Source organism: Hymenobacter puniceus, assembly GCF_014333525.1.
GTDB lineage: Bacteria > Bacteroidota > Bacteroidia > Cytophagales > Hymenobacteraceae > Hymenobacter.
In genome coordinates, this window is record NZ_JACSCX010000004.1 from 115,343 (window position 1) to 230,685 (window position 115,343).

Genomic DNA, 115,343 nt, shown 5'->3' on the forward strand with positions numbered 1-115,343 from the left:
ATTTCTGCAGCAGTGATATTCGGCACAACCAGTGGTGCCAGACTTCCCCCCATTCCTCCACCTACCAGACACAGAGCGACTACCTTGAACAACATGGCAACTACAAATAAATTGAAAACGTGAAACTCGAACGTGCAGCGTGTGCACCCTACTACGGCCCGATACCGGCCACAGTTGGCAGACGAATGCTGCAGTAACAAACTACAGACCGAAATAGAACAGCTTATTCCGATTTTGCAGATAGTGCCCTTTACAACTAACTGAAGGCCTTACATATTTGTGTTGCGTACGTCGGCCCTGCCACGCTTTTGCCGGATTAATCTGCCGGAAATTTCCTATTCCGCAAAATCCGTGAGTAGCTTTGCAGTATGCCTCAACAAATCCTGATTCTTGATTTTGGGTCGCAGTACACACAGCTCATTGCCCGCCGCATCCGGGAACTGAATGTCTACTGCGAAATCCATCCGTATAACCACGCCCCGGCCCTCACTGAGGATATCCGGGGCGTTGTGCTTTCGGGTTCCCCGTGTTCCGTGCGCGACGCCGACTCGCCAAGTCCTGATCTGAGCGCCTACCTGGGCCAGGTGCCGGTGCTGGGCGTGTGCTATGGTGCGCAGCTGCTGGCCCACCAGCAGGGCGGCGAGGTGCTGCCGGCCACCATCCGCGAATATGGCCGCGCCCGCCTCAGCCGTGTGCACCATGATAGCGCCCTGCTACATGGCGTACCTACCGAGTCGCAGGTGTGGATGTCGCACGGCGACACCATTAAGGCGCTTCCGCAAGGCTTCGACATCATTGCCAGCACGCCGGAAGTGGCAGTAGCCGCCTTCAAAATTGAAGGCCAGGAAACCTACGGCATCCAGTTTCATCCCGAAGTAACGCACTCGACAGACGGGAAAACCCTGCTTCAGAACTTCGTGGTGAACATCTGCGGGCTCGACCAAAGCTGGACGCCCGAGCACTTTGTGGACAGCATGGTGGAAACCCTGCAGCGCACCATTGGCGAGCAGGACCAGGTAATTCTGGGCCTCTCCGGTGGCGTAGACTCGTCGGTGGCGGCGCTGCTGCTGCACAAAGCCATTGGCACGCGCCTACATGGCATCTTCGTCAACAACGGGCTGCTGCGCAAAGACGAGTACGAGCAGGTGCTCCACTCCTACCAGGGCCTGGGGCTGAACGTACGCGGCGTGGACGCTTCCCAGGAGTTCTACAACGCCCTGGCGGGCCTCACCGACCCCGAGTTGAAGCGCAAAGCCATTGGCCGCACCTTTATAGAGGTCTTTGACCGGGAAGCCCAGAAAGTGGAAGGCGCGCGCTGGCTGGCCCAGGGCACCATTTACCCCGACGTGATTGAGAGTGTGTCGGTGAAGGGCCCGGCCGTAACCATCAAGAGCCACCACAACGTGGGTGGTTTGCCCGAGAAGATGAACCTGCGGATTGTGGAGCCGCTGCGGGCTTTGTTCAAGGATGAAGTGCGCGAAGTAGGCCACACGCTGGAGCTGCCCGCCCACATCCTGCACCGCCACCCCTTCCCCGGCCCCGGCCTAGGCATCCGCATCCTCGGCGACATTACGCCCGCTAAGGTGGACTTGCTACAGCGCGCCGACGCCATCTTCATCAACGGCCTGAAAGAGCACGGCCTCTATGAGAAAGTGTGGCAGGCCGGCGTGATGCTGCTGCCCATCCAGAGCGTGGGCGTGATGGGCGACGAGCGCACCTACGAGCAGGTAGTGGCTTTGCGCGCCGTAACCAGCGTAGACGGCATGACCGCCGACTGGGCGCACCTACCTTACGAATTCCTGGCCGACGTGAGCAACAAAATCATCAACCAGGTGCGCGGCATCAACCGCGTGGTGTACGATATCAGCTCCAAGCCGCCGGCTACGATTGAGTGGGAGTAGCAATACTTGAATAATAGATTGCTTAGAAAAAGGGCCGCCGGCGTTATGCTGGCGGCCATTTTCTTTGAAACCAGTCAGGCCAGCAACTCTTCCACTTCCAGCAGCAGGCCGGTAGTTTCCAGAATGTCGCGCAGTTGGGTTAGCTCGGCCAACGAAAACACCAATGCCAGCCGGGGGGCCGGAGTGCGCAAGGCAATGCAGCGGGCTTCGGGGTCGGGAGTGCGGGCATGATGGTACTGCCAGGTGTCGGCCACGACCCGCCGGAACTCCCGGAACTCGGCGGGGGTGGTAGCCAGTGCTACGTTGCCGAAGCAGATGTGCAAGTGACAGGTGCGCGGGCAGCGGGCACAATAGCCAAGGTCGTTATGATGCAATAGCTGAGCCATAGAGAAGTGCGTGATAGGTTAGATGCAAAGCAAACAGATTTATTTAGAATTATTCTAAATTATGAATTGTAATCGACCTTTATCACGACTGATGGCTCTGTGGCAGCTAAATATGCCTGTTTCGCGTAAAGCCGCTTTGCCCGGTATATCAGGCAGCAGCTCCTATGAAAAAACCTACTGTTCGTCAACTTCTGGCCATTGGTGTGCTGGGATTCTTGTTGGCGGCAGTGGGCGGGGCTTGGTTGCTGGGCACAAGCTGGGGCCAGCATAAACTGGAAAATCTGATCCGCGAACGGCTAACCCGCAACTCTGACCTGGTGTTGGCCCCATTCCGGGTGAGTATCTCGGCATTGCGCGACTTTCCGTACCTCTCGGCCTCTCTGCAGGGCGTACAGCTCACCGACACTTCCTACCGCCGGGCGGTGCCGGTGCTGCGCATTGGGCAACTGGATGCCCGCCTGGACTTTTCGGACATCTGGCGTGGCAGGTTTCGGGTGAGCCGCCTCACGCTACGCGACGGTGAGTTTTGGCAGCTTACTGATAAGCAGGGGCGCGACTGGGGCTTGCGCGGCAAAGGCCCGCGCAATGCCACCCCCCAGGGCCCGCCCAACTTCAACCTGGACTCAATGCTGCTCTACAACGTGCGCGTAACGGACCGCAACGAGCTGCACCAAAGCGGCTTCTCGGCGTATGTCCGGCAGGGGCAGCTGACGGCGCGCGTCCAGCAGGGCGTGGCGCAGGTGCAGGGTCGGCTGGATGCGCAGCTGGTGTATTTGCGGAGCGGGCGCGGCAATCTGTTTGCCGATGAGCCCGTGGTTGCCCAGGTGCGCTACAGCTACAACTTTCGGCAGCGCGAAGGCCGGTTTCAAAACACGCGCGTCACGCTCAACAACGATACGGTGCTGGTGCGCGGCACTCACCGCGGGGCGGCCCCCGGCGAAACCCGCGGCACCCGTCTCAACCTGCGGTTTGCCGGCCGGCAGCCGCTGCTGGAAGTGTTACGCGTGGCGTTGCCCACCGGCCTGGAGCGTTTTTTGGATGACGCCCGCAGCCCCAGCCACGCTTTTATTCGCTACAGCATCCGGGGTGTGAGCGGGCCTACCACGCGGCCCCGCACTATTCTGCACTTTGCCATGCGCAACGCCCAGGTGCAGTGGGCCGACTCGGCGCGGCGCATCCGGCGCTGGGACGCCCGCGGTACCTTCGACAATGGCCCGGGCCACACGCCGCGCACCACCAGCCTCACGTTCGAGCAGTGCCGCATCTATTCCCGCGCCGGCGAGCTGGAGGCGGCGCTGTCCGTAACCGACTTCACTAAGCCCCGCTTCAACGGCCACGTCCGTGGCCGCACCGACCTGCAGACGCTGGCGGCGGTGGTGGTGCCTGCATTCTGGAAAGCGCGCCAGGGCGAGGCGGCCATCAACCTGCAACTTAATGGTGTGCTGCCCACCATTCCGGCCCGGGCTGAACGCCGCACGGCCCGGGCCGATACGCTGCTGCCACCTATTGCGGCCCGCGGCACTGTGCGGCTCGAAAATGCTTCCTTCACTGTGCCACGGCGCCACGCCGACATGGTGGGCCTCAACGTAAATATCCGGCTGCATGACAGCCTCTGGACGCTGGAAAACCTGACTGGCCGCATCAATGGCATGCAGTTGCGGGCTAATGCCAAAACCACCTACCTGCTGGCATATTTCAGTGGGCAGCACCCCTTTACTACGGTTGCGGGCACTTTTGCGGTGGATGAGCTTCGCCTGAATGAAATGCGCCGGCTGCTGGCTGCCCCCCGTAGCGGCCAGCGACGCAACCGCCCCGCCACGCCAGCCAACCGCAGCCGCACGCCCAATCAACGGCTGGCAGCGCAGGCCCTGAACCTACTTCCTCCGGGCTTGCGGCTTGCTATTCAGCTGCGCTGCAGGCGGCTGGTGCTGGCTGCCGATACGCTGGAGCAACTAGCCGCTACTGTGCGCCACAACGGCCGGCATGTGCAATTGCGCGACCTGCGCGTGCAGGTGTGGGGCGGGCAGGTACGCGGCACTGTCAGCTGGCCCACCGACACGCTTAACCTGCAGCCAGTGGCTGCGCAACTGGCGGTGCATTTCCCTACGCTAAGCTACCAGCAGCTTCTGGGCCGCCTCACGCGCCCTACCCGCCGGGCCAAGAGTGCCCCCAAAGATCCAACGCTGCGCGAAGTGCTGCTGGCTGCCAACGGTCAAGCCACTGTGGCAGTAGACAACCTAGTGCTGCCAGGCTCTGCGGCGCTCCAGCAACTACGGTTGCGCATCGATAAAAACGGGCGCTATTTTCTGATTCCGGCTTTCACCTTTCGCTCTTCCACGGGTGGGCGAGGGCGCATCAGCGCTACGGCCCTACTGGAGGGCACCCAGCTGGCCCATGCCCGCGCCGACCTGGACCTGCACTACGCCACACTGGATATACAGCACCTGTTGCAACTGCTGGCCGCACTGAGTACCATGCCGCTGCCGCCCGAAGAGGCACATTCGCGCCTGCGTCCTACGGTCGGCTCGCGCCCCTCACCCTTTCTGGATGGCACCGTGACAGGCCGCGTGAACGTCACGGCCAACCAGGTGAAATACGGAGCATTGCGGGGCGGCAAGTTTCAACTCAGAAGCAGCCTGGAAGCGGGCCAGGTGAAGCTGGAGCAGTGCCAGCTGCAGGCGTTTGGGGGCGACATATCGTTGCGGGGGGCGCTGCAGACCACTGCGGCGGCAGGCCACCATCCGCTGCGGGCCCAACTACGGCTGCACCAAATTCAGCTAAGCCAGTTGTTTGGGCTGGCCGGTGCCGTGGGGTTCGATGTGCTAGGCGCCGAGAATATCCGGGGCAGTATGAACGGCGAAACGGACCTTCGCACGGACCTTGACAATGCCTTCCTACCCGATGTCACGCAGACCTATGCGTTTCTCGACACCGACCTGCAGCACCTGGAATTGCTAAACGTGGAGGCGTTAATGCAGGCATTGCGGTTTATGCGTGAGGAGCGCACCAATCACCTGTACTTCGAGCCGGTTGGCTCGCGCTTCGTGCTGGCTGGCGGCCGGCTGCTGATTCCTGATCTGCACCTGAACAGCAACCTCACCGACCTCAACATCAACGGCACCTACCACCTCAATGGCCAGGCCGATCTGTATATAGGGTTGAGCCCGCTCCAAACGCTGTTTGGCAACAACGAAAAGCGCATAGAGCGAATCCAGAATGGGGAAGCCACCGAGCGGCCCAGCCGGGGCCTCGTATATATGGGGCTGAGCCGGCAGGCCGGGGCGCGTCGCTACCAAGTGAAGCCGTTTCGCAAGCAGCAGCATCACCAAAGCCGGCAGCAGGTGCAGCAGCAGGTGCAGCTGTTGCTGCGCACCCAGCAGCTAGATACTACGCTGCGCCTGCTGCGCTAAGCTTTCAGGCAGGCAGGCGAACCACAAACTCGGTGTACTTGCCGGGCTGCGTATCTACGGTGAGCGTACCGTGGTGGGCTTTTGTCACGATATCATGAGCTAAAGACAACCCCAGGCCGGTACCCTCCCCCAATGGTTTGGTCGTGAAAAAAGGCTGAAAGATCTGCTGCTGCACCTGTGGCTCCATGCCTGTGCCGTTGTCGCGCACCCGGATGGTTACCTGCCCGCCTTCCCGGCTGGTACTTACGTGCAGTGTAGGCTCGTAAGGTGCTGCCGGCTGGCGCATACGCTCTATCAGGGCATAGAAAGCGTTGGTAAACAGATTCAGCAGCACCCGCTCAATTTCGGTGGGCACCAGCAGCACCTCCCCCACCGAGGCACTCAGTTGGGTATGCAGCGTTGCCCGAAACTCGGGATATTGCAGCTGCACACCTTCATAAGCAAGCTGCAGGGCTTTATCTACCATGTCATTCAGCACGGTGGCTTCCTGCTGGCTAGTGCCGGTACGGGCATGAGCCAGCATGTTGGTGATGATGGATGAAGCCCGTTGTCCGTGCTGGCTGATTTCCTGCAGGTTTTGCTTGAGGCCACTCAGAATTTCCTGCTGCAAGCCGTCCGATGCCGCCACGGCCGAGCCCGGAACGCGGGTGCTGTCGTGGTCGAGAAGCTCCACGCTCACTTCGGCAAATTTTTTCATAAAGCTGAGCGGGTTCTGCAGCTCATGCGCAATACCGGCCGACAATTCTCCCACGAAGGCCCATTTTTCGGCCGCCACCAACTGCTGCTGGGTGGCCAGCAACTCCTGCTGCTGCTGCTCCAGTTGAGTGTAGGCGCGTTTTTTTAGCTGATTGCTTCGCCAGAGCACCATACTTAGCCCGCCTACCAGCGCAAGCCCAACCAACGACACCCCCAGCAGCCATTGCTGCTGTCGGTTTTGCTGCCGGATCAGTTGCTCGTTGCGGGTAAGCTGGCGAATCCGGGTCTGCTGACGAGCCAGATCGGCGGCGTACTGCTGTGCTGCCAGCCGCCGGATCAGGGCGCGGCTGCTGAGGCTGTCCTGGTAGATGCTGAACAGGCGCTGATACCGGTACGCATCGGCAAAGAGGCCCTGCTGCACGCTGGCTTGCGTCAGCACTTCGCTGGCATCCCGGATGCTTTCCTTCACCCCGCTTTTCTGGCTGGCCTGCAGGCTGGCCCGGCCATAGTACAGGGCACTATCCGGGCGGTTGGTGTGCAGATGGGCCCGGGCTAGCACCAGCTGTGTCCAGGGCAGGTAGCCTACCACATCCAGCTCTTCCAAGTGCCGCAGCACGCGGTAGGCGTAGGAAAAAGCCTCGGAGTAGCGCCCCTGGTGCTCGGCCATGTCCGCCACGTTCAGTTCTTCTACCAGAAAGCCGGGCTCGTCGCCCAGCTGGCGCGTAAGGGCAACATCCTGCTCGTAGTAGCGGCGGGCAGTAGCCCACTGCTGCTGCATCCGGTACAAGTCGCCAAGGCCCCGTAACCCCTGCGACACGCCCGGCTGGTTGTTGTGCTGCCGGGCTATCTGCAGGCACTGCTCCAGATAGCGGCGTGCCTGGGCATACTCACCTACCTCGGTGCTGATAATGCCCATCTGCGCGTTCATCAGTACCAGCCAATGCGGGTCGCGCAGCGCTTCAGCTATCGTGAGGGCCTTTTGCGCATAAGTAAGAGCCTGCAGATAGTTGCCCTGGCCGGAATAGATGTAAGCCAGATTGTAGGTACAGGCCAACTGATTGCGCAGGTCGTGGAGGCGGGCAAATGTCTGGCGCGCCTGCTCGGTGTAGGCTTGTGCCGGGCCATATTCGTTGCGCTTGCGGTAATAAAAGCCCAGGCCTAGCTGGGCTTTGGCTGCCCCAGCCTGATACCCCAGTAGCTGGGCCAGCTCCAGCGACTCTTCGAAACGCACGCGCGAATCACGCGGGGCAGTGGAGCGCAGTACAAAAGCCAGCTCGTTGAGGCGGTTCACGCGGGCAGTGTCCAGCTGCGGGTGTGCCCGCACCCGGGCCAGCGCCTGCATCAGCGCCGCCGACTCGGCTCCTAATGCCCGGCTTGCGGGCAGCAACAGAAACAGGAAGAACCAGAACCTCAAGGCTAACGGGCAGATAGATGCGCAGGCATAGAACCTAACAAAGCTACTATATTCCAACAGGAAATAGTCGGCTTGCCGCTTACTTTAACCTGGTCAGTAATGAAGCGCGCAACTGCCCTTTTTCTAGAACCCCTTCGGCAAATCGATGCCCCGAATAGTGCGAAACAAACTAAGAGCATTCTGGTCGGTGAGGCCCCCAATGTAGTCGGTGAGCAGCACAATCTGCTCGTAGGCCGTGGCGCCGTCCTGGGCACCAGAGGCGCGAAATTGCTCGGGCAATAGCTGCAGCAGCTTCCGCGAGCGGGGGCTGGCCTGCGGGTCGAAGGTGGCGTGCAGGAAAGCGTCGAGCAGCCCCGCCAGCACCTCGAAACCGGCAGCCTCAATCTCCAGCACCGGCCGGCTTTGGTAGAGATGCTCGACAGTGAGGCGGTGAATCTCCTGCAGTTGCTGCCAGCAGTCGAGCTGCTGCACCAGCGGCTCGTCGGCGCGGCCACGGAGCAGGTCGGGGGCACGGTCGGCGAAGAGGCGGGCCGTTTGGTGCACCAGCCGGTTGATGAGGCGGGCCCGCAGGTAGCCGAGTTCCTCGCGCCAGTCGCGCCACTCCACGGAGCCGCGGCGGTTGGGGGCGTCGCCGAGCATCGCCCGCAGCAAAGCCAAACCTGTTTCGCAGGGAATCAAGCCCAGCTTTAGCCCATCCTCAAAATCGATAATGCGGTAGCACAAATCATCGGCAGCTTCCACGAGGAAGGCCAGTGGGTGACGGTGATAGAAGCCACCGGCATCAGCCGCGCCAGACTTAGGCAGCAAGCCCAGCTCACAGGCTACTTCGTGAAAGCGCGGCGCTTCGGTCTGAAAATACCCGTACTTTTTTTCGCTGCTACCGTGCGTCCGGCTGGCTTCCTCTACCACCGAAGGGCGCGGGTATTTAGTGAAGGCTCCCAGCGTAGCATACGTGAGGCCCAGGCCAGCTGAACCGCTACTATGAGCGGCATACGTATGCGTCAGAACCCGGAAGCCGGCAGCATTGCCTTCAAACTGCTGCAAATCGGCGCGCTGGGCGGGGTTGAGCATGCGCACAAACGGCTCGGCGGCCGGACTGCGGAAGTAAGCGGAAATGGCGTCTTCGCCGGAGTGGCCGAAAGGCGGATTACCAATATCGTGGGCTAGGCAGGCGGCGGCCACAATGTCGCCGAAGTCGGAATCGAGGTGGGGCAGGCTTTCAGCTAGTCCTTCGGTTTCTTCGAGTAGCAGCCGGCCGCCGAGCCGGCCCAGGGAACGGCCCACGCAGGCGGTTTCGAGGCTGTGCGTGAGGCGAGTATGCACGAAGTCGGTTTCGGGCAGCGGCATCACCTGGGTTTTGCGCTGCAGCCGCCGAAACGCCGAGCTGAACACCACACGGTCGTAGTCGGCCACGAAGGCGCCGCGCACGGGCGGCGCATCCGTCACGACGTGCAGCTGGGGCTGCTCGGGGTAGCGGCGGCGGCTGAGCAGCTGCTCCCAGGTCATGGTGGCGGTATCGGCGGGGTCGGGCGTGAGGTGCAACATGGGGCAGCAAGGTAGCGGAGTGCCGTCAGAAATGCGTGTGAATTATCCGCCGACGAATGTGTTCGGCGTAGACTGGCTTCAGGCCGCCATCATTTCACCCAGCATTACTACCTCGTCGCTCTGTCATTCTACCCCTGCCTGCCCAGCTCCTCAGTTGGCCCCATAAGCCGCACGGTAGCGTAGCCGAGCAACAGAAACACACCGTATAGCAGGGTAACGCCCCAGGTGCCGGAAAAGGCCATGGGGTGCAGAATGCGGTGCAGAATATCGTAGAACAGCGTAAGCGGATTGGTGACTATATCCCAGGAGTTGAACCGCAGGTAGCGGCCCAGGTACACCCCGAAGCTGCTCAGCAATAGCGCCACCGTGGCAAACGCCCAGCCGGCGCCCCAGCCCAGCCGGCGCGCCACCAGCGCCTGCATGTCGGTGAGGGAGGCGTAGGCCAGCATCAGGCCGTTCCAGGCGGCACTTAGCAGTAGAGCCAGATCAAACCAATACGGCACACCGGTGCGGGGCTCCAGATGAAACAGGTCGGTGAGAATGTAGGGTGCATTAGGAAAAAACAGCAGCCACACGGCGCCCACCGGCAGCAGCACCCGCGCCTTCAGTGGCCCCGCCGACAGCCCCAGCATGGTACTCAGCCCAAACGGAATCAAGGCCAGAAACAGGTTCCAGAGCAGAAAAACGAAAGTAATCTGGTGCGTCAGGAACACGCGAAACGTGATGAGCACCACGCTCAGGGTGAGCGAGGCACCCAGCACCAGCAGCAGGCTTAGGCGCTGCCGCAGCTGCGGCATAGCAATAGTCAAGGGCATCGTCATAGCTACAAGTACGGAAATTCCGGGCTTGGAAACGACCAATCTGGCCTGGTATTGCCTGGCTTAGTTATCAAACCACAACGAATAAATGAACCACGCTACCGCGAAGACGACCATGATGTACCAACCCCATTTAGCGGATTCGCGGGATGTATCGTTGTGCAGGCGCGGGCGGCGCTTGAGTTCCGGAAGCAGACCCATGACGATGAAAATAAGTGTTGGGGCTTAACACGCAGGGCCGGCGCTCTGTTCCGAAAAGTAGCTGGGGCTGCGGTGCAAACTTGTGCCCGAAGCCTTGCGCACAGCGTGCTACATACACTAAGGGATGTACCGTCGCCGCTGCTTTCTATTGTTGCTCTACTTGTTCTATGCTGCCGGCCGCCCAGCGCAGTGTTGCCTGGGTCTGGGCATACTTGGCCTGTAGCTCGGCCAGCTTGATGCGGGCACTGACCAGGCTGGCTTCGCGGCTATTGATGAGAAATACCGAGCTTTCCCCGTTTTCAAAGCGGATCTGCTCGCCGTCGCGCAGGCGGCCGGCATTCAGCACCACTTGCTCCTGCAGGCGCAGCTGCTCGCGCAGTGCCTCCCAGTCATTGGCCACGGCGCGCACACCGGTCTGGATTTCACGGCTATCCTGCTGCAGATCCAGCTCGGTTTCGCGCAGCTTCAGGCGGTTGAGCTGCAGCTTGGCCCGCTCTTGGCGCAGCAGCAGCGGATACGCAAAGCTTACGCCCAGCTTGTAGTTGTTTTGCAGATACGTACCACTCAGACTGGCGGCTTTTTCGGGGTTGAATGGCTGGCCGGCCTGCAGCAGGTTGTAATCGACGTTGAGTTTGGGCAGCAGCTTGTTGCTGAGCAGGCGCCGCTCAATGCCCAGCTGAGTTAGCTTGGCGCGGCTTTTCAGCAGGTCCGGATGAATCTGCTGGGCCAGCGCCGTGAGGGCCGCCAGCGAGTCGGGGGGCAGTGGGCGCCAGTCGGCAGGACCAGGCAGCACTTGTGGGCGCACCCCTACCGGCAGCTCGCGCGGCTGCTGCTGCTCGTCCCAGAGGTAGTTGCTGAGCTGCAGCGTGGCGTTCTGCCACTGCACCTGCGCCTGCGAGAGCAGCGCCAAGCGGTTCTGCAGCTCGGTTAAGGCTTCCACCGAGTCGATGGCGGCTAAATCTCCAAAGCGTACCCGCTCACGCACCGCCCGGAAGCGCATATCGGCCAGCTCAGCGTTCTGGCGCAGCAGCTCGCGCCGGCGGAAATTCAGGGTCCAGTCCCAGTAGTCTTTGGCAGCCTGCAGCAGCAGCTTGTTGAGGGCACTGCGCCGCTCGGCTTCGGCCAGCCCCTGCAAGGCTTGTGCCTGCCGCACAGAAGCCCGGCGCTCATCAATCAGCAAGCCCTGAGCCAGTGGCACCGAAAGGCCCACGTAGCTGAGGCCAGCCGGCCCGGTGTAATTTTCACCGCTGATGTAGGGCCCTACTCCCCGGTCAAAGCCGGCCTTCACATCAAGCCCGTACCACACCGGAACCCGCAGCTGGGTTTCCCAGTCGTGAAAGTACTCCAGGCCCTTGAAGGTTTTGCCGTAGTATTTGCTGGTGGCCATAGGGTCGAACAGGCCCCGAGCAAAGCGTACTTCCTGCAGGGCGCGCTCGGGCAGCAAGCCCGCCTGCCGGGCCACCGGGTGGCGCAATGCCACAAAGGTCAGCAGGTCGTTCAGGCCGAACACCCGGCCGGTATCAGGCAGCACCAGCGGGCGGGCCACCAGCGCTGGGGCATTAATAACCGGCGACCGGACAGGCCTACCCTGCCCAGCTGCCGTGGGCGCATGCAGCAGTGCCAGTAGCAGCGCGGGCAAAATCAGCCAGCAGCCCCACCGCCCCGGCCCATTTCCGACGGCTGGGGTAAGATTCAGAAACTGGCTCATTTTGCTTCCTCTTCTTCGCTGGGAGCTTCGGCTTTAGCCCCGCTTTTGGCAGTCTTGCCCTCTTTGCCGCTGGCCGGCGCACCCACAAAATTCGGCGGGAAGCCATTCACTTGCCGCCAGAGCTCATACCAGATCGGCACGTCGTCGAGCAGGGCCCAGCCATACACGCCGGAGCCCACCCGCAACGGCTTGGGCCACGCTTCCTGCGCTGGGTCGGGCGTGACCAGCACCCGGTACTGGCCTTGCGAGTCAATGTTGTCGATGACGGCGACCACGCCACCGAAGGTGCCGAAGCTGGTGCCCGGCCAGCCGCTGAATACCAGCGCCGGCCAGCCATCAAACTGCAGCCGCACCTTGCGGCCCACGCTTAGCAGCGGAATGTCCATGGGCTTCACGTAGAGCTCAGCCGACAGCGCAGGGGCAATAGGCATTACCGTCACGATTGGCTCGCCTTCCTTCACGATTTCGCCGAGGCCTTCCTTGAGCGCGCGCACCACGTAGCCATCCTGCGGGGCCGTAATCTGGTAGTAGGCCGAGCGGATACTCAGGTTGGCCAGCTCGTTACGCATCTTGGCAATCTGGCCCTCCGTGTCGAACTGGTAGGCAGTCACGGAGCGGCGGTCAGACTCCGACTTAGCCAGCTTGTCCTGGTATTCGGCGGCCAGTGAGGCCAGTTCCAGCTGCGAGTTGGTGAGCTCCTGGCGGCTGGCGTCGAGCTTGTTTTGGGCCGACTGCAGCTTGGCCGTGCTTTCCTGAAACTTCAGGCGGCGCTGCTCCAACTCAGTCAAGGATTTAAGGCCTTGCTTGTAGAGGGCTTCCTGGCGCTCTTGCTGGCGCTCGGCAATCGTAAAGTCGTTTTGGGCGGCGCGCAAATCAGCCTGGTCGGAATTTACTTTCAGGCGGCTTTGCTCCACCTTGTTGCGGGCTTTGTCGAGGCTGACGCGCAACGACTGGCGCAAGGCCACCTGCTGGCTAAGCAGGGCCTGGTCTTTGGCGCGGTTTTCCCCCAGCGCCCCAATTTTGGCGTTGAGCTGCTCGCCTGTGCGCTGCACCAGCTGCGGATCGAAGTATTTCTCTTTGACTTCGGCAATATCTACCAGCGTGTCGCCCTTGCGCACGCGCTGGCCTTCGCGCACGCGCCAGCGCTCAATACGGCCGGCAATGGTGCTGGGCACCGTCTGGGGCCGGTCCTGAGGGCGCAGGGTGGTGAGCTTGCCAGTAGACCGAATGTTCTGGGTCCAGGGCAGGAAGCCAGCCAGCAGCACCAGCAGCCCCAGGCCGGCCGCCCAGCGGGCCAGCGTGCGGCCGGCCTGGGGCGTCTGGACCCGCGCAAACGAGCGAAAGCGCCCCGTCAGCGGGTTAGTTTCTGCAAGCGGATTTTCGGCAAAAGCCATCTACTGTGTCGTTTATTAGTTGTTATACAATCAATTGCGCCAGGTAGCAAACCACCATGCGGCTCACGGTATGAGCAGTTGCCCGACAGCAAGCCGACACTCTGGCTGCTACGCCAGCAGCCCCTGCATTTCCGGCTGTTCGGCTACTACTGCGTAAGGGCCGTTGGCGACCAGCTGGCCTTCCCGCAACACGGCCAGCCGCGGGAACAATCCTGTAATACGCAAATCGTTGGATGCCAGCACAATCGTCCAGCTATGGTTTGGTGCCAGCACCCGATTCAGAATGCGTAGCCGTTCTGCGGGCTCCACGCCAGGCAGGAAATCGTCGAGCAGCAGCAGCCGCGGGCGGCGCACCAAAGCACGTGCCAGCAGCAGTTTCTGGCGGGTGCTGTCGGCAAGAGGAGTACCGGGGCCCAACGGGGTATTGAGGCCCAGCGGGCGGGCATATACATTGTCGCGCAGGCCTACCAGATCCAGTGCCAGGGCTACATCATCAGGCCCAATGCCGGCTTGTCCCAGCGTAAGGTTGTCGAGGATAGTGCCCTCAAACAGATGCTGGTGCGAGATATTATCGCCAACGTGCTGCCCCAACGACTCCGGCGAAAGGTCCTGCAGGGCCAGGCCATCGTAGGCAACCACGCCCGTATAGTCTGTTAGCAGGCCGGCCAGAATACGCAGCAGTGTGGTTTTGCCCGAGCCATCATACCCAGCCAGCCCCAGGTGTTCGCCAGGCTCAATAGTGAGCGTAATATCGTGCAGGGGTGCTTTCTGGCCATGCGGGTACTGATAGCCCAAGTGGCGCAACTCGGCCCGCAGGCCATTACTGATGGCGGGCAGCGGCAGGTTGGTACCCGCGCGCTGGTTTACCACGGGCAGGTCCAGCACGTGTCCGATTTTGTCGAGGGAGGTCAGGGCATCATACACTACATCCAGTTTCAGCAGCACCTTTTCCACGGCCGATATGGTCAGGATAATTACGATTTCTGCGGCCACAAACTGCCCGATATTTATCTGCCGGTCAATCAACAACCAGCAGCCAATGACAAGCAGCCCGGCAGTAATCAGCGTCTTGAAAATCACGAAGCCCCAGTACTGCGTGAGCAGCACCCGAAAGTGACTTTGGCGAGCATGCAGGTAGCTTTCTACCAGCGTATCGGTACGGTCCAGCGCCAGCTCCTGCCGGGGCGGATGCCGGAAAGTATGCACGGTGCGGGCCACGTCTTCCAGCCAGGCCACTACTTTGTATTTGTATTTCGATTCCTGCAGACTGCTGCTCAAGCCTTTGGGGCCGGTAATCCGCAGCATAAGGGCGAGTAGCACTATCAGCGACAACCCAAATACAATAAAGATGGGATGGTAGAAAGACAGTAGGATTACGCCGAACAGAATCTGCAGGGCCGCCGCTGAAAACTCGACCAGAATGGTGGCCAGGCCTTTTTGCAGCGTAGGTGCATCCAACAGGCGGTTCATAAGTTCGGGCAGGTATTCGCCGTCGAGGCTTTCGGTGCGCACCCGCGGCAGCCGCACGGCAAAATCCAGGCTGACACGAGCAAACAGGCGCTGCTGAATAAACTCGACCAGGTATACCTGCATTACCTGCAACCCGCCAACCAGTAGCGTACCCAGCACAATAAAGCTGATGAGCACCACCAACGACGTGCTGACGTCGCCGCTGCTCACGAAGCCAATGACGGACTGCACGCCCAGCGGCAGCGAAAGGTTGATGAAGCCGGCCAGCGCCGCGTACACATACAGGTAGGTGATGTCGCGCCGCTCGGAGGCCAGCAGGCGCCAGAGGCGCTGGCCGGGGCTGAGAGCAGGAGCGGAAGAGTCTGCCATAGCAGGAGGTCTGGAAAGAGAGTGTGAGAGTAGATTGGAACAGGACTGTACGACGCAGCCCAGTAAGTGGGTAAGCAGAGAACTGTAAGCCTGCTGCGCAGAGACCCGCAGTATACGTACCGGGCACAAAATTACGGCGGGCACTAAGGCATGGACTTAAACCAGCATTAAATAGAGCTTAACTTTACATTAAAGACGACTTAGGCCGCGCCACAGCCACTGCACCAACCACCCGCCACAGAGGAGTGTTTCGGTTGCCGCGCTTTTGATTGGCAGATGACGGCCCTACGTGCCATGTCCAAGGTTGTCTGATATCTTCCGGGGCGTTCCTGCGTACCTTTGCCGCATAGGTTTCTATCCTGCCTGTTTTTCTCTCTCCCGCCTCTCACTTCTGGCTTCTCTGCCATGCGGTATTTTTTTGCTTTCCGGTTGGCTTGCCTGAGTGCCAGTCTGGCCCTGATGGGTCCGGCGCTGGCCCAGCAGCCTACCCGTCCGGCCACTACACCTGCCACGCGGCCCAGTACGCCGCCCGCCAAAACCCCGGCTAAGCTCGCTCCCGCCAAAGCCGGAACTACACCTGGTAAGTCCCCCACGCCGGCCACCAAGCCAGCTGCTACCACCACTGCACCGGCCAAAGTCGCTACGCCCGCTGCCAAGGTGGTAATACCAGCGCCCAAACCTGCCACCCCGGCCCCAACTCGGCCCGTTGGCCCACCGCTGCCCGCCAACCTGGGTTCCACGGATTTCAACACGCGCTACAAAAACGGCAAAACTCTCATCGGGCAAACCCGCTACGACCTGGCTATGCAGGAGCTGGAGCCGCTCACGGCCCCCGGCAACAAGTTTGGCCGGGCGCCCGAAGCAGCCTACCTCTACGCCGTGGCGGCCACCAAAGCAGCCAAGTGGCCCGAGGCCGAGCAAATGCTGAATCTGCTGCGCAGTGAGTATCCGCAGTGGCCGAACATACCGGAAGCTTTCTTCCTGCAGGGCCAGGTGTCGTTCGAGCAGGGCGACTTCGACAACGCCCTGCGCGTGCTCAGCCAGCTGCCCGCCGACCGCCTCACCACGGAGCGCGAGAACATGAAGGCTGTATACCTGCCGCGCATTAAGGACAAGGCCACCTTTCAGAAACTGCTACAGACCTATCCGCAGGAAGCGGCGCTGGGCAAAACCTACGCCGGTAAGCTGGCCAACGGCGGCTGGTACACCGACGCCGACAAAGACCAGCTCGACCAGCTCGTGGCGCAGTTTGCCCTGGACCGCACCCGCTACACGCCCCGCCTCCGCGCCCAGCGCAAAAGCACCTACAATATCGGGGTGCTGCTGCCCTTCGAGTTCAACGACCCCAGCTGGGAAACGCGCCGCAAAAACCAGTTCGTAACGGACCTGTATGCCGGCCTGCGCCTGGCCCAGGACTCGCTGCAGCGCGAGGGCCGGCCGGTGCAGCTGTTTGCCTACGACACCGGCGCCGACACGCTGCAGCTCAAGCAGGTGCTAGCGCTGCCCGAGCTGGCCGGTATGGACATGCTCATCGGGCCGGTGTATAAGTCGGGCTCCAAGATTCTGGCCCGCTACGCCCAGCAGCACCAGATTCTGTGCGTAAATCCACTTTCCCAGGATGCCGACTTGGTGCTTGATAACCCCTGGCACTACCTCTACGAGCCCAGCACCGCCACCCAGGCCCGGCAGGCGGCGCAGTTTGCCTACACCCGCCTCGGCGGCCCGCGCACGGCCGTGGTGCTCTACGAAGACACCAAAGACGAAGCCGCTTTCGGCCTGGCCTACAAGCAGGCGTACGAGGCCCTCGGCGGCCGCGTGCTACAAATACGCCGCATTAACTCCGACGTGGACGAGTCGCTTGGCAGCGGGTTTGCGGGGCTGGACCTGAAGTCGGTGGGGCACCTGGTAGTGGCTTCCGACGCCAAGAAAGTGGGGCCGTACACGTTTGGCGTACTTAAATCGCAGGAAGCCCGCGTACCGCTCATCACCTACGCCTCCTGGCTCGATAACAGCCGTGTAGGCCTTTACCAGCTGGATGCCCGCGACGTGTATTTCGTGCATTCCAAGTTTCTGGACCGCACCAATCCCGGTGTGCGCCGCTTCCGGCAGCTATACCTGCAGCGCCAGAAGCTGCCGCCCTCCGTGTTTGCCTTCACCGGCTTCGAGCTGCTCTACTACTTCGGCTCGCAGCTGCACCAGTATGGCCCGGCCTTCCAGCAGAATCTGGCGGCCAGCGGCCCGGTTTCCGGCGCCGTGTTCCAGGGCATCGGCTACCCCGGCGGCACCCACGACAACCAATATGTGCCCATCACCAAGCTGGAGCGCCTTGAAGTGGAAGTGCTGAACCCAGTGGGCATCCGGTAGGTTATCAGTAGCGCGAACCAAAGCAAGGCGTAGGTCCTGCTTCAGTTTCGTGTTTCGCCCGCGCCGCCTAGGGCGCTTCATCATCACTCATCAATGCGCGAGGCAGAAGCTTCGCGCCACACGCTTCTCATGTCGCAAGCCACCCTCACTCCTGCTCTCAACCTTTCCACTTCCGATGCGCTGTTTACGCGCGCCAAAAACCACATTCCCGGCGGCGTCAACTCGCCGGTGCGGGCCTTCCGGGCCGTGGGCGGGCATCCTGTCTTCATGCAGTCGGCGCAAGGCGCGTGGCTGACCGACGTAGACGGCAACCGCTACCTGGACTTCATCAACTCCTGGGGACCAATGATTCTGGGCCACGCGCCGCAGATTGTACTGGAAGCCGTGCAAGGTGCCATCGGCAACTCGCTGTCGTTTGGTGCCCCTACCCGCCGCGAGGTGGAAATGGCCGAGCTTATCAAGCAGATGGTGCCCAGCATCGAGAAGGTACGGCTGGTAAACTCCGGCACCGAGGCCACAATGTCGGCCATTCGGGTGGCCCGCGGTTACACGGGCCGCGCCAAAATCCTCAAGTTTGAAGGCTGCTACCATGGCCACGGCGACTCGTTCCTGATTGCAGCCGGCTCGGGTGCCCTCACCCTCGGCACGCCCGACTCGCCCGGCGTAACGGCCGGCGTCGCGCAGGACACTCTCACGGTACCCTACAACGACCTGGCCGCTGTAGAGCAGGCCATTGCCGCCAACGAAGGCCTGATTGCTGCCCTGATTCTGGAACCGGTGGTGGGCAATATGGGCCTTGTGGCGCCGGCCGAGGGCTATCTGCGGGGCTTGCGCGACCTATGCACCACGCACGGCATTGTGCTTATCTTCGATGAAGTAATGACCGGCTTCCGGCTGGCCCGCGGCGGCGCGCAGGAGCTCTACGGCATCACGCCCGACATGACGACGCTCGGCAAAATCATTGGGGGCGGCATGCCCGTAGGCGCCTACGGTGGCCGCCAAGACATCATGGACCAGGTGGCCCCGGCCGGCAAGGTGTACCAAGCTGGCACGCTGTCCGGCAACCCCATTGCCACGGCTGCCGGCATTGCCCAGCTCACCTATCTGCAGCAGCATCCAGAGCTTTACGACGAGCTGAACCGCATCACCACGCGCCTCGCCGACGGCACCCGCCAGATCTGTGCTGAACTAGGCTTGAACTACACAGTGAACCAAGTGGGCTCGATGTTCAGTGTGTTCTTCACCGATAAGCCGGTACACAACCTCGAAGACGCCAAAACCTCTGATACCGAAGCTTTCGGCCGCTACTTCCAGGGCATGCTGCACCGCGGCATCTACCTGGCGCCAGCGCAGTATGAGGCGCTGTTCGTGAGCACCGCCATTACCGACGAGCTGGTGGACCACTACCTCACCGCCTGCCGCGAGGCCATGCGTGAAGCCCACGGCTTGTAGCATTGTTGAGCGCTAGTTTAGCTGTATCTTCTTCAACCTTGTTTGAAACGCCTCCTGACTACTCGTCGGGAGGCGTTTTGTCTTCTGCGGGCCGTTGAGAAAAACCCGCGCAAGCGTATGGGCAACGTGTTACCTTTGCGGCAACCATTCGCGCTGCCATGTTCCGATTTCGCCCGTTGCTGCCACTTTTCCTGTTGCTGTGGCTAGCCGTGCCTGCCGCGCTGCAAGCCCAAAGCAGCACGCCGGCCGCCGCCAACAAGCAGCTGTTCGACCGCACCGTAGACGAACTCAACTTCCGCACCATGGAAACCGTCTACGATAAGTCGTTTACGCGGCGCAAGTTTCCGGCGGCTATGCGCACGGCCAAGGCCCGCCGCGACTTCACCGACTTCAACGGCCGCACTGACCTGCAAACACTGTTTCAGAACTACAACGGTGTGTCGGAGCGCTACAAAAGCCGCTTCGGCAAAGGTCGCACCGACTTGGCCGAGTTTGAAAAGCAGCTAGGCAGCATTCTGGTTGACAAGAACTTCGAATTTTTCATCCGGGTGTTGCCGCGCGACGAACGAGTAGCGCTGATCCGGGCCTTGCAGCGCGTTATTGCCCAAGGAGCCGCCCGTTTTAATGCATCTGAGGACCCGGTAGCAGAGGAACTATCAGCCGACGGTGCCGCAGTGCCGCCCGCCGATGTAGACGCACCTGCCACCACGTCGGCCGCCACCGAAGACCCGTCGCCACAGCCTGAAGCGCCCCTCACTACCGTCACCACCGCCGTCAGCACCAGCCCGCGCAACCTCGACGTGCCCGTGCGCCACGACTGGCTGGACTACCTGACGCTGCTGCTGGCCGCCACCTCCACGCTGCTGCTACTGCTGCTCGTCACGAGCGTGCTACCCGACCTGCGCGCCCGCCTCGACGGCCTGGCCGAAGAACTGGACCAGCACCCTTCCAAGCCCCGCTCCCGTTCCAACGCCTTGCCCAAAGACCGGTACGAAGACGAGGAGGAGGCTTAATTAGTAATTGAGAGTTAGTAATGAAATAATTAAGCGCTACGGGCAGCTTTTCCGCCTTGTCTGTTGACGCTGACTCATTACCATTAATTCTTAATTATTAATTCCTAATTATTAATTCAACCCGTACATGATCCTCACTGACCAGCAGATTTTAACTGAAATCGAAAGCGGCAACATCGTCATCGAACCGTACGACCGGAGCTGCCTCGGCACCAACTCCTACGACGTGCACCTGGGCCGCTACCTGGCCACCTACCGCGACAAGGTGCTGGATGCCCGCAAGCACAATGAAATCGACGTATTCGAAATCCCGGAGGAAGGCTTCGTGCTGCAGCCTGGCGTGCTCTATCTGGGTGTAACGGAGGAATACACCGAAAGCCACGCGCACGTCCCGTTCTTGGAGGGCAAGAGCAGCGTCGGCCGTCTCGGCATCGACATCCATGCCACCGCCGGCAAAGGTGACATTGGCTTCTGCAACACCTGGACGCTGGAAATCAGCGTGTCGATGCCCGTGCGCGTGTATCACCTGATGCCGGTAGGCCAGCTTATTTACTTCAGTGTACAGGGCGACGTAGAAACGTTTTACAACCGCAAGCCCAACGCCAAATACAACGAGCGCACGGTAAAGCCGGTGGAATCGATGATGTGGAAAAACAAGTTCTAGGATGCTAAAACCGCATGAAAAAGGCGTTTTGCCCGGTCCGAGTTTTGGCCTGGCGGAACGCCTTTTTGCTTTGGGTATAAACTCCTTGGCACAGTTTTTCGTTAGAAAACCAAGACTGGCTGCCTACCCTCCCTGCGGCTCCGCTGGTTTTCCTGATTTTCGAACGATCAACGACAGTCCTACAATGAGAAACCAACTTGCTACCGCTGCCCTGCTTTTAGTCGCCTCTCTTGGCGCGCAGGCCCAGCAAAAGCCTGCCCTGGCTCCTAAAGATAAAACGCAGTCGTCGCCACGCCTGACGCCGGTGCAGGTGCGGGCCGCCCGTCTCTCCGACCAGATGGCCCGCGAACTGCGCCTTAATGGTTACCAGTCCACTCGCCTGCGTGCCATCAATGAAGATAAAATTGCGAAGATGGCTGCCATTGAGCAGCGCAACGCCGGGAATAACAAGCTCATTGATGAACAATGCGGGGCCGTATGCAAAGAGCGGGACCGGGAATTGCAGGCTGTGCTTTCCAACGACCAGTATAGCAGCTATTACGGCTCCCGTTCGGCATATTACAAGTATGATAAGGACTACGCTTCACGCACTAGTAATGTAAATTCCGAGTTTGTCAACTCGGTACAGAATCCCTCGCCGGCTTCCAGCGGTGCCGTGATTGCGCCGGCTCGCAAGCCGGCCAGCACCACCCGCTAGTTGGTTCGGCTGGCACATCAGCCTAGTGAATAGCCCACAAAAAAGCCCCGCTCAGCAGCTGCCGAGCGGGGCTTTTTTGTGGGCTGACGAAGCCTACTTCTGTTTGGTGTTCTCCTCGTCGATATGGTCGGTGAGGGCGCGGCACAGGTCGCGCATCTTGGTAGCCATCACCACGTCGTTGGTAGCCGTCATGATGGTTTCGGCCATAGCCCCGATGTTATCGACCACGAAATACTTCATGGCATCAATGGGCATGTCCTTGGTCCAGAGGTCAATCTTCATGGTGCCGTCCTGGTCCCGGTCCCAGATGGCCACGTTGATGGCTTTGGCAAAGTGAATATCGGGGCCGGCATCGGTAGCCGTCCAGCTGATGGCCTCCGGCACTTTCTGGTCGTCGAGGGCAATGCTGAAGCGGATTTCGGATTTCTTCATGAGGTTCAGAGGGTAAAAAGAACGTCATGCAGAGCGGAGCGAAGCATCTCGTCAGAGTAGTAGAGTTACTTTTCTGGCGAGATGCTTCGCTCCGCTCTGCATGACGTGCTGAAGTATTGCAAAAGGTTAAACGTAGTTGTTCAGCATCACCGGCATCACCAGCATCAGGATGCTTTCGTTGTCGTCGGCGAGGGTGGGCATAAGCAGGCCGGCGCGGTTAGGTGTGCTCAGCTCCAGCGTAATTTCCTCGGAGTCGATGTTGCTGAGCATTTCCTGCAGGAACTTGGCGTTGAAGCCGATTTCCATGTCCTCGCCGTCGTACTGGCAGGCCAGCTTTTCGTTGGCTTCGTTCGAGAAGTCCAGGTCCTCGGCCGATACGGTCAGCTCGGAGCCAGCCAGGCGCAGGCGCACCTGGTGGGTGGTTTTGTTGGAGTAGATGCTAATGCGCTTCACCGAGTTCAGCAGCTCCTGACGGCTGATGATGAGCTTGTTGGGGTTGCTGACCGGAATTACGTTTTCGTAGTCGGGGTAGCGCTCATCAATCAGGCGGCACACGAGGCGCATCTGGTTGAAGCTGAAGAAAGCGTTGGAGTTATTGAACTCCACCCGCACCGGCGTGGCCTCGGAGGGCAGCGCGCCTTTGAGCAGGTTAAAGGCTTTGCGCGGAATGATGAGGTTGGCGGTCTGGCCGGCCCCTACGTCAGAACGACGGTAGCGCAGCAGGCGGTGGCCGTCGGTGGCTACAAAGGTTACCTGATTGTCGGCCAGCTGTACCAGAATGCCGGTCATGGCTGGGCGCAGCTCGTCGGTGCTGACGGCGAAGATGGTTTTATTGATAGCGCGGCTCAGCGACGACGACGGAATTTCCACCGGCGTAGAACCTTTCACCACGGGCACGCGGGGGAAGTCGGTGGCGTTTTCGCCAGCCAGCTTGTAGCGGCCGTTGGAGCTGGCAATTTCGATGCTGTAGGTTTCCTCGTCCAGCGTGAATGTCACGGGCTGGTCGGGCAGGTTTTTCAGGGTATCGAGCAGGATGCGGGCGGGCGCGGCGATGCGGCCACTTTCGCGGGCTTCTACGGGCAGCTCGGTCATCATGCTCGTTTCCAGATCGGAGGCCGTAATCGTCAGCTTACCGTCTTCGATTTCAAAGAGGAAGTTCTCCAGAATCGGCACCACAGGGTTGTTCGTGACCACGCCGTTGATGCTCTGAAGCTGCTTGAGCAGGGCGGAAGACGAGACGATGAACTTCATAAAGGATGGGGTTCGGGAGTGTTTTTGGAAGGGAGACAAAGATAGGAAACCGGGCCGGGGTTTTCTAGCGCAAAAACGGGTTGGTATATAGTTAGCTGAACGTATGCCCGACCATCGTAGAATGCCGCAAATTCACGTAGCTGACTCAGGGAAACCTTACAGTACAAGGGCATATAATAGAGTCAGCACTAACAAAATACCGATGGCTGCTATCGTATTCCATACCACTGCCTGCCCGGCATTGGCGTAGCTACTTTCGTATTCCTTTATTAAGGCGCGCCGTACTTTTATCCGGCTTCGATGCCGCAAGTACAGGTATATAAACCCAATAGCGGAGAGTACTATAACGCTGAATACGCTCTCAACCAGACCTTCAACTAAGAGTGTAAGCAGTTCCTCCATTCGGTTGGTTACTTGAACACCTATAGCAGGTAAGGCAACCCTCTACTCAAAACCGCGCATACCGCTGCTTACGGCGCCAAGCCCGCACGGCGCCAAATGCACCCAGGAGCAGAAGTGGAATTACCAGGTTCAGCAGCTGCCACTGGCGGCGTTCCTCGGCTACGCGCAGCTTGTCGAGGGGCCGGAGCGTGACTTGCTTACCGCGCACTGATATGAGGTTGCTTTCGTCGAGCATGTAGTCCACGGCGTTGAGCGCCAGCTCGCGGTTGGCGAATTCGGTGGCGGCGAGGCGGTCGAAGCCCAGGCGCAGGGGGCGGCCGGTTTTGGGGTCCACATCGTTGCGCACGAAGTCGCCATCGGAGAGCACCAGTACTTTGGCCGGGCGGTCCTGAGGACTTGTGGCGGGCTGGAAGCGGGCGGTACCGGGCTCGGCGCGGTTGGCGTAGAGCGAGCGGAATTGGCCTTCGAGCAGGTAGCCAATGGGCTTAAACTTGCTGGTGTAGAGCTTGCGGTTAGGCTCCAGGCGGGCGTCGTTGAGGTTGACGGGCACAGGCGAGGGCAACACGCGGGTGTAGCGCGAGGTGAACAGCAGCGGCGTTTTGCGAATCCCGACGGCCTTCACCGTGTCCATGCTGCTCACAAACTTGGTATATACCGCGTCGAGGTTGCGCGTGACGGGGTGCTCACTGAAGTTGTTGATGAGGGGGTAGAATTGCCACGGCATGGGCTCTACCTTGGGCTTGTTGCCCATCATGCCCGTCACGAGCGGGATGACGCCGGAGTTGAGGTCGAGCAGCAGATCGGGGTTGACGCGCACGCCGTACTTGAACAGCAGGTCGTCGAGGTTGGTCTGGATAGGGAAGGACAGCATGCCGCCGCGGCTGGCGCTGTCGAGGTTGACGCGCATGGCATCCACGAAGAACAGCGCGTTGCCGCCGTGCGTGATAAACTGGTCGAGCTTGAACTTCTCCGGCTCGGAATACGTGCCAGCGGGCTTGGCCACGATCAGGGCGCTGAGCGTGCGCAAATCCTGCGGGCGGGTCTGGGCCAGGTTCACGCGAAATACGTCGTAGAACTGGCTGAGGGAGCCGATCAGGTCCCCGGCTTCCTCGTTCGACAGCTCGCCGTGGCCTTCCACCACGCCGATGCGTTTGCGCTGGCCGGGCACCAGCTTGCGGATGGCGCTGGCCATTTCGTATTCCAGCCCTTCGATGCTTTGGTTTAGGCGCACGTCGGATGGGGCTGCCTGGTTGCCGCGCAGCAGCAGCACTTGCTGCTCTTTGCCGCCCGCCGACACCGTGGCCCAGGGAAAGATGATTTTCTCAACCCGTTTTCCGTTTTCGTTGGCCCCGAGGTTGGTGGGGCGCAGTCCTTTCTTGAGCAAGGTGGCGTAGTACGCGTTGCGGGCTTGCTCGGTGGCGGCCGCCGAAGGGTCGATGAACACGTAGCGCAGGTTCTGGCCGCCGTACACCTGCATTTCGTTGAGGTTTTCACGCACGGCCTGCTGCAAGCGCCGGAAGGCTGGCGGGAAGTCGCCGTCGAGGTACACCGTCACGGTGACGGGCTGCGGCAGATTCTGCAGCAGCGCCTTGGTAGCCTCCGACATCGTGTAGCGCTTCTCCTCCGTCAGATCGAGGCGAAAAAAGAACTGCTGGCCCAGGTAATTAAACAGCAGCAGCAAGCCAATCACCAGCAGAAAGCGGGTCAGGTCACGGCGTTTGCGGGTTTGCGGAAGCGGAGCAGGTTGTGGTTGTTCGGACATGTTCTGTCGGGGGCCTCACCCCCTAGCCCCCTCTCCTGTAGAGAGGGGGGACTAGTTTCTGTTTTCTAACTCTTAACTATACCTCACTACTTCGAAAACTAGCGCTAAAAGGCTAGAAGCTAGTTCGTCCTCTCCCCTTAGAGAGGGGCTAGGGGTGAGGCAAACTACCGACTACCAGTTGCGGCTTTGTAGCACCAGCCGCGTGCCAAGCAGCAGGGCAGCCACGAGACTCAGAAAGTACACCAGGTCGCGGGAGTCGAGCAGGCCTTTGCTGATGTCGCGGTAGTGGGCCGCAATGCCGAGCTGGCCGATGTAGTAAGCCGGCGCGCCGTCGAACACCGAAGCCAGCGAATCGAAGCCGGAATACACCAGAAAGCAGCCAACCACAGCCACCAGAAAGGCAATGATCTGGTCGCGGGTGATGGCGGAGGCAAACACACCGATGGCCGCAAACACCGCCGCCAGCAGCACGAGGCCTAAATAGGAACCGACCGTAGCGGCCGAATCGATGTTGCCGGCGGGTGCCCCCAGCTGGTACACCGAGTAGTAGTAAAGCAGCGTGGGCAGCAGCGCCAACAGGGCCAGCAGCAGACATGCTAAGTACTTCCCTCCTATTATCTGGCCGTCGGTGAGCGGGCGCGTGAGCAGCAGCTCCATGGTGCCGGCTTTCTTTTCCTCGGCGAAGGTGCGCATGGTGAGGGCCGGAATCAGGAACAGGAAAACCCAGGGCGCGATGTTGAACAGCGTCTGCAGATCCGCAAAGCCGTAGTCGAGCACCGAGCTATCCGGAAAAACCCACACGAACAGGCCCGTAGCCACCAGAAACACCCCAATGACCACGTAGGCCACCGGAGAGTTGAGGAAGCTGTTGAATTCTTTGCGAAGGATGGCGAGCATCTAGGCTGGTGATGAGGTGATGAGGTAATGGGGTAATGAAGTAATTAGGTCGTCATGCTGAGCGAAGCGGAGTGTAGTTGAAGCATCTCTACCGCTTCACTGGATTACTACTCAGCCGAAGCGGTAGAGATGCTTCGGCAAGCTCAGCATGACGTTCTTTAAAGCCAGTGCCTCACTTAGTCAGCTCCTGGAACACTTGCTCCAGATTCTGTTCTTCCTGGCGCAGCCCCAGCAGCACCCAGCCCTGCGCGGCGGCCAGGCGTGAAATAGCGCCGCGCTGGTCGGAGCCGGCAGCGGCCCGGATGCGGTACGTATGGCTAGTTTCCACATCCACGCTTCGGATGCCGGGCAGCGCCAGCAGTGGAGCCGGGTTAATGGCCTGCTCGAACTCGGCGCGGATGATGGTTTCGCGCAGCGCCTTGCCGCCCAGTTCCGCCACCGGCGAATCGGCCACGAGCTGGCCGCGGTTGATGATGATGGCGCGGCTGCACAGCGCGGCCACCTCGGGCAGAATGTGGGTGCTGAAAATGACGGTTTTGTCCTGGCCCAACTCCCGGATCAGGCTGCGGATTTCGCTGATTTGGTTGGGGTCGAGGCCGGTAGTGGGCTCGTCGAGGATGAGCACGCCGGGGTCGTGGATGAGGGCCTGCGCGAGGCCTACCCGCTGGCGGTAGCCTTTGCTCAGTGCCCCAATCAGCTTGTTCTGCTCCCGCCCCAGCCCTACCCTATCTACCAACTGGCGCACACGCTGGCGCAGTCCGCTGCCGCCCAGCCCGTGCACCGACCCGATAAATTCCAGGTACTCGTGCACGTACATGTCGAGGTAGAGCGGGTTGTGCTCGGGCAGGTAGCCTATGCGGCGGCGCACTTCCAGCGGCGCCGTCTGCACGTCGTAGCCTTCAATAACGATGGTGCCGGCCGAGGGCGGCAGGTAGCCGGTGGCCATCTTCATGGTCGTGGATTTGCCCGCGCCATTCGGCCCCAGAAACCCCAGAATCTCGCCTTTGCCCACCGTGAAGGAAATATCATTCACGGCCGCCTGCGCGCCGAAGAGTTTGGTCAGATGTTGTATTTCTACCATAAGATATGTGGCCTGTCGATACAGAACGTCATGCTTGATCTGGCGTCCGCTTGCCGAAGCATCTCTCCCGCTTCGTAGGGTTGTTACTTGGACGAAGCGGGAGAGATGCTTCGGCAAGCTCAGCATGACAACGTCTGACGTAGCAGACTATTTCGGCTGCGTGGGCCGCATCTGAATTTCCGAAATCATGGTGGAGTTGGGCGCTTCCAGCGTGTGCACGATGGTAGCGGCAATGTCCTCGGGCTGCATCTTGTGCGGGTCGGGCTCGGCGCCGGGTGTGGCGCCGTTGAAGTTGGTTTCTACGGAGCCAGGCATCACGCATGTCACGCGCACTCCCTGCGGACGCACTTCCTTGAACAGCGCATCAGAGAAGCCGCGCACGGCGTATTTGGTGGCGCAGTAGCCGGCCAGGTTGGCCGTGCCCGCCGTGCCGGCCAACGACGCCACATTAATGATGTGGCCTTCCTTCTGCTTTTTCATTTGCGGCAGCACCACTTTGGTGCAGTAGAACAGGCCGTGTACATTGGTATCGAACATGGCGTGCCAGTCGGCGGCCTCAAACCCATCAATCGGCCCGAAGTTGCCGATGCCAGCGTTGTTGACCAGCACGTGCACTTTGTCGCCGAGCAGCTTGGTGGTGGCAGTATAAGCCTTCTGCACGTCCGCTTCCTTGCGAATGTCGCACTTGATGAAGTGGAAACGCGGGTGCCTGAAGTCGTCGGGGGCAGTGCGGCCCCAGCCGGCCACCTCGGCGCCTTTGGCCAGCAGCGCCTCGGCCGTAGCCCGCCCGATTCCTTTGCTGACGCCTGTGATAATGGCTACCTTGCCGCTGAGTTCCATAGCTGTAGAATGATGATTGGGCGTACGTTTCAAGTGCAAGTTAGTGGCCCCCGCGGGGTTTTACGTGCCGCGCTGTCCTTGGGGCTGAGTGTGGGGCTGTTAGCTTCCTGCAACAGCGACGATTGCCTGACCAGCGCGGGCAAGGAAACCACCGAGCGCCGCGAGCTGCCCGCCTTCCACGACCTCACCGTGGCCGACAACGTGAACGTGACCTTGGTGCAGGATACCGAAACTTATGCCGAAGTCCGCACCGGCGCCAACCTGCAGCCCGACCTCAAGCTGGAAGTGCAGGGTACGCGCCTGTTCGTCAGCAACTCCAGTGGCTGCAACTGGGCCCGCAGCTACGACGTGGCCCACGAGGTAGTGCTGCACTTGCCCCGCCTCATTAACATGGACCACATCGGCCAGGGCACTGTGCGCACCCAGGGCCAGTTTCGGGCCGACACTGCCTACTACCATCTGCGGGGCGCTGGCAACTACGACCTTGACCTGCGAAGCCAGTACCTCTGGCTCGACCAGTACGAGCTGGGCGACTACCGCCTGCGCGGCACCACCGACCAGCTGCTGCTATCCGGCGGCGGGCTGGGCCGGTTTTTTGCTACCGATATGCGCGCCCGTGCCTGCTACCTCAACCTAACCATCTACGCCGGCAACGACATCTACGTCAATGGCTCCGAGGAGGTGGCCGGTACACATGCCGGCCCTGGCACGCTATACTATTCCGGCAACCCCGCCACCGCCAACATTCAAGTGACCGGCAAGGGCAAAGTAGTAAAGTTGAATTAGGGATACTGTCATCCTTCGCTTTGCTCAGGATGACAGCCCATTTTACCAAGCCCCCCAAGCTCCCACCTACAAATCCCCTAGCTGCGGGCGAATCAGCAGCTCCTCTATCACAGCCTGGGGCGAGAGGCTGTAGGCGCCGAAAATGGCTTCCGCCACGTCTTCCGACCGGATAAAGCGCTCCGCCGGCAGGTCCACTCCTTCCCAACTGGCCGTGAGCGTGGCGCCGGGCAGCACGGCCGTCACCCGAATCTGCTGGTCTTTGAGTTCCTCGCGCAGGTTGCGGGTGAAGCCATACAGCGCGTGTTTGGCAATGCCATAGGAGCCGCCATTAGCGTAAGTTGCAATGCTGGCCGTAGAACAGATGTTGAAAATATGCCCTTGGCGGCGCGCAATCAGGCCCGGCAGCAGCGGCAGCGTCACGTCGTAGGCGCTGAGCAGGTTCACGGCCAGCATCTGGCGCAGCTGTGAGCCGTCGGCCGGCTCATCCTGCAGGCGGCCGGGCAGAAAGGCGCCGGTATTGTTGACCAGCACCTCTACCGCGCCGCCCAACCCCAGCACGAAATCCGTGAAGCGGCGGCACTCGTTGGTTTCACTGAGGTCGGCGGGCAGCGTGTGCAGCACGGCCTGCGGAAGCTGCTGCCGCACATCAGCTTGCAGGGCCGTGAGGTCAGCAGCAGAGCGCGCGCAGGTAACCACCGGCAACCCCGCCTGCAGAAAGCGCAAAACCACTGCCCGGCCGATTCCTTTGGTGCCGCCGGTTACTACCACATATTTTTCCATTCCTTTGGTTGTTATTTCGGTTTTCACGTAAGTACGCGGGGCCGAAACGCCCCGTGCACGCTGCGGCGCAAGTTCCTGCTTTTCCTTTCATTCTTCTCTTCCCATGGTTAAGACCTTCGGTTCTTTCCTGCTGTTTATCCAAAGCATGCTTTCCCGCAAAGAGCGGTTTGCAGTACTCTGGCAACGGACTATCGATGAGTGTATTCTCATCGGCATCGATTCAGTTTTCATCGTCTCCATCGTTTCCGCCTTTATTGGGGCCGTAACGTGCGTGCAGATTGCTTACAACCTTATCAACCCGCTCATTCCCAAGAGCACCATCGGGTTCATGGTCCGCGAGATGACCATTCTGGAGTTGGCCCCTACCATTACCAGCATTGTGTTGGCCGGAAAGGTGGGCAGCAGCATTGCCGGTGGCTTAGGCACCATGCGCATCACCGAACAGGTATCTGCCTTGGAAGTAATGGGTATTAATTCGGCTTCTTATCTGGTGTTGCCCCGCATTATTGCTTCCATGGTAATGTTTCCGCTGTTGGTTATCCTGGCCATGCTGCTTTCCATCATGGGCGGCTATTTGGCAGGCACCTTGTCGGGCGCTATGTCGGCGCAGGAGTATATTGAAGGCATCCGTACTGATTTTGTGCCCTACAACATTCTTTTCGCCCTCATTAAGTCGGTAGTATTTGCCTTCCTGGTGTCCGCAATTTCATCGTTTAAAGGATATTATACGGAGGGCGGCGCGCTGGAAGTAGGCGCGGCCAGCACTGGTGCCGTAACCAACTCCATCATTGCCATTTTGCTGGCCGACTACGCGCTGGCCGCCATCCTTCTCTAACTATAAGCTGTAAGCTACAGGCTGCACGCTTTCTATGCAGCACTGAACTGCTTGCAGCTAGCAGCTTACAGCTAGTAGCTCCCTAAAAAATGATTGAGGTTCATAATATTCAGAAGGCGTTCAATGGAAACCCGGTGCTCAAGGGCATCACCTGCACGTTCGAAACCGGCAAGTGCAACCTGCTGCTGGGTGGCTCCGGCACCGGCAAAAGCGTGCTGCTGCAGTGCATCGTGGGGCTGATGAAGCCAGACCTGGGCAGTATCACCTTCGACGGCACCGTCTTTACCAATAATAAGGTGGATATCCGCCAGGAAATCCGCCGCAAAATCGGAATGCTGTTCCAGGGCTCGGCGCTGTTCGATTCGATGACGGTGTATGAAAACACCGAGTTTCCGCTGAAGATGCTGACTCCGGAAATGACCAAGGAAGAGCGCCGCGACCGGGTAGAGTTTTGCCTGAAGCGGGTAGGCCTGGAAAATGCCGGCAATAAAATGCCCTCCGAGATTTCCGGTGGCATGAAAAAGCGCGTAGGCATTGCCCGCGCCATTGCACCCAACTGCACCTACCTGTTCTGCGACGAGCCTAACTCCGGCCTCGACCCTGCCACCAGCATCAAGATTGACGAGCTAATTCACGAAATCACCCACGAATACGGCATCACCACGGTCGTCATCACCCACGACATGAACTCGGTGGTAGAAATCGGGGACCACATCATCTTTATGCACAAGGGCCTCAAGCTCTGGGACGGCACTAAGGATGAAATTCTGAACGCCAAGGTGCCCGAGCTGCGCGAGTTCATCTTCAGCAGCAGCCTCGTGCGAGCCGCCAAGCGGGTAGACGAAGAATCAGAAGGCGGCCTCGAAGCGCTTTCCAACGAGCCACTATCGGAAGTGTAGCTGCGCGAGTAGTCAGCTAGAAACAAAAGAGCAGCAGCCCGGCGGCATCAGATTGATCCTGATGCTGCCGGGCTGCTGCTCTTTTGCTGTACAGGTCAGGCACTGGCAAGCCAGTTACGCGGCTACCATTCTTGGCGACGCCGCAGTTCCGTTATGTGGGCCAGGTGGTGCCGGCCGTGCCAGGAGTATAGCGCCAGCGCCTGATCTAAAGTAAACGTGCGCTCTGAGCCCGGGTGGTAGAAGGTTCGCTGCCACTGCGCGTCCGTGAGGTTGCGCAGCAGCCGCACCCAGCGAATGTGCAGCGCCTCCAACAGCGCCAACGACACAGCCGGCGGCGTAGCGGCCACATCAGGCAGCTCGGCCCAGGCGGCTTCTTCATAGGGCTTGATAGTTGGGTTGTCTTCGGTGAGGGCCAATCGGAAGCGGGTGTAGGCGTTCAGGTGGGAGTCTGGCAAATGGTGAATGAGCTGGCGCACGGTCCAGCCCTGCGGCCGGTACGGTGTATCCAACTGTTCGGCGCTCAGGCCAGCTACCGCGGCACGCACTTGGTCGGACAGGGTGGCAATGTGGGCTATGAACGCCGTGCGGCTGCCGTGGTCTAGAGCAATTTCAGGCAGCACAGGCTGGCCGATGGGGTAGCGGAGGTCAGTGAAAGCAGAATCAGGCATAGAACAAACAGGTTGGGGGCGCAAAGTACGGCAGCAGCTGGCAGCTCGCGGTTACTGCGTGTAGTAGTCAGCACAAAAAAGGCCTTCCTTATGCAGGAAGGCCTTCTGTGACAGGAAGCAACATAGCCTAGCTGTCACGCTTGTTGAGTTCGTCGCGGATTTTGGCGGCTTTCTCGTAGTCCTCACGCTCCAGCGCCTGGGCCAGCATTTTGGTTAGCTCATCCAGCGACACTTGGCCGCTGGGCTCGCGGGGCGTGGGCACCGGCTTGGCCGGACCTTCGTTGGTGTCGTCCTCGTCGTCATCGTCCTCGTCGTCGTCCGAGTCTTCGGCATTCTCGTCGAGGTCCGACAGGATGATGCCGGCTTCGCTGAGCACACTTTCCACCGTGAAGATGGGTACGCCAAACCGCAGACCGATGGCAATGGCATCAGAAGGCCGGGAATCCAGCTCGAACGTGCTGGCCCCATCGGAGCACACGATTTTCGAATAGAAAACACCTTCCTTCAGGTCCGAAATCAGCACTTCCAGCACGGCCACGTGCACATGCTCGGCAAACGACTTGAACAGGTCGTGCGTGAGCGGCCGATTGGGGTTTATTTTTTCAATCTGAATGGCAATGCTTTGCGCTTCAAACATCCCGATGATGATGGGCAAACGCCGGTTGCCGGTTTTTTCCCCCAAAATCAGGGCAAAAGAGCCAGACTGTGACTGGCTCGAAGACAAGCCAAGAATTTCGAGCGGAATCTTCTTCACAGATAAGTGAATGAGTGAGTGGATGGGGAGATGAATAACTGGATAATGTGCCATGAGCGGCCGAAAGACTGCTGTTGCGGCAAGTCACTCAACCGCTCATGCACTTCATTCACTCGCTTAGCCAAGTTCTTTCACTGCCTGCGTCAGCTTCGGCAGCACGTCGAATACGTCGCCTACGATACCGTAGTCAGCGGCTTTGAAGAAAGGAGCCTCAGGATCTTTGTTGATGACCACAATCACCTTGCTGGAGTTGACGCCGGCCAGGTGCTGAATGGCGCCCGAAATACCGCAGGCAATATACAGGTTCGGCGACACGGTGATGCCGGTCTGGCCCACGTGCTCGTGGTGAGGGCGCCAATCTACATCCGACACCGGCTTGGAGCAGGCAGTAGCCGCGCCCAGCGCCTGCGCCAGTTCCTCAATGAGTCCCCAGTTTTCCGGGCCTTTCATGCCCCGGCCACCCGATACTACCCGGTCAGCTTCGGGCAGCAGAATGCCGCCGGCCTGGTCCTGCATCACCACCTGCTTGGGCGCATCGGCGAAGTCGGCGTCCGACAGCTGGGCCGAGAAGGCCTCTACCTGAGCGGTTTTGCCACCCTCGTGCAGCGCTTCGATGGAGTTCTTTTTGACGGCAATGATCTTCCGGTCGCCGTCGAGCTTCACATCAGCAAAGGCTTTGCCCGAGAAGGCGCCGCGCTTCACCGTGAACGAGCCGCCATCGGTTTTGGGCAGCTCTACCACGTTGGTGGCAATGCTGGCCTGCAGACGAACAGACAGGCGCGAGCCAACCGAAGCGCCGATATTGGAGTTGGCCAGCACGATGATTTTAGCGTCTTCCTTCTGGGCCGCGGCGGCAATCAGCTTGGTGTAGGCGCCGTTCACAAAATCTTTGAGGCGGGGCTCGGCGTCGTGCAGCACTTTGGTGATGCCCTGCTCACCCAGCTTGGCCAAATTGGCTTCGGTGGCCTCGCCAACAGCTACCGCCGTGGCCGTGGTGCCGAGCATCTGCGCCACTTGGCTGCCGTAGGAAGCCACTTCCAGCGAGGACTTTTTTACCTCGCCGCCGTCACATTCAACAACTACTAGTACAGACATTTTTTTCTTAATTAGTAATTAAGAATTAGCAATTAAGAATTATCAGCCTTTATTATTAGAGCGACCTTAACCGCTCATATTCAGCCAATTACCAATTCTTAATTACCAATTATCAATTGATGTTTAGATGACTTTGGCTTCGTTGCGGAGCAGCTTGATCAGGTCGCCGGCGCTTTCGGCCGGGATGAGCTTCACGCCTTGCTTGGCGGGCGGCAGCGCGAAAGCCGAAACTTCGGTGCGGGCCGCGTCGGCGGTAGCGTCTACCACTTTTAGCGGCTTAGTGCGGGCCGTCATGATGCCGCGCATGTTTGGGATGCGAGGCTCGCACATCGGCTGCTGGCAGGAAGCTACAAACGGCGTATTCACCTCCACGATTTCTTTGCCGCCTTCGATTTCGCGCTCCAGCGTGGCCGTGTTGCCGCTCATGTCCAGCTTCATGGCCGGAGCCACCGTTGGGATGCCGAGCAACTCGCCCACCATGCCGTGCACCTGGAAGCCGTTGTAGTCAATGCTTTCTTTGCCCATCAGAATCACGTCGTAGCCGCCATCTTTGGCGATGCTGGCAATCTGCTGGGCCACGAAGAAGGCATCTTTCGGATGCGCATTCACGCGGATGGCGTCGTCGGCGCCGATAGCCAGGGCCTTGCGGATGTTCGGCTCGGTGTCGGCTTCGCCTACGTTGAGGACGGTGACGGTGCCGCTGCCGTTGGCTTCTTTCAGCTCAATGGCGCGCGTGAGGGCATATTCGTCCCAGGGATTAATCACGAATTGGACACCAGCCTTATTGAACTCCTTGTTATCGGGCGTGAAGGTTATTTTGGTGGTCGTGTCGGGTACGTTGCTGATGCAAACGAGAAACTTCATCTACGGCTGCTTAAGTGGAGGATAAACTACGGGGAAACCCCCAAATTTGGGGCGAAGATACTGAAAACTCCCTCCCCATGGAAACCAAACCAAGCCGCTTACAGCAACTCCTGGCCTTCTACGAAGACGAGCCCAACGACCCATTCACGATTTATGCGCTGGCAACCGAGTACAAGGCTACCGAGCCACTTCGGGCGCTGGATTTTTTTCAGAAACTTCTGACCGAACACCCCGACTACGTGGGCACGTATTACCACGCCGGCAAGCTGCTCGAACAACTACAAAAGCCCGATGAGGCCGAGAAAGTTTACCGCGAAGGCCTGCGCGTGAGCCGCAAAGCCGGCCAGATGCACGCCGCCAGCGAGTTGCAGCAGGCGCTTAATCAGTGCCTGGGCCTGGATTATGAGGATGAGGAGTAGTTGCTGCTTGTCGGTTGTTAAGTTGTTAGTTGCCGGTCTTTCAAACGACCTGCTGGCAGCCAACAATAGACAAGCAGCAATCAAGAACTACTTCACCGCTACCCCACCCGCGTCCAGCACTTTGCTAAAAAACTGCACGTGGTAGGGCAGCGCGTTCTGCCAGTACTCCCAGGTGTGGGCGCCGGGCCGCTCGGTGTAGTCGTGGGGAGTGTGGTTGTAAACCAAGCGGCGGTGCAGTTCGCGGTTGATTTCGATCAGGAAGTCGTCTACGCCGCAGTCGATGATGAGGGGCAGGCCATTGGCGTAAAGCTTATCGGCCATGTTCACCACCGAGTTGGCGCTGTACACGCTGGGCGCCGGCGTTTCGGGCCCCAGAATGGGGTTAAACAGGCTTTGCCGCTGCTGGGCTTCCTGCGGGTTTAGCTTACGGTTGGTGATGCTCAGGTCTAGCGCGCCGCTCATGCTGCCGGCCGCCGCAAACAGTTCGGGGTGCCGCCCCGAAAGGTAAAGCGCCCCGTGCCCGCCCATTGAAAGGCCCGAAATAACTCTTCCCTCCTTCCGTGCTATGGTGCGGTAAGTCTGGTCGATTTTGCCGATAACGTCCTTGGTGATGTAAGTTTCAAACTGGCTGCCGGGGTTCACCGGCGAATCGAGGTAGAAGCTGAACGTCTCACCCTCAGGCATGACGATAATGAGGTTGTATTGGTCGGCGAGGCGGTGGACGAGGGTTTTGTCGGGCGTTTTGCTGCTCCAATTGTCGAAGTGCCCGTAGGCGCCGTGCAGCAAATAGAGCACCGGGTAGCGGGCCTTTTTGTTTTTGGCGTAGCTGGCTGGTACCGCCACGGCCGCTTTGTAGGTGCGCTGCATGGCCGCGCTGGGAATTTCTAAAGTATCGACCTTGGCGGCACGAACGGCGGAACTCAGCAGCAGCAGCACCAGCAGCAGCAGGCGTAGGGAGTTTTTCATAGAAGGAAGGGATATGGCAGTAGAGACGCGTATTCGCGCGGTATCGTTGCGGATGCCGAAGCCATTGAAAGCAGATGTCCGTATTTCTGCGGCCGGCTACCCAACATACCGCAGCAAAGTTGCCTATCTTTCACTATGCTGCGTCTTCAATCTATAGGGTATGTCTGATTCCACCACCGCCTGGCCTGCACTGCCGGTAGCCGCCTGGGCCGATACTCTGGCCACATTGCACATGTACACGCAGGTGGTGGGCAAAATCCGGCTGGCCAGCACCCCGCTCCTCAACCACTTCTGGAATGTACCGCTCTATGTCACGGCCCGGGGCCTCACCACGTCGGCCATGCCCTACACAGGTCGCAGCTTCCAGATTGACTTCGACTTCCTCGACCACCAGCTCATTATTCGGTGCAGCGACGGGGCCGAGCGGCAACTGGCCCTGCAACCCCGCTCCGTGGCTGCGTTCTACCAGGAAGTGCAACGGATACTGGCCGAGTTGGGCCTTACGGTACGTATATGGCCGGTGCCGGTAGAAGTTGAAAACCCAATTCCGTTTGCCAACGACGAGCAGCACGCCAGCTACGACCACGAGGCAGCCCAGCGTTACTGGCGTGCCCTCACGCTCATCACGCCCATTCTGGAGCGGTTCCGGGCTGATTTTGTTGGCAAGTGCAGCCCAGTGCATTTTTTTTGGGGGTCGTTTGATCTGGCCGTGACGCGCTTTTCCGGCCGCCCCGCTCCGCCGCGCCCAGGCGCTGACAGCATCACCCGCGAAGCATACTCCCACGAGGTTATCAGCCATGGATTCTGGCCCGGTGGCAATGGGCAGGAGGCTGCCTTCTATGCCTACACTGCTCCAGCTCCAGCTGGTTTTGCCGAGGCTAAAGTGGAACCGGAAGCAGCCTACTTCAGCCAGGAGCTAGGCGAGTTCCTGCTGCCCTACGACGCTGTACGCACTTCCTCCGACCCGGCCGCCACACTACACACGTTTCTGGAAAGCACCTACGCTGCCGGGGCCACACTTGCTGGCTGGGACCGGCCAGCGCTGGAACGATAAGGTTGCGTGGCTGCCAAACCCAACCACTTTTGGCCAGCTTGTGATTGAGACTCCACTACTTAATGTAGCGCTGCATTGGCTGAATGGCAACTTGCCGCGGCCAGCTTGCACTATGCGCCGAAAATTTCTCTTGGCTCACCAGTTGGCATTTTCCAGCGAACTTTCCAGCCGTTGAAGGTGTCGGGAGGCATGCGCATGACCACTCTGCTGACTGTTGGCGGGCTTTTGCTCGCGGCCCCTGCCTGCACCCTGGCCCAAACCATAGACCCCAGCGTCGGCAATGCCGACACCCCGTTCATCCGTAATATCCGCCCTGACCGCCCAGGCCAAACTGTAACCACCAGCATGCTACGCCCCGGCCAGGTGCAGCTGGATTTGGGTACGCAGGGGCAGTTGCAGCCCGCAGTCGGGACGCCCCGCTCGTTTTCACAGGGCTTGCTGCGTGTGGGCTTCTTCGGGCTGATGGAGCTACGGGTGCAGCAGCAGTACTTACCACAGGGCCCTGCGCCATTGCCAGCCACCGACGGTGGAAGTGCCGTAGTAGCTCGGCCAGGCGGCTTCGCCCCTCTCACCGTGGGCGCCAAAATGCTGGCCTCATCCAACCAGGATACTCGCTCACAGGTATCGGTGCTGGCTGAACTGACGCTGCCCGGCACCGGAGCCGCTTCGTTTGCGAATAAAGTGTATGAACCGGCTGCCCGCCTGCTGGTGTCGCAGCAACTGGGAGCAAGGTTTGGCCTGGAAGCTAACCTGGGCTTCAGGCAACGCGGCTTCAAGGCAGCTGACACCAGCCGGGGCCAATACCTGGGCACGGTGGCGCTTAATGGTCCAATAGGGGAGCATTTCGGGTTTTTCGCCGAAACATACACCACCTGGCAGAAAACCGCCAGCTGGAAACCAGGCCTGACTGGAGGCCTTTACTGGCGCCCCATACCCAACCTCCGCCTCGACGTGACGGCCGGCGGCGGACCGGGCACCAGCACGTATGCGCCTACCGGCCCTTATGTTGGCGGTGGCCTGAGTGTACGCCTGCCGCATTAAGCTCCTCCTTGACTGCTACGCCAGCCCCAGTTTGCACTACTACATCATTATGTGATTGTGCGGCACCTCACCAACCGGTAAGTTTGAGCACTTACTACCGACTTCTGCTGATGCCAGCGGTAGTAATGCAACTGCCTATACACCTTGCACACTAGTTGCCAGCCGCTACCTCTGTTTTCTGAACGCAAACACCCTGCAGGTAGCCTGCAGGGTGTTTTTTTTAGTGGGAACGGCAGAAATGTTAAACCGCTGGAGCCGGATGCTATTTGTTATTTACCACTTCCCGCAGTCGGAGTTGGCTTCGGCGCTTCCGGCGCAATACGCGTGGGCGTTTGCTGGCCTGAAATAATGCCTGCCGCCCCACGTGCTACGGCCGTTATAACGGCCGTCATGTTCGGAAGATCCAGGCTTTGTACTTCGTCGTCTACGGAGTGATATAGCTTGTCGGTCGGAATCTGGTCGGTGCTGATGCTGTGCGCGGGCACGCCCAGGCGGGCCAGGGTGGCATTATCGGAACGGTAGAAAAGATTCTGTGCAGGATACGGATCGGGCTCAAAGCGAAACAAAGTACCCTTCACATTTTCCTGCAGCATGGCCCCGAAGTTCGACTTATCAAATCCCGTAATAAAAGCCGTGTTAGGACCAAACTTAGCGGGCTTGCCAATCATTTCGATGTTGAACATCGCCACCACGTTATCCGGGTTTAGCTGCTTGGAAAAATATGTAGAGCCGAAACCGCCGATTTCTTCGGCCGTGAAAGCCACAAATACCAGAGTGCGGGCATTGCTGTTCTTCTTTTTGAAATGCTCGGCCAGTGCCACCACGGCAGCCGTACCGCTGGCATCATCGTCAGCTCCGTTTGCAATAGAGTCGCCGGCCACTGCGGGCTGTATCCCGATGTGGTCGTAGTGGGCTGAAAATACCACCTGTTCTTTGCTGCGGGCCGTGTCTTTGCCAGGCAGTACACCCACGATATTGCGGATTTCCACCGTGCGCGTTGTGGTATTAGCGGCGACTTTAAACGTGACTTTGCTGGCAGCCGGCAGCGCCTGCATAATCACCAGGCTGGAGTACGGATTGCCCGCTTTGTCGAGGCGAGGCGTGCTACGACCAACATAGCTGGCTATACGGCGAAATTCTTCGTCGTGCACCGGATGCAGCACAACTACCAGATTTTCACGTGGCCGCATGATGTCTCGCAGGTATGGCTGTACTTTATCATCAGGCCCCACCACTACTACTTTAGTAGCAGGCTCATCAGTGTCAGTCCAGTTAAGATGAGCTTGTGAAGAAATAAGCAGGGCCTTTTCCTTAGGCACCGGCGCATTATTAAGCGTTACAAACAGGGCTACTACTTTCGACTCATATGCTGGAAAAACCTGCTCGTACGTGGTCAGCCCAGGCAACATACCCAAGCCAATGCGTTGAAATTCAGCTGCCAGGAACTGGGCAGCTTTCTGTCCGCCGGCTTTGCCGGTCGCCCGGCCCTGCATATCGTCGGCAGCCAGGGCTTTCACAACTCGCTCGACTGTGGCAGCCGAAACGCCGGTTGAGGCAGGAAGTACTACTGGTTTCTTTTGAGCATAAATAGAGGAGGATGTTGCAAGCAGAACTGAGAGCAGAACGAAGAGAGGGAATTTTCGCATACTGCAAAATAACCCTTTTGTTAGGGTTTATGTACAACTTCATCGGCGCACGGCCTTTTTTTTGTACATCTGTTTCGCCCTATTGTTCTGCTTATATGCGCACTTACTTGCTCTTTGCCACGCTGCTGGCCGCCAGCTGCCAGACTACCCCACCTACCACCACTACTGCCGGCCCGGTAAATGGCCAGCATACCAGCCGCCCTGCAGATGCTGCTCTACGCAACACCCGGTGGGTATTGCGCCAGCTAAACGGCCAGCAGGTGCCGCCGCCCACCAACTCCGAACCTTATGTACTGCTGCGCCAAGACGCACCCAATGCAGAAGGCAATGGCAGCTGCAACCGTTTCCGCGGCACTTATGAGTCGGCCGCAGACGGGCACCTGCGGTTTGGAGCCTTGCTTTCCACGCGCATGGCTTGCGCCAGCCCCGACGGCAACACCACCGAAACCAGCTTCCTGCGCGTCCTCGAAACCACCCGCACCTACCGCATCAGCGGCGACACGCTTAAACTATTTCCAGAAGGTGGCGCTGCGCCCGCGGCAGTGCTGCATGCGGTATATCTGCGCTAAAAATACCAAAGCCGGGCTGTTGCCATAAACAACAACCCGGCTTTAGCGCCCATCGATACTGTCTGTTTACCGCGGATCTGCAGCGACCATAACCCGGCTCCAATCAGCATCAGTTCGGGCAGACTGCGCTTCTGGTAGTGCTTTTAAAGCAGCAGCAAGCTCTGGAGCAGCGCCTTGCAAGCCTCTGAGCGTAAGCTTAACCGGTATGGCCATGGCACCGGGGCGCACTAAGTAATAGATGTTTTTATCGGCTATTTCATCGTAGCGACGAGTGGAGGTATAACCACCAGTCAATTCTGCCTTGCGAAGCACTTTGTCGTACTTTTTGAGTAGGACGTAGCGGCCTTCGTGCAACACTTCCACGTACTTCTGCCGCTGATCAGGCTGTGGCGATTCTGTGAAACGCCGGAACTGCCGTTTACGGGCTGGCTGCCCAGCTGCAGCTGGCTCCTCCAGTACAAACCCGGCCACCAGCCGGTCATCGAGTTGTAATGAGTCGGTGGGCCGGTTAATGGGTTTCATCAACAGACGGCTATTGAGCACATCGTACTTAAGCGGAACGGGGGCTAGCGGCTTGTTGCTGGTCAACTGTAGCTGAGCCGATAGCCAGCGAGAATCTGCGTAAGGCGAACCCACTGTTGATTCAGCAGAGGCTTTTGGCACCACGGCCATAGCCCCGCTGGCCAGCGCATCCAAGTTGGCCTTACCTCCCATGCCAGACTTTTCCACTCCATTCTGGGCTATTGCGGCCCCAGCCCACAGCAGTGTTGGTATAAACAAGAGAAGTCTGCCAGTCATATCCAGATAAAGTTTAAGGGTTGTAGGCACAAGCTAGCACTTTTCCGTCTGTTCCTTCTACCCTAGCGTCAGCACAAGGTCGTCGGCGTTTACCAGGCTTCCCTGAGTTAGGTTCACGGTTTGCACGGTGGTGTCGTCGGGGGCGGTGATGGTAGTTTCCATCTTCATGGCCTCAATGATGAAAAGCGGCGCGTTTTTGCGCACCTGCTGGCCACCTTCCACCAGCACCCGCGACAGTAGGCCTTGGAGCGGGGCTCCTACCTGGCGCGGGTTGCCTTTGTCGGCTTTGGGATTTTGTATCTTCTTCACTTCCACCGAAGTGTCCCGGATTTCCAGGTTGCGAGCCTGGCCGTTGAGGTTGAAGAAGATAGTGCGGTTGCCTTCCTCATTCACCGGCCCGATGCTTTGCAAGCTCACGATGATGCTCTTGCCGCGGGCAATTTCGATGAGCGTCTCGTCGCCGGGCTGCAGGCCGTAGTAGAACACCTGCGTCGGCACCACCGACACGTCGCCGAACTCCTGCTGATGCGCCCAATACTGCTCGAATACCTTCGGGTACAGCAGCCACGACAGCACATCGGTGAACTTGCCGCGCTGCCCGAACTTTTCCTCAAACTTCTGCCATTCGGCATCGAAGTTGATGGGGGCCAAATGCTCGTTGGGACGGTCCGTGAAGGGCGTTTCGTCTTTCAGAATCACCTGCTGCACATCCTGAGGCCAGCCGCCCTCGGGCTGCCCAATGTCGCCGCGGAACAACTCTCGCACCGACTCCGGAAAGTTGAGCGTGGCGCCTTTCTCCAGCACGTCGCGGGTGGTGAGGTTGTTGCTGACCAGAAACAAGGCCATGTCACCCACCACTTTCGAGCTGGGCGTCACCTTCACAATGTCACCGAATAGCTGGTTGACGTCGGCAAACGTAGTTTTTACAGTTTCAAACTTGTCGAGCAAGCCCAGTGAAGCTGCCTGGGGCCGCAGGTTGGAATATTGCCCGCCCGGAATTTCGTGCTGAAACACCTCTGAAGTACCCGCCTTCAGGCCCGACTCGAACGGGTAGTAATGCTCCCGCACGGTGTCCCAGTAGTTGCTGAACTCGTTAAGAGAAAGCTGGTTGAACTCACGATGCCGCTCCTGGCCGCGTAGCATTTCCACTACCGAGTTGAAGTTGGGCTGCGACGTAAGGCCCGATAAGCTGCCCAGCGCCACGTCAATTACATTGACGCCCGCCTCTACTGCCTTCAGATAAGTGGCTGCCTGCAGCGAGGATGTATCGTGGGTGTGCAGATGAATCGGCAGGCTGATGGTGTCACGCAGGGCCGTAATCAGTTCAGTGGCCGCGTAAGGCTTCAGCAGCCCGGCCATGTCCTTGATGCACAGAATGTGGGCGCCGGCATCCTCAATTTGGCGGGCCAGGCGTAAGTAGTAGTCGAGGTTGTACTTCTGGTTGCGCTTGGGGTCGAGAATGTCGCCGGTGTAGCAGATGCTGGCTTCGGCCAACCGGTCCGTTTTGTTGCGCACAAAGCCGATGCAGGCCTCCATGCCCGGCATCCAGTTCAGCGAATCGAAGATGCGGAACACATCGATGCCGGTTTCGGCAGCCTGCTGCACAAACCGCTCCGTAAGGTTGTCCGGATACGCTTTGTAGCCCACACCATTGGCCCCGCGGATCAGCATCTGGAGTAAGATGTTGGGCACGGCGGCGCGCAGCTTAGCCAGCCGCTCCCAAGGGTCTTCGTGCAAGAAGCGCAGCGCCACATCGAAGGTGGCGCCCCCCCAGCACTCCAGCGAAAACGTTTGCGGATGCTGCTGGGCGTAGCGGCCGGCCACTTTCAGCATATCAAACGTGCGCATGCGGGTAGCCAGCAGGCTCTGGTGAGCGTCGCGTAGGGTGGTGTCGGTGTAGTGGATTTGCTTGTCGTGGCGCAACCATTTGGCAAATTCCTCGGGGCCCAGCTCCGTGAGCTTCTGCTTGGTGCCGGCGGGCGGCGCCTGGGTCAGGTCGGCTTCGGGCAGGCGCGGCTTGCGCAGTTCCCGGCGGCTGTCCACGAGGCCGCGCACGTCGGGGTTGCCGTTCACTATCACGTCGCCGAGGAAGCTGAGCACCTTGGTGGCACGGTCCTGCCGGGTTTTGAACTTGAACAGCTCGGGATGGTCCTTGATGAAGTCCACGTTGGCCTCGCCGGCCATGAAGACCGGGTGCGCAATGATGTTCTGCAGAAACTGGATGTTGGTGCTCACGCCCCGCACCCGGAACTCGTCGAGCGTACGCGCCATCTTCTGGGCTGCGTCGGCCAGCGTAGGCGCGTGCGTCGACACCTTCACCAGCAAGGAATCGAAGAACGGCGACACCTTCACGCCGGTGTACACCGAGCCTTGGTCGAGGCGGATGCCGAAGCCGCCCGCCGAACGGTAGGCCGTGATGGTACCGTAGTCGGGCTTGAAATCCTGCTCCGGGTTTTCGGTGGTGATGCGGCACTGAATAGCCACCCCGATTTTCTGGGGCTTCACGTCGGGGCCGAGGTTGATTTGCGGGTCGGTGAGGCGGCGGCCGTCGGCAATGTGGAGCTGGGTTTTGATCAGGTCGATACCCGTAATCATCTCCGTGACGGTGTGCTCCACCTGAATGCGCGGGTTCACCTCGATAAAGTAAATCCGGTCGTGCTCGGGGTTCACCAGGAATTCCACGGTGCCCACGTTGTTGTAGTTTACGGCCCGGCCCAGGCGCAGCGCGTACTCATAGAGCAGGTGGCGCATGTGGTCGGGCAGGTTCAGCGAAGGCGCCACTTCCACCACCTTCTGGTAGCGGCGCTGCACCGAGCAGTCGCGCTCATACAGGTGCGTGAGGCCGCCGTAGTTGTCGGCTACCAGCTGCACCTCGATGTGCTTGGGTTGCTCCACAAACTTCTCCAGGAACACCGTATCGTCGCCGAAAGCCTTGAGGGCTTCGTTGCGGGCCTCAAAGAAGCCGCGCTCCATCTGCTCATCGTCGCGGATGATGCGCATGCCGCGGCCCCCGCCGCCACTGGCCGCCTTTAGCATCACGGGGTAGCCGATGCGGTGGGCTTCGGCTATGGCCGTTTCAGCGTCAATCAAATCGGCCTCGCTGCTCTCAATAATGGGAACCTGACACGCTACGGCCACTTTCTTAGCCGCAACTTTGTCGCCGAGGGCTTCCATCACCTCTGGCCGGGGCCCCACAAAGATGAGCCCTTCCTCGCCGCAGCGGCGGGCCAGCGTGGCATTCTCGCTCAGAAACCCATAGCCCGGATGAATGGCATTAGCCCCGTTCTCCTTGGCCGTACGGATGATGCCTTCAATGTCCAGGTAGGGCTTGAGCGGCTCGTCGTCGCGGCCTACCTGGTAAGCTTCGTCGGCCTTATAGCGGTGCAGCGAGTATCGATCTTCGTAGGTGTAGATAGCCACGGTTTGGATGCCCAGTTCGGTGGCGGCCCGAAGCACGCGAATCGCAATTTCGCCGCGGTTAGCGACCAACAGTTTGCGGATGTTCATCTTGAAAAACAGAGTTTAGGGAGAGAACTAATGCGGAAGGCAAGCTACAGAAAGAGCGGGAAAACGCCAGCGAAAATTCGCTAACACTTTCCCGCTCTTCGTCTTTCCGCTGACTATTAAGCTACTTACCCTTCACTAAATTCTACCAAACCGCTATTTATTAAGTACCCGGACACTCAGGCGGCGGTTCATAGCTCGGCCGGCCGGGGTAGTATTAGATGCTATTGGGTAGTTGGAGCCGTAGCCGCGGGCTTCCAGGCGTGCAGGGCTTACGCCTAGTTCCACTAATGCTGCCCAAGCCGTGCGGGCCCGGGCCTCACTCAGCTGCCGGTTCATCTGGTACGATCCTACGCTGTCGGTGTAGCCGCCCAGCTTGATGCGGGTCTGGGGGTAGCTCTGCAGCAGCAGCGCAATATTTTTGAGCTGCTGCATCGACTCTTTGGTCAGCGTGGCTTTGCCGGTTTCAAAGTACACCCGGTCGAAGCTCATCCAGCCTTTGGTACGGTCTACGGTGTCTATTTTCTGCTTGGAATCGGCCATGAACTGGTTGAGCTTGGCCTCAATGGAATTAACGCCCACCCCGGTCAGCTTGCGCCCATTACTGAGCTGTAGCGTTGTTGGAGCGCCGGTATCATAGATGTAGTTACCGGAGGCGGCATCGTAGTGGCCACCGATAGAAGGAGCTTCAATAGCAGTGGCGGCACGGCTTCCGGGCCGGTAGGCAGGGCGTACAGCAACAGTTGTAGGGGCTGCAGTAGTCGTAGCTGCTGGCTTAGCAGCGGCTGTACTGGCGCTGGATGGTCCAGCCGCCGCCGCTACAGGAGCTAGCACAGCTGCTGCCGGTCGGGCCGGAGCAGGCGTAGCGGCCGGAGCAGGTATCCGGGCTGCTGCCGGGTTTGCCGCAACGGCCCGGTTATTGGGCTGGGCAGAAGCCATTGCTGGCCCGGTGCCCGATGGAATGATGCGGCACTGCTGAATGTACGTGAGATGGTAGCGCGTAGGCACAGGTGCAGCGGCCTGCCCACCAGCGGAGGCCAGCAATGCCGGGCCGGCGTCGGCACCCGTAGCCAGTTTCTCTTTGCCGGCCTTCTTGCGCATAGCAGCCGTGGCCTTGTCGGCCGGGTGCAATACAAATGTTCCGTTAGCAGTTTTGCCGGTTAGCAGAAAAACGTCATTCACGATTTCGGGCTGGTAGTTGGGCTGACTAACCTGCACAGTGTATGGTCCGCCGACGGCCAGCTCCGTTACGGCGAAGTTGCCGGCCGCGTCTGTAATGGTGGTGTGGCGCTTGCCAGTTGGCACATACACAACCAGCACTGATGCCTTAGCCAGCAGTTGGTTATCAGCCGAGCGCACCGTCCCTACAATACCTACCAATGCCTGATATTCACCGGCGGTGGCTGAAACTACTAGGGAGCAGAGCAGTAAAATGAAAGTTAAGAAGAGCTTCATCAGATAAGGAAGTGAAAGCACATATGAAATTCGTCTATAAATGTAATACTTATTATAAAAACAGTGATATAACCAAAGCCAATTCTTTATGGCTTTATTTCTATTTACTCTTCTCGTGTGCATCCATGGCAGTTGAGTGCAACCTGCAACACGCTTCCGGAGGCATGTGGCAAACTTTATCTGTATAGGTCAGTTCTGAACCCACTCCCTCACCCCCTGACTTTTCACCCATGGAATTTGCCAACAAGAATATTCTTATCGTAGGAGCCTCCTCGGGCATTGGCCTGGCTACGGCGCAACTGCTGCACAAGCTCAATGCCCACCTGTTCACGGCATCCCGCCACGAGTCGGCTGAGCTGGCTGAACTGGGCACCACCTTTCTGGAGCTGGACGTGACCAAGCCCATCGGGGCGGCGCTGGATGGCCTGCCCGAGGTGCTGCACGGCGTGGTGTACTGCCCCGGCAGCATCAAGCTGCGCCCCTTCGAGCGGATTCCGGCCGACGATTTCCGGGCTGATTTTGAGTTGAACGTGATGGGCGCAGTGCAGGTGCTGCAAGCCAGTATGAAGCGGCTGAAAAAGGCCAATGGCGCGTCGGTGGTGCTGTTCAGCACCGTGGCAGCCGATACGGGTATGGCGTTTCATGCCAGTATTGCCACCGCCAAAGCCGCCGTGGAGGGGCTCACCCGCGCCCTGGCCGCTGAGTATGCCGCCAGCGGTGTCCGGGTGAATGCCGTGGCCCCGTCGCTCACCAACACGCCCCTGGCCGCCGCCCTGCTCAGCACGCCCGAAAAGGTGGAAGCCGGGGCCAAGCGCCACCCGTTGCAGCGCATCGGTGAGCCTGAGGACCTGGCTTACATGGCTTCCTTTCTCCTATCCGACCACGGCTCCTTTATAACCGGCCAGGTGCTGCCCGTAGATGGCGGTATGGGAAGGCTGAAATGAGTGCCTGTTACGTAGTGCCTGAGTCGCTCAAAGGCTGGAGCACTGAACGCCAGGCAGCATACTCTTTGGCACCAAACCCCAGGCACTATTACTAAGCCTTAAAAAATGAAAATTACGCTCTTTTGGCACCGGCGCGACTTGCGGGTACACGACAATGTCGGCCTAACGGCAGCGCTGCAAAGCGGCCATCCGGTGGTACCACTCTTTATCTACGACCGGGAGATTCTGGATTTGCTGCCTAGCCGCCAGGATGCGCGCGTCACGTTTATCTACGACCAGGTTGAGCGGCTGGGGCAGGAAACCGCGCAGGCTGGCGGCAATTTTCTGGCTTTCTACGGCCGGCCACTGGAAGTTTTTGCTCAACTACTAGCTGAGTACGAGGTAGCAGCCGTGTACACCAACGAAGACTACGAGCCCTATGCTGCCGAACGAGATGCAGCCGTGGCTGCAGTATGCGCACAGCACGGTGCTTCGTTTCAGGCGCTGAAAGACCAGGTAATCTTCGCTAAGAATGAGCTGCTGGGCAAATCCGGGAAGCCGTCGAAGATATTTGGGGCCTACCGCAAGGCATGGCTGGAGAAGCTGCAGGATTCGGATTTGCAGGCCAAGCCGTCGGCGGCGCTGTTTACAGCGGCTAACCTAGCCAAGCTGCCCGATGCGCCGGCCCGGCCAACGCTGCTGGAAATGGGCTTCGAGGAGTTTCGGCAGGAAGTGCCCGCCGCCGAGCTGCCAGCCGAGACGCTGGTGCGCAACTACCACCTCACCCGCAACTCGCCGGGCCGCGTGGACAGCAGCACGCGCCGCTCGGTGCATCTGCGTTTTGGTACACTGAGCGTGCGGGAGCTGATGCGGCAGGCGCAGGCGCTTAACCCCAAGCTGCTGGCCGAATTGATCTGGCGCGACTACTTCATGATGCTGCTCTGGCATTTCCCCTTCACGGCCACCGAAAGCTATGACCCGCGCCTGCGCCACGTGCCTTACCGCAACAACGAGGAAGAGTTTCGGGCGTGGTGTGAGGGCCGCACCGGCTACCCACTGGTAGATGCCGGCATGCGCGAGCTGAACGCCACCGGCTACCTGCCCAACCGGGCCCGGATTGCGGCGGCTGGCTTTCTGGTTAAGCACCTGCTGATAGACTGGCGCTGGGGCGACCGGTACTTTGCCGATAAACTGCTCGACTACGACATGAGCCAGAACGTGGGCAACTGGCAGTGGATGGCCGGCACTGGCGCCGTGGCTGCGCCATGGTTTCGCGTCTATAGCCCCCAAAGCCAGCTCGACACCTATGACCCCGAACTAACCTACGTGAAGCGCTGGGTGCCCGAATACGGCACTGCCGCTTACCCCGCTCCTATCGTAGACCACAAGTTTGCGCGGGAGCGGGCCATTGAAACGCTGCGTGCGGCGTACCGGGCGGCCGGATGACATCTTACATTGTGTTTCGCATTGCACGGCCACGCCGAGCTCCTGCGCAAAACACTGCGAAACACAGTCAAACACTGCGTTAAATCACGTTGTTATATGCGTATGGAACAGCAACAACCTGTGGCCCACGAAACGGCCCCTACTCCCAAAGCCCGCATCAAGCAAGCCTACCTCGACTACGTGCTGCGCAAAGGCAAGCCACCGATTTCGGTGTTTAAGCTGACGCAGAAGCTGGGGATTGCCGAGCAGGAATTCTATGCCAGCTACGCCAATTTCGACGCCATCGACCGGGAAATCTGGGCTGACTTTGGGCGTGAGGCCCGCACCACGGCCGCCCGCGAGCCGGTGTGGGAGCAGTATGGTGCCCGCGAAAAGCTGCTGGGCTTCTATTACACGCTGATTGAGATTCTCAAGCACAACCGCAGCTACGCCTTGCAAAGCCTGCGCCGCTCGCTTTCCCGCATGCCTGGCGTTACGCCCCGCGTCCTCGACGATTTCCGGCAGGAGTTTGAGGCTTTTGTAGAGGACTTGCTGCGTGAAGGCCGCCGCACCGAGGAAGTGGCCAGCCGCCAGCTGGTGCAGCACGCCTACCCCCGCTTTTTCTGGCAGCAGCAGCTCTTCGTGCTCGGCTTCTTTGCCAAAGATGACACCGTAAACTTCGAACGCACCGACGCTGCCATTGAAAAAGCAGTGACTCTGAGCTTCGACCTCGTCGGCCGCAACACCCTGGACTCCGCCACAGATTTCGTGCGGTTCCTGGTGCGCCGGTAAGGTTTTTCAGTTGTCTCAGAACGGTCATGCTGAGCTTGCCGAAGCATCTCTACCACTTTGCCTGAACGATTCACTAACCCTAGGTTTAAACCCTGGGCTGTGGAGCAAGGTCATCACAACGTCAGCACGCGAGATTCTTCGCAGACTTGGCATGACGTGCAGGCGAAGCGGTAGAGATGCTTCGGCAAGCTCAGCATGACCGTTCGGTCTCTTATCTATTCTCATGGACGATACTCCCAAGTCGCTTACCTCCCTGCCTACCACCAAGGTGGCCCGGGCGGCGCGCTTCGCCAAAACCGGCCTCAACGTGGGCGCCAACTACGTGAAGCACTACGCCAAGCGGGCTGTGGGCGCCGACAGCACCACGGCCGACCTGCACGCCGCCAATGCAGCCGAGTTGTACGGTACACTCAGCGAAATGAAAGGCTCGGTGCTGAAAGTGGCCCAGATGCTGGCCATGGAAAAGAACCTGCTGCCTACCGCCTACGCCGACCAGTTTGCCCAAGCCCAGTACCAGACCCCGCCGCTGTCGGGCCCGCTGGTGGTGAAGACGTTCCGGGAGGCGTTTGGTAAGTCGCCATTCGAGGTATTTGACGAGTTCGACATCGAAGCCCGGCAGGCGGCCAGCATCGGGCAGGTGCATTTCGCCCGCAAAGACGGCCGGGAGCTGGCCGTGAAGGTGCAGTACCCGGGCGTGGCCGACAGCATCCGCTCTGATATCCGGCTGGTGAAGCCCATTGCCCTGCGCGTGCTGGGCCTTGATGAAGCCATCGTGCGCCCCTACATGCAGGAAGTAGAAACCCGCCTGATCGAAGAAACCGACTATGCTCTGGAGCTGCGCCGCGGCCAGCAGATTGCCCAGGCCTGTGTCGGCCTCGCGCATCTGCAGTTTGCCCAGTACTACCCCGAGTTGTCGGCGGCGCGCATCCTGACTATGGATTGGCTACCCGGCCGCCACCTAAAGGAATTTCTGGAAACCAACCCCAGCCAGCAGGTGCGCAACCAGCTCGGCCAGGCTCTCTGGGACTTCTATATGTTCCAGCTCAACGAGTTGCGCCAGGTGCACGCCGACCCGCATCCTGGCAACTTCCTGCTCTCCGCCACCGACGGCGGCACGGTGGGCGTGCTGGATTTTGGCTGCGTGAAGGAAATTCCGGCCGATGTGCACCGCCTGTTCACGGCTCTGCTCACATCCGAAACCCTCGCCGACCCCGCCCGCCTGGCGGCGCTACTGGAAGAGGGCGGCGTATTGCGCGCCGGTGATGCGCCAACTAGCCGCGCGTTCTACGTGGACACCATGCGCGCCTCGCTGGAGCTGGTGGGCCGCCCGTTCCGCCAGCCCACCTTCGATTTCGGCGACCCGGCCTACATGCAGAGCCTCTACGCCCTCGGCGACGACCTGATGCAGCAGCCCGAGCTGCGCCAGCAGCGGGAGCCCCGCGGCTCCGAGCACTTCATCTACCTCAACCGCACCTACGTGGGCCTCTACGCGCTCCTCACCGAGCTGCGTGCGTTTATTCGCACAAACTCCGCCGAATAATCAGGGGTTGAGGATTGGAAAAGAACGTCCTGCTGAGCTGGTCGAAGCATCTCTACCGCTTCGTTGCAAGACTAAACCCAACGAAGCGGTAGAGATGCTTCGACCAGCTCAGCAGGACGGTGACTACTCATGCATACGTCCTCAAACAGACCAATCCCGCCGATATAGTAGAGGGTTTCCAAACTAAACCGACACACCCTAGTTTAAGCATCCCGGAGCTACTCGTGTACTTACACGAATGACTCCTGGATGCTTTTCCCTTTCTCCATTTTCACCTCTCCTTTTCTCATGAAAAAACTCTGGACTCTATGCGCCGCGCTGCTAAGCGTGGTATCGGTGGCCTCGGCCCAATCGACGATGAACTGCTGCACCAAGCCCGCCGCCGGTCAGGCTGCCACCGAGGTATTCGCCATGCTGGCTTCTAACGAGGACTTCTCCGGCGGCCACGATGCCCCCCTGCCCTTCACCTACGCCGGCGAAGGCAGCATGATTGAGTTCAAAACCACCGACGGCCAGACCGGCAAAGCCTTCGAAATCAAGAGCAAGACCAAGTCGGACAAGTACCTGTTCGTGATTCACGAGTGGTGGGGCCTCAACGACTACATCAAGCAGGAAGCTGGCCGCTTTGCCCAGGAGCTGCCCGGCGTCAACGTCATTGCCCTCGACCTCTACGACGGCCAGATTGCCACCGACGCCGACCAGGCCGGCAAGCTAATGCAGGCCGTGAAAACCGAGCGCGCCCAGGCCATCATCAACGGTGCCCTCACCTACGCCGGCCCGAACGCCAAAATCGGCAGCATCGGCTGGTGCTTCGGCGGCGGCTGGAGCATCCAGACGGCGCTGCTGGCCGGTTCCAAGGCCAAGGCCTGCGTGGCGTACTACGGTATGCCGGAAAAGGACGTGGCCAAGCTCAAAACGCTGAACACCGATGTGTTGTTCGTCTTCGCCAAGCAGGACAAGTGGATCAACCAGGAAGTGGTAGACCAGTTCCGCAAGGACATGGCCACTGCTAAAAAAGGCCTCACGGTGAAAACCTACGATGCCGACCATGCCTTCGCCAACCCTTCCAACCCCAAATACAACAAGGAAATGGCTGCCGACGCCCACGCCGCTTCGGTTGCCTACCTCAAGAAAAACCTGAAGCTGAAATAACTTTCCGCAGTATCGGTCAGTAGCGCGAACTTTGTAGTCCGCGCCCCCGCGCCGTTAGAATCCTTGTCGTTCTGGGGCGCGAACTACAAAGTTCGCGCTACTGACCGCCCCAGCAAAAAGAGGCTGCCCGCTTGGGCAGCCTCTTTTTGTTTCAGCCTGCACAGCTATAGAGACGCGACGCTTCGCGTCTCCCGCCAGAACAACGAAAACCGCGCCATCGGCGCAACGCCAACACGGTTTCAGCGTGTATTATCCAGACAACCAGCACCGCACTACCTGAACAACATCAGCACGCAGCAAGACGCGAAGTGTCGCGTCTTGCTGCGTGCTGATGCTGTTCAGACTGTGGAGAATATGCTACCTTATTGGCTCCCACCAACGCCCTGCACCATGTCCACCGCCCTCATTTCCCCGGTTCAGCGGCTGCTGAATGAATACGCAGAAAGCCACCAGAATCCTACCAACAAGCTGGTGCATTGGGTGTGCGTACCGCTAATTATGTTCGCCATTCTGGGGTTGCTGTGGTCAGTGCCGGTACCGGTGGCAGTGCAGAAATTCAGCCCTTGGCTGAACTGGGCTACTGTGGTAATGGTGCTGGCCGTGGCGTACTACATTTGGCTCTCAGGAAGGCTGGCGGTAGGTATGGTGCTGGTGTGGCTGCTAATGGCACTGACATTGCGCTTGGTACAGGCCCAGGCAGCCCTACCGCTGTGGGCCGTGTGCCTGATTATCTTCGTGCTGGCCTGGATTGGGCAGTTTTGGGGCCACAAGGTGGAAGGCAAAAAGCCCAGCTTCCTCAAAGACCTGCAGTTCTTGCTCATCGGCCCGCTCTGGCTGCTCCACTTCATCTACCGCCGGCTAGGCTGGCGGTATTGATGGTTTGTTGGATGAAGCAGAACGTCATGCAGAAGCGCAGCCGAAGCATCTCGCATGTTGATGTTGTTAAATCGTCGAACGATAACCGCTCTGTAGCCTAGGGTTTAAACCCTGGGCTAGTGAAGCAACGTCAGCAAGTGAGATGCTTCGCTTTCAGCTCTGCATGATGCTCTACATTCCTGCATCATCTCCTCACCCAGCACCTACTCCAACAGCCGCGCCTGTAGTTGGGCCAGGCTTTCTGGGAGTTGCTGCATGTCGGTCAGCACGAAGTAGAGGTCCTGGAATTTATCCTTCTCAAAGGGCGTGTCGAGTACGCCGTCGAGGGTGAACGGCAGGCGGGTGGGCGCTTCGCTGAGGCTGAACTTCACTTCGCCGTGCGACGACAACAGCCCGGCTCCGTAGATGCGCAGGCCATCGGACTGCTGCACTAAACCGAACTCAGCCGTGAACCAGTACAGACGCGTGAACTGCTCGAGTGTGCCCGGCCAGCGCTGGCCGTGGTGCACGGCGGCGGCACCCAGCTTCTGCAGGAAATCGGCGAAGCCGGCATCCGTCAGTAGCGGCACGTGGCCGAACACGTCGTGGAACATGTCGGGCTCTTCGAGGTAGTCGAGCTGCTCGAGGGTGCGCAGCCAGGTGGTGGCGGGAAACTTGCGGTCGGCCAACAACTGGAAGAACACGGCGTCGTCCACAATGCCCGGTACCACCACCAGCTCCCAGCCGGTCAGCTCCTGCAGGCGCGGGTTCACCTCCCGAAAATCGGGAATGGCGTCGCGGGTGAAGCCTACCCGCCGCACACCTTCCAAAAACGCCTCGGCGGCGCGGCCGGGCAGCAGCGCCATCTGGCGGTCGAAGAGCAGCTGCCACACGTGCTGGTCGGCGGCGGTGTAATCGGCATATACCTGGGACAGCAACGGCAGGGTATCGGAAGCAACTGGGGCGGCAGAAACAGGCTGCATAAGGAAAATGAAAAAAGGTGGAAAAAGAAAAAGCCTGCCTCCGCAGGAAGCGGAAGCAGGCTTGAAATGACGTTGGGGAGGGTGAAGTGCTACTCTCAGTTCCTCGCGTACGCCGCGGCCGCTCCGCTCCGGAGGGGAGCGTAATAGGTGGCGGCGTAATAATAGCGGGACGTGAACAGCAGCATGTGCGGCAAAGGTAAGAGAGTTTTTGGATTACGTGGATTTCACGCTGTCATCCTGAGCGGAGCGAAGGACCTTATCACGTTGCAACGACTCGTGCTGATGTGACAAGGTCCTTCGCTCCGCTCAGGATGACAGCTTGGCTACTCCACTGGCTGCAGCTCCCAGCCCGACGACAATAAGGCGGCCAACTCGGCTACGCTTTCCGTGAGTTGCTCCCAGCAATTGAGCACAAAGTACTGGTCCTGCAGGTGCGCCTCGCTGTAGGGCGTGTGCAGCACGGTGGCCAGGTCGAAGGGGAAGCGGCGTGTGACGTCGCCGATGCAGTGGTGGATTTCGCCCGATGACGACAGCAGGCCGGCCCCGTACATGCGCGTCTGGCCGTGCTCTTCCACCAACCCAAACTGCACCGTGAAGCCGTAGAGCCGCTCGAGGCGGGCCAGGGCCACGGCATCGTCGAGGTGTTGGGCGGCCACCTGGCCCAGGAAGTGCAGGAAGTCGGCGAAGGCCGGGTCCATCAGCAAAGGCACGTGGCCGAATACGCCGTGGAACAGGTCAGGCTCCTCGATGAAGTCGAACTGCGCCATGCTGCGGATCCAGACGGTGGCCGGAAACTTGCGCTGGGCCAGGAGCCCGAAGAACTTGGCGTCGTTGAGCATGCCCTGCACCGGCTCCAGCTGCCAGCCAGTGGCTTTCTGCAGACGCTGGCTTACTTCCTGGAAGTCGGGAATGGCGTTGCGGTGGAAGCCCACGGCCTCCAGCCCCCGGCCAAACGCCGAGCAGGCGCGCTTGTGCAACAGCGCCGTCTGGCGGTCGAACAATACCTTCCAAACCAGCTGATCCTGCGTGGTGTACCGGTCGTAGTGTTGCTGTATCATGGGCCTACAGGGCAGAAAAAAAGCCCGGCTCCTGGGGAGGAGTCGGGCTCTTAAGTGAATTTCAGAGGAGAAACATGCTGTGTTCTACCTTTCAGTTCCGCAAAAGCGCCCGACCTCGTCCTGGACAGGACGATTAATGGTCATAAAGCATTTCGCGGATAGGTGCAGCATGTTGATGCAAATATAGAAGACTTCCGGAATAAACAAGTTCTCAACGGGTATATTATTCACAGGCATTTTCTATTGAATGACTTCAATATCCTGTTACCCCCCTTCTGTTATGAGGTCGTTTATCGGTATAATATACTATTCACCAGCAAATGACTCTAATTCGAGAAGCACTATTTCTCAAATCATAGTAATTAACACTTTGATAATGTATCCAATTTAGAGTTGACCGTTGGGCTCGTAGTTCATACTGAGCTTGGTGTCGCCGGTGATTTTGAGGTCTACTTTGGCCTGCTGCGCTGAAGGATTGAGCAGCAAAGCCGTGGAGCCGGCCATAAACCGCAGCGTGCCCCGAGCACCGGGAGCTAGCGTGGTTTTGCCGAAGATGCCCCCTCCGCGAGGCCGCTCCCTAATTTCAACAGGCACTTTGCCCACGTTGTGCGCCTCTACTTTGAAGCTCCCAAGCTGTCCGCCGCCCAGGGCGAACTGTTTGCCTGACTCGATGAGCAGATTGGAGGTGATGCCTGCCCAGCAGGCCGTAGCCAGCAGCAGCAAGGCAACGAAAATGGTGGCCGCTGCCGGTCGGGAATGCAGAACAGTACTCATGATGCAGTTGTGGGGGTGAAGTGAAACGATTTCCCAAAGGAGCACTCCGCCACTCCCCCAAACGCCCCGCTTTACCACCTGAGACGCCCCAATTTATGGTTTGGCACCGACAGGTGTAGAGACGCGACACTTCGCGTCTCGTCGTTACTGAAGTTGTTTAATTGGCGCGTTTTCAGGCCGCTCAACGTAGATATTGAAGTATCGCTACACCGTATTGTCGGTGCAGGACTGGCGTTCAACCACACGACGCGAATTTGCGGCTCTACACCTGCCGGGCTACTTCGCTGGGGGTCTGGCCCCGCAGCTTTTTAAACACGCGGTTGAAGGTGGACTTGGAGTTGAAGCCCGCCTCCAGGGCCACCGCCAGCAGCGTGTAGTGCCGGAACTGTGGGTCGCGAAGGCGGTTTTCAGCTTCGCACACCCGGTACTCGTTGATGAAGTCGTTGAAGTTCTGGCCGCAGCCGGTGTTGATGACTCTGGACAGCCAGGACGTATTGGTGCGCAGCTGGCCGGCCAGCTCGCTCAAGGTCAGCTCGGGCTCCAGATACGGCCGGGCACTCTGCATGTGAGCCAACAGGCGGCCAGTCCAGCGGGTTAGCTCGGCATCGGCCGCAACGTCTGCCACCGGTACGTCAGCTACCAGCGGCGCGGTGGCGGCCGGTAACGCGGCCAGCTCTGGAGTATCGGGCTGGGCGGGCGCGGGGTGGAAAACAGTAGTTTCAACTGCTACACCTTCTGAGCCTGGCAGAGCTTCCGCTGTTGATAACGTTTCCTCTGTAGGAGGCATGATGGAGGCTAGGGCAACCGTCGTGGCGGCCAGCGGCTGGAAGCGCAGGGCGACCAAGCGGTAACCCGTCAGCAGCCCCGCAATACTGAGGTAGTAGATCAGCAGGCCGGTAAACAGGTAGTCGTACCAGTTCTGCACGTAGTTGAGGGGGCTGATAAAGGTGTTGATCAGGCCGAAAGCCAGTGTAACACTGGTGCCGAGCACCACGGCTACCAGCACATTGCGCAGCCACCGGAAGCGGATTTGCTCGGTATCAGAGAAGTTGTCGTTGAGGTAGCGGGCATAGGCGCGGTACTCGCGCAGGCTGCGCACCGCGTACAGCAGCACCGAGCCATATCCCAGCACATCCAGCAGTAGTCCTATAGGCTGATAGTCGACCCAGGCAGCCAAGGGGCCTTTGGTGCCGAAGTGCTCCGGCAGATGCTGGCTTTGCAGCCCCTGCCACCAGCCGATATCATAGCCAACTACCGCCCCGCGCCATGCCAGCACCGCCAGCGCGGGCGCGAAGTGCCACCAGTGCCGACGCTGCAGCCGGAACTCCTGGTTGGTGAGGCTGCGGAAGTAGAAATACAGCGTGGGCCCCACCGCCAGCCAGTTGCTGAACGGCCAGTAGAACATAAACGTCGTGCGGGCGTCGTGCGAATCGTACCAGCCGGCAAAGCCCAGCATCCATTGGGCCAGCCGTACGGCAAATAGCAGTAGCAGCAGCGCCAGCCAGCCATCAGCGGCCGTATCCTCGCGCCGCCGCCGCGCCCACAGCACCGCCGCCACAATGATGCCTTGCAGGAAAAACGGCAGCAGCAAGCCGCTGTACAGGTTGAAGCTGAAGAACATACCGGCAAGGTAACAGTAGATCGGGTTTCGACTATATAAAAACCGCCCCGGCTTATTAAAGCCGAGGCGGTTTATGCGCTGTTGAACGATGTAGAGACGCGACACTTCGCGTCTCGTCGTTGCTGATGTTGTTTTGAGTGGCGCGGTTCCGGGTCGTTCAATGACGAGACGCGAAGTGTCGCGTCTCGTCATCGTGCTAGTCCGTATCTGAAGCCAATTAAAACGTCATGCTGAGCTTGTCGAAGCATCTCGCGTGCTGACGTTGGGGTAATAATCCGGTGTCAGCACGCGAGATGCTTCGGCAAGCTCAGCATGACGTTCCTTTTCTGCCAACCTAACGCCCCTATTCCAGCTCCTGGCGCAGGGCGTATACTTTGCGCAGATTGCGGATCAGACGCTCCGACTCCTGGAAATTCAGGGTCTGGGCCCCGTCGGAGGCGGCTTCTTCGGGTTTCTCGTGGGCTTCGTAGATGATGCCGTCGGCGCCGGCCATCACGCCGGCCAGGGCCATGGTGGGCACGTATTCGCGGATGCCGATGCCGTGCGAGGGGTCTACGATGACGGGTAGGTGGGTTTTCTCCTTCAGAATGGGCACCGCGTTCAGATCGAGGGTGTTGCGCGAGGCGGTTTCGAAGGTGCGGATGCCCCGCTCGCAGAGAATCAGCTTCTCGTTGCCACCCGAAAACACGTACTCCGCCGACGACAGCAGCTCCTCGATGGTGCCGGAAATGCCGCGCTTGATCATCACGGGCTTGTCCACGCCGCCCAACGCATCGAGCAGGTTGAAGTTCTGGGTGTTGCGCGCGCCCACCTGGAATACGTCCACGTAGTCGTGCATCTCCTCTACCTGCGACACCTGCATGACCTCCGTCACGATTTTGATGCCCCGCTCCCGGGCCATGCGGTGGAAATCCTTCAGGCCTTCCATGCCCAGCCCGCGGAACGCGTACGGCGACGAGCGGGGCTTGAACACGCCCCCGCGCATGATGCGCACGTCGTTGTCCACGAGGTGCTGCATGATCAGCTCCATCTGCTTTTCGCTCTCGATGCTGCACGGACCAGCGGCCAGCGTGAGCGAGCCTTCCCCAATGCGCACCCCGTCGCCGAGGTCGAGCACCGTGGGGCGCACGCGCCACTTGCGGCTCACCAGCTTGTAGTCGTCCGAGACGCGGTGGATGTCGAGGATGCCGGGCAGCTGGCCGATGGTGCGCAAATCCACATCGGCCTTACCGATGGCTACCAGGTAGTGAGCGCGCTGGGTTTTCACCTCCGTAGCCTTGTATTTCAGCTCCTGAATGCGGGCTTCAATAGCGGCTTTCTGGGTTTCGGTGATATGGGGGTCGAGTTGGATGATCATGTTCTTTCGGGGTTCCCGCAGAGGACGCAGAGGTTTTCGCAGAGGACGCAGAAGAACGACCTCCGCGTCCTCTGCGGAAACCTCTGCGCCCTCTGCGGGAAACTTTACTGAATTACAGAAGAAACAAACCGCTTGGCCGCGGCCGGGGCGTCATCCACGCCGTCCAGGGCGCGAATCAGCGCGGAGCCGATGATGGCACCCTCGGCGTACTGGCAGGCATTCTGGAACGAGGCTTTGTCGCCGATACCGAAGCCGATGAGGCGGGGGTTGCGCAGGTTCATGGCCTCAATGCGCTGGAAATAGGCTTCCTGCACGCCCTCGGCCTGGGTGTTGGCCCCGCCCGTGGTGCCGGGTCCCGACACGAGGTACAGGAAAGAATCCGTCAGCTCGTCGATGCGGCGGATACGCTCCGGAGCAGTTTGCGGAGTGATGAGGAACACAGGCCGCAGGTTGTGGCGGCGGAAAATGTCTTGGTACTCGGCCACGTAATCGTCGAGGGGCAGGTCGGGCAGGATGATGCCGTCGGCGCCGGCGGCGGCGGCTTCGCGGCAGAAGTTGTCCACCCCGAACTGCATCACCGGGTTGAGGTAGCCCATCAGCAGAATCGGCGTTTCGGGCACGCTCTCCCGAATGCCTTTCAGCTGCTCGAACAGCACCCGCAGGTTCATGCCGTTGGCCAGGGCCACGGTGCTGCTGGCCTGAATCACCGGCCCATCGGCCAGCGGGTCCGAAAACGGCATCCCGATTTCGATGAGGTCGGCCCCGGCTTCACTCAGGGCTTTGATCAGCGGTACGGTGTCGTGCAGGCGCGGGTAGCCGGCCGTGAAGTACATGTTCAGCAGGTTCTTCTGCTTTTTATCGAAGGCGTCTTTTATTCGGTTGGTCATGTCACATGATATTGTCTGTCATGCTGAGCGAAGGCGGAGCCGCAGTCGAAGCATCTCTACCGCTTTGTCTACAAGTAGAAATTAGCCAGAGGTAGAGATGCTTCGACAAGCGGACGCCAGATCAAGCATGACAATGCCATTGCCTTACATAATAGCGTCAGCGTACTTGATGTAGGTTTCCAGGTCCTTGTCGCCGCGGCCGGAGAGGTTGATGACCACCACGTCGTCGGGGCCGGCGCCGAGCTGATCGAGGGCCGCTAGGGCGTGGGCGGTTTCCAGGGCCGGGATGATGCCTTCGAGTCGGCTGCATTCGGCCACGGCTTTCAGGGCCGCTTCGTCTTCGATGCTGATGAAGCGGGCGCGCTTGGAATCGGCCAGGAAGGCGTGCAGCGGGCCGATGCCGGGGTAATCGAGGCCGGCGGAAATGGAGTAGGGCTCGGTAATCTGGCCGTCCTCATCCTGCATCAGCAGCGTGCGGCTGCCGTGGATGATGCCCGGCGTACCCAGCACCGACGTGGCGGCCGAATGGCCTGAGTGCACGCCGTGGCCGGCGGCTTCCACGGCCACCAGCTGCACCGAAGGCTCTTCCAGGAAGTGGTAGAACGCGCCGGCCGCGTTGGAGCCGCCGCCCACGCAGGCCACCACGTACTGGGGCAGCTCAGAGCCGGTTTTTTCCAGCAGCTGCTTGCGCATTTCCTCGCTGATAACGGCCTGCAGGCGCGCCACCAGATCGGGGTACGGGTGCGGCCCCACCACCGAGCCGATGATGTAATGCGTATCCACGGGGTTGCTTATCCAGTCGCGGATGGCCTCGTTGGTGGCGTCCTTAAGAGTGCGGCTGCCACTCATGGCCGCCCGCACCTCGGCCCCCAGCAGGCGCATGCGGTACACGTTGGGCTTCTGCCGCTCCATGTCGATTTCGCCCATGTACACGATGCACTCCATGCCCATCAGGGCGCACACCGTGGCGGTGGCCACGCCGTGCTGGCCGGCGCCGGTTTCAGCAATGATGCGGGTTTTGCCCAGGCGCTTGGCCAGCAGAATCTGCCCCACGGTGTTGTTCACCTTGTGGGCGCCGGTGTGGCAGAGGTCCTCGCGCTTGAGGTAGATGCGGGTGTTGTACTTCGCCGACAGCCGCTTGGCCTCGAACAGCGGCGTGGGCCGGCCCACGTAGTCGCGCAGCAGCTGCTGGTATTCCTGCTGGAACTCCGGCTCGGCCATGATGCTCAGGTATTGCTGGCGCAGCTCCTCCACGTTGGGGTAGAGCATTTCGGGGATGAACGCGCCCCCAAACTGGCCGTAGTAGCCGCGCTCCGTGGGTTGTTGGTAGGTTGGTTTCATGATGGTATCTCGCAGTATCTCGGGGTGGGTGGCGCAGGGTCTCGCAGTGGATTACCCCGCAAAATCAGACGCAAAAAAGGGTTCCTATAACAGGTCGTTGGTCATGACTTCCGACAGCGGCAGCTTCCGGGTTTCCAGGCCATGCTCGGCCAGCCAGTCCAGGTAGCGCTGCACCTTGGCGGGGCTCATGTGGCCCCAGCCGGGGCCGCTGCCGTAGTATTCGGCCGTGTACTGCTGGCTTTCGAGCAGGAAACCGGGGTTGCGGTCGGCGGTCGGCACCAGCTTCTGCAGCAGCGCCACCGCCTCCTCCGGGTGGTCTTTGGCGTGCAGGAAGCCCTGCCCGGACACCCGCAGAAACTTCCGGTAGGCCTCCCCGTTTTCCAGCACCCGCTTTTCCGACGCCATGATGACGGGCGAATAGCCGTACGGAATGCCATAATCGGCCAGGCGGAAGCTGGTCAGCGCCACGCCCTGCTGCCGGGCCTGCACGCCTTCCCAGTTATCGAAAATCCAGGTGGCGTCGGCCTGCTGCTGCAGCAGCGTGTTCCAGATGCCCAGCTTCTCGGGGTAGGTGATGGTGAGCGGGCCGGTAGCGCCGTCGTTTTCCAGCATCTTCGCCACTATCTGGTCCTCGTAGCGGGCCTGGTACGAGGCGTAGATTTTGCCGGCTAAATCTTTGGGCGACTGAATATCCGGGCGCTTGAGCGTCACGATGCTGCTCAGGTCTTCCGTCAGCAGGGCGGCCACGGCTATGGCATCGAACGGCCGGGCCTTGGTGCGGTAGCTGATGATGCTTTCCAGCGGGCAAAGCGCAAAATCGGCTTGGCCAAGCTCTACTTTCTTGGCCGGAGTCAGGGCGTAGTTGTCGGCCTCCGGGGTCAGCAGCTCCACCTCCAGGCCGTGCTGCGCATACCAGCCCAGCTCCTGGGCCACCACGAAGCCCGTGTGGTTAGTGTTCACCGTCCAATCCAGCGCAATCTTTATTTCGCTCATAGCTTTCGTGTATTCGTCTTTAGCGCAATCTGCCTGTGTATGCTGCTGGCTTATTCTGCTTTCAACTCCTGAAAAAAAGTATCCAGCCGGCCGGCGTCCTTGGTGCCCGGGGCGGTTTCGAAGCGGCTGTTCAGGTCCAGGGCAAACAGGCCGGGCAGCCGAAGGTTGCGCAGCGCCGCCGCATGCTCCGGCCCGATGCCGCCGGCCAGAAAGTAGGGCACTGGCAGGTTGTAGTCCTGCAGCAGCGTCCAGTCGAAGGCGGTGCCGTTGCCGCCGGGCTGGGAGCCGGCCGTGTCGAAGAGGAAGTAATCCACGCAGCCCACATAGGACCGGAGCTGCGCGAAGTCGAACCCCTCGCCTACTGCAAACGCCTTCACCACCGGCACGCCGCCGGCCCGCACCGCGGCGCAGGTTTCGGGCGTTTCGTGTCCGTGAAGCTGGGCCAGTTGCAAATCATACTCCCGCACCCGCGCCAGCACCGTGGCCGCGTCGTCGTCCACGAACACGCCCACCTTGCGGATGGCGGCCGGCAACTCCCGCACCGCCGCCGCCGGCAGCCGCTCCCCCACGTACCGCTTCGACTTCGGGTAGAAGATGAACCCCAGGAAATCGGGCTGCAGCGCCGCCACCGCCCGCAGGCTGTTGGCATCGGCCATCCCGCAGACTTTGAGGTGAGGCATGTGGTGGGTGTTTGTTGGCATGTGTGGAAGGTGTAGAGACGCAATATTTTGCGTCTCCCCGTTGCTGATGTTGTTTGATACGCGCGGTGCTGGTCATTCAACGGCGAGACGCAAAATATTGCGTCTCTACATCGTTCTGGCCCTTACAACAACGTCACCGCCTCGGTGGCGCGGAGCTGCTGCACTAAGGCAGCGCAGGCTTTTTCGGGGCGGGAGTGGCGCATGAAGGTTTCGCCCATCAGGAAGCCGCGGTAGCCTACGGCGCGCAGGGCTTCGATATCGGCGGCGGTGCTCAGGCCGCTTTCCGTCACCTTCACGTACTCGTCGGGGATGCGCTGGGCCAGCTCACCGGAGGTATCGAGGCTTACGGAGAAATCGTGCAGGTTGCGGTTGTTTACGCCTACCAGGCTCACGGCGTCGGGGTGCAGGGTTTTGTCCAGTTCCTCGGCGTTGTGAATTTCGAGCAGCACTTCCATCCCCAGGCTTTTGGCCAGCCGACCCAGGCGCAGCACTTCCTCGCCGCTGAGCACGGCCGCAATCAGCAGCACGGCGTCGGCCCCGAGGCTCTTGGCTTCGATGATCTGGTACTCGTCCACCACGAAATCCTTGCGCAGGATGGGGCAGAAATTGAAGCGCCGGGCCGTGGTCAGGTCCTCATTCTTACCACCAAAAAACTCCATATCCGTCAACACTGACAGCGCCGAAGCACCCGCCTGCATGTAGCCCAGCGTGGTGCGCTCCACCGGGGCATGGGCGTTGATAATGCCCTTGCTGGGCGACTTGCGCTTGAACTCGGCAATGATGCCGCTCAAATCGTCGCGCAGCAAATAGCGGCGCAGGCTTAGCGGCTGGGCCGGCATGTAGAAGCTTTGCTCTAGCAGCTTCACCGGCACTAGGCTCTGGCGGGTGGCAACTTCCTGGTGCTTATGGGCGATGATGGTATCGAGAATGGTCATTTTTTTGAGCTGTTAGCTACTAGCTGTTGGCTGATAGCTGTTTCGAAAATCGTGTGTCATCCTGAGCGGAGCGAAGGACCTTGTGCCATTCGCACGAAGCGTAACAACAACAGTCGTTCTGGTTTGATAAGGTCCTTCGCTCCGCTCAGGATGACAGGACCTATTTACTGGGCTCAGATAGCTGCCACCAGCTCCCGCAGCGCTTGGCGGGCGCGGCCGGAATCCAGCGACTCGCGGGCGGCGGCCAGGCTGTCGGCGAAGCTGAAGGTGGGTTCCAGGCAGCCGATGGCCAGGGCCGCGTTGGCCGTTACCACGTCGCGCTGGGCGCGGGTGGCGCGGCCTTCCAGTACATCAACAAAAATGGCGGCCGATTCGGCGGCGGTGCGGCCACCAGCCAGTTCCTCGGGCTGGTTCAAAGTCAGGCCCAGGTCGGCGGCCGATACCACCCGCTCGCCCTCGGGCGTGGCCAGCTTGGCGGCGGCCGTCAGCGAAAGTTCATCGTAGCCATCCAGGGCGTGCACCACGGCGTAGCGGGTGTCGGTTTGCTGGAGCAGGTAGTGGTAGAGGCGCAGCAACTCCAGGCTGAAGGTGCCCGCTACCTGAAACTTCGGCCGCGCAGGGTTCACCAGCGGACCCAAGATGTTGAAAAACGTGCGTACGCCCAGCTCCCGGCGCACCGGCCCGGCGTGGCGCATGGCCGGGTGGAAGGCCGGGGCGTGCAGAAAGCAGATGCCGGCCCGTTCCAGCTGCCGCTGCAGCACGTCGTTGCCCACCCCAAACTCCACGCCCAGCTGCTGCAGCACATCCGACGACCCGCACACCGACGACACGCCGATGTTGCCGTGCTTGGTGACCTTGTAGCCCGCCCCGGCCACCACAAAGCAGGCCAGCGTACTGATGTTGAGCGTGTCTTTGCCATCGCCGCCGGTGCCCACAATGTCCACCGTGTCGCGGGTGCCCAGCTCCGGGTCGCGGCTGAGGCTCAGCAGGGCCTCGCGGAAGCCCGCCAGCTCCGGCACCGAAATGGGCCGCATCCGGTACACGCTCATAAAGGCCGCCATTTCCGCCGCGTTGGCCTCGCCCTGCCCAATGCGCAGCATGGCTTCCAGCGCCTCGGGGTGAGTCAGCAGCTGCTGGTCGAATAGTTTATTGAGAATCTGTTTCACAATCAGACCGCCACGAAGGCGGATTTGGGGGAAATTGGGTGGGTAATTGCCGGAGGTAGAGACGCAATAGTTGGAGTCTCCCCGCGTGCTGATGTTGTTAGCTCCGCGCTACTATTATCGTTCAACGACGAGACTCCAACTATTGCGTCTCTACATTCAGCCTGTTCAGCTCAGCCAGTTACGCAGCATCTGGTGGCCGTGCTCGGTGAGGATAGACTCGGGGTGGAACTGCACGCCGCGCACATCATACTCCCGGTGGCGGAAGGCCAGTACCTGGCCGTCGGCATCGAGGGCAGTGACTTCCAGCTCGGCGGGCACGCTCTCGGGGCGCACGCTCCAGCTGTGGTAGCGGCCTACTTTAAAGGTATCGGGCAGGCCGTCGAACAGCTTGTCGGCGGCGGTGAGGTGGGCGTCGGTGGCTAGGCCGTGGAGCACCTGAGGCAGGTTGTACAGCTCCCCGCCGAAGCTCTCGGCCAGGCCTTGGTGGCCCAGGCACACGCCCAGAATCCGCTTGGAAGGTGCGTAACGGCGGATAATTTCGGGCATTAGGCCCGCTTCCGACGGCACGCCGGGGCCGGGCGACAGCAGCACCGCGTCGTAGGCGGCCACGTCGTCCACAGCCAGCTTGTCGTTACGAATCACGGTTACGTTGTCCGTATGCCCCAGCTCCCGCAGCACCTGCACGAGGTTATAGGTAAAGGAGTCGTAATTGTCGAGAACGAGAATGTTCATTGGGTTCGGCCGTTTGACCTGATGGTCCCAGGGCTGAAGCCCTGGGCTAGTGAGTGACTTCTATAAGGAATGCTTCGTAGCCCAGGGCTTCAGCCCTGGGACGGCTGCCGCCGATGCTACACCTGCTCCGCGGCCTGCAGCGCCTTGCGCAGGGCGGCCAGCTTGTGGTGCACTTCGTTGAGTTCGGAGTTGATATCGGAGGCGGCTACCACGCCAGCGCCGGCCTGGAAATAAAGTTGGCCGGCCGTGCTCAGGAAGGAGCGGATCATGATGGCGTGGTTGAAGTCGCCGTTGAAGCCCAAGTGGCCGATGGCGCCGCCGTAGTAGCCGCGGGCGGTCGGTTCCAGGCCATCAATGAGCTGCATGGCGCGGTGCTTGGGGGCCCCCGAGAGCGTGCCGGCCGGGAAGGTGTCGGCCACCACCTGCAGGGAGTTGGTGCCGGCGGCCAGGGTGGCGTTCACCTCGCTCACCAGGTGAATCACGTGCGAGTAGAACTGGATTTCGCGGAAGGTTTTCACCCGCACGTTGTCGCCGTGGCGGGCCAGGTCGTTGCGGGCCAGGTCCACCAGCATCACGTGCTCGGCGTTTTCCTTGGGGTCGTCGGCCAGCTTCTGGGCCAGGGCGGCATCCTCGGTGTCGTGGCCAGTCCGGCGGAAGGTGCCCGCAATGGGGAACAGGCTGGCCTCGCGGCCCTGGATGCGCACCTGTGCCTCCGGCGACGACCCAAAAATCTTGAAGGAACCGTAATCGAAGTAGAACAGGTAGGGCGAGGGGTTGATGGAGCGCAGCGCCCGGTACACGTTGAACTCGTCGCCCGAAAAGCCCTGCTGAAACCGGCGCGACAGCACAATCTGAAATACGTCGCCCCGCAGGCAGTGCTGCTGGCCCTGCGCCAGCACCTTCAGGAACTCCTCGTCGGTCTGGTTGGTCTGCTCCTCCCCTTCCGTCCGGAACTTGAAATCGGGCAGCGAGGGGTTGCGGATCAGGTTCACCAGCTTGGTCAGCCCGTCCTCGTCCACCTCCTGGCCCTGCAGCGTGTGCTCGAACACGTACAGCTCGTTGCGGAAGTGGTTGATGGCAATAACGTAGCGGTAAGTACCGTACAGGATGTCCGGAACCTGACCGGCGGGCTGCTTGTCGGGGTTGAGCGTAAGGTCCTCAAAGGCCTGCACCGCCTCGTAGCCCAGGTACCCGAATAGCCCGCCCGTGATGAAGTCGTGGCCGGTATCCTCGGTCTGGAAGCTGGCCGCAAAGGCCTGCAGGCGTGCCAGGGCCGTGCGGGGCGAGTCGAGCGTTTCGGTTTCGGTGGTATCGTCGGGCAGCGTGAGGGTCAGCTCCCGGCCGCGCAGCTCAAAGCGGGCCAGCGGGTCGAAGGCCAGGTAGCTGAACGCGTTCTGCTGACCGTGGTAGTCGGAGCTTTCCAGCAGCAGGCAGTTATCGTACCGGTCGCGCAGGCGCAGGTAGAGGCTCACGGGCGTCACGGTGTCGGCCAGAACGCGCAGGTGGCGGGTGGTGAGCTGGTAGGTTTGCATGAGCGGGGCTGGTTGTGGTGGTGAAGAAGGAGTAGCCAGCGCCGGGCAATAAAAAAAGCCCGGCGGGCGGCCGGGCTTTCTGTATAGTCGTTGCGAAGAAAAGGATTCGATTCTAACGCACGCACAGGCTGTCCCGTCCGGAATTTCCGTAGGGCCACCACCAGGCTTGCTGCGTCGTCGAAAAAATCATAGTTCAGAGAGTAATCAGGGGCTTGAACGCCACAAAGGTACTGGAGGTTCGGTAGCGCGCAAGCAACTGCCATATTTTATACCTGAAATATAGGCAGCCCACGGGGCAGGTTGTTGCAAAAATCACAGCCCGCTACTCCTTAGTAAGCGTCTGCGTGCCCGATTGTTTTCCACCAGATACCCGCAGAAAGTACATGCCACGCGTCAGGGCCGCTATACTGATTGAGTCGCCGGTGCGCACTTTGCTTTTCAGCACTACGCGGCCCGTAGTGTCGAGCACTTCCAGCCGGGCATCATGCAGGCCGGTTGACAACTCTATTCGCAGCAGGTCTTTAGCGGGCACAGGGTAAGCACTGAATGCCAGGTACCCCGCGCTGTTTTTGGTGCTCAGGGCACTTGCCGGCGCAAACAGCCACCGGTAAGCCGCCGAAAACTCCCGCTTCCAGAACCATTCGGCGTGCTGCCCGTCGGTACGGGGGTTGAAGCTCAGGTTGGCAACCGGCACGCCGCCCCGGGCCAGCGAGTCGCGCATGGCCTGCATCAGCGGCACCATGGTCTGGCTTTCGGTGGTGCCGCTCACGAAGTAGAAGCGGGTGTCGGGGTTGGCCGGGTGCTGGCGCAGGTACTGAAACAGCGGTGCCTGCGCAAACCAGTAGGCCGGCGAGAATACGCCTACCTTGCTGTACACCTGTGGATACTTGAGGGCGGCGTACGTTGAAATCAGCCCGCCCATGCTGCTGCCAGCGACGCCCGTGTATTCGCGCCCCGTGAGTGTGCGGTAGTTCTGGTCGATATAAGGCTTGAGCGTCTGCACCATAAAATCCACATACTGGTCGCCCTGGCCGCCGCCGTACTGTGGGTTGTTCCAGGGGGATAGTTCGTTGAGCCGGTCGTTGCCGCCGTTATCCACGGCCACCACAATGGAGCCAGTAGCGTCCAGGCCTTGCTGCTGCAGCTGGCTCAGGGTTTCATCCACGCTCCATTCCCCCGAAAAGCTGGTGCAGGCATCAAACACGTTCTGGCCGTCGTGCATATACAGCACGGGGTAGCGCTTGGCAGTTGCCGTCGTGTAATCATTAGGCAGATACACCCACACACGACGCGTACGGTTCAGCTGCGGCATCTGAAACGAGGTACTGATGACCCGTACGTTGGGCTGAAGCGCCGTGCTTTGGCAACTACCGCCGCCGCTGCCCTGGTCTTTCCAAGTAGCCACCTGCAGGTCTACGGTGGTGGGGCTGCTGCCAATGGTATAGCGCCGGTTGCCAATATCGTTGAACTGAGCATCTGCTTCTACAGTAGCCCAGGAACCACGCGTAAACTTAAACTCCACAGTTCCGGTCACGGTAGCTGGCAGGGTCAGTTGATAGGTTCCATCGGGGTTACGGCTGAAGGCCTGGGCGGCATTGGCCGGGTTCCAGTTATTGACGGTGCCCGCCAAGTACAGGGTGGCGGATGCTGGAGTAGTGGCAGGCACACTGGTCAGGCGCAGGGTGGTTTGAGCCTGCACAGTTCCGTAGCTTAAGAGTAGTGTTGCGAGAAAAGCGTGTTTCATAAGGCAATGGCAATGAGTGTTAGCTCACCAAGTGGAGCATGGTATTGTAAAAAGTAAGCGCTATGGCAGAGTGGCTTCGACCAATCATGGGCCATGATTGTCCGGTATCGGACGTATTTAATACCTGCATTTTTCCGGGAATCTGCTAGTGGAATCTGCAAACTATGGTCTGCGAAAGCCAAGCAAGTTCAGAAGTATTGGCCAAGGTAAGTAACAGCTTGCTTATCCGCCTTTAGGTTTGGCAACACACCAGATAACGCCCTAGGATATATACAAAAATATAGCACGCCGAACCTAAGCTCCACATGCCTGCGAGTGGTACTTGGTTGATTTGTGCTGATCACTCCAAAAACACCAGCAAAACTCATTTTCGCCTATTAGTCGAGTGCCCTGTTATTCTTGAATGGGCATTTCAGTGAGATAACACCATTTTTCTTATTATTCCCCTCTGCCTGAAAGGGGGTTATCAACACGCGAGGCAATTATAGATTTGGTTTATGAAGCTACTTGCTATACAACACCAAGTCAATACAGCACCATATCCAAGCAACAAAGCGTCAGATAGAATGGTCGATTGTTATCGTGCGTCATTGGCCGTAGACTAATGAATCAGCACTTTAGCAGGTGCTTACTCACCCTTCTCAGCGACTTGCGTATGGCCTTAAACTTGACAGCGTTTCTGCCGCGCAGTTTTCATCCGCTGTTTTGCAATCATAGTCCAATTATCACTATACCTCTTTGCTCTGCCTCCGGCGTTGTAAATGTGGACTATCTGCCTTTAACTTGCGAAGTTTTTTAACAGTAATGAGGCAGTTAATCGTCGCTAAAAGTGCCCCGGAAGGCAGTGCTTACTCACTGTAAAACGGACACTGTAGACGCTGCAATGGTCTCATCAATTCCCACTCCGGAGGCATCCGGGAAAAACCATTTCAACCCCTAATACTTTTCCCATGAAACAACCCTACCTGGCGAAACTCTTGTTTCTGCTACTGTTCGTTTGTGCCGGATTTACTGGTGCATTCGCGCAGACTGGTTCCGTGAGTGGCCGTGTTGTAGACGAAAAGAATGGTGGCCTGCCCGGCGTAACCGTTATCGTTGAAGGCACCACGCTTGGCAACTCCACCAATTCAGATGGTACGTACTCCATCCAGAACGTTCCGGCTGGTCCTCGTACGCTGGTTATCTCGTTTGTGGGCTACACCACTGGCCGCATTCCGGTAACGGTAGCGGCAGGCCAGAACACAGCCGTTGCCAGCACAACACTCAACGAAAACACTACTTTGCTCAACGAAGCGGTAGTAGTAGGCTACGGCACCGTGCGCAAGCAGGACGTAACTGGCTCCGTAACGGCAGTTACCTCGCGCGACTTCGTGAAAGGCCAGATTACCACCCCGGAGCAGCTCATCAGCGGTAAGGTAGCTGGTGTGCAGATTACGGGTAGCGGCGGCGCTCCTGGCGCTGGCAGCACCATTCGCATCCGTGGCGGCTCTTCGCTTAGCGCCACCAATGACCCCCTCATCGTTATCGACGGTGTGCCTGTGAACGGCGGGGAAGTAAGCGGCACAGGCAACGCCCTGAACCTGATTAACCCTAACGACATTGAGACTTTTACGGTGCTCAAGGACGCTTCGGCCACGGCCATTTATGGTTCGCGCGCTTCCAACGGCGTTATTATCATCACCACCAAAAAAGGCATCAGCGGCGAGAAAACCCGCGTGAACGTAAGCTCGCAGTTTTCGCTGTCTCACAACCCCAAGAAGTTCGACGTACTGTCGGGTGACGAATTCCGGGCATTGGTAAACCAGCAAGGCACGGAAGACCAGAAGGCGCTGCTTGGCACTGCCAACACCGATTGGCAGGATGCTATTTTCCGTACGGCGTATACCCAGGACTACAACGCCAGCGTCACGGGCAGCGTTGGTGCCGTCCCGTACCGCGTATCGCTGGGCCACCTCAACCAGGATGGCGTTATCAAAACCAACAACTTCAAGCGTAACAGCGTTTCGGTAGGCATTAACCCTACCCTGCTCGACGGCCACCTGCGCGTGGATGCCAACATCAAAGGCTCTTGGGTAGACAACCGTTTCGTAGAGAATGGCATTATCGGCAATGCGGTGTTCTTCAACCCAACGCAGCCTGTCACGCAGGCTGGCTCGCCTTTCGACGGCTATTTTGAGTACTACAACACTAGCCCAACCGGCAGCATTACCCGCGTAGGTTTGGCTCCAGCTAACCCTTTGGCTCGCCTGCAACAGCGCCGTGACCGGAGCACTGTGAAGCGCAGCATCGGTAATCTGGCACTTGACTACAAGCTGCACTTCCTGCCCGACCTGCGTGCAAACGTGAACGTTGGCTACGACATCACGCGCAGCAACGGCAACACCTACGTTGCTGGCAATAATGCCGCTTCGGAGTTCAACCCCAACGGCCCGGGTGGTATCGACAACCGCTACGCTCAGGACCGCGACAACAAGCTGCTCGAGACCTATCTGAACTATACCAAGGACCTCGGCACGGCTGGCCGTCTGGAGTTGTTGGGTGGTTATTCCTACCAGGATTTCCTGCGCAATGCCCCATTCTTCTTCGGCCGTCGTCCTAATGGCGACCTGATCAACCCCGCTCAGCTGGAAGCCTTCCCCGATAAGTCGCAGTATACGCTTATCTCGTACTACGGCCGTTTGAACTACAATTTCAACGACCGGTACCTGTTCACGGCCACGTTGCGTAACGACATTTCGTCGCGCTTCTCTGAAGAGAATCGTTCGGGTATTTTCCCGGCAGCAGCCTTGGCCTGGCGGATTAAAGGCGAGAACTTCTTGGCCAACTCCACTTTCCTCTCCGACCTGAAACTGCGTGTAGGCTACGGCATCACCGGCCAGCAGGACATCGGCACCAACGACTATCCTGCTCTGGCCCGCTACATCAATGGCGAAAGCACGGTTTCATACCCGGTTGGTGGCGTCTACACCATTCCGGTACGCCGGGCTCCAAGCGACCCGAACATCAAGTGGGAAGAAACCACGACCTACAACGCTGGTCTGGACTACGGCTTCGTAGATGGCCGTCTGACGGGTACTGTGGATGTATACCTGCGCAAAACCAAGGATCTGCTCAACGAGATTGAAGTTCCAGCTGGTTCGAATGCTTCCAACCGTCTGTTCACCAACGTTGGCTCGCTGGAAAACAAAGGTCTGGAACTCGGTCTGGTGGGTGTAGTGGCCCAGTCCACTGATTTCAACTGGAGCCTGACAGCTAACGCTACCTTCAACCGCAACAAAATCACGAAGCTCACGCTCAACGACAACCCGAATTCTTTGGGCTCACGCGTGGGCGGCATTGGCGGCGGCACCGGTTCGGTAATTCAAACCAACTCTATCGGTTTCCCTACCCGTTCGTTCTTCGTGCTTAAGCAGAAGTACGACAGCAACGGTAACATCATTGTACCAAGCGCAACGGTTACCGACCTGCAGGCCTTTGAAGATCTGGACAACAACGGCGTTATCAACGAGCAGGACTTGTACCGCTACCAGTCGCCAGCGCCTAGAACCATTCTGGGTTTGGGCTCGAACATGAGCTACCGCAAAGTGAACTTCGCCTTCACTATGCGCGCCAACCTTGGCAACTATGCCTACAACAACATTGCTTCCAGCTCTACGCTGGCGACCATCTTCCCGGCGCAGGCTTTCCTGAGCAATACTACCCGCTACTTCCAGCAGACGCAAGCTACTGGCGTAGGTACCAACTACCGCCTCTCCGACTACTACGTGCAGGACGCTTCGTTCCTACGTATGGACAACATCACGCTGGGATATACCATGGGTGAGGAATCGAACATTAATATCTCGCTGGCTGTTCAGAATGCATTCGTAATCACCAAGTACGATGGCATTGACCCAGAAATATTTGATGGCATCGACAACAATCTGTACCCCCGGGCTCGCACGTATACCATTGGTGTAAACTTCGGCTTCTAATTCCCCCAACTGCCATGAAATTCATTTCAACCCGAGGGTTCGCCGCACTGGCACTATCCTCCTCCCTTGTGCTGGGCACTGCCTCCTGTAACAAGGATCTGGACCGCACGCCGTTTTTTGATTTGAACACGGAGTCGGTGTACCGGGACCCGGCTGGCCAGCGCGCTGCCTTGGCGAAGCTGTATGCCGGACTTATCACCACGGGCCAAAAAACCACTGGTGCTCAGGATATCCTTGGTGATGACGAAGGAGCTACTTCCTACACCCGCGTGTTCTGGAAGATGCAGGAGCTGACCACCGACGAGGCTGTAATTGCTTGGGGCGACGGTTCCATCCAGAACCTAAACGACAATACGTGGTCGTCGAACAACAACTTTGTAAGTGCGATGTACAACCGCATTTATTTTCAGGTTGTGCTTTGCAACGACTTCATCCGGGAAATGAGCGACGCTAAGCTTAGCGAGCGAGGCATTACCGGTGAAAACCTGACCCAGGCCCGCCGGTACCGTGCCGAGGCCCGCTTTCTGCGTGCTCTGAGCTACTACCACGCGCTGGACATGTTCGGTGGCAACGTACCATTCGTAACGGAGGCTGATGTAACGGGCAAGTTCTTCCCGCGCCAAACCAACGCGGCGGAGCTCTTCAGCTACATCGAAACTGAGCTAAAGGCCATCGACGGGGAACTGATACCGGCCCGCCAGGCCGAATACGGCCGGGCCGACCAGGCTGCAGCTTGGGCACTGCTTTCCAAGCTGTATCTGAATGCACAGACGTATGTTGGTACTGCCCGCAACACGGATGTAATCGACTATACCAACCGCATTATCGGAGCTGGCTTCAGACTGACGCCACGCTACAGCAACCTTTTCCGTGCCGACAACGACCGGACTTCGGCTTCAGAAATCATTTTCCCCATCATTGCCGACGGACAGCGGACGCGCACGTATGGCGGCACTACCTTCCTGGTACACGCAGCCATTGGCGGTTCGTTGAGCACCGACACAATGGGCGTAAACTCGGGTTGGGCCGGGTTGCGCGCCAAGAAAAACCTTCCGTTGGTTTTCGGCCTGACAACCGCAGCTCAGGCAGCAGCTCCTGCTGACAAGCGGGCCTTGTTCTTCACGCAGCGCCAAAACCTGGATAACAACAGCCTGACCACCTTCCGCGACGGCTGGCTGGTTACCAAGTGGCGTAACCGCACCTCTACCAATGGTATCGGCTCTGACCCGACTGGTGAATTCGTAGATACGGACATTCCACTGTTCCGCCTCGGCGACGTATACCTGATGTATGCGGAAGCGCACCTGCGTGGCGGTGGTGGCAACCTGCAAACTGCTTTGCAGTACGTCAATGCTCTTCGCACTCGTGGCTACGGCAACACTTCCGGCAACCTTACCAGCCTTACGCTGGATGGCATTCTGGATGAGCGGATGCGAGAGTTGTACTGGGAAGGCCACCGTCGTACTGACCTGATCCGCTTTGGCAAGTTTGCGGGTTCCAGCTACCTCTGGCCCTTTAAGGGCGGTGTAGCGGGTGGTACCAACGTACCTGCCTTCCGCAACATTTTCCCATTGCCAGTATCTGACTTGACTGCTAACCCTACTCTGCGTCAGAACCCTGGTTACTAACACAGCATAGTTTCATAACAAAAAAGGCTTCCCCGGTTTGGGGAAGCCTTTTTTGTTATGAAATGGCGCGCAAATGATCTGTCTTGACTCTCTTCTTCTCGATAGCTGCTCCCCTCGTCAGGCCTTTCAGCTGCTTTTAGATGTATGGGGTTGTGAGCGTAGATTGACCCGACGAAACATGGTTACTATTATGGTAAACACAGCCAAAGTATGCCTGCTGCTTTGCTGAACAGTGCTGAGAAGCAACAGTAGACACATTTCAATTCCGTTTCGTTGCGCTCGGCACAACACTCCACCCACACACGCTCATACAGTTGCTCTGGAGCAGCAAGCCTGTGAAAGCAGGTTCTGTAGGCGAGGAGGTGCTGCGTAGCGTTGTAAAAACGGTGATATTGAACAACAAAAAAGGGCTGCTACAAACGTAGCAGCCCTTTTTTGTTGTTCAAGGTAAAGCTTACAGCAATACTACTTTGCGGGTAGCCGTCATGTCGCCAACCTGTACCTTCACGAGGTAAGTGCCAGCGGCTACGTCCTGCGTGCTAACTGTTTCGCGCTGTGGGCCGGCAGCTACGTTGCCGTTGCGGAGCGTACGAACCGTGCGGCCCATCAGGTCGGTAAGAACGATGTTCACGTTTTGCGACTTGTTCAGCACCTGATACGAAACCGTAGCCTCACCAGCAGCAGGGTTTGGGAATACGTTCATAGCAATACGCTGGTCGTCAGCCTGCTTGAGGCCAAGTACTGCCAGCGTGAAAGGAGCTGCCTGCGTGCCACCAATGGTGGTGAAATCAGGGCTGGCAGCAGCGTTGCCGCTGTTAGCGCTGATAGCTGGCGTAGCCTGAGGAATGAAGTCGGAAGATACATAGCCACCGTCGCCATTGTTCTGCACTGCGAAGATGGTCAACTGTGGGGTACCAGTGGTACCGGCGCCCATGGCAGCACGGTCGAGCTCGAACTCCCAACCAAACGAACCGGCACCACCACCCGTTGCAACGCCTGGGTTGGTCAGCACTTTGCCATCAGTCGAATTGCGGTAAGCCGAACGAGCACCTGCAAAGCGGGTATATGGAGCCGTAGCGGTAGCAGTAGCAGGAACGGTAATAGCGGTACCGTTTACAGCCATACCTGGAGCTAGTACCTTGTCAGTGCCCGTAGTGGCTGTGTACACAATGCCTTCAACGTTGAGGATGGTACCGTCTCCTTTGATGCCGATAGCCATGTCCGGAGCAAAATCCATCAAGGCATCCATCTTCTCAAACGAAGTACCCGAACCGGCAATACCGCCTGGCAGGTCATTAGTGCCCGTTACACCGGGAACGTCGATGTACAGCTGGAATGAGTTCTTACCGCCTGTTGCGGCATTCTCTACAGTGCCTGCAACGAAAAAATAAACCTTGCTGCCAGAGTTGGCGGCGTAGAGGCTCAACAGGCCCCAATCACCGAAACCACGTGGGTTCGTGAACTGGCCAATACGTACGTAACGACCGGAGTTGGCAGCACCAATTTCGGTGGCATTGAGAATACCATCAACCGTGATTTGTGCTTGCGCGGTGAGAGCCGTAGCGGCCATGGCACCTGCAGCTGCCAGAGTAAAGAGTTTTTTCATGATCGTGAAAAAATGGTTGAAAAAGTGTGGAAAAAGTTAGTAGTCACTAGCCGCTTTTGTGGTGGTGCCACTGTGTAGTAAAAGTACCACCAAGAGCTGAAAAAAAAAGTTTTAAAAGCGCTTTTCTACATGAATAACCGTAGAAATAAGGTTCTTTTTCAGGAAAAAAGCCTACTGGTGAGTGGGCGCTATTTCCTAGCACGTCGTGCCCTAATACGGCATCGGCAAATAGGAGGTTTGGTTGGGTAGCACATTTGCAGTGCGGGCCGTACATTCGTAGTAGCCAGCCACCAATTCCGGGGATGCGCTATCTGTTTTTTCATTCAGTTTCAGCCTATGATTCTCATTGCCGATGGCGGCTCTACCAAGAGCAGCTGGTGCCAGCTCGACGAAGCAGGCAACCGGGTACACTTCAACACCGAAGGATACAACCCCGATTTTATTGATACAGCCGGCGTAGTGGCTTCGCTGGAGAAAAACCTTCCGGAGACGCTTCCCCGGGCAGAAGTAACCGAGGTATTTTATTACGGTGCCGGAGTCTCATCGGCAAAGAAGGCCGAAATATTGGCGCAGGCAATGCGCCAGGTATTTTCACAGGCTAAAGTCACCGTCGACCACGACCTGCTGGCGTCGGCGCGGGCGCTACTTGGCACCAAGCCCGGCTTTGCCGCTATTCTCGGTACGGGCACTAATTCTTGCCTGTATGACGGCACCCGCATTACGCATAATGTCGATTCGCTCGGCTACTTCCTGGGGGATGAGGGCTCCGGCTCGTTTATTGGCAAACGCCTCTTGCGGGATTATCTGCGGGGCCTGCTCCCTGACGGCCTGCAGGAGATTTTTCAGGAAGAGTTCAAGCTCACCCGCGAAGACATTCTGGACCGCCTCTATAACCAGCCGCTGCCCAACCGTTTTCTGGCCAGCTTTGCCAAGTTCACCTACGACCACAACAACATCAGCTACTGCCGCGAAATTGTGCTGCAGGGTTTCGAGACGTTCTTTGAGAACATCGTCCAGCATTACCCTAATTACCAAGACTACACCTTCAACTGCATCGGCTCGGTTGGCTACAACTTCCGCGATGCGCTGGTGCAGGTAGCGAAAGCACACAATATGGAAGTGGGCAAAATCATCCGCTCTCCTATCGATGACCTTGTTTCCTTTCATGAAGGCAAGTTTTAGGCTCTAACCGAATCAGACACTCGGACATAAAAAATCCCCGCTGGCGATTGTCAGCGGGGATTTTTTATGTCCGAGTGTCTGATTCGGTTTTAGTGCTGTACCAGAAGCCGAATGGTTTGCTGTTGTTCACCAGCCTGCAGGCGCACCATATAAACACCGTTGGCCAGCCCACTAACCGGCAGTTGCAACTCGTGCGGACCACTGCCTTGGCGACCTATCGTTACCGGAGCTTGTACTTTGGCACCTAGTAGGTTAGTTACGGTTACGGTAACCGGAGTAGCCGAAGTGAGAGTGTACTGCACCGTAGCCAACGTGGAAACGGGGTTTGGTGAAGCACTCAGGCGCAAATCAGCGGTGGTTATGCGGCGCGGCTTGTTGCTCAGCACCACGGCAGCCGGCAGTTTCACGCGGCGCGAAGTATATACCGCATACTCACCGGGCTGCACGGCTACGCGGGCGGCAATATCAGTTACTTGAATACTGTCGCCGCGCAGGTAATTATACCACTTGCCGGTGCTCTGGAAACCAGGCAGCACGCTGTCTGGCTGCACACCAAAATTGCCGATAACCACCACGTTCATGCTCGGGTCGGTGATACGGATAGACTTGGGGCCGCGGGTACCAACGATGGCCACATCGCGCGACTCGAAGGCCGGCTCATTTACTTTCAGTGCGTTGAGTGCAGCATACACGTTGTACAACTGACGGCGGCCAGGCTCGGTCTGGTAGTTCCACCGAATTGGCTTCTGGCCGGTACGGCCGTTGAAATTGATGCTCACATCATAGCCCAGCTCCCCAAACTGCCAGATCATCTTCGGGCCAGGAACAGTCAGGAAGAAGGCAGCGGCCATTTCGGCGCGCGACAGAGCCACTGGCAGCGTACGGATGTTGTAGTTCGGGTTGGCAGTACTTCCATTGGTTAAGGCACCCACGATCAAACGTTCTTCGTCGTGGCTTTCCATGTAACTCACCAGATTGGGATTGTTGAACTGCCGCGACAAGTACGAGACGCCACTGAAATTAGCAGATGCCCCGGTGATGGCCGAAGTATACGCTCCATGCATGTTGCCCCACAGCATCATGCCGGCATCGGCCAGCACCTTTTCTTCGCTGTTTTCAGCAAAATGCTCCAGAATCGGGTACAACGTTGGATCAATGGCCGTCATGGTGCTATGATAGTCAAGCAGAATGTTGATGCGTGACTGGTCGTAGAGGCGGAAAACACCGTCGTCGGTGGAAACCCGTTGCGTGAAACCTTTGCTGAGGTCGAAGCGGTAGCCATCGACGCGGTATTCCTGTAGCCAGTAAGCAATTACCTGCTTGGAGAAGTAGCGTGTGAACGGCGACTCGTGGTTGAAGTCGTAGCAGACGTTGAAGGGGTGCGTGGCCGTGCGGTTAAACCAAGGTGAGTCAGTAGACGGGTTGCCGCCGTCGAAATACATCTGCACCATAGGGCTCTGGCCGCAGGAGTGGTTGAGCACAATGTCAAGCACCACGGCAATACCGCGGCGGTGGGCTTCGTCAATGAAGGTCTTCAGTGCGTCTTTGGTGCCGTAGTATTTGTCGGGAGCGAAGTAGAACGAAGGGTTGTAGCCCCACGAATCGTTGCCCTCAAACTCGTTCACGGGCATCAGCTCGATGCAGTTTACACCCAGGCGCTTCAGATAAGTCAGCGTGTCTTGCAGGGTGCGGTAATCGTGGCGGGCAATAAAGTCGCGCAGGTGCAGCTCATACACCACCAAGTCGGTGCGCTTAGGGCGCTGGAAGTTGTTGACCTGCCACTGGTATGGTGTCTGGTTGCTTTGCAGCACCGATACAATGCCCGTGGTCTGGCCGGTTGGATAAGGCTTCAGGTTCGGATACGTCACAGCCGGAATAAACCGGTCGTTGCTGGGGTCCAGCACTTTTTCCGCGTAAGGATCCGCCACGCGCAGAATGCCGTTTACCTCGTACTGGTAGGCATATTCCCGGCCGGGGGTCAGGTTATCAATTTGCACCCACCAGCGGGCGTTGGCTGCATCGGTGTCGGGGGTTTTCTTCATGAAACCGGCTGTGGTCTGCTGCCAGTTGTTGAATTCGCCGAGCACATATATAAAGCTTTTGCCGGGCGCCGTGAGGCTCAGGATAGCCGACGTACCGCCGTTGATGTAGGTGATACCATCTTTCTTGGCGCCAGCTGGCAGTGCCGCCACCGTCACTTGGGGGCTCACGACGATCAGTACCGAGTCGGAAGCGGTAAGCGTACCATTGGTGGCCGTGAAGCGCACTACGTTGCGCCCAACCTGATTTACTGTAACCGTAGTGCTGAGCGCGGTGCCGGTTTGCTGGGCCACCTGCACACCATTGAGGCGGAAGGTAAGCTGGGCGCTGGCAGAAGCAATACCCGAAACGGCTACCTGCGTGCCAGCCGGCACAAACTGCGCCGTGGTAGGTGACGTGATGCGAGCATCCAGCGCACTTTGCGAGATATTTATCAGAATGTCGCCGCCGTCGCCACGGCCCACTACCGAGCCATCGGCATTTTTGAAAATCATAGCCAGCTTCAGCATCCGCTCGGTGGCCGGCACGCCATAGAACGTGCGTGGCGTGAAGCTGATGGTGTACAGGTTAGGATTGGTAGTGCTGCGTGTCATCTGCGCAGCCGGATCCGGCTGATTGAACGACGGGCTCTTCACGTATTTCCAGTCGGTGTCGTTGGTGCTGCGTTCGGTGATAACACCCGTCCAGATATATACCGGGCCGGTGAAACCGGCTAATGCTCCATTACCTCTGGTTGCATCATAGGTAAGCGTAATAGGCGTGGTATCCTGAAAGAATACCGGGTCGGTGGTCACCACCTGGGCCTGCAAAACCGGCATTCCGGCCAGCATTGCCATAAGGCTTAGTAACAGTCGAAGTGTTTTCATGAAAAAGGAACGTGGGAATTTTTAGTAGGCAACAAACAGAAATCTAATGCTGTATTAACCGATAACGTAACATATCTGCTACATTTCAGTGCAAGGTGGCATTAAAGATACACCAGAGGTGAGCACTCACACAAACTGCAAACGCCATTTTTTGTAGCTTTAAGCCCTTTTTAACCTCCGTCTTTGTGCTATCATTCAGGCTAGCGTTCATCCTATTGCTACCAACTGCCCGGCAGGTGCTTAGCCGATGGAGGGTGGCCGCCTTGCTGGCGCTGCCGTTCCCGGCTGCTGCTCAGGAGCCTGACGCTGCACTACCCGTTTTGGCTTTTGATTCCTTACCGGCTGCCTCGCCTGATAGTAGCTTGCTCAGCCGGCGCCTCCCGGTGCTGGCAGGTGGGCTGGCCGTCACGTACACAGGTTTGCTATATGGCCTGAGCAAAGGCTGGTACACAGGCGAGCGGGCCCCGCTGCACTGGTTCAACGACCTACCCGAATGGAAGCAGATGGACAAGGCCGGACACTTTTGGGGCGCTTTCCATCAGAGCCGTGGCGCGGTAGACATGCTTCGCTGGGCGGGAGTGCCGGAGCGCCGTGCCCTCTGGTATGGCGGTTTTGTGGGGTTCCTGCTGCAAAGCCCCATCGAGTTGCTCGACGGCCGCGACCCGGCCTACGGTGCTTCCGCCACTGATCTGGCGGCCAATTTTCTGGGTTCGGCCGGCCTGATCGGACAGCATCTGGCCTGGGGCGAGGTGCGCCTGATGCCCAAGTACTCGTTTCATACCACGCCTTACGCCGCCCGCCGTCCCAACGTACTGGGCCGGAGTCTGGCCGAGCAGCACCTGAAAGACTACAACGGCCAGACCTATTGGCTGTGCGCCGATGTAGGCGCGTGGCTGCCAGCCTCCTCGCGCTGGCCCCGCTGGCTGCAGCCGGCCGTGGGCTACGGGGCCCAGCAGATGCTGTTCAACGACCCCAACAACAACGCCGCCGCCGGCCTGAATGCCTACCGCCAATATTACCTATCGGTTGACATCGACCTGCGCCATATCCCTACTCGCAGCAAGCTGTTGCGCCGGGTGTTCTATGTGGCCAGCATCTTTCATTTGCCCGCTCCGGCCCTGGAATGGAATCAGCGCCGGGGCTTTGTGATGCGCGGGCTGTATTATTAAATCACGGATTTATAGCGTGTTTTTTAACATACACGTATTGTCTTGCTGCGCTTGCCGAAGCATTTCTCTCGCTTAGTATATACAGATTCAAGGAAGTGGCAAAGCTGCTTCGGCAACTTAGCAGTGCGCCTCATAGTGGCTGCGGCAGAGTCCAAACAAACTCTCAGCCGGACACGAATGCGAATTGCGGCCCTACTACTGCCAAGTCTGGTTTAGCAGTAATAGCCAGAGATAACAGCCTGACAATGCGGCTTTGCTGATGTTAAGCGCCGAGGGCAATGAATGAGCCGCAAGCCGAAACTGTGCGGATGCCGTATTCTTTACGACTTTTACGCTTCTAGAGCCAAGCATTATCGTGCCGGTTGAATCCGCGTAATCCAACACATTCGTTTAATCCGAGACTCATGAACATAGGAGATAGAGTGCGCCTGCTGACGGGCCGCGAGCAAGGCATCGTTACCCGCATCCTCAGCGACGAGTTGGTGGAAGTAGCCATCGACAACGACTTCACCATTCCGGTACTGCGTCGCGAGGTAGTGGTGGTGGCCGCCGACGAAGACAAGGCGTTCGGCCGCCAGGGCCCGCCCCCCGTGACGCCCCACCGGGCCAAAGCGGGCAAGCACAAGTCCGCCAAACTTGCTCCAGCGGCTGCCGCGCCCGCGGCGGGCAGCCCCGCCCCTACTGCCGAGCAACCGGCTCCGCCCAAAGCCACCGTGCCCCAGCCGGCCGCCAAAGGCCTATACCTGGCCCTCAGCCACCAGTCGCCGGAGCTGCTGTCGGTGCACATCATCAACCACACCGACCGGGAAGTACTCTACACTTACGGCGAGGAAAACCAGGGCCGCTACCGCGCCCTGCGCGCCGATAAGCTGTCTGCCAAAGCCGTAAGCGGCGCCCTGGGCCACCTGCACCTCAAGGACTTCGACCAGTGGCCGGCTTCCGTAGTACAGCTGCTGCCGCACCAGATCAACTCTGATACGGCATACGAACTACTTACTAAGCGCACCCAGTTCAAGGCCACCAGCTTTTATAGTAGCCGTCGTGAGGCGCCGATATTGGGCCGCGAGGCCTATTTGTTTCAACTGGATGAGAAGCCGGCCGCACCTGTAGCACCTGAGAAGCTGGCCGAAACTCTACAGGCCCAGCTCAGCGGCAACGCCCCCGCCAAGCCGGCCGCCGTAGCACCTGCGCCGGAGCCGGCCAAGGCCATCAAGGCCCCGCCGCACGAGGTAGACCTGCATCTGGAGGCTCTGCGTCCCGAAGGCGGTGAGGACCTCAGCAACACGGCCATCCTGAAGCTACAGCTGGAAGTGTTCGAGGATACACTGAGCCGGGCTCTGGCCACCAACATGCACGAAATCGTGTTCATCCACGGCTCCGGCAGCGGCACACTTCGCAAGGAAATCCACAAGCTGCTCAGCCGCAACAAGGACATCAAGTTCTTCGAGGATTCCAAGAAGGAGAAGTTCGGCTACGGCGCCACGCTGGTGCGGCTGAAGTAGATTTAATTGAAATTAACTCTGCCCCGGAAAGCTATTGATAGTAGCTTTCCGGGGCAGAGTTGTTAATGACAGCCCTTCGCATATGTCTATTCGCTCCATATACATCTTGATATTTTGTACAGCTTTAAGTTACACTCTCCCAGGATGTACGAATAGGTATTACCATTCCAAATTTCCCCCGAAACAACTTGGGCTCAATCAGATTCAACTGTGGCGGCTCAAACGCTTTGTAGGACAGCAGAATAGTGATAGGTGCGGCGACTGGAAACAGGGTAATTATGTAAAAGCCTACAGATTCTACCCAACAGCCACATCCGCGAATCATATAGGGTTGGTTTCCATTTACCAACGGAACCGCTCTCATAGTTCCTTGGTGTATTTTATAAAGGGGAAACACCGTATTACTCCGCTTGACTTAAAATTGGTTAGGTGCGGCTCAGCAGATTACGTTACTTCAATTGATACTACAGCTGAGAAAAGAAGACAGGTTCAAGTTGTTGAAAGCGCACTGCAACGTTATGCAGATGAATTACCAGTTATTCTTCAGCAGCAAATTAGACAATATTTTCAGTTTATCTACCGGTAATTGCGTTAATGAAACTCCCGCTTCTCTTAGCCGCTCCCCTCCTGCCGCTCTCCCTGGCGGCCCAGCAATTGCCCGTTCCCGTCAATCTGCAGGCCACCTACGCCAAGGGCACCCGCTCCGAAACCGGCGCGCCCGGCCCGAAATACTGGCAGAACTCCGCCGAGTACGACATCAACGTCAGCTTCGACCCGGCCACGCGGCGCGTGGCAGGCACCGTGGACATTGCCTACCAGAACGCCAGCCCCGACTCGCTGCGGCAGCTGCTGTTCAAGCTCTACCCCAACCTCTATCAGCAGGGCGCCCCCCGCGCCGGCCGCATTGCGCCCGAGGACGTAAGTGAGGGCGTAAAAATTGAGGCGCTGAGCCTGAACGGGCAAACGCAGGACGTAAGCAAGCTGCGCATCCAGGCCACCAACATGCCGGTGCGGCTGCCGAAGGCGCTGGGGCCGGGCCGCGCCGTGAAGGTGCGCGTGGCGTACTCGTACGTGCTCAATAAAGGCTCGCACATGCGCACTGGCGAGGTAGAGCCGAACTCCGCTTTCGTGGCCTACTTCTTCCCGCGCGTGGCCGTGTATGACGATATCGACGGCTGGCACGAGCACCCCTACAACGGCTCGCAGGAGTTCTACAACGACTTCTGCACGTTCCGGGCCGCCATCACAGTGCCGCGCAACTTCGTAGTGTGGGCCACCGGCGACCTGCTCAACCCCAACCAGACGCTCACCAAAAAGTACGCCCAGCGCCTGCGCGACGCCGAGCGCAAAGATGCCCTCACCACCATTATTAGCGAAGCCGACCTCAAGCGCCAGGACATCACCCAGCCCAACGCCCAGAACACCTGGCGCTTCGAGGCTAAGGACGTGACCGACTTCGTGTTTGCCACCACCGACCACTATGTGTGGCAGGCCAGCAGCCTCGTGGTAGACCCGGCCACCCAGCGCCGTACCCGCGTCGATGCCGTGTATAACCCCAAGCACAAGGATTTTGAGGAAGTGCTCAGCTTCAACCGCAAAACGGTGGAGGCCATGAGCTACACCTTCCCGAAGTGGCCCTTCCCCTACGCCCACGAAACCGTGTTCGACGGCCTCGACCAGATGGAGTACCCGATGATGGTGAACGATAATCCGGTGGAAACCCGCGACGACGCCATCACCCTCACCGACCACGAGGTGTTCCATACCATGTTTCCGTTCTATATGGGCACCAACGAAACCAAGTACGGCTGGATGGACGAGGGCTGGGCCACCATCGGCGAGTGGCTGATTTCGCCGCTCATTCAGCCGGGCTTCGTGGATGAGTACGGCATCGAGCCCTATGCCAAGGGCTCGGCGCAGGAATTTGATGTGCCCATCACCACGCTCAGCACCCAGCAGACTGGCACGGCTTTCTTCCTCAACTCCTACCCCAAGCCTGCGCTGGGCTACCTCTACGTAAAGGATTTGCTCGGCGACGAGCTGTTCACGAAGGCCCTGCACACCTACATCCGCAACTGGCACGGCAAGCACCCCATGCCCTACGACTTCTTCAACTCCATGAACACCGGCGCGGGCCAGAACCTGAACTGGTTCTGGCAGCGCTGGTTCTTCGACGGCGGCTACCCCGACTTGGCCATTGCCAGCGTCACGAAAACCGCCACCGGCCACGACATCGTGGTGCAGGCCAAAGGCACCAAGCCCGTCCCGGTAGATCTAACCATAACCTACACCGATGGCAAAACCGAGAAGCTGCACCGCACCATCGCCGTATGGCAGGCCGGCAACTCCAGCGTGACGGTGCCCGTGGCCACTACCAAAGCCGTGAAGCGCGTGGAGCTGGGCAGCACCTACGTGCCGGACAAGAACAAGGCGGATAATGTGTGGGAGGGGAAGTAGTATATTGATAGAAGCATGATGCAACCTTGGAGTACGATTTTAGGCTCATCCATTTGTCTTATCCTATAAATCCGCTGCACAATGAAAAGAACTTTTATTCTCGCCGCCGGTGTCTTGGGTGCTTGCCACCTAGCTAGCTGTGAAAAGACTAGCACTTCTCCTACTACTGCTAGTGGTATAGAAGGGAAATGGTTACTCGTTCGGTCAGGTGGCGGAATAACGGGGATTGTGAACGATGTCCCAGCAAGCAACCAAGTCTACAGTGTGTTCGGCCCCGACAGCGCGTACGCACTTTTGCGGTTAGGCCAGCCGGCAGAGCGAAGCATTTACCATCTACGCTCTGTGCCAGGAGCCCAGCACCAGCAGCTTCGACTGAAAGACGCTAGTCCATTCAATGGGGCACCTTATTACCGGACCTTCGCTGTTATTAAACTCACGTCGGACACCTTGCATCTTATAACCCCTGGTGGCTGCCCTTTGGTTAGTATTTATAAACGGCAAAGCTTTTCAGCCGAGGGCTTATAACCAAGCTAGGCTTACCCATTTCATGAAACGCAAAATCTCGACTTGCCACGAATTGTAGGTATCAACCTACAATTCAGATGAAACAACCTAAAAAACGCTGGGCCTGGACGGCACGCCAGCGCGGCCGAATCCGCCTATATAGCAGCTTTGGCTACCAGTTCTATCACCCCAGCGCAGAATTTAATCGTCAGCTCTTGAAGCGTCATCGAAGCCAAACCCGACAAGCGCTTATCCAACTTCGGCAAGGAACAGACGAAGCGGAAATTCACTTTCCGTACCATCACAAGCACAGTGGCCATTGGCTGTGGACTTAACCAAAAGAAAAGGGCGCCCGTTTGGGCGCCTTTTTTTAGTCTGAACTCTATGTTGCACGCAGCCCCTCTGGCAAGCTGCAGTAAGTGCAGGAACTGCTATGACGATGACAATTCGAGATCCTGTAATGTCATATAAATGCCTACTGAATCCGTTACGCCTCTCCATTGGCACCGAAATCATACCACTTCTTCCAAAGCAAATTGACGCTTAGTTGGAAAAAACAGTTTCCGCCATCATTTACTACCACCAAACTCTTCTCCCAATTTGTAGGTGCGTTCGAGCAAAAAGCGTTAACCCACACGGTCTTTTCCCCTTTGGCATTGAGCGCAGGAATTAGCTGAAGCCGATACCGTCTGAGGCCGATTGCCGAGTGCTTGTGCTCAAGATGCGCTTGTTCTGTATTGTACTCATCCACCGCTCCCTGAACCAGTCTGTACACTTCGTCAATATCCTCCCCAGTAAGCGGAGTCATAGTCGCGCCTTTCAGCACGTAGTCGGGCTTTTCGCTAAAGGGAAGAATTACATATTCTCTTTCCTGCCCTTTCGGCTCCAAAAGGGCAGGTGTCTTCACCTCGTTGGCATTTACTTGGCCTATCGTTGAGTCAGATACAATTTCCTTAGGCTTGTCCTTTTGGCAGCTCAACAATAACAGGGCAGTGAGCAAGCACAGTACATTTCTTGTCATTAGAAAATTAGGATTCAAGCAAATACAAAAAAATATCGGCTAGCCTCTTCAGAAGCTAGCCGTTACCAAGTTATCTAAAATCTCTAACCCCTACCCTTTCGCCGTGAGCGTGATGTACGGGATGATGCATTCCTCCAGCGAGATGCCGCCGTGCTGGAACGTGTCCTTGTAGTAGTTCACGTAGTAGTTGTAGTTGTTGGGGTAGGCGAAGAAGTAGTCGCCGACGGTGAAGACGTAGGCGGTGCTCACGTTTTCGCGGGGCAGGAAGATGCGCTCCGGCTTGCGCACGGTGTACACGTCCTTGGTGTCGTCGAAGCCCAGGTTTTTACCGTGCTTGTAGCGCAGGTTGGTGTTAGTGTTCCGGTCGCCCACAATCTTGTAGGGGCGCTTTACGCGGATAGTGCCGTGGTCCGTCGTGATGATGAGCTTGCCTTTTTTCTCGGCAATCACCTGCAGCATTTCATAGAGCGGCGAGTGCAGAAACCACGAGCGGGTGATGCTGCGGTACGCCGATTCGTCGGCGGCCAGCTCCCGGATCATGGCCATGTCGGTGCGGGCGTGCGAGAGCATGTCCACGAAGTTGTAGACGATGGCGTTCAGCTTGTAGTTGTTATGCAGGTTGGCCATTTTGCCCAGCAGGTCCTTGCCGGCCTGCAGGTTGGTTACCTTGTGGTAGCTGAACTTGTGCTTCTGGTTGGCCTTCTGGAACATGATTTCCATGAACTCGGCCTCGTGCATGTTCTTGCCCTCGTCGTCGTCGTCCCACACCCACAGGTTGGGATACTTCTTCTGGATTTCGCCGGGCATCATGCCCGAGAAGATGGCGTTGCGCGCATACGCCGTGGTGGTGGGCAGAATACTGTAGTAAGTTTCCTCGGAATCGACGGTGAACAACTCGGCAATGATGGGCTCCAGCACCTTCCACTGGTCGTAGCGCAGGTTGTCAATGAGCAGGAAGTACACGGGCGTATCGCCGGTTTCCTTGAGCAGCGGAAATACGCGCTTCGCGAATAGCTCGTGCGACATAAGCGGCGCTTCCTTGTCGTAACCGTTCACCCAGTCCTCGTAGTTCTCGGTGATAAAGCGGCCGAAGTAGGTGTTGGCCTCGTCCTTCTGCATATTGAAGACTTCGGCCATGCTTTTGCCTTCCGTCTCGTTTATTTCCAGCTCCCAGTATACCAGCTTCTTATACACGTCGGCCCACTCGGCCGGGCTGAGCCGGTCGCCGAGCTGCATGCCCAGCTGGCGGAAGTCACGCTGGTAGCCGGAGTTGGTTTTCTCGCTTACGAGGCGCTTGTTGTCGAGCACCTTTTTCACGGCCAACAGAATCTGGCTGGGGTTCACGGGCTTGATGAGGTAGTCGGCAATCTTGGAGCCGATGGCGTCCTCCATGATGTGCTCTTCCTCGCTCTTGGTAATCATGATGACGGGAAGCGTAGGCTTCACGGCCTTGATTTCGGTGAGGGTTTCGAGGCCCGACAGGCCCGGCATGTTCTCGTCGAGAAACACGATGTCGTAGTTCTGCTCCTGCACCTGCTCGATGGCATCAGCCCCGGAATTAACACCGGTTACGTCGTAGCCTTTTTCCTTGAGGAAGAGAATGTGCGGCTTGAGCAGGTCGATTTCGTCGTCGGCCCAGAGAATGGAATATTGTTGCATAGGGGGTCTTGGGGTGTACCGCCCGGCAAGGAGCCGGGCGCGTCGTTATACGAGCTCCTGTGGGGGCTTCCCGCGCTGGTTTCCGCTCCCATAGGAAGCAAAACGCCCGGCGTAGGTTGCAACTGAAGTTTCGTAAGTAGCTTTACTCCCAATCCCTGCTTTTTGGTTTTAAAAAAATTGCGTTCGGCAGATATTCTGCGGCAATGACGTCGTAAAGAAGCCGAAAATAGTTGAGTTAGGTTCCCGAGCGGCTGCCCGGCAACCCGCCAGCCGGCCATACACCGCCGCCCGGCGAACTGCCGTAGCAACCACCGTTCCACGATTCTCCGGGCTGGCCCGGTGCCTTTGCATGAACAAAAAGAAAATCTTCAACGACCCGGTTTACGGCTTTGTCACCATCCCGACCGAGCTGCTTTTCGACCTGATCGAGCACTCCTATTTCCAGCGGCTGCGGCGCATTCAGCAGCTGGGCCTGACGATGTTTGTGTACCCGGGGGCGCTGCACACGCGCTTCCACCACGCGCTGGGCGCCATGCACCTGATGTCGCTGGCCCTGCGCACGCTCAAAGACAAAGGCATTGCCATTACGGCCCGCGAAGGCGAGGCCGCGCAGGCCGCCATTTTGCTACACGATATCGGCCATGGCCCCCTCTCCCACGCCTTGGAGCGCAGCATCTTCCACGATGTGCACCACGAGGAAATCAGCTTGCATCTGATGCAAAAGCTGAATGCCGAGTTTGGCGGCGCGCTGGATCTGGCCATCGACATCTTTCAAGGCACCTACCACCGGCCGTTTTTCCACCAGCTCGTGAGCAGCCAGCTCGACATGGACCGGCTCGACTACCTCAACCGCGACTCGTTCTATACCGGCGTGCAGGAAGGCCGCCCCGGCGCCGACCGCCTCATCAAGATGCTGACCGTGGTGGATGAGCGGCTGGTGCTGGAGGAAAAGGCCGTGTACAGCATCGAAAATTTTCTGGTGAGCCGCCGCCTGATGTACTGGCAGGTGTACCTACACAAAACCGTCACGTCGGCCGAGCAGATGGTCATTCGCATCATGCAGCGGGCCCGCGACCTGGTGCGCAGCGGCGTGGAGGTGCCGGCCTCGCCCAACCTGCACTACTTCCTGTCACGCAACGTCACGCAGGCCGAGTTCCAGGCCGACGACCAGATTCTGCGCCGCTTCACCCGCCTCGACGACACCGACGTGTGGAGCGCCGTGAAGCTCTGGGCCGACCACCCCGACAAGGTGCTCAACTTTCTGGCCCAAAGCCTGCTCGACCGGCGGCTATTCAAAATCACGCTCCAGACCGCGCCCTTCGAGGCCGAGTTCCAACTGGGCATCGTGGAGCTAATTGCCGAGCGCTTCAACCTCACGCCCGACGAGGCCGCCCAGCTGATGATTGCGGGCCGCATCAGCAACAACGCCTACGACGCCGAGGGCCAGGACACCATCGATGTGCTCACCAAGCGCGGCCGGGTGGTGAACGTGGCCGAAGCCTCCGACCTGCCCAACATCAAAGCCCTGGGCCAGCGCGTGGAAAAGCACTACATCTGCTACCCCAAGGAGATTCTGTAAATCAGGGCTTAGAGATTGGGGATTAGGGCTTAGGCTGTTCTGTTACATACAACCAAGTGCCTCAAGCCCCAGGCCCCAGACCCTACTCCCTAAGCACTAAGCACAACTTTTCTCTACTTTTGCCCCCTATGGAATTCACGGTAGGCCAGATAGCAGAAGTGTTGCGCGGCGCGGTAGAGGGCGACGCAAGCCAGCGGATAGACCGCCTGGCCAAGATTGAGGAAGCGCAAGCCGGTTCGCTGGCTTTTCTCTCCAACCTCAAATACGAGCACCACCTCTACACCACCGGCGCCTCGGCCGTGATTGTGAGCCGCACGCTGGAGCTGCGGCACCCCGTTTCTACGGCCCTCATCCGCGTCGACGACCCCTATACCAGCTTCACCACGCTGCTGGAATTCTACCAGCAGGCCACCCGCACCGGTAAGCGTGGCGTGGAGGAACCCGCCTACATAGCCGCCTCTTCCACCATCGGCGACAACCACTACCGGGCCGCGTTTTCCTACATCGGCGAGAACTGCACCATCGGCAACGACGTGGTGATTTTCCCGCACGTGTTCATCGGCGACCGGTGCAAAATCGGGGATGGCACAATTTTGTACGCCGGGGCCAAAGTCTACGCCGAAACCGTTATCGGGGCGCGCTGCACCATCCATGCCGGGGCCGTGGTGGGCTCCGATGGGTTTGGCTTTGCCCCGCAGCCCGACGGCTCCTACCGCACCATCCCGCAGATCGGCAATGTGGTGCTGGAAGACAACGTGAGCATCGGCGCCAACGCCACCATCGACTGCGCCACTATGGGCGCCACCCTCATCCGGGAAGGCGCCAAGATTGATAACCTCGTCCAGATTGCCCACAACGTGGAAATCGGGCGCCACACGGTGGTAGCGGCCCAGTCGGGCATTTCGGGCTCCACCAAAATCGGGGACTTCTGCGTGTTGGCCGGGCAGACTGGCCTAGCCGGGCACCTCACGCTGGCCAACCGCACCACCGTTACGGCGCAGTCGGGCGTGGGCAAGTCCATCAAGGAAGAAGGCGTGCTGCTGCAAGGCTCGCCGGCCTTCGCGCTACGCGACAGTCTGCGAGCTAACGCCGTTTTCCGCCACCTCCCCGACCTGGAACGGCGCATTAGCCAGCTGGAACGCGGCACAAACCCGCCGGAAAAGTCCTAGCTTTGCAGCCCTAATAGTTGTCGGTTACCAGTTGTCAGTTGTCAGATGGTTGTCTTATCAGCCCGCGCCACTGACCGCCAGCAACTGACAACTGATAACTACCTAATGAACGACAAGCAACACACTATTAAGTCGCCCGTCACGGTGAGCGGCATCGGCCTGCACACCGGCGTACAGGCCACCATGACGTTTTGCCCCGCGCCCGTCGGCCACGGCTACAAGTTTCAGCGCGTGGATTTGCCCGGCCAACCCATCGTGGATGCCGACGTGGATAACGTAGTCGACCTCTCGCGCGGCACTACCATCGAGCAGAACGGCGCCCGCGTCAACACCGTGGAGCACACGCTGGCGGCCCTTGTAGGCCTACAGATCGACAACGTGCTTATCCAGCTCGACGGCCCCGAGCCACCCATCATGGATGGCAGCAGCCACGAGTTTATTGAAGCGCTGGAGCAGGCCGGTTTAGAGGAGCAAAACGCGCTGCGCAACTACTTCGAGATTCCCGAGGAAATCCGCTTCCTTGACAACGCCCGCGGCGTGGAAATTGCCGCCCTGCCCCTCAACGACTACCGCCTCACGGTGATGGTCGACTACAACTCGCCGGTGCTGGGCTCGCAGCACGCCTCGCTCACCGATATCAGCCACTTCAAGGCCGACATTGCCAGCTCCCGCACCTTCTGCTTTCTGCACGAGCTGGAGGCCCTCTACAAGCAAAACCTGATCCGCGGCGGCGACCTAAGCAACGCCATTGTGGTGGTTGACCGGGTGGTGAGTGAAGATGAGCTCAGCGAGCTGGCCACCATGCTGGGCAAGCCCAAAGTGGCCGTGAAGAAGGAAGGCATCCTCAACAACGTGGATTTGCGCCACAAAAACGAGCCCGCCCGCCACAAGCTCCTCGACATGGTTGGTGACCTAGCCCTGGTAGGACGGCCGCTAAAGGGCCAGATACTGGCGGCCCGCCCCGGCCACGCCGCCAATGTGGCCTTCGCCAAGAAGATCAAAAAAAAGATGCTGGAGGCCGATTCGTCGCCGATTCCCAGCTACGACCCCAGCCGGACGCCGGTGATGGATATCAACCAGATAGCCGCCACCCTGCCCCACCGCTACCCATTCCTGCTCATCGACAAGATCATCCATCTGGATGCCACTACGGTGACGGGCGTGAAGAATGTGACGTTCAACGAGCCATTCTTCCAGGGCCACTTCCCCGGCAACCCGGTGATGCCCGGCGTGCTGCAGATTGAGGCCATGGCCCAGACCGGCGGCATTCTGGTGCTTAACACGGTGCCCGACCCGGAAAACTACTGGACCTACTTCATGGGCATTGAGAACTGCCGTTTCCGCCGCAAGGTGGGCCCCGGCGACACGCTCATTTTCCGTTGCCAGCTGCTGGCCCCTATCAAGCGCGGCATTGCCAAGATGAAAGGCCAGGCCTTCGTGAATGGCAAAGTGGTGATGGAAGCCGAAATGTCGGCCAGCATTGTCCGCAAGGAAGCGTAATCTTGAATTAGTAGTTAGTAGTTAAGAATGAATAATTCTCATACGACATTTGCATTCTGCAGCGTTGAGGCATTCTTAATTATTAATTCTTAATTACTAATTAACCAACGAATGAACCAGCCGCTCGCCTATATCCACCCGGAAGCCAAAATCGCACAGAACGTGGTAGTGGAACCTTTCACGACCATTGACAAGGACGTGGAAATCGGGGAAGGCACCTGGATTGGGCCCAACGTCACGATTATGGCGGGGGCCCGCATTGGCCGTAACTGCAAGATTTTCCCGGGTGCCGTTATTGCCGCCATGCCCCAGGACCTGAAGTTTGCCGGCGAGAAAACCACGGTCCACATCGGCGACAACACCGTGATTCGGGAGTGCGTGACCGTGAACCGTGGCACCGTAGACCGGCTCCGGACGGTGGTGGGCAGCAACTGCCTGCTAATGGCCTACGTGCACGTAGCGCACGACTGCCTGATCGGTGACAACTGCGTGCTGGCCAACGGCGTGCAGCTGGCCGGCCACGTCGAAATCGGCGACCATGCCATTGTGGGCGGCACCTCGGCCGTGCATCAGTTCGTGAAAATCGGGCAGCACGCCATGGTTTCGGGCGGCTCGTTGGTACGTAAGGATGTGCCGCCGTTCGTGAAGGCTGGCCGCGAGCCGCTGACATATGCTGGCATCAACAGCATCGGGCTGCGCCGCCGCGGCTACTCCGACCAGAAGATTTCCGAGATTCAGCAGCTGTATCGCCTGCTGTTTTTGGGCGGTATGAACAACAACGACGCCCTCGACAAGATTGAGTTGGAGCTGGCGCCTTCGCCGGAGCGCGACGAGGTGGTGAACTTCGTGCGCAACTCGGGCCGCGGCATTATCAAGGGCTATTCGCGCGGCGGCAACGGTGCAGATTGAAGCAGCTGCCCTCAGCAAGCGCTACGCCCGCGAATGGATTTTCCGCAACCTGAGTCATACGTTTCGGCCGGGCACTGCTACTGCAGTACTGGGGCCTAACGGAGCCGGCAAAAGCACGCTGCTTAACACGCTGTCGGGCCAGTTGCTGCCCACCGCGGGCACGCTCAGCTACAGCCACCAGGGCCGCCCAGTACCGGTGGAAGAGCTGCCACCGCTGCTGGCCTACGCCGCGCCGTATCTGGAGCTGATTGAGGAGCTGACGCTGCTGGAGCTGTTGCAGTTTCATACCCGTTTCAAGCCGCTGCGCCCGGGCCTCACACCAAAGCAGCTCATCGAGTTGATGTACCTGGAAAAGAGCACTCACAAACTGGTGTGCGACTTTTCCTCGGGTATGAAGCAGCGCCTCAAGCTGGCCTTGGCCCTCTACGCCGACACGCCCCTGCTGCTGCTCGACGAGCCCACCACCAACCTCGACCGCGCTGGCGTGGCCTGGTACCTGGAGCACGTGCAGGCTACGCTGGCGGGCCGCACGGTACTGGTATCCTCAAATGTGCCGGAAGAGTACCATTTCTGCACCGAGCAGCTGCTGATAACCGACTTCGGGGCGCAGGCAGCACGCTGAATTACGGCCTGAATGCTGGGAACCCTTGCTATGGCAGGTCATGTTGCGTGCGTCAGTAACACAAAAAGCGGGTATACCTGCACCCCAAAACCACCTGCGTCGTATCTTCGCCGCAGAAACCACCGTGTTAGCCTCGTTTACTTTTCCATTTTCTTACCGCTCCTGACCAAGGCCATGAGACAATACGACGACTTCGACGATGATGACCTGCTCGGCGACGACGACGAGCTGGATAATTTTGCCAAAACCGGCGGCAGCAAGACCCGCGGTACTTCCGAAGACCAGCTTTCAGCTAAGTACGCCGACTACCTGATGTGGCGTGACACCGGCTCCTCACACGATGAGGCGCTGGATCTGGCCAACATGAGCGAAGATGAGTTCGAGCTGGCCGACACCTCCGAAGACTCGGAAAACGACACTAAATTCACTAGCCTCGACGACCTCGACGATGACGACCTCTCAGACGGTGGCGACGAGTACGGCAGTGCCGGCAGTTCCCGCAACAGCGGCCGCAACTCCGACTACGACGACTATTGATTTGCTGATTGTTGATGCGCTGATGTGCTGATTCTACGTTGACACATTTCTGCAGCCAGAACAATAAAAGCGGCCCGCCTTCCAGTCTGGAAAGCGGGCCGCTTTTGTTGTGCCTTACATCAACATATCAAAAATCAGTACATCAACGGATTAGCTTTTGCGGCCGAATACGCGGCGCAGCAGTTCAGTGGTGCGGGCTACCGGGTTTTCGCGGATGTTCATTTCTTCCTGTGCTACCAGCGTAAACAGGCCACCAATGGCGCGGTCAGTGGCGTACTGGTTGAGGTCGGTTTGCACGGGCTTCACCAGCGGGATCTGGTTGTAGCGGGTGGTGAGGTCGGTATAGTAGCGGGTGGCACCCACTTTGCTGAGGCTCTGCTGAATGATGGGCTTGAAGGCGTTGCTGAGCTGTGTGCTGGTAGTGCGCTGCAGATACTGGGTGGCGGCATCTTTCTCGCCGGTCAGGATATTCCAGACGTCTGAGAACGTTAGGCTTTTGATGGCCGACAAGAAGATGGGCTTGGCGCTTTTGGCCGCATCCTCGGCCCCACGGTTCAACGACAGCTCAAACTTATCTACCTGGCTGCCCAGCCCGATAGAGCGCAACGTATTGGCTACGCGCTGCGCATCAGGTGGAAATGGAATCCGGATCAGCCTGTTGAGGTAGAAGCCATCGGTCTGGGAGGCTTGGTCGGTGCCTTTGCTGATGCCCTGTACCAGCGCCTCTTTCAGACCATTGGCAGCTTCCGTATTGGTGAGGCCTCCCGTGCTACCGGTGCTGCGCGTAGTGGTGGTAGTACCTTTAGTGGGCAGCGGCAGCTTGATGTTCCCGATTTTGGGGATAGTAAATATCTGGGCGGAAGCACTTAGCTGCAGGCCAGCCAGCAGCAATGGCAACACGAGAAAACGGCGGTAGTTCATGGCAAAAAGGCGTAAAACGAATACGTTCTACGCCTTTTGCACAAACCGGACCAAATCCAGTTACTGCCTACTTCCCAAACACCCGCTTGAGCAGCGCGCTGCCCTGGGCGGCGGGGTTAGCCCGAATTCGGCCTTCCTCGGCGGCCATTAGCGCAAACAGGCCATCCACGGTTTTCTCGGTGGCGTAGGGCACCAACTGCGGATTGAGGGGCGTCACGAGCGGAATTTTGTTGTAGCGGCCCACCATTTCGGCGTAGAGCCTAATGGCGCCGGTCTGCTCCAACGACTGTTGCACCGTAGGCTGGAAGGCCGTGCGCAAATCGGTAGCCGTTTTCTCGTAGAGTAGCGTGGTAGCGGCGTCGCTTTCCCTGCTGGTGGCCAGCATAAGGGCATCCTGCAAGCTCAGGTTCTGCACCGCATTCAGAAAAATGGGCTTGGCTTGCGCGGCGGCCGTTTCGGCGGCGCGGTTCAGGGCCACTTCAAAGTTATCAACCAGCGCCCCGGCCCGCAGCTTGCGCAGCGTAGCCGCCACCAGCTCGGCCTCCGGTGGATACGGAATCCGGATGTCGGCATTAGCGTTGAAGCCATCCGTTTCGCCGGCCTGGGCCACGGCTTTGCCCACGGCCTGCGTCAGGGCCTCGCGCAGGCCGCCGGTGGCTTCTTCCGCCGTCAGCGGTATCACCACGGGCGCTACTGCCTTCACAACGGCCGCTTTGGCGGTAGTGGTGGTCGTCGTTTTCTTGACTGGGGTGGTCTTCTTGACGGGCGTGGTTTTCTTGACCGGCGTGGTCTTTTTAGTGTTCGTGGTTTTCTTGGTTGTGGTTTTGGTGGTTTGTGCCTGAGCGGCTGCAGGAACTGCCAGCGCCAACGTGCAGGCCACGGCAAGCGTACGGAAAACGGTCATATACCAGAGCCGACGAAAACCAGACGGCCAGTGTGGCGGTCTTACGCGTCGGGAACGCCAAATTGCGTGAAATCCCCCATTCATCCTAACTCCACCCTCTATGCCGCAGCTTCCCGACGTTGAAATCATGACCATTGGCGACGAGCTGCTTTACGGGCAGGTCATCGATACCAATTCGGCCTTCATGGGCCAGGAGCTCGCCAAAATCGGGCTGCGGGTCCGGCAGATTTCCAGCGTCTCCGACCGCGCCGACGAAATAGTGGCAGCCCTCGACCAGGCCCGGCAGCGCGCGCAGGTGGTGCTCATCACCGGCGGCCTCGGCCCTACCAAAGACGACCTCACCAAGCACGTACTGGCCCGCTACTTCGGCAGTGAGCTGGTGCTGCACGAGCCGACGCTAGCGCACGTAGAAGATATTTTTCGGCGCTTCAAACGGCCTATGCTGGACGTAAACCGCCAACAGGCCATGGTGCCGGCCAACTGCGAGGTAGTGTTCAATGCCGTGGGCACCGCGCCCGGCATGTGGTTTGAAGACCAGGGCACCATATTCGTGAGCATGCCCGGCGTGCCGCACGAAATGAAGTACCTGATGACCGAAGGCGTGCTGCCGCGTCTGCAGCAGCAGTTTCAGGTGAAGCCTATCGAGCATATTGTGGTGCAGACCGTGGGCTTGGGCGAGTCGTTTCTGGCTGAGCAGATTGCCGATTGGGAAGCCGCGCTGCCTGCTAACTTCAAGCTGGCCTACCTGCCTTACCTCGGCGGCGTGCGTTTACGCCTCACTGGCTCCGACGACGGCCAGCCTTACCTGCGTCAGCGCATGGAAGCTTTGCTGCCGGAGCTACGCGCCCGCCTCGGCGAGCATCTGTTTGCCGAAGGCGAAATCAAGCTAGAAGAAGCCGTGGGGCAGCTGCTGCTGGCGCGGGGCTTCACGCTGGGCACCGCCGAAAGCTGCACGGGCGGCTTGCTGGCCCACAAACTCACGAGCATTCCGGGCAGCTCGGCATACTTCCGGGGCAGCATCGTGGCGTACCACAACGACATCAAAATACGGGAGCTGGGCGTGCTACCCGCCACACTGGCGGCCTTCGGGGCCGTGAGTGAGGAAACCGTGCGCGAAATGGCCGAAGGGGCCCGCATCCGTCTCGGCACCGACGTGGCGCTGGCCACCAGTGGCATTGCCGGCCCCGATGGCGGCACGCCTGACAAGCCTGTGGGTACCATTTGCATTGCGTACGCCGATGCGCGCGGGACGGTCAGCCGCAAGTTCACCTTCAACCGGGGCCGGCAGCTGAATGTGGAGTATACCGTGACCATGGCCCTGAATCTGCTGCGCCAAAACCTACCCGCCGCCGAGCAAGTCGCTACAAGTCTGTAGCAGCTGGCCGGCGGCGTGCGGGGCTTGCCGGTTTTCGGCTACCTTTGGGGCCTAACCTCCCCACCCAATACCTCAACCCCTACCCCAAGCGCATGGCACGAGTGGAAATGACGATGCCCAAGATGGGCGAATCCATCATGGAAGGCACCGTCCTGAAGTGGCTCAAACAAGTCGGCGACACTATTGAGCAGGACGAATCGGTGCTCGAAGTGGCCACCGACAAAGTAGATACCGAAGTGCCGGCCATCCACGCTGGCGTGCTGCAGGAAATTCTGGTGCAGGAAGGCCAGGTGGTAGCCGTGGGCGCGCCCATTGCCATTGTAGAAACCGACGCCGCCAGCGCCGGCGCGTCTGCTGCCCCCACTGCCACGCCTGCCGCCGCGCCATCCGACAACGGTGCCGCCGAAAAGCCCGCCGTGCCGTACCTGCCCGAAGCCGGCGACCCGCAGGCCAATCCCGCCCAGACCGTAACGCCTGCCCAACCCCAGGCTGGTCGCTTCTACTCGCCGCTGGTGCTCAGCATCGCCCGCGAAGAAGGCATTTCGATGGCCGACCTGGAGTATCTGCCCGGCACCGGTAGTGAAGGCCGCGTCACCAAAAAAGACATTCTCGATTACGTAGCCGGCGGCAAAAAGCCACTCGGTCAGGCTGCCACTGCTCCCGCTCCTGCTACCCAGCCAGTTGCCGCTGCTCCGGCAGCTGCACCAGCCCCGGTGGCGCAGCCAGCCGCGGCTGCTCCTCAGGCGGCCACGGCTGCTACTATGGCCAAAGCCGTACCGTCTATCAGTGGCGGGCAAGAGTTGCTGGAAATGGACCGTATGCGCAAGATGATTGCGCAGCGCATGGTGGATTCCAAGCGGATTTCGCCCCACGTCACCTCCTTCGTGGAAGCCGACGTGACGGACATCGTGAACTGGCGCAACAAGCACAAGGACGCTTACAAGAAGCGCGAAGGCGAAAACCTCACCTTCACGCCCATCTTCATTCAGGCCATTGCCCGTGCCATCCAGGACTTCCCGATGATCAACGTCTCCATCGACGGCGACTACATCATTAAGAAGCGCGACATCAACGTGGGTGTAGCCGTGGCGCTGCCGTCCGGCAACCTGATTGTGCCCGTGATTCATAACGCCGACCAGCTGAACCTGAACGGCCTCAGCAAGAAGGTGAACGACTTGGCCAACCGCGCCCGCGCCAATAAGCTCAAGCCCGAGGATCTGGAAGGCGGCACCTACACCGTATCCAACGTGGGTTCGTTCGGCAACGTGATGGGCACGCCCATCATCATGCAGCCGCAGGTGGCCATCATGGCCGTGGGCGCCATCAAGAAGAAGCCAGCTGTCATTGAAACGCCGCAGGGCGACCTGATCGGCATCCGCCACTTCATGTTCCTGAGCCACAGCTATGACCACCGCGTGGTCGACGGTTCGCTTGGTGGCATGTTTGTGCGCAAAGTGGCTGACTACCTCGAGCAGTTCGACCCTAATACGGCCATTTAATCAGTTGCCTGGCTCTAAATAACTGGCTGGTTGCGTCACCGGATTCTGGTAGCGCAATCAGCCATTTGTTTAAGTGGCCGGCTAGCCATTCAACCCATGAATAAAGTCCTGACCATTGCCGCGCTGGTTATTGCGCTGGCTACCATTGGTTTTCTTTACCAGACACTTAGCAAAACCGAAGAAGCCCTCAAACGCGCCGAGCAACGCTTCACTGACTGTGAGCAGGTGAACTTCCAGCTCCAGAACCAGCTTACGGCCGCCACCCGCGGCGGCGCTGTGCCCGACAGCCTGAAAGTGCGTTAACCATACTGATTTTTAAATTAAAAAGCCCCGCCGTGCAGTTGCACAGCGGGGCTTTTTGTTTGGACGACTATCATTTCGACCGTAAGGAGGAATCTGGGTTTATCTGTTCAATGATTTCACCCAGATTCCTCCCTTCGGTCGGCATGACAGCTATTATGCTTTCACTCCCAACAACAGCAGCATGAAGGCAAACTGCCGGGCCGTGTCGTGGATGGACTTGAAGCGGCCGGAGGCGCCGCCGTGGCCGGCGGCCATGTCGGTGTGGAGCAGCAGCAGATTCTGGTCGGTTTTCAGGGTGCGCATCTTGGCTACCCACTTGGCCGGCTCGAAGTACTGCACCTGGGAGTCATGCAGGCCGGTGGTCACGAGCATGTTGGGGTAGGCCTGGGCTTTCACCTGGTCGTAGGGCGAGTACGAGAGCATGTAGTCGTAGAACTCCTTCTGGTTGGGGTTGCCCCACTCGTCGTACTCGCCGGTGGTGAGCGGGATGCTTTCGTCGAGCATAGTGGTCACCACGTCCACGAAGGGCACGGCCGCCACCACGCCTTTGTAGTACTCGGGGTGGTTGTTCACCACCGCGCCCATCAGCAGGCCGCCGGCCGAGCCACCCATGGCAAACAGCTTATCAGCGGAGGTGAACTTCTGATCGATGAGGAATTTGGAGCAGTCGGTGAAGTCGGTGAAGGTGTTTTTCTTCTTAAGTTTCTTGCCGTTCTCGTACCACTGCCGGCCCATTTCCTGCCCGCCCCGGATATGGCAAATCACGTAGGCGAAGCCCCGATCCAGCAAGCTCAGGCGGGCGGCGCTGAAGGTGGCATCCATGGAGTAGCCATAGGAGCCGTAGGCGTACTGCAGCAGCGGGGCCGAGCCGTCCTTTTTGAAGCCCTTCCTGTACACGATGGACATCGGGATTTTGGTGCCGTCGGTGGCGGTGGCGTACACCCGCTCGGTCACGTAGTCCTCCTTCTTGAAGCTCCCGAGCACGGTTTGCTCTTTCAGCAGCTTCTTGCTGCGGGCGTTCATGTCGTAGTCGAAGGTGGAGTTGGGCGTGGTGAGCGAGGAGTAACCGTAGCGCAGCACGGGCGTATCAAACTCGGGGTTGATGCTGATGGCGGCAGTGTAAGTAGGCTCCCCGAAGTTGAGGTAGTGCTCCTGCTTGTCCTTCCACCGAATCACGCGCAGCTGCAGCAGGCCTTCCTTCCGCTCGCCCAGCACCAGATAGTCCTTGAACAGCTCCATGTTTTCCAGAAACACGTCGGAGCGGTGGGCAATAACCTCCTGCCAGGCCGTTTTGGCGGTGTTCTTCACCGGCGTTTTCAGCAGCCGGAAGTTGGGTGCCCCGGCGTTGGACAACACGTAGAAGTCGTTGCCGAAGTGCTCCACTTCGTACAGATGGTCGGCCTCGCGGGGCAAAAACACCTGCAGCGCCGCCGTAGGCTTCGCGGCCTCCACGTACCGCACCTCCGACGACATGGTGCTGCCGATGGTCAGGAACACGTACTGTCGCGACTTGGAGCGGTGCACCCCGATGCGGAAGGTGTTGTCCTTCTCTTCGTACACCAGCTGGTCTTTGGCGGGGTCGGTGCCCAGGATGTGGCGGTAGAGCTGATAGTCCAGTAGCGTGCTGGGGTCCTTGCGGGTGTAGAAGACGGTTTTGTTGTCGGCGGCCCACACGGCGTTGCCGCTGGTGTTCGGGATTTGTTCGGGGTAGAGCTGGCCGGTTTGCAGGTTGCGGAAGCGCAGCGTGTAGAGGCGGCGGCTCACCACATCCTCGGAGTAGGCCAGCACCTGGTTGTCGTCGCTCACCTCGAAGCCGCCAATCTGGTAATAAGCCTTGCCCTTGCCCAGCTCGTTGGCATTAAGCAGAATTTCCTCCTTGGCGCTCAGGCTGCCCTTTTTGCGACAGTAAATCGGGTACTCGGCTCCGGCCTCGAAGCGCGTATAATAGTAGTATCCATTCTCCCGGTACGGCACCGACTCGTCCTGCTCCTTGATGCGGCCCTTGATTTCCAGGAACAGCTTTTCTTCCAGCCCTTTCACAGGAGCCATCTGCTGCTCGGTGTAGTCGTTTTCAGCATTCAGGTAGCTGATGACTTCTGGGTTTTCCCGCTCATTCAGCCAGTAGTAGTTGTCGAGGCGGGTGCCGAAGGGCGACTTGAGTTCTTTGGGCTTAACAGCCGCAACGGGAGGTTTGGGCATAGATGGCGAAGTTTGGGCGTATGCCGCCGTAGTGAGGGCCAAAGCGCCGGCCACGGCGAGTAACAGGTGTTTCATACGAGAGCAGGCTAAAGTAAGCAGACCAATATACAACCGCCGGCCACAGGCGGTACTAACAATGTGGTCCTACGAATTGCCAAAAGGGCTTCGTAGGACCACTAAACCCGTTGAACGAAGACGCCCGCAACGGAAGGCGCAATAGCAGTAGTGGTCCTACGAAACCCTTTGGGCAATTCGCAGGACCACACCGTTCTTAAGGCCGGCCGCCGCTGGGGCCCTGCGTGGGCGTAGCGCCGGCGCCGTTACCACCGTCGCCGCCGTCTTTCAGGTCGTCGTTGTTGACGGAGCGCTTACGCTTGGGCTGGGCCATGCTCAGCTTGCCGATGCGGTAGCTCAGGTTCATGCGGAAGCCCAGGCGGCGCAGGTCGTTGACGCTGTTCTGCTCCAGCGTGTAGGAGCTGATTTCGTTGCGAATTTTAATGCGGGGGTTGAAAAAGTTGTCGGCCCCGAAACCGATGCTGCCCTTTTTCTCGGCGAAGTCCTTTTTCACCCCGAGGCTATACACCCCGAAACCGCCCTGGAAGCCTTGCAGCTGCACCTGCCGCCCACGGTAGAAGCTGAAAGCCTGCAGCCCCCACCCTTTCGTGAAGTTGTAAGTGCCGCCCAGTCGGCCACTGATAACGAAGCCTTCGTTGCGGGCCGCGAAAAACCTGTTGCTTTGGTTGTTGTCGAGCACCGCGTAGTAGAAGTCGGTGCCGCCGTTCAGCGTGAGCTTGTTGTTGAGGTTGACGTTGGCGAAGATGCTGCCGCCGTAGGCATTTTCCTGCCCGATATTCTCGTAGTTGGTGGTGATGGTATCCCCGCTGGGCGTACGCACCGGCTGGATGGAGCCGGTGGTATTGCGCACAAAGGCCGAGAATGTAAGCGAGGTTTGCTTGATGAACGTGCTGTAGCCCAGCTCATAGTTGTTGGTTTTTTCGGGGTCCAGCAGCGGGTTGCCCTGGCTCACGTTGAGCGGGTTGGCCGCCTGCCGGTTGGGGTTGAGAAACTGTAGCGACGGCCGCTGGATCCGGCGGTTGTAAGCAGCCTTGAGCGTGTTGCCGCTGGCCAGCTTGCGCGACAGGTTCACGCTGGGAACCAGCACGCCATACGACGGAATGTTGGGCGCCTCGGCCGTGCGGAAGTCGGCGTTGATGGTGGTGTATTCGTAGCGGGCACCCGCCTTGAGCGTGTAGTTTTTCAGGAATCCCAGCGTGTACGAGGTATAGGCGGCGGCTACGTTCTGGTTGTACGTAAACTCATTGGAGTTGCCCACCCGGTCGTCGCGCTGGCCGTTGCGCAACGACTGGTAGTCGCTGTTCACTTCGCGCATGATGTCTTTAGCGCCAAATTCTAGGAGCTGGGTTTTGCTGAGCGGCGTCTGGTAATCGGCCTGCAGTGTCACCTCCTGGTTGTAGCTGTCGTTTTCGTTGAGCAGCTGGTCGCCGGCGCTCAGGCCCTCCAGCACATCGTTGCTGAAGTCGTTTGTGCGGTTGTTGCGGCTGTACTGGCCCAGCACGCTGAATTCGCGCTGCGGCGTCTCGAAGGTGCGGGTGTAGTTGAGAGTGGCGTCCAGCGTGTTGGAGCGGTCCAGCACACGCGTGTCGCGCCGGTCGATGATAGGCTGGCTGAGGTCGGGCCGCACGGTGTTGCGCAGCAGGCCGTCCTGGTAGTTGTTGCCGTTGCGCACGCCCAACTGCACCGAGGCCGAGAGGAAGTTGTACTTGTTGATATCGTAGTCCCAGCCCAGCGAGTAGCGGCCAAACAGGTTTTCCTGGCGCGTATCAGCTTCCTGGGTGGTGGTGCCGGTGAGCGGGCGCGCGTCGGTGAGGGCGTAGGTGCGCTGCACATTGCGGAAGCTGCCGGGCGTGTTGTACTGGCCGCGGCCGCCGCCACCCAGCGAGAAGCCCATCTTACCCACCCGGTACGAGGCGTTCAGGCCCAGGTCAGAGCTGCGCAACCCGATGCTGCTGCGCAAATCCAGCGTGAAGCCCTGCAGGTTGTTTTGCTTGGTTACGATGTTGATAATGCCGCCCGACCCTTCGGCGTCGTACTTGGCCGAGGGTGAGGTAATCACCTCCACGGTCTTGATCTGGTCGGCTGGAATCTGCTTCAGCGCGTCGGCAATGCTGTTGGCCGAGATGGTGCTGGGGCGGTTGTTGATCAGCACCCGGATGTTCTGGCTGCCGCGCAGACTTACATTGCCATCAAGGTCGACGGAGAGGCTGGGCACGCGCTTGAGCACGTCGGTGGCGTCGCCGCCGCGGGTGGTTTCGTCCTTTTCGGCGTTATATACGGTGCGGTCCACCTTCTCCTCCACCAGGCTGCGCTGGCCTTCCACCACCACTTCGCCCAGCTTCTGCGCCGCCGATTCCAGCGTGATGGCGCCCAAAGCCACGGTATTACCGTCTTCGGTAATCACCACGCCGGTGCGCTCCACGTTTTTGTAGCCGATAAAGCTGACCTGCACAGTGTAGGTGCCCGCCGCCACGCGCGGAATCGAGAACTTGCCGTTGTCGTCGGCCGAGGAGCCATCCACGGCCTTACCAGCAGGGTTGAGCATCACCACCGTAGCATAGGGTACAGGCTGTTTGGTGGCCGCATCCGTCACGGTGCCCGTCACGCGGCCGGTGCCCTGGGCAGCAGGAGTTCCTGGCTGGCCAGCAGTGGCCGGACGAGTAGCACCCGGTGGGCGGCCACCCGCCGGGGCGGCCTGGGGCATTTGCGCCCACGCCAATTGGCCGGCGCTGGTGAAAGCCAGGAGGAGAAAAGTTTTTTTCATGAATTCAGGCAGCGCGCCATGCTCCCGGCCTTTTGGCGCGGGGCAGACACAGGATATTTGTAGATAAAACAGGGTGCCCCTACCGGGCAGCGTCTTCCAAACAAGGATGCGGCCCCAATGGCTGGCCGGAAGCCAACATACTTCCAGCGGCCCCACCGACACACGCAGCCACAGACACGCGTTTGCCGGCAAGGTTGGCGCGGAACGCAGATTTTTTGTAGTCCTCACGAAGTTGATGGCGCAGGTTGAAGCTCATGCTCCGTTTTGCTCTGGTCCGACAACTTCACCATCGGACCGGATACGACATGCAAAAGGCCCCGACCAGCTAGCCGGAGCCTTTTGCATATGTGAAATACGAGCCGAAAACTGTGCTACAGCGCGGCCAGGCTTTGCTCCAGAGCGGTGATTTTGGCTTCGGTGTCGGCCAGCTTCTGCCGCTCACGCTCCACCAGGTCGGGCTTGGCGTTGGCCACGAACTTCTCGTTGGCCAGCTTTTTCAGCACCGAGTCGCGGAAGCCCTGGGCGTATTCCAGCTCCTTGCCGAGGCGCTCCTTCTCGGCCCCGAGGTCAATCTGGCCTTCCAATGGCACGAAGAACTCCGAGCCGCCCGCCACGAAACTTACCGAAGCTGCCGGTGCGTCCGTCACCACCGATACGTCGGTGAGGGAGGCCAGCTTGCGGATGATGGGGTCGTAGTCGGTGAGCAGCTGGGCGTCGTCGGTTTTGGCGGCCAGGGTCAGGGGCTTGTTGGGGCCCAGGCCCTTCTGGTTGCGGATGGTGCGCACACCGCCCACGATGGCCAGGGCCTTTTCCATGCGGGCCAGCACCTCGGCGGCACCCGCTACGGGCTGAGCCTTGGGCCAGGCAGCCACGCACACGTACTCCTTGGGGCCACGCTCCTTCAACTCATGCCAGATTTCCTCGGTGATGAAGGGCATGAACGGGTGCAGCAGCTTGAGCAGGGTTTCGAGGAAGCCGGTGGTCAGGCGCAGCGTTTCGGGGTCGATGGGGGCCTGGTAGGCGGGCTTAATCATCTCCAGGTACTCCGAGCAGAAGTCGTCCCACACCAGCTTGTACACTGTCATCAGCGCGTCCGACATCCGGAACTTCTCGAAGTGCTCGTCCAGCTCCGCAATGGTGGCGTTCAGCTTCGCTGAAAACCACTCCACGGCCTTCTCGTTGGGGAAGGGCAGCGCGGCATCCACCTCCCAGCCCTGGGTGAGGCGGAAAGCGTTCCAGAGCTTGTTGGAGAAGTTGCGGCCCTGCTCCACCAGCTTTTCGTCGTACAGCAAGTCGTTGCCGGCCGGAGCCGAGAACAGCATGCCGGTCCGCACGCCATCGGCCCCGAACTGCTTGATGAGGTCCAGCGGATCGGGCGAATTGCCGAGCTGCTTGCTCATCTTGCGGCCCTGGGCGTCGCGCACGATGCCGGTGAGGTACACGTTGCGGAAGGGCACTTCCTTGCGGTACTCCAGCCCGGCCATAATCATGCGGGCCACCCAGAAGAACAGGATGTCCGGCCCCGTCACCAGGTCGTTGGTGGGGTAGAAATAGTTGACGTCGGCATTGTCGGGGTCCTTGAACCCATCAAACACCGAAATCGGCCACAGCCACGACGAAAACCAGGTATCCAGCACGTCCTCGTCCTGGCGCAGCTCCGAGAGTTGCAAATCGGCGTTGCCACTCTGCTCACGGGCCTGAATCAGGGCTTCTTCCGGGGTGAGGGCCACCACGTAGGTGCCGTCGGGCAGGTAGTAGGCCGGAATCTGCTGGCCCCACCACAGCTGCCGCGAGATGCACCAGTCGCGCACGTTTTCCATCCACACCCGGTAGGTGTTCTTGAACTTGGCCGGGTGCAGCTTCACGGTGTCATTTTCCACCACTTCCAGGGCCGGCTTGGCCAGGTGCTCCATTTTCAGGAACCACTGCAAGCTCAGGCGGGGCTCAATCACGGCTTTGGTGCGCTCCGAGGTCTGCACGATGCTAGCGTACTCCTCCACCTTCACCAAGTGGCCGGCTTCCTCCAGGTCCTTCACGATGTTGCGGCGGGCGGCAAACCGGTCCTGACCCACGTAGAGCACGGCCTTCTCGTTGAGCGAGCCGTCGTTGTTAAGGATGTCGATAACGGGCAGATTGTGCTTGACGCCCAGCTCATAGTCGTTCAGGTCGTGGGCCGGCGTCACCTTCAGCGCACCCGTCCCGAAGTCGATGCTCACATACTCGTCCAGAATCACCGGAATTTCCCGGCCCAACAGCGGAATCCGCACTTTCGCCCCGTGCAGGTGCGTGTAGCGCGGGTCGTTCGGGTTCACCGCCACCGCCACGTCGGCCATAATGGTTTCGGGCCGGGAGGTGGCGACGGTGAGATAGTTGCTAGTTGTCAGTTGTTGGTTGTCAGCATCGTTCTGCTGGCCGCCTTCACTAACAACTGACAACGAATCACTGACAACTTCATACCGCAGATGGTACATCTTGGCCATCACGTCCTTGGGAATCACTTCCTCGTCGCTGATGGCCGTTTGGCTTTGCGGGTCCCAGTTCACCATCCGGACGCCACGATACACGAGGCCCTTCTGGTGCAGGTCCACGAATACGCGCAGCACGGCCTCGGTCAGTTCGGGCTCCATGGTGAAGCGCGTCCGGTCCCAGTCGCAGGAGGCGCCCAGCTGCTTGAGCTGCTCCAGAATGATGCCGCCGTACTTTTCCTTCCACGCAAAGGCGTGCTCCAGAAACTGCTCCCGGGTCAGGTCCTTCTTCTCGATGCCCTGCTCCTTGAGCAGCGCCACTACCTTGGCTTCGGTGGCAATGGAGGCATGGTCGGTGCCGGGCACCCAGCAGGCTTCCTTGCCCTGCATGCGGGCCCGGCGCACTAGCACGTCTTGGATAGTGTTGTTGAGCATGTGGCCCATGTGCAGCACGCCCGTCACGTTGGGCGGCGGAATCACCACGGTGTAGGGCTGCTTGCGGGGGTTGGCCTTGGCTTTGAAAAAGCCCTGCTCCTGCCAGCGCTGGTACCATTTGGCTTCAACGTCGGCGGGCGTATAGGTTTTGGCGATGGACATCGTCAACAGAAAATAAGATCAGTGCGGAATGCTGCAAAAGTAGGCATTTCGTGTTGGCCGAATAAAGAGCTTTAAGGTTCCTGTTGCTGCCCCTTCATTCTCATTATGAAACTAACTTCTCGAATCTATTCGCAAGCCCACACATTACCCGTAAATTGCACGCGACATATGGTATGCTATAAGGTTTAATCAAAGCGAGAATTATATTTAGCTTTTGACTTTCACCCCTAAGTTTAATGCCTGTATGGCTGCTTTACTTAACTTCTTTAAAGGAGCCGGTTCTGCCAAAGCAGTGCCGGCCACCCCTTCCATAGCGCGGCCGGTTGCCCATACCACGGGCACTGCTTCTGCCGGCACGCTGCGAGTGGGAATGGGGCAGTTGCTGGTGGAAGGCGGTGAGCCAGAGCGCAACCTCGAACGGGCTGCTCAAATGATTGGCGAGGCCGCGCGTCAAACCTGCGACGTAGTGCTGCTGCCCGAAACCCTTGACTTTGCCTGGACGCACCCCAGTGCCCTTACGGATGCTCAACCCATCCCGGGCATCTATTCCGACCGACTCTGCCAGGAAGCGTTGCGCCATCAGGTGTACGTCTGCGCGGGCCTCACAGAGCGTGGCCCCGATGGGCGTATCTACAACGCAGCCATCCTCATCAATCCGCAGGGCACCATCATCAGCAAATACCACAAAATCAACCTGCTCACAGTGGAGATGCCCTACTACGCGGTAGGCCAGACACTAAATGTGGTTGATACGCCGCTGGGAAAAATTGGCATCAATATCTGCGCTGATAATTTTCTCGATGGGTTAAGCATCGGGCACACGCTGGCGCGCATGGGGGCTGAATTCATTCTGTCGCCTTCTTCCTGGACCGTAGATTACTCTATCACGGAAGAAGACGACCCTTACCACGAGAAATGGGTGAAGCCGTATTCCATCCTGGCGCAACTCTACAACGTGACCGTAGTGGGCACCACCTCCGTAGGCTACATTGTGGGCGGCCCCTACGAAGGCAAGAAAAGTGTAGGCTGCTCCTTGGCCGTAGATGCTTCCGGAATTCAGGCCCAAGGCAAGTTCAATGAGTTTGCCGGCGACTTAATTGTAGCCGATTTGCCTCGGCCGGTACGGGCAGAGAAAGGCACCCAAATAGGCGAGATGCTGCTGCGCAAGGGATTCAAATTTGACACCCTTCCTAAATAGTTGGCAACCTCTCTTACTTTTTTTAATACCAGCTTAACCCGGGTATTCGGCCTTGCGGCCATAACCCGTTTCATTACTGCATGACCAAATTTTACCAACAGTGCCGGCGTTGCATCATGGATACCACTGTTCCCGGCATTCGGTTCGACAGCCAGGGCACCTGCAATTTTTGTGCTGTCCATGATCATATGGACAAGGATTTTCCCTTGGGAGAAGCGGGCCGGCAGAAAGTAGAGGAACTTGCTAACGACATCAAGTCATTAGGCAAAAACAAGAAATACGACTGTGTACTGGGTGTTAGTGGCGGCCGCGACTCGTCTTTCACCTTGTGGTATTGCGTTGTAAAGCTGGGCTTGCGGCCGCTGGCGGTGCACTTCAACGACGGCTTCGGCAACCCTGTGGCCGGCGAGAACATGATTAAGGCCTGCCGCAAGCTGGGCGTGGAAATGCGTACCATCACTTCCGACTGGCGTGAATCCAAAGACCTGAAAATTGCCTTCCTGAAAGCCTCCGTGCCCGATATGGAGGAAGGCACCGACGTAGGTATTGCTACGGCCCTATATGGCGTGGCGGCTAAAGAAGGCATTCAACGTATTATTATCGGGCAGTCATTTCGAACCGAGGGTATAGCGCCGCTCAGCTGGAACTACCTGGATGGCAAATACTTGAAAGCGGTGCATAAACAGTTTGGCACAGTGCCGCTCCGGCCCTGGAAACCCGACGACCCGGGCTTTAATCTGGGCATCAAGGAAATGTTCTACTACGCCTTTGTCCGGCGCATCAAGACCGTTACGCTGCTCTACCACGTGGACTATGTGCGGGCCGACGTAGACAAGCTGCTGGAGCGGGAACTGGAGTGGGTAAACCCCGGCGCGCACTACTTCGACGACCTCTACCAAAGCGTCATCTACTACCTCAACCGCACCAAGTTCAATATCGACCGGCGGCTGTTCAACTACTCGGCCCTGGTGCGCTCCGGGCAGATGCCCCGCGAGGTGGCGCTGGAACGTGTCAGCCACGTCAATAGCATCGAAGACGAAAAGGTGATAAACCTGTGCATCAAGCGCTTGGGGCTGACGCGCGAAGAGTTTGAGCAGATTGTGGCCGCGCCCGCCAAAACGTTCCACGACTATCCCAACAACTATGCCCTGATCCGGCAGTTGCGCTGGCCCATTAAGGTGCTTAGCCGCATGAACCTGATTCCGGAATCAGCCTACGACAAGTACTTCAACTGTGGCACTTAATCACGGATTTTTCGGATTAGCCGGATTGGTCGGATTTTGTAGTCGATTTACGTTCAGCCATATAACCAAGAAAGGCTTGCCAATTGGCAAGCCTTTCTTGTTGTGTATTAAAGCTTGCGGCAGTTGAGTGCCGACTACAAAATCCGTGGAATCCGCGAAAAATCCGCGTTAATCCGTGATTAGCTGTGGAGCCATTCTTTTTTAGCGGTCAGCTTCTCCTGCGATTCGCGGTAGTCAGGGTCGTCTACGCAGCAGTCTACGGGGCAAACGGCGGCGCACTGCGGCTCTTCATGAAAGCCTACGCACTCAGTGCACTTATCGGATACGATGTAGTAATACTCATCAGAAATGGGGGTTTGCGGCGCCACTCCCGATACTGTCTGGCCGCCGTCAACCGTGACTTCCTTGAGCGTAGTTCCGTCCGCCCAGCGCCAGGCGGCACCGCCCTCGTAAATGGCAGTATTGGGGCATTCCGGTTCGCAGGCACCACAATTGATGCACTCGTCGGTTATCATGATGGCCATAGCCTTCGAATCAGTTAAGTGAGCAGTCTGGGGGTTAGTACGCAAAAACCGGCCGGATGGCAGTTTGTGCGGCATGCAAAAGTAGAAACTAACTGCAAGCCGTGCGAGTTTTTTGCGGGTAACGGCTGCGAAATGCCGAATTTGCAGTCCTTACCCGCACAATACCGGCGGCTTAAGAATGCTGTACCGCCCTACTTTGTTTTTTCCTGCTATGCATCACCCCGACCGTCTTGCTGCTTTTGTGGCCCTGGGCCATTTTCTGCGTACCCTTTCTGCTGATGAACTCGCCCACCTGGCGGCCCGCGCCCGCAACCAGAATGCGTGGTTTGATGCTCCCAACGTAACGGCCGCCATTCGGGGCATAGCCGCGCTACTTGCGGAAGAGGACCTCCAGCACTGGGCGGACCGCTACCCAGCGGAGCCAACTATCATCCGGCAGGTAGGTGTGGTAATGGCCGGCAACATTCCGCTGGTGGGCTTCCATGATGCGCTGTGCGTGCTGCTGAGTGGGCACACGCTGCTGGCCAAGCTCAGCAAAGACGATACGGTGCTCATGACCTGGATTCTGAAGGAGCTGCAACGGCTGGAACCACGCTTCACGGAGCGTATCCTCCTGGCCGAGCGCCTCAACGCCGCCGACGCCTACATTGCCACCGGCTCCGATAACACGGCCCGCTATTTCGATTTTTACTTTGGCAAGAAGCCGCACATCATTCGGCGCAACCGCACCAGCCTGGCTGTGCTGACGGGCCGTGAAGAGCCGCACGATTTAGGCTTGCTGGGCGAGGACATTTTCCGGTATTATGGCCTAGGCTGCCGCAACGTAAGCAAGCTTTATGTGCCCGAGGGCTATGATTTCACGCCTTTGCTTGACTCCCTGCAGCCATGGCACCACGTTCCAGACCATCACAAGTATCAGAACAACTACGATTACAACAAGAGCATTCTGCTTGTAAACCGGGTTCCGCACCTGGATACTGGCTTCTTGCTGCTCACTGAAAACACGCAATTGGTTTCGCCTATCTCGGTGCTGCATTACAGCTTCTACACCAACGAAATAGACCTTGTGGACCAGCTCACCGATGTAGCCGCCCAGACGCAATGTATTGTATCGGCGCGGGGGCAATGGGCAGGTAGCTTCCCGTTTGGGCGCGCCCAGTGCCCGGCCGTTACCGACTACGCCGATGGCGTGGATACAATGGCTTTTCTGGCAGAACTAGCGTAAATTAGGTAAAGCGGTATACGCTTGGGCAGAACGGTAGTGATGCCAGTATCCAGTGGCCGTTGGACCGTTGATTGGCGCCTCATCTGTAAGGTACCCCCGCCGGCTTGCCAGACTTTGTTCCACTCTTTTAGCTCCTACTGCCATGTCTCTGGAACTACTCGTTGCCACTGCCGAGGTTATCGACAAAAGCCTGATTCCCAGCTTGCACTTCTCGCCGGAAGATGTCCTGACCGATCCGGCCGCTATCCGGCAGCGCCGCCACGATGCTGAGCGTGCTACCAGCCTTGGCAACAACTATCAGGGCAAGCTGGATGTATATTTCAAAACTGCTGACGGCGCCATAAAACGCGTATACACCACTATCTGGGCCACTCACCAGGACTACCTGACCCTGAAATCCGGCATCACACTGCCGCTCCGTGCCGTGCTGGGCTTTGACTTCTATTAATCACGGATTCGCACGGATTTTTCACGGAGTACACGGATTTTGTAGGCGGCACGAAGTCAGCCAACCTCCCTACTTCTAGAAAACCTACTTCTAGAAAAGAAAAAGAGGCCTGCCAACTGGCAAGCCTCTTTTTCTTTTCATCTGAACGTAAACCGCCTACAAAATCCGCGTACTCCGTGAAAAATCCGTGCGAATCCGTGATTAGAGGCGGTCTAGAGTTTTCTGGATCAAGTCGCCGATAACCTGCTCAGAATTGGTAGCAAACTCACCGGTAGCGCGGTTGGCCACGATGGCATTCAGCGACACTACGTCGTGGCCCAGCAAACGGCCCAGCGCGTAGTAGCCGGCCGTTTCCATCTCGAAGTTGGTGAGGCGGAATTCGCCCTCTGCGCTTTCGTAGCGGAAGTTCTGGAACTGCTCAATCAGATTAGGAATGCGCAAATCCAGGCGCAGCACGCGGCCTTGCGGGCCGTAGAAGCCTGGGCACGTAAGCGTATTACCAACCACCATACCGGCACCCAACTGTTCGCGCAGCAAATCGTTGCCGCGCACGCAATACGGGCGGTAGTCGAGGCCCAGCGCCTGCTGCACCCCTCTTCCTACTTCCACTTCCAGCCCGGTTTCCACCAGCGGATAGAACTGCATCAGCGAGTCGAGGCCCACGGCGTGTTCTGAAACCAGATGTGAGCCAATCGGAATATCCGCCTGCAGGGCACCGCTGGTGCCCACCCGCACAATGCGCAGGGCAATCCGCTCTTCCAGCGGCCGCGGCTCCCGGGTCACGAAGTCGATGTTGACCAGCGCATCCAGCTCATTGAGCAGAATATCGATGTTGTCGGTGCCCATGCCGGTGCTGATGACGGCCAGCCGCTTGCCCTTGTAGTAGCCCACGTGGGTCACGAACTCGCGCTTGCTGATGATGGTCTCAATCGAATCGAAATGCTGGCTCACCATTGGCACCCGCTCAGGGTCGCCAACAGTGATGATGGTATCAGAAATATGGTCGGGCTGCAGGTTGAGGTGATAAATGCTGCCGTCTTTATTGAAAATCAGCTCGGAATCGGGAATGGGCATGGGTGGGAGAGTTAGGCGGAAAGAAGATTTTGAAATACCAGACCGTCATGCTGCGCTTGCCGTAGCATCTCTGCCGTCAAAGTAAATAATTACCCTTGCGCTAGATCTTCTTCGACAAAATCAGCAAGACGAGCTACTAGCACACTGATGAGATTCCTCGCTCCGCTTGGAACGAAGAACCTCTGTAACATACTATTTTGCAGGCGCCCGATACGAAATCAGGCCCTGCTCGGGGCGGTAGTGGTTGCTGATTTTGGGGTAGGTGCCGGTGCCATCGTACGGGCGCTTGGCGGGGTGCTCCTGACAGGCCGGTGAGCAGGCGCCTTCCAACTGCTGGCCGCAGGCTTCGCAGAGCGGCACGTGGGCGTTGCAGTGCGGGTTAGCACAGTTCACCATCCGGTCGGAGGAGGTGTGGCAATGATGGCACTGGCTGATGACGGTGGGGTTGACACTGTTTACGTCTACTGCCACCCGGCCATCAAACACGTAGCACTTACCGTCGAAATCCTCGCCGCCAGCCTCCAGACCGTACTTGATAATGCCGCCGTGCAACTGGTACACATTCTCGAAGCCTTGCTCCAGCAGGAAGGCCGAGGCCTTTTCGCACTTGATGCCGCCGGTGCAATAGGTCAGCACTTTTTTGCCCTTGTACTGCTCCAGCTCAGCCACCTTATCCGGAAACTCGCGGAAGTTTACGATGTCCAGCGTCACGGCATTCTTAAAGCGGCCCAGCTCGTGCTCGTAGTCGGAGCGTACGTCGAGCACCACTACGTCGTCCTGGTCCTTCAGATTCTTGAATTCCTGGGGCGAGAGGTGAATGCCAGTGCGCTCGTAGGGCTTGATGTGGGGCAAACCCACGTGCACGATTTCTGGCTTCACGCGCACGTGCAGCTTCTGGAAAGTGTGCGCCGGAGCGTCTTCGATCTTGAACTCCAGCGCCGCGAACCGCGGATCGGCCTTCACCTCCCGCATGTATTCGGCGCAGTCGGCTACGGTGCCCGACACGGTACCGTTCAGGCCCTCGGGCGCCACAATGATGCGGCCCCGCAGGTTGAGGCGCAAGCACAGCCGATGGTGCTGCTCCCGAAATTGCTCCGGGTTTTCGATGGGCGCGTAGCAGTAATAAAGCAGAACGTGGTACATATTTCAATTAGTAATTAAGAATTAGCAATTAAGAATTATCAGCCTTGTACTTGCAATCAGCCAATTACTAATTCTCAATTGCTAATTACTAATTAAACCTTAACAGCGGGGTTGCCGAACACGGTTTGGTTGGCCGGCACATCGGCTACCACCACCGAGCCAGCGCCCACACGAGCCTTATTGCCAATCTTGACGCCGGCCACGATAACGGCACCGGCCCCAATAAAGGCCTGCTCGCCCACCACCACATCGGCATTGAGGATGGCGCCTGCCCCTAACTGGGCGTAGTCGCCCAGATCGGCGCGGGCATCCAGCACGGCGTTGGGCCCGATCAGGCAGCCGTTGCCCACTTTGGCGGTGCCGGATACCACGGCGTTGGCCCCCACCAGGTTGCCGTGCCCCAGCCAGGCATGCGGCGACACACTGGCCCGCTGGTGAATAGCATTAACCGGCACGGCCTGGTACTCATCGTGGAGCATGCTGGTGAGGCTGCGGCGGCTGGCGGTGTCCTCGGTGGCCACGAATACCTCGCACTTCTTGCCCAGCAGCTTCAGCAGTTCTTTGTCGTCGGTGTTGCCCATCACAGGCACATCGAGCAGTTCGGTGTTCTGCAGCGCCGCATTGTCGTCGAGGAGGCAATAAACCACCAC

The 115,343-nt window shown here is 58.9% G+C and carries 90 protein-coding genes and 1 pseudogene (2 of these 91 running past the window's edge); 39 read left to right on the top strand and 52 right to left on the bottom strand.

Annotation, left to right across the window (positions count from 1 at the left end):
* Positions 1 to 95, bottom strand: the beginning of a protein-coding gene (locus H8B14_RS12815; protein WP_187316043.1) for a carboxypeptidase-like regulatory domain-containing protein. 313 nt of this gene lie to the left of the window's left edge; 95 of the gene's 408 nt are visible here — the first part of the coding sequence; it begins with the start codon at positions 93 to 95; the stop codon falls past the left edge of the window.
* A 273-nt stretch (positions 96 to 368) separates the two neighbouring features.
* Here H8B14_RS12815 and guaA point away from each other — a divergent pair, with 273 nt between their 5' ends.
* Positions 369 to 1,901: a glutamine-hydrolyzing GMP synthase gene (gene guaA / locus H8B14_RS12820; protein WP_187316044.1), complete on the top strand. Its 1,533-nt coding sequence runs from the start codon at positions 369 to 371 to the stop codon at positions 1,899 to 1,901.
* Between the two features lie 74 nt (positions 1,902 to 1,975).
* Here guaA and H8B14_RS12825 read toward each other — a convergent pair whose 3' ends face one another.
* Positions 1,976 to 2,287 (bottom strand): DUF6686 family protein, encoded by a 312-nt coding sequence (locus H8B14_RS12825; RefSeq protein WP_187316045.1) that lies wholly within the window; start codon positions 2,285 to 2,287, stop codon positions 1,976 to 1,978.
* A 164-nt stretch (positions 2,288 to 2,451) separates the two neighbouring features.
* On the opposite strand from H8B14_RS12825, the gene H8B14_RS12830 reads away from it, so the two are divergent.
* Entirely contained in the window at positions 2,452 to 5,697 is a 3,246-nt protein-coding gene (locus H8B14_RS12830; RefSeq protein WP_187316046.1) for an AsmA family protein, read from the top strand.
* Positions 5,698 to 5,701: 4 nt separating this feature from the next.
* On the opposite strand, the gene H8B14_RS12835 is transcribed toward H8B14_RS12830, so the two are convergent.
* The 7 genes from H8B14_RS12835 to H8B14_RS12865 all read right to left on the bottom strand — a co-directional run bounded on the left by H8B14_RS12835 (position 5,702) and on the right by H8B14_RS12865 (position 15,312).
* Positions 5,702 to 7,807: a tetratricopeptide repeat protein gene (locus H8B14_RS12835; RefSeq protein WP_187316047.1), complete on the bottom strand. Its 2,106-nt coding sequence runs from the start codon at positions 7,805 to 7,807 to the stop codon at positions 5,702 to 5,704.
* A 123-nt stretch (positions 7,808 to 7,930) separates the two neighbouring features.
* Positions 7,931 to 9,352, bottom strand: a complete 1,422-nt coding sequence (dgt, locus tag H8B14_RS12840) for a dGTP triphosphohydrolase (protein WP_187316048.1) — start codon at positions 9,350 to 9,352, stop codon at positions 7,931 to 7,933.
* Between the two features lie 128 nt (positions 9,353 to 9,480).
* Complete coding sequence (locus H8B14_RS12845; RefSeq protein ID WP_187316049.1) at positions 9,481 to 10,173, bottom strand: DUF1361 domain-containing protein; 693 nt, start codon at positions 10,171 to 10,173, stop codon at positions 9,481 to 9,483.
* 60 nt (positions 10,174 to 10,233) lie between these two features.
* A complete protein-coding gene (locus H8B14_RS12850; protein ID WP_187316050.1) occupies positions 10,234 to 10,371 on the bottom strand; it encodes a hypothetical protein in 138 nt (45 codons plus the stop codon).
* A gap of 145 nt (positions 10,372 to 10,516) precedes the next feature.
* A complete protein-coding gene (locus H8B14_RS12855; protein ID WP_187316051.1) occupies positions 10,517 to 12,010 on the bottom strand; it encodes a TolC family protein in 1,494 nt (497 codons plus the stop codon).
* A gap of 65 nt (positions 12,011 to 12,075) precedes the next feature.
* Positions 12,076 to 13,473, bottom strand: a complete 1,398-nt coding sequence (locus H8B14_RS12860) for an HlyD family secretion protein (RefSeq protein WP_187316052.1) — start codon at positions 13,471 to 13,473, stop codon at positions 12,076 to 12,078.
* 108 nt (positions 13,474 to 13,581) lie between these two features.
* Positions 13,582 to 15,312 (bottom strand): peptidase domain-containing ABC transporter, encoded by a 1,731-nt coding sequence (locus H8B14_RS12865; protein ID WP_187316053.1) that lies wholly within the window; start codon positions 15,310 to 15,312, stop codon positions 13,582 to 13,584.
* Between the two features lie 405 nt (positions 15,313 to 15,717).
* Here H8B14_RS12865 and H8B14_RS12870 point away from each other — a divergent pair, with 405 nt between their 5' ends.
* The 5 genes from H8B14_RS12870 (at position 15,718) to H8B14_RS12890 (ending at position 21,502) form a co-directional block, all read left to right on the top strand.
* Positions 15,718 to 17,676, top strand: a complete 1,959-nt coding sequence (locus H8B14_RS12870; RefSeq protein WP_187316054.1) for an ABC transporter substrate-binding protein — start codon at positions 15,718 to 15,720, stop codon at positions 17,674 to 17,676.
* 129 nt (positions 17,677 to 17,805) lie between these two features.
* The gene (gene hemL, locus H8B14_RS12875) at positions 17,806 to 19,128 is read left to right on the top strand and encodes a glutamate-1-semialdehyde 2,1-aminomutase (protein ID WP_187316055.1); all 1,323 of its coding nucleotides are present in this window, start codon (positions 17,806 to 17,808) and stop codon (positions 19,126 to 19,128) included.
* Between the two features lie 158 nt (positions 19,129 to 19,286).
* Positions 19,287 to 20,141, top strand: a complete 855-nt coding sequence (locus H8B14_RS12880; protein WP_187316056.1) for a hypothetical protein — start codon at positions 19,287 to 19,289, stop codon at positions 20,139 to 20,141.
* 127 nt (positions 20,142 to 20,268) lie between these two features.
* Complete coding sequence (gene dcd, locus H8B14_RS12885) at positions 20,269 to 20,805, top strand: dCTP deaminase (RefSeq protein ID WP_187316057.1); 537 nt, start codon at positions 20,269 to 20,271, stop codon at positions 20,803 to 20,805.
* 184 nt (positions 20,806 to 20,989) lie between these two features.
* Entirely contained in the window at positions 20,990 to 21,502 is a 513-nt protein-coding gene (locus tag H8B14_RS12890) for a hypothetical protein (protein WP_187316058.1), read from the top strand.
* Positions 21,503 to 21,595: 93 nt separating this feature from the next.
* Here H8B14_RS12890 and gldC read toward each other — a convergent pair whose 3' ends face one another.
* The 6 genes from gldC to H8B14_RS12920 form a co-directional block, all read right to left on the bottom strand.
* Complete coding sequence (gldC, locus tag H8B14_RS12895; protein WP_187316059.1) at positions 21,596 to 21,934, bottom strand: gliding motility protein GldC; 339 nt, start codon at positions 21,932 to 21,934, stop codon at positions 21,596 to 21,598.
* Positions 21,935 to 22,060: 126 nt separating this feature from the next.
* Entirely contained in the window at positions 22,061 to 23,185 is a 1,125-nt protein-coding gene (gene dnaN, locus H8B14_RS12900) for a DNA polymerase III subunit beta (RefSeq protein ID WP_044012853.1), read from the bottom strand.
* A 448-nt stretch (positions 23,186 to 23,633) separates the two neighbouring features.
* On the bottom strand, positions 23,634 to 25,349 hold the full coding sequence (gene gldG, locus H8B14_RS12905) for a gliding motility-associated ABC transporter substrate-binding protein GldG (RefSeq protein WP_261990008.1): 1,716 nt from the start codon (positions 25,347 to 25,349) through the stop codon (positions 23,634 to 23,636).
* A gap of 171 nt (positions 25,350 to 25,520) precedes the next feature.
* Positions 25,521 to 26,246 (bottom strand): gliding motility-associated ABC transporter permease subunit GldF, encoded by a 726-nt coding sequence (gldF, locus tag H8B14_RS12910; protein WP_187316060.1) that lies wholly within the window; start codon positions 26,244 to 26,246, stop codon positions 25,521 to 25,523.
* Between the two features lie 172 nt (positions 26,247 to 26,418).
* Positions 26,419 to 27,327, bottom strand: a complete 909-nt coding sequence (gldA, locus tag H8B14_RS12915) for a gliding motility-associated ABC transporter ATP-binding subunit GldA (protein ID WP_187316061.1) — start codon at positions 27,325 to 27,327, stop codon at positions 26,419 to 26,421.
* A gap of 147 nt (positions 27,328 to 27,474) precedes the next feature.
* The gene (locus H8B14_RS12920) at positions 27,475 to 28,200 is read right to left on the bottom strand and encodes an SDR family oxidoreductase (protein ID WP_261990009.1); all 726 of its coding nucleotides are present in this window, start codon (positions 28,198 to 28,200) and stop codon (positions 27,475 to 27,477) included.
* Here H8B14_RS12920 and H8B14_RS12925 point away from each other — a divergent pair.
* Positions 28,177 to 28,953, top strand: a complete 777-nt coding sequence (locus tag H8B14_RS12925; protein ID WP_187316062.1) for a GIN domain-containing protein — start codon at positions 28,177 to 28,179, stop codon at positions 28,951 to 28,953. The two genes, H8B14_RS12920 and H8B14_RS12925, sit on opposite strands and share 24 nt — an antisense overlap.
* Before the next feature lie 66 nt (positions 28,954 to 29,019).
* On the opposite strand, the gene H8B14_RS12930 is transcribed toward H8B14_RS12925, so the two are convergent.
* Entirely contained in the window at positions 29,020 to 29,733 is a 714-nt protein-coding gene (locus H8B14_RS12930; protein WP_187316063.1) for an SDR family oxidoreductase, read from the bottom strand.
* Between the two features lie 103 nt (positions 29,734 to 29,836).
* On the opposite strand from H8B14_RS12930, the gene H8B14_RS12935 reads away from it, so the two are divergent.
* Positions 29,837 to 30,568, top strand: coding sequence for an MlaE family ABC transporter permease (locus tag H8B14_RS12935; protein WP_187316064.1), 732 nt, complete (start codon positions 29,837 to 29,839; stop codon positions 30,566 to 30,568).
* Positions 30,569 to 30,657: 89 nt separating this feature from the next.
* Positions 30,658 to 31,467 (top strand): ABC transporter ATP-binding protein, encoded by an 810-nt coding sequence (locus H8B14_RS12940; RefSeq protein ID WP_187316065.1) that lies wholly within the window; start codon positions 30,658 to 30,660, stop codon positions 31,465 to 31,467.
* Between the two features lie 122 nt (positions 31,468 to 31,589).
* Here H8B14_RS12940 and H8B14_RS12945 read toward each other — a convergent pair whose 3' ends face one another.
* From H8B14_RS12945 to H8B14_RS12960, 4 genes are all read right to left on the bottom strand, one after another.
* Positions 31,590 to 32,135, bottom strand: coding sequence for a YfiT family bacillithiol transferase (locus H8B14_RS12945; RefSeq protein WP_187316066.1), 546 nt, complete (start codon positions 32,133 to 32,135; stop codon positions 31,590 to 31,592).
* 127 nt (positions 32,136 to 32,262) lie between these two features.
* Positions 32,263 to 32,889 (bottom strand): bifunctional nuclease family protein, encoded by a 627-nt coding sequence (locus tag H8B14_RS12950; protein ID WP_187316319.1) that lies wholly within the window; start codon positions 32,887 to 32,889, stop codon positions 32,263 to 32,265.
* A 117-nt stretch (positions 32,890 to 33,006) separates the two neighbouring features.
* Entirely contained in the window at positions 33,007 to 33,984 is a 978-nt protein-coding gene (locus H8B14_RS12955; protein WP_187316067.1) for an electron transfer flavoprotein subunit alpha/FixB family protein, read from the bottom strand.
* Positions 33,985 to 34,107: 123 nt separating this feature from the next.
* On the bottom strand, positions 34,108 to 34,848 hold the full coding sequence (locus H8B14_RS12960; RefSeq protein ID WP_187316068.1) for an electron transfer flavoprotein subunit beta/FixA family protein: 741 nt from the start codon (positions 34,846 to 34,848) through the stop codon (positions 34,108 to 34,110).
* 77 nt (positions 34,849 to 34,925) lie between these two features.
* Between H8B14_RS12960 and H8B14_RS12965 the strand changes: the two genes are divergently transcribed.
* Positions 34,926 to 35,267, top strand: a complete 342-nt coding sequence (locus H8B14_RS12965) for a tetratricopeptide repeat protein (protein ID WP_187316069.1) — start codon at positions 34,926 to 34,928, stop codon at positions 35,265 to 35,267.
* Between the two features lie 87 nt (positions 35,268 to 35,354).
* Here H8B14_RS12965 and H8B14_RS12970 read toward each other — a convergent pair whose 3' ends face one another.
* Positions 35,355 to 36,233: an alpha/beta hydrolase gene (locus H8B14_RS12970; protein WP_187316070.1), complete on the bottom strand. Its 879-nt coding sequence runs from the start codon at positions 36,231 to 36,233 to the stop codon at positions 35,355 to 35,357.
* A 160-nt stretch (positions 36,234 to 36,393) separates the two neighbouring features.
* Between H8B14_RS12970 and H8B14_RS12975 the strand changes: the two genes are divergently transcribed.
* Both H8B14_RS12975 and H8B14_RS12980 read left to right on the top strand, forming a co-directional pair.
* Positions 36,394 to 37,287: a DUF5996 family protein gene (locus tag H8B14_RS12975; RefSeq protein WP_187316071.1), complete on the top strand. Its 894-nt coding sequence runs from the start codon at positions 36,394 to 36,396 to the stop codon at positions 37,285 to 37,287.
* 189 nt (positions 37,288 to 37,476) lie between these two features.
* Complete coding sequence (locus H8B14_RS12980) at positions 37,477 to 38,328, top strand: transporter (protein WP_187316072.1); 852 nt, start codon at positions 37,477 to 37,479, stop codon at positions 38,326 to 38,328.
* A 269-nt stretch (positions 38,329 to 38,597) separates the two neighbouring features.
* On the opposite strand, the gene H8B14_RS12985 is transcribed toward H8B14_RS12980, so the two are convergent.
* On the bottom strand, positions 38,598 to 39,845 hold the full coding sequence (locus tag H8B14_RS12985; protein WP_187316073.1) for a M20/M25/M40 family metallo-hydrolase: 1,248 nt from the start codon (positions 39,843 to 39,845) through the stop codon (positions 38,598 to 38,600).
* Between the two features lie 224 nt (positions 39,846 to 40,069).
* Between H8B14_RS12985 and H8B14_RS12990 the strand changes: the two genes are divergently transcribed.
* Positions 40,070 to 40,543 carry an META domain-containing protein gene (locus H8B14_RS12990; RefSeq protein ID WP_187316074.1) on the top strand — a complete coding sequence of 158 codons (474 nt, stop codon included), beginning with the start codon at positions 40,070 to 40,072 and terminating at the stop codon, positions 40,541 to 40,543.
* A gap of 66 nt (positions 40,544 to 40,609) precedes the next feature.
* Here H8B14_RS12990 and H8B14_RS12995 read toward each other — a convergent pair whose 3' ends face one another.
* The 3 genes from H8B14_RS12995 to H8B14_RS13005 form a co-directional block, all read right to left on the bottom strand.
* A complete protein-coding gene (locus tag H8B14_RS12995) occupies positions 40,610 to 41,371 on the bottom strand; it encodes a hypothetical protein (RefSeq protein WP_187316075.1) in 762 nt (253 codons plus the stop codon).
* A 27-nt stretch (positions 41,372 to 41,398) separates the two neighbouring features.
* Positions 41,399 to 44,848: a pyruvate carboxylase gene (locus H8B14_RS13000; protein WP_187316076.1), complete on the bottom strand. Its 3,450-nt coding sequence runs from the start codon at positions 44,846 to 44,848 to the stop codon at positions 41,399 to 41,401.
* 153 nt (positions 44,849 to 45,001) lie between these two features.
* Positions 45,002 to 46,300, bottom strand: coding sequence for an OmpA family protein (locus H8B14_RS13005; RefSeq protein WP_187316077.1), 1,299 nt, complete (start codon positions 46,298 to 46,300; stop codon positions 45,002 to 45,004).
* 230 nt (positions 46,301 to 46,530) lie between these two features.
* Here H8B14_RS13005 and H8B14_RS13010 point away from each other — a divergent pair, with 230 nt between their 5' ends.
* From H8B14_RS13010 to H8B14_RS13035, 6 genes are all read left to right on the top strand, one after another.
* A complete protein-coding gene (locus H8B14_RS13010; RefSeq protein WP_187316078.1) occupies positions 46,531 to 47,244 on the top strand; it encodes an SDR family NAD(P)-dependent oxidoreductase in 714 nt (237 codons plus the stop codon).
* A gap of 105 nt (positions 47,245 to 47,349) precedes the next feature.
* A complete protein-coding gene (locus H8B14_RS13015; protein ID WP_187316079.1) occupies positions 47,350 to 48,669 on the top strand; it encodes a cryptochrome/photolyase family protein in 1,320 nt (439 codons plus the stop codon).
* Positions 48,670 to 48,771: 102 nt separating this feature from the next.
* Positions 48,772 to 49,440: a TetR family transcriptional regulator C-terminal domain-containing protein gene (locus H8B14_RS13020; RefSeq protein ID WP_187316080.1), complete on the top strand. Its 669-nt coding sequence runs from the start codon at positions 48,772 to 48,774 to the stop codon at positions 49,438 to 49,440.
* A 223-nt stretch (positions 49,441 to 49,663) separates the two neighbouring features.
* On the top strand, positions 49,664 to 50,980 hold the full coding sequence (locus H8B14_RS13025) for an ABC1 kinase family protein (protein ID WP_187316081.1): 1,317 nt from the start codon (positions 49,664 to 49,666) through the stop codon (positions 50,978 to 50,980).
* Positions 50,981 to 51,268: 288 nt separating this feature from the next.
* Positions 51,269 to 52,132, top strand: coding sequence for a dienelactone hydrolase family protein (locus H8B14_RS13030; protein WP_187316082.1), 864 nt, complete (start codon positions 51,269 to 51,271; stop codon positions 52,130 to 52,132).
* A 390-nt stretch (positions 52,133 to 52,522) separates the two neighbouring features.
* Positions 52,523 to 53,008: an Mpo1 family 2-hydroxy fatty acid dioxygenase gene (locus H8B14_RS13035; RefSeq protein WP_187316083.1), complete on the top strand. Its 486-nt coding sequence runs from the start codon at positions 52,523 to 52,525 to the stop codon at positions 53,006 to 53,008.
* 203 nt (positions 53,009 to 53,211) lie between these two features.
* Here H8B14_RS13035 and phhA read toward each other — a convergent pair whose 3' ends face one another.
* The 14 genes from phhA to H8B14_RS13105 form a co-directional block, all read right to left on the bottom strand.
* Positions 53,212 to 53,970, bottom strand: a complete 759-nt coding sequence (gene phhA, locus H8B14_RS13040) for a phenylalanine 4-monooxygenase (RefSeq protein WP_187316084.1) — start codon at positions 53,968 to 53,970, stop codon at positions 53,212 to 53,214.
* Between the two features lie 323 nt (positions 53,971 to 54,293).
* On the bottom strand, positions 54,294 to 55,088 hold the full coding sequence (locus H8B14_RS13045; protein WP_315984832.1) for a phenylalanine 4-monooxygenase: 795 nt from the start codon (positions 55,086 to 55,088) through the stop codon (positions 54,294 to 54,296).
* Between the two features lie 327 nt (positions 55,089 to 55,415).
* Entirely contained in the window at positions 55,416 to 55,802 is a 387-nt protein-coding gene (locus H8B14_RS13050; protein WP_187316086.1) for a hypothetical protein, read from the bottom strand.
* Positions 55,803 to 56,064: 262 nt separating this feature from the next.
* A complete protein-coding gene (locus H8B14_RS13055; protein ID WP_187316087.1) occupies positions 56,065 to 57,423 on the bottom strand; it encodes a helix-turn-helix domain-containing protein in 1,359 nt (452 codons plus the stop codon).
* A 343-nt stretch (positions 57,424 to 57,766) separates the two neighbouring features.
* A complete protein-coding gene (gene aroF / locus H8B14_RS13060) occupies positions 57,767 to 58,780 on the bottom strand; it encodes a 3-deoxy-7-phosphoheptulonate synthase (RefSeq protein WP_187316088.1) in 1,014 nt (337 codons plus the stop codon).
* 104 nt (positions 58,781 to 58,884) lie between these two features.
* Positions 58,885 to 59,667, bottom strand: a complete 783-nt coding sequence (gene trpA, locus H8B14_RS13065; protein ID WP_187316089.1) for a tryptophan synthase subunit alpha — start codon at positions 59,665 to 59,667, stop codon at positions 58,885 to 58,887.
* A 144-nt stretch (positions 59,668 to 59,811) separates the two neighbouring features.
* Positions 59,812 to 61,008 (bottom strand): tryptophan synthase subunit beta, encoded by a 1,197-nt coding sequence (gene trpB / locus H8B14_RS13070; protein WP_187316090.1) that lies wholly within the window; start codon positions 61,006 to 61,008, stop codon positions 59,812 to 59,814.
* An 84-nt stretch (positions 61,009 to 61,092) separates the two neighbouring features.
* The gene (locus H8B14_RS13075) at positions 61,093 to 62,001 is read right to left on the bottom strand and encodes an ABC transporter substrate-binding protein (protein WP_187316091.1); all 909 of its coding nucleotides are present in this window, start codon (positions 61,999 to 62,001) and stop codon (positions 61,093 to 61,095) included.
* Positions 62,002 to 62,051: 50 nt separating this feature from the next.
* On the bottom strand, positions 62,052 to 62,702 hold the full coding sequence (locus H8B14_RS13080; RefSeq protein ID WP_261990010.1) for a phosphoribosylanthranilate isomerase: 651 nt from the start codon (positions 62,700 to 62,702) through the stop codon (positions 62,052 to 62,054).
* A 122-nt stretch (positions 62,703 to 62,824) separates the two neighbouring features.
* Positions 62,825 to 63,637, bottom strand: a complete 813-nt coding sequence (gene trpC, locus H8B14_RS13085; protein ID WP_187316092.1) for an indole-3-glycerol phosphate synthase TrpC — start codon at positions 63,635 to 63,637, stop codon at positions 62,825 to 62,827.
* Positions 63,638 to 63,810: 173 nt separating this feature from the next.
* Positions 63,811 to 64,803 carry an anthranilate phosphoribosyltransferase gene (gene trpD / locus H8B14_RS13090; RefSeq protein WP_044012946.1) on the bottom strand — a complete coding sequence of 331 codons (993 nt, stop codon included), beginning with the start codon at positions 64,801 to 64,803 and terminating at the stop codon, positions 63,811 to 63,813.
* A 165-nt stretch (positions 64,804 to 64,968) separates the two neighbouring features.
* Positions 64,969 to 65,535, bottom strand: coding sequence for an anthranilate synthase component II (locus H8B14_RS13095; protein ID WP_187316093.1), 567 nt, complete (start codon positions 65,533 to 65,535; stop codon positions 64,969 to 64,971).
* Between the two features lie 116 nt (positions 65,536 to 65,651).
* Positions 65,652 to 67,067 carry an anthranilate synthase component I family protein gene (locus H8B14_RS13100; protein WP_187316094.1) on the bottom strand — a complete coding sequence of 472 codons (1,416 nt, stop codon included), beginning with the start codon at positions 67,065 to 67,067 and terminating at the stop codon, positions 65,652 to 65,654.
* Positions 67,068 to 67,389: 322 nt separating this feature from the next.
* Positions 67,390 to 68,811 carry an alpha/beta hydrolase-fold protein gene (locus H8B14_RS13105; protein WP_187316095.1) on the bottom strand — a complete coding sequence of 474 codons (1,422 nt, stop codon included), beginning with the start codon at positions 68,809 to 68,811 and terminating at the stop codon, positions 67,390 to 67,392.
* A gap of 950 nt (positions 68,812 to 69,761) precedes the next feature.
* Here H8B14_RS13105 and H8B14_RS13110 point away from each other — a divergent pair.
* Positions 69,762 to 72,785 (top strand): SusC/RagA family TonB-linked outer membrane protein, encoded by a 3,024-nt coding sequence (locus H8B14_RS13110; RefSeq protein ID WP_187316096.1) that lies wholly within the window; start codon positions 69,762 to 69,764, stop codon positions 72,783 to 72,785.
* Between the two features lie 14 nt (positions 72,786 to 72,799).
* Positions 72,800 to 74,413, top strand: a complete 1,614-nt coding sequence (locus H8B14_RS13115) for a RagB/SusD family nutrient uptake outer membrane protein (protein ID WP_187316097.1) — start codon at positions 72,800 to 72,802, stop codon at positions 74,411 to 74,413.
* A 454-nt stretch (positions 74,414 to 74,867) separates the two neighbouring features.
* Here the strand turns inward: H8B14_RS13115 and H8B14_RS13120 are convergent, their stop codons facing one another.
* Entirely contained in the window at positions 74,868 to 76,019 is a 1,152-nt protein-coding gene (locus H8B14_RS13120; protein ID WP_187316098.1) for a T9SS type A sorting domain-containing protein, read from the bottom strand.
* Between the two features lie 336 nt (positions 76,020 to 76,355).
* Here H8B14_RS13120 and H8B14_RS13125 point away from each other — a divergent pair, with 336 nt between their 5' ends.
* Positions 76,356 to 77,201 carry an N-acetylglucosamine kinase gene (locus H8B14_RS13125; RefSeq protein WP_187316099.1) on the top strand — a complete coding sequence of 282 codons (846 nt, stop codon included), beginning with the start codon at positions 76,356 to 76,358 and terminating at the stop codon, positions 77,199 to 77,201.
* Positions 77,202 to 77,290: 89 nt separating this feature from the next.
* Here the strand turns inward: H8B14_RS13125 and H8B14_RS13130 are convergent, their stop codons facing one another.
* Positions 77,291 to 80,077: a DUF4961 domain-containing protein gene (locus H8B14_RS13130; protein WP_222840602.1), complete on the bottom strand. Its 2,787-nt coding sequence runs from the start codon at positions 80,075 to 80,077 to the stop codon at positions 77,291 to 77,293.
* Between the two features lie 284 nt (positions 80,078 to 80,361).
* On the opposite strand from H8B14_RS13130, the gene H8B14_RS13135 reads away from it, so the two are divergent.
* From H8B14_RS13135 to H8B14_RS13145, 3 genes are all read left to right on the top strand, one after another.
* Positions 80,362 to 81,276: a DUF2279 domain-containing protein gene (locus H8B14_RS13135; protein ID WP_315984828.1), complete on the top strand. Its 915-nt coding sequence runs from the start codon at positions 80,362 to 80,364 to the stop codon at positions 81,274 to 81,276.
* 404 nt (positions 81,277 to 81,680) lie between these two features.
* Complete coding sequence (locus tag H8B14_RS13140; protein ID WP_187316101.1) at positions 81,681 to 82,778, top strand: Smr/MutS family protein; 1,098 nt, start codon at positions 81,681 to 81,683, stop codon at positions 82,776 to 82,778.
* Between the two features lie 594 nt (positions 82,779 to 83,372).
* Positions 83,373 to 85,235 carry a M1 family metallopeptidase gene (locus tag H8B14_RS13145; protein WP_187316102.1) on the top strand — a complete coding sequence of 621 codons (1,863 nt, stop codon included), beginning with the start codon at positions 83,373 to 83,375 and terminating at the stop codon, positions 85,233 to 85,235.
* 991 nt (positions 85,236 to 86,226) lie between these two features.
* Here H8B14_RS13145 and H8B14_RS13150 read toward each other — a convergent pair.
* Both H8B14_RS13150 and porX read right to left on the bottom strand, forming a co-directional pair.
* Positions 86,227 to 86,778 carry a hypothetical protein gene (locus H8B14_RS13150; protein ID WP_187316103.1) on the bottom strand — a complete coding sequence of 184 codons (552 nt, stop codon included), beginning with the start codon at positions 86,776 to 86,778 and terminating at the stop codon, positions 86,227 to 86,229.
* A 72-nt stretch (positions 86,779 to 86,850) separates the two neighbouring features.
* Positions 86,851 to 88,419, bottom strand: a complete 1,569-nt coding sequence (gene porX / locus H8B14_RS13155; protein WP_187316104.1) for a T9SS response regulator signal transducer PorX — start codon at positions 88,417 to 88,419, stop codon at positions 86,851 to 86,853.
* Positions 88,420 to 88,768: 349 nt separating this feature from the next.
* On the opposite strand from porX, the gene H8B14_RS13160 reads away from it, so the two are divergent.
* The 6 genes and pseudogenes from H8B14_RS13160 (at position 88,769) to H8B14_RS13185 (ending at position 94,735) form a co-directional block, all read left to right on the top strand.
* Positions 88,769 to 89,998: an HD domain-containing protein gene (locus H8B14_RS13160; protein ID WP_187316105.1), complete on the top strand. Its 1,230-nt coding sequence runs from the start codon at positions 88,769 to 88,771 to the stop codon at positions 89,996 to 89,998.
* A gap of 128 nt (positions 89,999 to 90,126) precedes the next feature.
* Complete coding sequence (gene lpxD / locus H8B14_RS13165; RefSeq protein WP_187316106.1) at positions 90,127 to 91,167, top strand: UDP-3-O-(3-hydroxymyristoyl)glucosamine N-acyltransferase; 1,041 nt, start codon at positions 90,127 to 90,129, stop codon at positions 91,165 to 91,167.
* A gap of 105 nt (positions 91,168 to 91,272) precedes the next feature.
* Positions 91,273 to 92,667, top strand: a complete 1,395-nt coding sequence (locus H8B14_RS13170) for a bifunctional UDP-3-O-[3-hydroxymyristoyl] N-acetylglucosamine deacetylase/3-hydroxyacyl-ACP dehydratase (protein WP_187316322.1) — start codon at positions 91,273 to 91,275, stop codon at positions 92,665 to 92,667.
* A gap of 111 nt (positions 92,668 to 92,778) precedes the next feature.
* Positions 92,779 to 93,576 (top strand): acyl-ACP--UDP-N-acetylglucosamine O-acyltransferase, encoded by a 798-nt coding sequence (gene lpxA, locus H8B14_RS13175; protein ID WP_044012987.1) that lies wholly within the window; start codon positions 92,779 to 92,781, stop codon positions 93,574 to 93,576.
* A 52-nt stretch (positions 93,577 to 93,628) separates the two neighbouring features.
* Positions 93,629 to 94,198 (top strand): annotated as a pseudogene (locus tag H8B14_RS13180) (ABC transporter ATP-binding protein); the annotation flags it as partial.
* Between the two features lie 174 nt (positions 94,199 to 94,372).
* On the top strand, positions 94,373 to 94,735 hold the full coding sequence (locus H8B14_RS13185; protein ID WP_187316108.1) for a hypothetical protein: 363 nt from the start codon (positions 94,373 to 94,375) through the stop codon (positions 94,733 to 94,735).
* A 150-nt stretch (positions 94,736 to 94,885) separates the two neighbouring features.
* Here H8B14_RS13185 and H8B14_RS13190 read toward each other — a convergent pair whose 3' ends face one another.
* Together H8B14_RS13190 and H8B14_RS13195 are read right to left on the bottom strand one after the other, a co-directional pair.
* Complete coding sequence (locus H8B14_RS13190) at positions 94,886 to 95,656, bottom strand: DUF4197 domain-containing protein (RefSeq protein WP_187316109.1); 771 nt, start codon at positions 95,654 to 95,656, stop codon at positions 94,886 to 94,888.
* 67 nt (positions 95,657 to 95,723) lie between these two features.
* Positions 95,724 to 96,560: a DUF4197 domain-containing protein gene (locus H8B14_RS13195; protein WP_187316110.1), complete on the bottom strand. Its 837-nt coding sequence runs from the start codon at positions 96,558 to 96,560 to the stop codon at positions 95,724 to 95,726.
* Between the two features lie 100 nt (positions 96,561 to 96,660).
* On the opposite strand from H8B14_RS13195, the gene H8B14_RS13200 reads away from it, so the two are divergent.
* The 3 genes from H8B14_RS13200 (at position 96,661) to H8B14_RS13210 (ending at position 99,737) form a co-directional block, all read left to right on the top strand.
* Positions 96,661 to 97,935 (top strand): competence/damage-inducible protein A, encoded by a 1,275-nt coding sequence (locus H8B14_RS13200; protein ID WP_187316111.1) that lies wholly within the window; start codon positions 96,661 to 96,663, stop codon positions 97,933 to 97,935.
* Between the two features lie 92 nt (positions 97,936 to 98,027).
* A complete protein-coding gene (locus H8B14_RS13205; protein WP_187316323.1) occupies positions 98,028 to 99,434 on the top strand; it encodes a dihydrolipoamide acetyltransferase family protein in 1,407 nt (468 codons plus the stop codon).
* Positions 99,435 to 99,530: 96 nt separating this feature from the next.
* Positions 99,531 to 99,737 carry a hypothetical protein gene (locus H8B14_RS13210; RefSeq protein WP_187316112.1) on the top strand — a complete coding sequence of 69 codons (207 nt, stop codon included), beginning with the start codon at positions 99,531 to 99,533 and terminating at the stop codon, positions 99,735 to 99,737.
* Between the two features lie 153 nt (positions 99,738 to 99,890).
* Here the strand turns inward: H8B14_RS13210 and H8B14_RS13215 are convergent, their stop codons facing one another.
* The 3 genes from H8B14_RS13215 to H8B14_RS13225 form a co-directional block, all read right to left on the bottom strand.
* Positions 99,891 to 102,011, bottom strand: a complete 2,121-nt coding sequence (locus H8B14_RS13215) for a S9 family peptidase (protein WP_410054457.1) — start codon at positions 102,009 to 102,011, stop codon at positions 99,891 to 99,893.
* A gap of 196 nt (positions 102,012 to 102,207) precedes the next feature.
* On the bottom strand, positions 102,208 to 104,775 hold the full coding sequence (locus H8B14_RS13220) for a TonB-dependent receptor domain-containing protein (RefSeq protein WP_187316113.1): 2,568 nt from the start codon (positions 104,773 to 104,775) through the stop codon (positions 102,208 to 102,210).
* 371 nt (positions 104,776 to 105,146) lie between these two features.
* Entirely contained in the window at positions 105,147 to 107,837 is a 2,691-nt protein-coding gene (locus H8B14_RS13225; RefSeq protein ID WP_187316114.1) for a valine--tRNA ligase, read from the bottom strand.
* 244 nt (positions 107,838 to 108,081) lie between these two features.
* On the opposite strand from H8B14_RS13225, the gene H8B14_RS13230 reads away from it, so the two are divergent.
* Complete coding sequence (locus H8B14_RS13230; RefSeq protein ID WP_187316115.1) at positions 108,082 to 109,035, top strand: carbon-nitrogen hydrolase family protein; 954 nt, start codon at positions 108,082 to 108,084, stop codon at positions 109,033 to 109,035.
* 80 nt (positions 109,036 to 109,115) lie between these two features.
* A complete protein-coding gene (locus H8B14_RS13235; RefSeq protein ID WP_261990011.1) occupies positions 109,116 to 110,279 on the top strand; it encodes an N-acetyl sugar amidotransferase in 1,164 nt (387 codons plus the stop codon).
* Positions 110,280 to 110,458: 179 nt separating this feature from the next.
* On the opposite strand, the gene H8B14_RS13240 is transcribed toward H8B14_RS13235, so the two are convergent.
* A complete protein-coding gene (locus tag H8B14_RS13240; protein WP_187316325.1) occupies positions 110,459 to 110,803 on the bottom strand; it encodes a 4Fe-4S binding protein in 345 nt (114 codons plus the stop codon).
* A 211-nt stretch (positions 110,804 to 111,014) separates the two neighbouring features.
* On the opposite strand from H8B14_RS13240, the gene H8B14_RS13245 reads away from it, so the two are divergent.
* Positions 111,015 to 112,028 carry an acyl-CoA reductase gene (locus H8B14_RS13245; protein ID WP_187316117.1) on the top strand — a complete coding sequence of 338 codons (1,014 nt, stop codon included), beginning with the start codon at positions 111,015 to 111,017 and terminating at the stop codon, positions 112,026 to 112,028.
* 142 nt (positions 112,029 to 112,170) lie between these two features.
* Positions 112,171 to 112,476, top strand: coding sequence for a hypothetical protein (locus H8B14_RS13250; RefSeq protein WP_187316118.1), 306 nt, complete (start codon positions 112,171 to 112,173; stop codon positions 112,474 to 112,476).
* A gap of 201 nt (positions 112,477 to 112,677) precedes the next feature.
* Here H8B14_RS13250 and H8B14_RS13255 read toward each other — a convergent pair whose 3' ends face one another.
* From H8B14_RS13255 to H8B14_RS13265, 3 genes are all read right to left on the bottom strand, one after another.
* Positions 112,678 to 113,550: a nucleoside phosphorylase gene (locus tag H8B14_RS13255; protein WP_187316119.1), complete on the bottom strand. Its 873-nt coding sequence runs from the start codon at positions 113,548 to 113,550 to the stop codon at positions 112,678 to 112,680.
* 192 nt (positions 113,551 to 113,742) lie between these two features.
* Positions 113,743 to 114,693 (bottom strand): oxygen-dependent tRNA uridine(34) hydroxylase TrhO, encoded by a 951-nt coding sequence (trhO, locus tag H8B14_RS13260; protein ID WP_187316120.1) that lies wholly within the window; start codon positions 114,691 to 114,693, stop codon positions 113,743 to 113,745.
* 92 nt (positions 114,694 to 114,785) lie between these two features.
* Positions 114,786 to 115,343, bottom strand: partial view of a NeuD/PglB/VioB family sugar acetyltransferase gene (locus H8B14_RS13265; RefSeq protein ID WP_187316121.1) — the 3' portion only. Its footprint extends 75 nt past the window's final position; only the last 558 of its 633 coding nucleotides appear in the window; its start codon lies beyond the right edge, outside the window; it ends in the stop codon at positions 114,786 to 114,788.

Coding starts and splice junctions, on each gene's coding strand:
- gldF (WP_187316060.1), bottom strand. CDS start 26,246: ATGCTCGCCATCCTTCGCAAAGAATTCAACAGCTTCCTCAACTCTCCG.
- H8B14_RS13145 (WP_187316102.1), top strand. CDS start 83,373: ATGAAACTCCCGCTTCTCTTAGCCGCTCCCCTCCTGCCGCTCTCCCTG.
- H8B14_RS12860 (WP_187316052.1), bottom strand. CDS start 13,473: ATGGCTTTTGCCGAAAATCCGCTTGCAGAAACTAACCCGCTGACGGGG.
- H8B14_RS13130 (WP_222840602.1), bottom strand. CDS start 80,077: ATGGCAATGCTGGCCGGAATGCCGGTTTTGCAGGCCCAGGTGGTGACC.
- H8B14_RS12870 (WP_187316054.1), top strand. CDS start 15,718: ATGCGGTATTTTTTTGCTTTCCGGTTGGCTTGCCTGAGTGCCAGTCTG.
- H8B14_RS13120 (WP_187316098.1), bottom strand. CDS start 76,019: ATGAAAAAACTCTTTACTCTGGCAGCTGCAGGTGCCATGGCCGCTACG.
- H8B14_RS13110 (WP_187316096.1), top strand. CDS start 69,762: ATGAAACAACCCTACCTGGCGAAACTCTTGTTTCTGCTACTGTTCGTT.
- gldG (WP_261990008.1), bottom strand. CDS start 25,349: ATGTCCGAACAACCACAACCTGCTCCGCTTCCGCAAACCCGCAAACGC.
- H8B14_RS12945 (WP_187316066.1), bottom strand. CDS start 32,135: ATGCCTGATTCTGCTTTCACTGACCTCCGCTACCCCATCGGCCAGCCT.
- aroF (WP_187316088.1), bottom strand. CDS start 58,780: ATGATCATCCAACTCGACCCCCATATCACCGAAACCCAGAAAGCCGCT.
- H8B14_RS13230 (WP_187316115.1), top strand. CDS start 108,082: ATGGCTGCTTTACTTAACTTCTTTAAAGGAGCCGGTTCTGCCAAAGCA.
- H8B14_RS13210 (WP_187316112.1), top strand. CDS start 99,531: ATGAATAAAGTCCTGACCATTGCCGCGCTGGTTATTGCGCTGGCTACC.
- dgt (WP_187316048.1), bottom strand. CDS start 9,352: ATGTTGCACCTCACGCCCGACCCCGCCGATACCGCCACCATGACCTGG.
- lpxA (WP_044012987.1), top strand. CDS start 92,779: ATGAACCAGCCGCTCGCCTATATCCACCCGGAAGCCAAAATCGCACAG.
- H8B14_RS13055 (WP_187316087.1), bottom strand. CDS start 57,423: ATGTTCTTCAGCTTCAACCTGTACAGCGGCTTGCTGCTGCCGTTTTTC.
- H8B14_RS13220 (WP_187316113.1), bottom strand. CDS start 104,775: ATGAAAAAAACTTTTCTCCTCCTGGCTTTCACCAGCGCCGGCCAATTG.
- gldA (WP_187316061.1), bottom strand. CDS start 27,327: ATGGTAGAAATACAACATCTGACCAAACTCTTCGGCGCGCAGGCGGCC.
- H8B14_RS12845 (WP_187316049.1), bottom strand. CDS start 10,173: ATGACGATGCCCTTGACTATTGCTATGCCGCAGCTGCGGCAGCGCCTA.
- H8B14_RS12955 (WP_187316067.1), bottom strand. CDS start 33,984: ATGTCTGTACTAGTAGTTGTTGAATGTGACGGCGGCGAGGTAAAAAAG.
- H8B14_RS13250 (WP_187316118.1), top strand. CDS start 112,171: ATGTCTCTGGAACTACTCGTTGCCACTGCCGAGGTTATCGACAAAAGC.
- H8B14_RS12965 (WP_187316069.1), top strand. CDS start 34,926: ATGGAAACCAAACCAAGCCGCTTACAGCAACTCCTGGCCTTCTACGAA.
- H8B14_RS13105 (WP_187316095.1), bottom strand. CDS start 68,811: ATGAAACACGCTTTTCTCGCAACACTACTCTTAAGCTACGGAACTGTG.
- porX (WP_187316104.1), bottom strand. CDS start 88,419: ATGCAACAATATTCCATTCTCTGGGCCGACGACGAAATCGACCTGCTC.
- H8B14_RS13115 (WP_187316097.1), top strand. CDS start 72,800: ATGAAATTCATTTCAACCCGAGGGTTCGCCGCACTGGCACTATCCTCC.
- H8B14_RS12850 (WP_187316050.1), bottom strand. CDS start 10,371: ATGGGTCTGCTTCCGGAACTCAAGCGCCGCCCGCGCCTGCACAACGAT.
- H8B14_RS13010 (WP_187316078.1), top strand. CDS start 46,531: ATGGAATTTGCCAACAAGAATATTCTTATCGTAGGAGCCTCCTCGGGC.
- dnaN (WP_044012853.1), bottom strand. CDS start 23,185: ATGAAGTTCATCGTCTCGTCTTCCGCCCTGCTCAAGCAGCTTCAGAGC.
- H8B14_RS13095 (WP_187316093.1), bottom strand. CDS start 65,535: ATGAACATTCTCGTTCTCGACAATTACGACTCCTTTACCTATAACCTC.
- H8B14_RS12935 (WP_187316064.1), top strand. CDS start 29,837: ATGGTTAAGACCTTCGGTTCTTTCCTGCTGTTTATCCAAAGCATGCTT.
- H8B14_RS13190 (WP_187316109.1), bottom strand. CDS start 95,656: ATGAACTACCGCCGTTTTCTCGTGTTGCCATTGCTGCTGGCTGGCCTG.
- H8B14_RS13195 (WP_187316110.1), bottom strand. CDS start 96,560: ATGACCGTTTTCCGTACGCTTGCCGTGGCCTGCACGTTGGCGCTGGCA.
- H8B14_RS13215 (WP_410054457.1), bottom strand. CDS start 102,011: ATGAAACACCTGTTACTCGCCGTGGCCGGCGCTTTGGCCCTCACTACG.
- H8B14_RS12990 (WP_187316074.1), top strand. CDS start 40,070: ATGCGCACTTACTTGCTCTTTGCCACGCTGCTGGCCGCCAGCTGCCAG.
- H8B14_RS12865 (WP_187316053.1), bottom strand. CDS start 15,312: ATGGCAGACTCTTCCGCTCCTGCTCTCAGCCCCGGCCAGCGCCTCTGG.
- H8B14_RS12890 (WP_187316058.1), top strand. CDS start 20,990: ATGAGAAACCAACTTGCTACCGCTGCCCTGCTTTTAGTCGCCTCTCTT.
- H8B14_RS12825 (WP_187316045.1), bottom strand. CDS start 2,287: ATGGCTCAGCTATTGCATCATAACGACCTTGGCTATTGTGCCCGCTGC.
- H8B14_RS13080 (WP_261990010.1), bottom strand. CDS start 62,702: ATGCCAACAAACACCCACCACATGCCTCACCTCAAAGTCTGCGGGATG.
- H8B14_RS13235 (WP_261990011.1), top strand. CDS start 109,116: ATGACCAAATTTTACCAACAGTGCCGGCGTTGCATCATGGATACCACT.
- hemL (WP_187316055.1), top strand. CDS start 17,806: ATGTCGCAAGCCACCCTCACTCCTGCTCTCAACCTTTCCACTTCCGAT.
- H8B14_RS13005 (WP_187316077.1), bottom strand. CDS start 46,300: ATGAAGCTCTTCTTAACTTTCATTTTACTGCTCTGCTCCCTAGTAGTT.
- H8B14_RS13000 (WP_187316076.1), bottom strand. CDS start 44,848: ATGAACATCCGCAAACTGTTGGTCGCTAACCGCGGCGAAATTGCGATT.
- H8B14_RS12975 (WP_187316071.1), top strand. CDS start 36,394: ATGTCTGATTCCACCACCGCCTGGCCTGCACTGCCGGTAGCCGCCTGG.
- H8B14_RS13015 (WP_187316079.1), top strand. CDS start 47,350: ATGAAAATTACGCTCTTTTGGCACCGGCGCGACTTGCGGGTACACGAC.
- H8B14_RS13030 (WP_187316082.1), top strand. CDS start 51,269: ATGAAAAAACTCTGGACTCTATGCGCCGCGCTGCTAAGCGTGGTATCG.
- H8B14_RS13200 (WP_187316111.1), top strand. CDS start 96,661: ATGCCGCAGCTTCCCGACGTTGAAATCATGACCATTGGCGACGAGCTG.
- phhA (WP_187316084.1), bottom strand. CDS start 53,970: ATGCAGCCTGTTTCTGCCGCCCCAGTTGCTTCCGATACCCTGCCGTTG.
- trpA (WP_187316089.1), bottom strand. CDS start 59,667: ATGACCAACCGAATAAAAGACGCCTTCGATAAAAAGCAGAAGAACCTG.
- H8B14_RS13125 (WP_187316099.1), top strand. CDS start 76,356: ATGATTCTCATTGCCGATGGCGGCTCTACCAAGAGCAGCTGGTGCCAG.
- H8B14_RS13185 (WP_187316108.1), top strand. CDS start 94,373: ATGAGACAATACGACGACTTCGACGATGATGACCTGCTCGGCGACGAC.
- trpB (WP_187316090.1), bottom strand. CDS start 61,008: ATGAAACCAACCTACCAACAACCCACGGAGCGCGGCTACTACGGCCAG.
- H8B14_RS12930 (WP_187316063.1), bottom strand. CDS start 29,733: ATGGAAAAATATGTGGTAGTAACCGGCGGCACCAAAGGAATCGGCCGG.
- H8B14_RS13205 (WP_187316323.1), top strand. CDS start 98,028: ATGGCACGAGTGGAAATGACGATGCCCAAGATGGGCGAATCCATCATG.
- H8B14_RS12880 (WP_187316056.1), top strand. CDS start 19,287: ATGTTCCGATTTCGCCCGTTGCTGCCACTTTTCCTGTTGCTGTGGCTA.
- H8B14_RS13035 (WP_187316083.1), top strand. CDS start 52,523: ATGTCCACCGCCCTCATTTCCCCGGTTCAGCGGCTGCTGAATGAATAC.
- H8B14_RS13170 (WP_187316322.1), top strand. CDS start 91,273: ATGAACGACAAGCAACACACTATTAAGTCGCCCGTCACGGTGAGCGGC.
- dcd (WP_187316057.1), top strand. CDS start 20,269: ATGATCCTCACTGACCAGCAGATTTTAACTGAAATCGAAAGCGGCAAC.
- trhO (WP_187316120.1), bottom strand. CDS start 114,693: ATGTACCACGTTCTGCTTTATTACTGCTACGCGCCCATCGAAAACCCG.
- H8B14_RS12925 (WP_187316062.1), top strand. CDS start 28,177: ATGATGATTGGGCGTACGTTTCAAGTGCAAGTTAGTGGCCCCCGCGGG.
- H8B14_RS12830 (WP_187316046.1), top strand. CDS start 2,452: ATGAAAAAACCTACTGTTCGTCAACTTCTGGCCATTGGTGTGCTGGGA.
- H8B14_RS13025 (WP_187316081.1), top strand. CDS start 49,664: ATGGACGATACTCCCAAGTCGCTTACCTCCCTGCCTACCACCAAGGTG.
- guaA (WP_187316044.1), top strand. CDS start 369: ATGCCTCAACAAATCCTGATTCTTGATTTTGGGTCGCAGTACACACAG.
- H8B14_RS13160 (WP_187316105.1), top strand. CDS start 88,769: ATGAACAAAAAGAAAATCTTCAACGACCCGGTTTACGGCTTTGTCACC.
- trpC (WP_187316092.1), bottom strand. CDS start 63,637: ATGACCATTCTCGATACCATCATCGCCCATAAGCACCAGGAAGTTGCC.
- H8B14_RS13140 (WP_187316101.1), top strand. CDS start 81,681: ATGAACATAGGAGATAGAGTGCGCCTGCTGACGGGCCGCGAGCAAGGC.
- lpxD (WP_187316106.1), top strand. CDS start 90,127: ATGGAATTCACGGTAGGCCAGATAGCAGAAGTGTTGCGCGGCGCGGTA.
- H8B14_RS13075 (WP_187316091.1), bottom strand. CDS start 62,001: ATGAGCGAAATAAAGATTGCGCTGGATTGGACGGTGAACACTAACCAC.
- H8B14_RS13225 (WP_187316114.1), bottom strand. CDS start 107,837: ATGTCCATCGCCAAAACCTATACGCCCGCCGACGTTGAAGCCAAATGG.
- H8B14_RS13245 (WP_187316117.1), top strand. CDS start 111,015: ATGCATCACCCCGACCGTCTTGCTGCTTTTGTGGCCCTGGGCCATTTT.
- H8B14_RS12940 (WP_187316065.1), top strand. CDS start 30,658: ATGATTGAGGTTCATAATATTCAGAAGGCGTTCAATGGAAACCCGGTG.
- H8B14_RS13240 (WP_187316325.1), bottom strand. CDS start 110,803: ATGGCCATCATGATAACCGACGAGTGCATCAATTGTGGTGCCTGCGAA.
- H8B14_RS12980 (WP_187316072.1), top strand. CDS start 37,477: ATGCGCATGACCACTCTGCTGACTGTTGGCGGGCTTTTGCTCGCGGCC.
- gldC (WP_187316059.1), bottom strand. CDS start 21,934: ATGAAGAAATCCGAAATCCGCTTCAGCATTGCCCTCGACGACCAGAAA.
- H8B14_RS12970 (WP_187316070.1), bottom strand. CDS start 36,233: ATGAAAAACTCCCTACGCCTGCTGCTGCTGGTGCTGCTGCTGCTGAGT.
- H8B14_RS13050 (WP_187316086.1), bottom strand. CDS start 55,802: ATGAGTACTGTTCTGCATTCCCGACCGGCAGCGGCCACCATTTTCGTT.
- H8B14_RS12960 (WP_187316068.1), bottom strand. CDS start 34,848: ATGAAGTTTCTCGTTTGCATCAGCAACGTACCCGACACGACCACCAAA.
- H8B14_RS13255 (WP_187316119.1), bottom strand. CDS start 113,550: ATGCCCATTCCCGATTCCGAGCTGATTTTCAATAAAGACGGCAGCATT.
- H8B14_RS13020 (WP_187316080.1), top strand. CDS start 48,772: ATGGAACAGCAACAACCTGTGGCCCACGAAACGGCCCCTACTCCCAAA.
- H8B14_RS13100 (WP_187316094.1), bottom strand. CDS start 67,067: ATGCAAACCTACCAGCTCACCACCCGCCACCTGCGCGTTCTGGCCGAC.